The sequence below is a fragment of the Nocardia sp. NPDC059180 genome, from assembly GCF_042754945.1.
Lineage (GTDB): Bacteria > Actinomycetota > Actinomycetes > Mycobacteriales > Mycobacteriaceae > Nocardia.
The window spans coordinates 707,422-820,100 of sequence record NZ_JBHZBU010000001.1; the positions used below are offsets into that span (position 1 = coordinate 707,422).

Consider the following 112,679-nt stretch of genomic DNA (forward strand, 5'->3'; position numbering starts at 1 on the left):
TCACCTGGCGCGCCGGCGATTGGCCCGGCCCGCTTGTTGGGGGGCCGGGCCTCTGACGACTATGCGTATGTGCGCGAGATCAGCGCGCGCGCCGGGCCAGGCGCTCGGAGTCGGAGATCAGCACGCTCTTGCCCTCGAGCCGCAGCCAGCCGCGGTGCGCGAAGTCGGCCAGAGCCTTGTTCACGGTTTCGCGGGAGGCGCCGACCAGCTGGGCGATCTCTTCCTGGGTGAGATCGTGGGTGACGCGCAGCGCACCGGCCTCCTGGGTGCCGAACCGCTGGGCGAGCTGCAGCAGCGCCTTGGCGACACGACCGGGAACGTCGGTGAAGATGAGGTCGGCGAGGTTGTTGTTGGTGCGGCGCAGGCGGCGGGCCAGCACGCGCAGCAACTGCTCGGCGATCTCGGGGCGCTGGTCGATCCAAGACTTGAGCGCCTCACGGTCCATGGTGACCGCGCGGACCTCGGTGACCGTGGTCGCGGTCGAGGTACGCGGGCCGGGGTCGAAGATCGACAGCTCGCCGAACATGTCCGACGGGCCCATGATGGTCAGCAGGTTCTCCCGGCCGTCCGGGGAACGGCGACCGATTTTCACCTTGCCGGACGTGATGATGTACAGCCGATCGCCGGGCTCACCCTCGTTGAAGATGACATGGCCGCGCGGGAAATCCACGGGCTGCAGTTGTTTGGCGAGTGCCGCCACCGCGGTGGGCTCTACGCCTTGGAAGATGCCTGCTCTGGCGAGGGCCTCGTCCACGAATGTGCTCCTTATGGGATATGGCTGTAGTCCTGGACCGAAGTGGGTCGGCCGACAGTGCAGTCTACGCGGCATTCTTGGCGCGTAGTGACAGACACCACGTAACGACAGTAATGCGTGGCGTGAACTTCGGTCGCGAAACCTCAGCTGGCCCGGGCGACGTCCAGGTCTTCAGTGCGGGAGCGGCGCCTGCGCATGCGGGCCACCGCCGCGGGCAGACCGAGCTTTGTCAGCTCTTTCACCTCGGCGTTGCTTGCCTTGTCCAAGTACAGCTGAACTTCTTCGTCGGGTTCGAGAAGTTTGCGGAGCCGGTTCTCGACCCGCTCCATACCCAGGGCGAACAGCATTAACGCCACTGGGAAGAGCACCACAGCGAGTCCTTGCATGCCGAGCAGTAAACACTGTCCAGGTCTCAGATGGAACACGGCACCAGATCTGGGACGGCAACGATGTCGGTGCGTTCCGTATGGTGGACGGGTGCGTGTCTCCCCCTCCACCGCCGCCGGGATCGGGCCTTCCGTCTCCGCTGCGGCGGCTGATCCTGCTCCGGCCACCGCCGGTGCGCCGAGACCGAAAACCCGCTCTCGACCGGCGGAAACCCGACTCGGTCTTGTCCGCCGCGCCCGCCGGATGAACCGAAAACTGGCGCTGGCTTTTCCGGACGCGCATTGCGAATTGGATTTCACCACTCCGCTGGAATTGGCGGTCGCGACAATACTTTCCGCGCAGTGCACCGATGTGCGCGTGAATCTCACCACGCCCGCGCTTTTTGCCAAGTACCCTGACGCCCGCGCATATGCCGAGGCCAATCGGGCCGAGCTGGAGGAGTACATCCGTCCCACCGGCTTCTACCGGAACAAGACGAGCTCGCTCATCGGTCTCGGACAAGCCCTCCTGGAAACATTCGATGGTGAGTTGCCTCACACCATGGAGGAACTGGTCCGGTTGCCCGGCATCGGGCGTAAGACTGCCAACGTCATCCTCGGTAACGCGTTCGGGGTGCCGGGTATCACCGTCGACACCCACTTCGGCCGGCTGGTGCGCCGCTGGGGATGGACGACCGACGACGATCCGGTCAAGGTCGAACATGCCGTCGGCGAGCTGATCGAGCGCAAGGAGTGGACACTGCTGTCCCATCGGGTGATCTTTCACGGTCGCCGGGTCTGCCATGCGCGCAAACCGGCCTGCGGGGTGTGCCTGCTGGCCAAGGACTGTCCCTCGTTCGGGATCGGGCCGACCGATCCGGACGCCGCCGCCGAGCTGGTGAAGGGGCCGGAAGCGGAGCATCTGCTCGAGCTGGTGGGCCGGTGAGCCGAGTTCCTGTTGGGTGGCGCTGGGTGTTGTCGGGGCTGATCGTGGTGGTCGCGATCGCCGTCGCGCTGTGGCCGCGCGGTGCGGACGAGCCCGTCGGCGTCGAGGACCGGCCCACCGCAGCAGCGCGCGTGGACCCCCAACTGCGCGCCGCAGCCGGTCTCACCGAATGCCCGCGCCCCGTCGACGGTGCGGTGGGTTCGGGCCCGCTCGCCGGCCTGTCGCTGACCTGCCTGGCCGACGGTAAACCCGTGGACCTCGCCGCCGCCCTCGCAGGCAAACCCGCGGTCCTGAATCTGTGGGCCTACTGGTGTGAGCCGTGCCGGACCGAGTTGCCGATTCTGCAGGAGTACGCGAGCAAGGTCGGCCCCGCGGTGACGGTGCTGACCGTGCACAGTGACCCAGCGGAGAACAAAGCCCTCGCGCTGCTGACCGCGTTGAACGACGCGCAGCGCGCCGCGGGCCGCCCGCCGCTGACCATGCCCGCCGTCGAGGATCCGGATGCCGCCGTGCGTGCGGCCGCCGGTGCGCCGACCGCGCTGCCGATCACCGTGCTTGTCCGCCCGGACGGTTCGATCGCCGAATACATCGCTCGTCCGTTCCACGATGTCGACGACATCGCCGACACCGTTTCCGGGGCGCTGGGAGTTTCCTCATGACCGACATTCCGCCCTGGCTGGCAGGGGCCGAGCAGTCGCACGACGACTTCTCCGACACTCTGGCCAAGGCCCGCGCCTTGCGCCGGGTCATGACCTTCACCTCCCCGCCCCGCCAGGCGGCGGTGCTGGTCCTGTTCGGCGGCTCCCAGGAACCGGATCCGAGCGCGCCGGGCGGGCTGCCCGCCGACGCCGAGGTGCTGTTGACCCAGCGCGCCTCCACCATGCGCCAGCATCGCGGGCAGGTCGCCTTCCCCGGCGGCGCGGTCGATCCCGGTGACACCGGACCGATCGACACCGCGCTGCGCGAGGCGTGGGAGGAAACCGGACTGGATCGTGGCGGCGTCGAGCCGGTCGCGGTGCTGCCGAAATTGTTCGTGCCGCCGTCCCGGTTCGATGTGACACCGGTGGTGGCGTATTGGCGCACGCCGAGTGAGGTGCGCGTGGTCGATCAGAGTGAAACCGAACGGGTGGTGCGCGTGTCGTTGTCCGATCTGCTCGATCCGGCGAACCGGTTCCTCGTCCGTGGCAGCCTCGGCTACAAGAGCCCGGCCTTCCAGGTGGACGGGATGCTGGTGTGGGGCCTGACCGGCGGCATTCTCGCCGGGCTGATCACCACGCTCGGCTGGGAGCGCGACTGGGACCGCACCGATGTGCGCGATCTGGAGACCTCCCTCGCCGCGGTGGGGATGACGCTGTGAGCGCATCGACCTGGCTCGATATCGCGGTGGTCGTGCTCGCGCTGCTGGCCGCCTCCTCGGGCTGGCGGCAAGGCGCGGTCGCCTCGGCACTGGCGTTCCTCGGTGTCGTACTCGGCGCGGTCGCAGGCATCTTGATAGCGCCGCATATCCTGATCCACATCGGTGAGGGCCGCAGCCGGGTACTGGCCGGTGTGCTGCTGATCGTGGTGCTGGTGATCGTCGGCGAGGTCGCGGGCATGGTGCTCGGGCGCGCGGCACGCGGCGGGATGCGCCATCCCTTCACCCGCAGCGTCGACAGCGTCGTCGGTGCGGCGCTGCAGGCGGTTGCGGTGCTGGTGATCGCCTGGCTGCTGGCGTTGCCGCTGGCCACCTCGGCCCAGCCGTCCATCGCGACCGCGATCAACGGTTCCCGGGTGCTTGCCGATGTCAACGACGTCGCGCCGAACTGGTTGCGCAAGCTGCCCAACGAGTTCTCCAAACTGCTGAACACCTCGGGCCTGCCCGACGTGATCGGGCCGTTCGGTCGGGCGCCGATCGCGGCCGTCGAGCCGCCGGACCCGAGCGTGCTGGCCAGCCCGGTCGCCGCCCAGTTGCAGCAGAGCGTGTTGCGTATTCGCGGCGTCGCGCCGAGTTGCCAGCGGGCGCTGGAGGGTTCGGGCTTCGTTGTCGAGCATGAGCGGGTGATGACCAACGCGCACGTCGTCGCGGGCACGACCAGTGTCACCGTCGATACGGCTACCGGTCCACTGGAAGCCGATGTGGTGCTGTTCGATCCGTCCACCGACGTCGCAGTGCTGTCGGTGCCCGGGCTCACCGCCCCGGTGATCGATCAAGCCACGGCTCCCGCACGTTCGGGTGACAGCGCGATCGTGCTCGGCTACCCGGGCGGCGGGCGCTATACCGCGAGCGCGGCCAGGGTCCGCGAGACGCTGGACCTGACCGGCCCGACCATCTACCGCGACGGCGACATCGAACGCGAGGTCTACACCGTGCGTGGACAGGTGCGCGCCGGTAATTCCGGTGGGCCGCTGGTGGATGCCGAGGGCAATGTGCTCGGCGTGGTGTTCGGCGCCGCGGTGACCGACGACGACACCGGCTATGTGCTCACGCTGCAGGAGGTGAGCCGCCAGCTCGCCGCGGCGGTCGGATCGACGTCGCCGGTCGCGACAGGGCCGTGTGTGCTGAGCTGATCGGGGAATGCGTCCGGCGGAATTGTCCCGCCGGACGCCCGAGGCTCAAGCCAGCAGTTTGGCCAGCTCGGTGGTGACCGCGTCCGGATTTTCCTGATGGGCGAAATGCCCGGCGTCCGGAATGGTGACCACGCTGCGTTGCGGGGAGAGCCGGTGGCCGCGATGAATGGTCGCGGTCAGCACATACCGGTCCTGTTCACCACGCAGCGACAGCACAGGGATATCGATCGGCTTGCGCATGATTGCCATGAACCTGCGACCATCCGGCCGCCACTGGCTGCGGAAGGCCCAGCGCTGATATTCCAGGGCGCAATGGGCGACACCGGCGATCTGGATGGCCGAGCGCATCCGGAGTGCGGTATCGGCGAATTCGCCGCCTTCGGTAAAGCCGGTGCGCACCCGATCCCGCAGCAGCCGCTCGACCTCGGCGCCGTCACCGCGGGTCAGCAGATACTCCGGATACCGGGGCAGCTGGTAGCGCAGGAAGTTCGGCAGCCAGGTCGCCCGCTGGGCGCGGTCGCGCAGGATCGCGCTCTTGAGCGCGGCCGGATGCGGTGAGCCGATCACCGCGATCGCGCGCACCAGCCGCGGATGCAGCACCGCCGTCGCCCAGCACACCAGACCGCCGTCGGCATGGCCGACCAAGGTGGCATCGGTATGGCCGAGAGCGCGGATGAGACCGGCGATATCGCCGGCCAGGGTCCAGCCGTCGTAGCCGCGTGGCGGTTTGTCGCTGTCGCCGTAACCGCGCAGATCCACCGCGACGACGCGGTAGCCGAGTTCGGCGAGTCCGGTCAGCTGATGCCGCCAGGACCACCAGAAGTCGGCGAACCCGTGCAGCAGCACCACCAGCGGCGCATCCGTGCGGTCGGGCGCGGCCTCGACGATATGGAAACGGATGCCGTTGGCGTGAACGTCGCGGTGCGTCCACGGACCGTCATAACGGACGCTGGACGGGTCCGGCAGGAAGTTCGACGCCACGCCGACCGAGCGTAGTAGGCCCCGGTCCGGCGTGTCTCAGCGGGACGGCTTGTCCATGGCGATCTTGTCGGCGGTCAGCTCATGCTTGCCGTGCGCGCCGAGCCCGCTCGGCAGCACCGTGCGGGTCTGCTTGAGCGAGTCGATGGTCTTCTCCGGCGCCCGCAGCTTCTTGACCTTGCGGTAGCCGAGGAAGGCGAAGGTGACGGTGGCGATGACCATCAGCGCGAACACGATCCAGAACGCCGCCCACCGGTACAGCCAGATGTCGAGCGTTTCGGCGACGGCGAAGAAGAAGAAGAAACTGCTGAACAACAGAATGGTCAACGCGACGATGAAGAAGACGCTGCCCTGCAGCCCCTTCTTGATCTCGCCGGTGACCTCGGCCTTGGCCAGTTCGACTTCGGCACGTACCAGCGTCGAGACCTGTTCGGTGGCATCGCGCACCAGGGTGCCGAAGCTCGCCGATGCGGTCGGGTCGACCTCGGACAGGGGGATCGCGGTCACGGTGCGTCCGGGATCGTGCGGAGAGCCGTCTCGATGCGCGTCGCGTCCGTTACCGCCCTGTGTGACACTCACTTGGTCGACCCTTCTCCCTGTCCAGGCATCATTGTTCTCGTTCTAGCGCACGCGCGTCACGCCGCGCCTGGTGGACACGCCCACGCCGCAACAGTAGCGCCGAACCGGCCAGTGATGCCGCCATAGAGGTCACCAGCACCGCTGCCTTGGCCAATTCCACGGCGGCTTCGTCATCCAGCGCGAGTTCTGCCACGAGCAGGCTAACCGTGAAGCCGATCGCGCCGAGCACCGACAGGGCGAACATATCGCGATAACCGAGGTGCGCGGGGCGTTTGGCGATGCCGAGCCGGATCGCGAGCCAGCTCGAGCCCATGATCCCGATGGTTTTGCCGAGCAGCAGCCCGGCGATGATCGCCAGCGGCAGCCGATCGGTGAACAGCTGGCCGAACACGCTGCTGTTCAACGGAACTCCGGAGGCGAACAGTGCGAACAGCGGCACGCACAGTCCGGCCGAGATCGGCTGGAACAGGTGTTCCCAGCGGGTGGCGGGCGCCTCGGACTCGCCGGGGTCCTTGTGGACTCGGGTCAACAGGCCCAATCCCACACCCGCCAGCGTCGGGTGCACGCCCGCCTCGTGCAAGGCGTACCACGCCACCAGCGCCAGCGGTATGTACACCAGCGGTGTGCGGATGCGCTTGTGCTGGGCCAGCCACCAGCCGGCGAAGCAGGCGATCGCGGTGAGCAGCCACAGCAGCGACAACCCCGCCGTGAACAGCACCGCGATAAGGATGATGGCCAGCAAGTCGTCGACCACCGCCAGGCTCAGCAGGAATACCCGCGCGCTCGGCGGGACGCGTGAGCCGGTCATGGCGAGTACGGCCAGCGCGAACGCGATATCGGTGGCGACCGGTATGGCCCACCCGCGGTCCATACCGGGGACGCCGTAGCCGACCAGGTACGCGATGATCGCCGGCGTGATCACACCGCCGACCGCGGCAATGATCGGCAGCGCGGCCCGTTTGCGGTCGGCGAGTTCACCGACGACGAGTTCACGTTTGAGCTCGAGGCCTGCGACGAAGAAGAAGACCGCGAGCAGTCCATCCTTGGTCCAGTCGGCCAGAGTGAGTTCCAGATGCAGCGGCGGAATGGCCAGCACGGCGTCGGTCATCGTTTCGTAGGCCGCACTCCATGGCGAGTTCACCCACAGCAATGCCACCGCAGCCGCGATGAGAAGTAGTGTGCCACCGACAGTTTCGGTGCGCAGATATCGGGATAGTTCGGAGCGCGCCGCTGTGATCACGGGAAACCTCTCGACAGGTCGGCCAGGACCGCGCACGCGCCACCGAGCCGCCCGGCTCTCGTGGTACCCGTACGCGCGCCGACCAGACTTCCCGGCACACCTTACGCAATTCTAACGGTTACGCCCGGTGACAACCGAAGCCACCGGGCGTAGCGTGGCCGTTCCTGCCGGAAATCCGCCGGTCCGACTCAGGTGCGCGAGGCCCGGATCGCCTCGAAAACATGCGGATCCACCAGTGTCGAGGTATCGCCGAGTTCACGGCCCTCGGCGACGTCGCGCAGCAGCCTGCGCATGATCTTGCCGCTGCGGGTCTTCGGCAGTTCCGGTACCACGTGGATCTCGCGCGGCCGCGCGATCGGGCTGATCTCCCTGGCCACTTCGGCCTTGAGTTCGTCCACCAGTGCCGCGCCGGTGTCGGTGGCCTCCGCGGTGAGGATGACGAAGGCGACGATGCCCTGTCCGGTGGTCGCGTCGTTGGCGCCGACCACCGCGGCCTCGGCCACCCCGGCATGCCCGACCAGCGCGGACTCGACCTCGGCGGTGGAGATGCGGTGCCCGGAGACGTTCATGACGTCATCGACGCGGCCGAGCACCCACAGGTCGCCGTCGGCGTCGAGTTTCGCGCCGTCACCGGCGAAATACCAGCCTTGTTCGGCGTAGCGGTCCCAATAGGTCGCCTTGTACCGCTCCATATCGCCCCAGATACCGCGCAACATCGACGGCCACGGCTGGTCGAGCACGAGATAGCCGACGACCGCCGAATCGCCCGCCGGGCGCACAAGGTGGCCCTCCTCGTCGACGACCTGCGCGGAGATACCGGGCAACGGAGTCATGGCGGCGCCGGGTTTGGCGGCGGTGACGCCGGGCAGCGGGGAGATCATGATGGACCCGGTCTCGGTCTGCCACCAGGTGTCGACGATGGGCGTGGTGCCCGCCCCGATGACCTCGCGGTACCAGCGCCATGCCTCGGGATTGATCGGCTCACCCACCGAACCCAGCACCCGCAACGAGGACAGATCGTGGGCGTCGGGGATCTCACGTCCCCACTTCATGAAGGTGCGGATGAGCGTCGGCGCCGTGTAATAGATGGTGACGCCGTACTTTTCGATGATCTGCCAGTGGCGGTGCTCATCAGGGAAGTTCGGGGTGCCTTCGTAGACGACTTGGGTGGCGCGGTTGGCGAGGGGGCCGTAGACGATGTAGCTGTGGCCGGTGACCCAGCCGATGTCGGCGGTGCACCAGTAGACGTCGGCGCCGGGTTTGTGGTCGAAGACGTTGTGGTGGGTGTAGGCGGTTTGGGTGAGGTAGCCGCCGCTGGTGTGCAGGATGCCTTTGGGTTTTCCGGTGGTGCCGGAGGTGTAGAGGATGAACAGGGGGTGTTCGGCGTCGAAGGCTTGGGCTTGGTGTTGGGGGGAGGCTTGGGCGACGGTTTCGTGCCACCACAGGTCGCGGCCCTCGGTCCAGGGCACCTCGGCATTGGTGCGGCGCACCACCAGCACGTGCTCGACGCTGTGCGGCACATCGCCGCCGGCGTAGAGCGCCTCGTCCACCGCTTCCTTGAGCGGGGCGGGCTTTCCACGGCGCCACTGGCCGTCGGTGGTAATGACCAGCCGGGCGCGGGCGTCGTCGACCCGCTGCCGCAGCGCGGAAGGGGAGAACCCGGCGAAAACCACCGAATGGGTGAGCCCGAGCCGGGCACAGGCCAGCATCGCGACGATCGCCTCGGGAACCATCGGCATGTAGATGGCGACCCGGTCGCCGGCCTCGAGACCGAGCTCGGTCAGATAGTTCGCCGCACGGCTGACCTCGGCCAGCAGTTCGGAGTAGGTGATGGCGCGGGAATCGCCCGGTTCGCCCTCCCAGTGAATCGCGACCTGGTCGCCGTGACCGTCGAGCACATGCCGGTCGACGCAGTTGTAGGCCACATTGAGCTTGCCGTCGACGAACCACTCGGCGACCGGCGCGTTCGACCAGTCCAGCACCTGCGACCACCGCTCATGCCAGTGCAGGCGGTCGGCCTGCTCGGCCCAGAAGGCGTCGCGGTCGGATTCGGCGCGCCGGTAGATCTCGGCATCGGCGTTGGCGGTGGCGGCGAATGCCGCGCTCGGCGGGTACGAGTCCTGGTGATCGGCGGTGGTTTCGGTCATCTCGTCACTTCCTTCACATCACCTGCGCATGCGGCCGGTTTCGACAGTAGTCAACTGTGACCCACGCCGCTGCGAGTGTGTCCATCGGGTGGGCGGCCGATATGGCGGACACGAGTTCGGCGCGGTCGACTGACAAACCGGTGGTGCGGTGGTTATCGTCGGCTCCTGATCGGCGCTGCCGGACGCGGCCTGCGCATGGCCGCGGGTTCGGGCGACGATGACGATTCGGGGGTGCATATGCGGCGGACGCGGATTCGGTCCTTGGTCGCGGCACTGATGCTGGCCCTGCTGTGTGCCGCGAGCCTGCCCGCCTGCACCATCACTCCGGCGCTCGGCGAGTCCATCGCGGTCAACGGCTCCGAACCGCAGAATCCACTGGTCCCGTCGAACACCAATGAGAACGGCGGCGGCCGCGTCGTCGACCGGCTCTTCGCCGGGCTGCGCCGCATAGATGCGAAGGGCGGCCTGCACGACGAGGTCGCCCAATCCATCGAGACCACCGACCAGCAGCACTACCTGATCCGCCTGAAACCGGGCTGGACCTTCAGCGACGGCTCACCGGTCACCGCGCACTCGTTCGTCGACGGCTGGAATTTCGGTGCACTGATCACCAACGCGCAGCTGCAGAGCTACACCTATGAACCGATCGTCGGCTTCGACGACGTCCAGGCCGATCCGCCACGCGCGCAGACGATGTCGGGGCTGCGCGTGCTCGACGACCTCACATTCACCGTCGATTTGAAGGCGCCGACCATCGATTTCCGCACCAGGTTGGCGTACGCACCGTTCTACCCGCTGCCCGAGGTGGCGTTCGAGGATATCGACGCGTTCGGTCAGCGCCCGATCGGCAATGGCCCCTACCGGTTCGCCGACGGTGATGCCTGGCAGCACGACGTGAAGCTGGATCTGGTGCCCAACGAGAGTTACCGCGGCGGGCGACCGGCTCGGAACAAGGGCCTGACCTTCGTGTTCTACTCCAACTTCGACGCGGCCTACTCGGATCTGCTGGCCGGAAATCTCGATGTGCTCGACACCGTTCCGCCCAGTGCGCTGACCGTCGTCGACGACGACCTCGGCAAGCGCGCCGTATCCGCGCCCACCGCGCAGAACCAGTGGATCGGCACCCAGCCCGGCCTGCCGCATTTCGACGGCGAGGAAGGCCGGTTGCGCAGGCACGCCATTTCGATGGCGATCCAGCGCGAACGCATCGGCGACAAGATCTTCCGCGGCACCCGGAAACCGGCGCGCGACTACACCTCACGTGTGCTTCCTGGCTACAACCCGAACCTGCCCGGCTCCGAGGTCCTCGACTACAACCCCGATGAGGCCCGCAGGCTCTGGGCGCAGGCGAACGAGATCTCGCCGTGGCGAGGGCGCTTCGAGATCGCCTACAACGCCGACGGTGGCCATCAGGCCTGGGTCGACGCGGTCGCCAACAGCATCAAGAACACCCTGGGCATCGAAGCCGTCGGCGCCGCCTACCCGACCTTCAAGCAGCTGCGCGACCAGATCACCTCACGCACCATCGGCAAGGCCTTCCGTTCCGGCTGGCAGGGCGACTACCCGACTATGCTGCAATTCCTCGAGCCGGGGTTTCTCAGTAACTCCGCCACCAACGACTTCGACTACGACAACCCGGAATTCGACGCTCTGATCGCCGCGGCCGAAGCGGCGCCGACCGAGGAACAGTCCTGGGAGCTGGTCGGGCAGGCGCAGACGTTGCTGCTGCGCGATCTGCCGACCATTCCCGTCTTCGACTACGTGAACTCCGCCGGGTACTCCGAGCGCGTCCGCAATGTCACCTTCGCCTGGAACGGCCTGGCGGACTTCGAGAACATCGAACTGCGCTGAGCCGCCGGAGAGTGAGGAGAGCCCATGGCCTGGTACATCGTGCGGCGGCTGTTGCAGATGATTCCGGTGTTCTTCGGCGCCACCCTGCTCATCTACTTCCTGATCTACAAGGTCTCGGGTGGATCGGTGGCCGCACTCGCCGGTGACCGCACGTTGACGCCGGCGCTGGAAGCCCAGTTGCAGGCCCGCTACCACCTGGACCAGCCGTTCATCGTGCAGTACCTGTACTACCTGAAGGGCATCTTCACCTTCGATCTCGGCACGTCCTTCTCCGGCCGCCCGATCAGCGAGGAGCTGGCGCGCGCCTTCCCGATCACCTTCCGGCTGGCATTGCTCGCGGTGCTGTTCGAGACGGTGTTCGGCGTGTTCTTCGGTGTCATCGCCGGGCTGCGCAAAGGCAAGCTGTTCGATTCGACGACGTTGGTGGCCAGCCTGATCGTCATCGCGGTGCCGGTGTTCGTGCTCGCGTTCCTCGCCCAGTACCTGTTCGGTATCGAATGGGGCATCGCGCCGGTGACAGTCGGCGCGGACGCCAGCTTCTCCCGGCTGATCGTGCCCGCCATGGTCCTCGGGGCGCTGTCGTTCGCCTATGTCCTGCGGCTGACCCGCAGCCAGGTGGTGGAGAACCGGGACGCCGACTACGTGCGCACCGCCACCGCCAAGGGCCTGTCGCGTCGCCGAGTCGTCGTGGCCCACATCCTGCGCAATTCGCTGATCCCGGTGGTCACCTTCATCGGCGCCGATCTCGGTGCGCTGATGGGCGGGGCGATCGTGACCGAGGGCATCTTCAATATTCCTGGCGTCGGCGGCACGCTCTATCAGGCGGTGGTGCGGGGTGAGGCGCCGACTGTCGTCTCCTTCGTGACCGTGCTGATCGTGGTGTTCCTGCTCGCCAACCTGATCGTCGATCTGCTGTACGCGGCCCTCGATCCGCGGATCCGCTACGCGTGAGAAGGGAGTGAGCATGTCCGATGAGCGTCCGCAGGCCCGTCCGGGCCAGCAGCGCTGGGTCGCACCGGCCGATGCGGTCGAGGTCGACACGGTCGATCGGGTGCGCGTCGCCGGGGCACCGCGCGGATTCTGGGGCGAGGCGTGGCAGGGGTTGCGGCGCAATCCGCTGTTCCTGGTGTCGGTCGCGCTGATCGTGCTGGTCCTGCTGCTGGCCTTCTTCCCCGGGCTGTTCACCGACCAGGACCCGCGCTATTGCGTGGTCGACAACAGCCTGCTGCCGCCGAGCTCGCAGCACTGGTTCGGCTTCGATCTGCAGGGTTGCGATATCTACGCGCGCACCGTCTACGGCGCGCGGGCGTCGGTGCTGACGGGCGTCGGCGCGTCGCTGCTGTTCGTGTCGATCGGCGCGACGCTCGGCGCGTTGGCAGGCTTCTACGGTGGGCCGCTCGATTCGATCATCTCCCGGATCTCGGAGATCGTGTACGCGATTCCGTTGATGCTGGCCGCCATCGTCGTCATGCAGCTGTCGGAGAGCCGCACCATCTGGCTGGTGATCGTCATCCTGGCCGGATTCACCTGGCCGCAGGTGGCCCGGATCGCGCGTGGCGCCGTCATCTCGGCCAAGAACAGCGAATACGTGCTGGCGGCACGAGCATTGGGGGTATCGCGGATGCGCACTCTGCTGCGCCACGTGCTGCCGAACTCGCTCGGACCGGTGATCGTGGTGACCACCATCTGGCTCGGCGTCTTCATCGTCACCGAGGCCACGCTATCGTTTCTCGGCGTCGGACTGCCGCCCACCGAGGTGTCCTGGGGCGCCGATATCGCGACCGGTCAGCAGCAGTTGCGCGGCGGTTCGCTGATCCTGTTCTATCCCGCGACGGCGCTCGCGGTGACGGTGCTCAGCTTCATCATGCTCGGCGACGCACTCAGCGACGCCCTGGATCCGAAATCGCGCAGGAGGCGAGCGTGAGCGGCGAACCCGGTGCCGATCAGATGAGCCCGCTGCTCGAGATCTGCGACCTGCGCGTCGCGTTCGGTTCCGGCGACGAACGCGTCGACGCGGTGCGCGGTGTCGACCTGACGGTCTACCCCGGCCAGACGGTCGCCATCGTCGGCGAATCCGGTTCAGGTAAGTCGACCACCGCGCACGCGGTGATCGGGCTGCTACCCAGCGGCGGACAGGTCGTGTCGGGACAGATCCGATTCGGTGGCCGCGAGCTGGCGAAAGCCCCGGAATCCGAGCTGGTCGCGGTGCGCGGCAACGGTATCGGATTCGTGCCGCAGGACCCGATGTCGAACCTGAACCCAGTGTGGAAGATCGGCTTCCAGATCAGTGAAACCCTGGAAGCCAATGGGATCGCGCGCGGACGGGCGGCGCGTGAGCGTGCCGTCGAGCTGCTGCGCGAGGCGGGTATCCCGGACCCCGAGCACCGGGTGAATCAGTACCCGCATGAGCTGTCCGGTGGGCTGCGTCAGCGGGCTCTGATCGCGATCGGCTTGTCCGGCCGTCCGGAGCTGCTCATCGCCGACGAGCCGACCTCCGCGCTCGACGTCACCGTGCAACGGCAGATCCTCGACCACATCGACGAGCTCACCGCGCAGCTCGGTACCGCGATGCTGCTGATCACCCACGACCTCGGCCTGGCCGCCGAACGAGCCGAACATCTGGTGGTGATGTATCGCGGCCGAGTGGTGGAATCAGGTCCGGCACTGGAGATTCTGCGCGATCCACAGCACGAATACACCCGGCGACTGGTCGATTCGGCGCCGTCGCTGGCGGCCGGTCGCGGTTCGGTGAGCGCGACGCGCGCCCAGGTGCGGCGGCGGTCGATCGAGGTCGCCGAGGAAACAGGTCCCGGCGAGGTCGCGGTGGATTCTGTTGCGGCCGAGGAGATCCTGGTTGCCGACCGGCTCACCAAGCGTTACCGGATTCGTGGATCGGTGCCGTGGAAATCGACCGAACTGCTTGCTGCGGACGAGGTCACATTCCGGATGCGACGCGGCACCACAACGGCAATCGTCGGCGAATCCGGGTCGGGGAAGTCGACGGTCGCGCAGATGGTGCTCGGGCTGCTCGAGCCGTCATCGGGGACGGTGTCCTTCGGCGGCGACGATGTGGCGCGGCTGAGCCGGAAATCGCCGCTGGGGTTCCGGCGCCGGGTACAGCCGATCTTCCAGAATCCCTACGGCTCGCTCGACCCGATGTACTCGATCCACCGCACCCTCACCGAACCGTTGCGCACTCACGGCATCGGCACTCGCGTCGAACGCGATGCCAAGGTGCGTGATCTGCTCGACAAGGTGGCGCTGCCGTCGGATGTGCTGTCGCGCTATCCGAACGAACTCTCCGGTGGTCAGCGGCAACGCGTCGCGATCGCCCGCGCACTCACTCTGGAGCCGGAGCTTGTGGTCTGTGACGAGGCGGTCTCGGCGCTGGACGTGCTGGTACAGGCGCAGATCCTGGATCTGCTCAACGACCTGCAGGCCGAACTCGGGCTGTCGTATCTGTTCATCACCCACGATCTGGCCGTGGTGCGCCAGATCGCCGACGATGTTCTGGTGATGCGGGCAGGCCGCGTGGTCGAGGCCGCCACCACCGACGAGGTATTCGACAACCCACGTGAGGACTACACCCGCAGGCTGCTCGACGCCATCCCCGGCCGGGACCTGCTGATGAGCTGACCGATGTGACGGCAGTAGCCTCGTATGCCGTGACCGATCCGCTGCAGCCCCTCGTCGATCTGCCCGGTGTGCGCGCCGCCGCCGACAAGGCCCGCGATGCGCTCGCCGAGGTCCATCGGCACAAGAGCAACCGGCGCGGCTGGCCGACCACCGCGGCCGAGGCCGCGGTGCGGGCCGCGAGGTCCTCGGCGGCGATCGATGGCGGCAGTGTCGAGCTGCCCGCCGACGGCAACGTCACCGATCCGATTCTGGCGGGATCGCTGCGCGTCGGGCAGGCCCTCGACGGCGATGCGCTGCGCAATCTGGTCGGGACCTGGCAGCGGGCGCCGCTGCAGGCATTGGCTCGGTTGCATCTACTGGCCGCGGCTGATCTGGTCTCCGACGAGGCCGAACTCGGCAGGCCGCGTAGCGACGGCGGGGTGGCGCAGCGACTGGACCTGCTCGCGCAGACCGTGCTCGGATCGTCGGCGCCGGCTCCGGTCATCGCCGCGGTGGTGCACGGTGAGCTACTGACGCTGCGGCCGTTCGGCACGGCCGACGGGATCGTCGCCAGGGCCGCGTCACGGTTGGTCGCGGTGTCGAGTGGGCTGGACCCACACAGCCTCGGCGTGCCCGAAGTCTTCTGGCTGCGCAGACGGCAGGCCTATCTGGAGGGCGCGGCGGCGTTCGGGTCGGGAACGGCCGAGTCGGTCGGGGGCTGGGTGATCCTGTGCTGCGGCGCGCTGGAGGACGGCGCGCGAGAGGCGACGTCGATCGCCGACGCCGCCTCGGGTTAAGGGAGCATTTCGGGGGTGTTGAGAAGGGTGGACATATCGAAGCGGGCGGCGTTGTCGTCTCCGACCTCACCGCCCGCTAGCACGGATCACCTGGTTACCAAGCGTGCTGGGTGGGTTGTGTTCTGCGGCCTCGGCGATTGATCCGAATCCACCGCGGCTCATCCCCGCATTTATGCGAGGCGCTCGCCGTCGGCAGCTCGAATGTCGCAGGCCCACAACGCTTTTGCCCTTGTCGCGGCGCGCTCCGCGTGGGTGCCTGGCGTCCGTGCTGGGAAGGGTGGGATGGGGGGCTGAGCCTTCTCTTCCGACTCCGTCCTGGCCTTCCGTCCTTCCGTGCCTTCATTTCTACACTGTGATTGCACTCACATCAAGGGGTTGGAAAACATCGAATTATCGGCGTGTCTTCCGGTGTTTCGTGTTTAAATCCCAGGTCGCAGCGCGCGTCGCGGTCTTGTACGGCCGTACCGGCCAACGCCTGGCAAGCGGCCGCCGAGCGACCGCGCATCCGGGGCCGGTGCGCCTCGTCAGTGGCGCCTGCGCAGCAATCGGTAGCTGATCGCGCCGGCCAATACCGCGCTCAATCCCACCGCCGCCGTCGCTGCCACTGTGGTCGATGACGGGGCCTGGAACCTGGACCACAGCGACACCGGGTTGGAGAAGGTCAGGACCGGCCAGCTCCTGGCCACCGCCTCGCGGCGCAGGGCACGATCGGGGTTCACCGCCGTCGGATGCCCGACCACGCCGAGCATCGGCAGATCGGTGATCGAATCCGAATACGCGTAGCACCGTGACAGGTCGTATCCCTCGGTGGCCGAGAGCTTTTCGATCGCGGTGACCTTGCCCTCGCCGTAGCAGTAGAACTCGACCTCGCCGGTGTATTTGCCGTCCTCGACAACCATCCGGGTGGCGGCAGTGTGGTTGGCGCCGAGGGCCTCGGCGATCGGCGCGACGATCTCTTCGCCGGAGGCCGACACGATCACCACATCGTGCCCGCGGATCTTGTGATCGGCGATCAGATCGGCCGCCTCGGCGTAGACGAGTGGGTCGACCAGCTCGTGCAGCGTCTCGGCGACAATGGATTTCACCTGTTCGACATCCCAGCCGGCACACATGCTGGTCAGGTGGGCGCGCATGCGCTCCATCTGATCGTGATCCGCGCCGGAGAGCAGGAACATGAAATGCGCGTAGCTGCTCTCCAGGACCGCGCGCCGGTTCAGCAGACCCTGAGCGAAGAACGGCTTGCTGAACACGTAGGTGCTCGACTTCGCGATCACGGTCTTGTCGAGGTCGAAGAATGCCGCCACGCGACCGGCCCGCTGGGAGCCGTCGTGCGGATGTCCGGGCTGTTCGCCGTTGGCCGTCACGGGTCAAGGATATGTGGTGTCCGTCGCGGCTTCGCGCCCGCTCCAGACGCGGCCTGTGGCCCGCAAAACTTCTTCAACATTGGACTTGCGCTTTCGCCGGTCCTTCGGTGTAGTATTGCTGGCACCTGGACATGTTCCAGGCGCGTTCAGCCCGACCCCCCGGGGCTGAACCCGACGGCCCCAGCCTCCTCCCCCCCCGGCTGGGGCCGTCCTCTATTTCGGGACAAGTCTGATTCCACAGCGTCGGGTACGGCGCTGACCAGACGTTTTTCGCAGTTATCCACAGCAGGCGAGTTATCCACATTCGGCGAATCGGCCCTGTCGTCGACACCCGAACTCCGCGACGCTGACCTGCATGGACCTCGAAGCGACCGACCGGCCGCCCACCGCGCCCGCACTGGCGATCATCCGCGAACCAGGCCTGCGCGACGAAGTCCGCCGCGTTGCGGCCGCCGCCGGACGGCAGGTGGAACAACGCGATATGCCGCTCGGCAGACACACCTGGGCGAGCGCACCACTGGTGATACTCGACTCCCCCGCGGCGGTGGAGTGTGCGGAAGCCGGGTACTTGCGCCGCGCCGGCGTCGTCACCGTCACCGACGGTGAACCCGGCTTACTCGACTGGCAGGCTGCCGCGGCCATCGGCGCCGAACGCGTCATCGCGCTACCCGGTGCGGCCGTCGGGCTCATCGAGACATTCGCCGAACGCGGTGAACACCGGGCGAGCGGTGGCGTCGTGGTGGCCGTCACCGGGGCATGCGGGGGAGCGGGCGCCTCGGTGCTGTCGGCCGCCATCGCCGTGCGCTCGGCCGAAGCCGCCTTCCGCCGTCACACCCTGCTCATCGACGGCGCACCGCTCGGCGGTGGCCTGGACTTGCTACTCGGCATCGAGAAGACACCGGGTCTGCGCTGGCCCGACCTCATCGTCGACGACGGCCGAGTATCGGCTGCCGCACTCCACGGCGCATTACCGGCGGCCGCGCCAGGGCTGGCGGTCCTGTCCTGTGGACGCGGCATCGGTGCCCACCCGGCGATCGGTGGGGGCGGCATGCACGCGGTGATCGAAGCAGGCCGTGGCGCAGGGGATCTCGTCGTCTGCGATGTGTCGGCGGAGCGTGGCCCGCAGGCCGATCAGATGCTCGACGCGGCCGATCTCGTCGTCCTCGTGGTTACCGCGGGCCTGCGCGCCGTCGCGGCCGCCGAAGCGGTCTCGGCGCATATCAGCCGGCGAAATCCCAACCGCGGACTCGTTGTTCGTGGCCCCGCGCCCGGTGGTCTGCGCGGGCCCGAGATCGCCGAAGTGCTCGACCTGCCGCTGCTGGCGGCTGTCCGTGCGCAACCCGGGTTGTCCGCTCGGCTTGAACGCGGCGGGCTCTCGGTCGGGCGCGGGCCGCTGCGCGAGGCAGCTGATGCGGTTCTGGTGGTGCTCGGCGCACCGGAGGAGGGCGCGAGATGAGTGGTGGGGCAGGGACGGCCCAGGTGGCAGGGGCGGTCGAGGTCGAGTGGTCGAAGGAGGGGCGATGGCTGGGCTGGTGACGGCGGAGCTGCTGGATCGGGTGCGGGAACGGCTTGCGGGTGCGGCGGGTGATCCGGATCCGGCAGAGGTCGCCGCGGCAATCCGGGTCGAAGCAGGCGGCGTACTCGGCGACACCGACCTGCTGCGGGCGCTGCGGCTCCTGCAAACCGAACTGACCGGTGCCGGTGTGCTCGAGCCGCTGCTGCACGACGCCAAGGTGGCCGATGTACTCGTCACCGCACCCGATGAGGTCTGGGTCGACCGTGGTCAGGGGCTCGAGAGAACCTCGATCACCTTCGCCGACGAGGCCGCGGTGCGCAGGCTGGCCCAGCGCCTGGCGCTGGCGGCGGGACGACGGCTCGACGATGCCCAGCCCTGGGTGGACGGCACTTTGCCCGGGCGGGGCGCGGTGCTCGGTGAATCGTTCGGGGTTCGGCTGCACGCCGTGCTCGCGCCGGTGGCGCACGGCGGCACGTGTTTGTCGCTTCGGGTGCTGCGCCCGGCAACCCAGGGTCTCGACGCGCTGGCCGCGATGGGCGCGGTACCCGGTGAGGCGAAAGTTCTGCTGGACCGCATTGTCGCCGCACGGCTTGCGTTCCTGGTGGTCGGCGGTACCGGTGCGGGCAAAACCACTTTGCTGTCCGGACTGTTGGCCACCGTCGCCCCCGCCGAGCGCATTATCTGTGTGGAGGACGCCGCTGAACTCGCACCGCCGCATCCGCATGTGGTCCGGCTCGTCGCCCGCACCGCCAATGTCGAGGGTGTGGGTCAGGTGACGGTGCGTGAACTCGTTCGGCAGGCCCTGCGGATGCGACCTGACCGGATCGTGGTGGGTGAGGTGCGCGGCGCCGAAGTCGTCGACCTGCTCACCGCCCTCAATACCGGCCACGATGGGGGAGCGGGCACGGTGCACGCCAATTCGCCGGGCGAGGTCCCCGCTCGTCTGGAAGCGCTCGCCGCCCTCGGAGGTATGGACCGGGCGGCCCTGCACAGCCAGCTCGCCGCTGCCGTCCAGGTCATTCTGCACGTTCACCGCCGTGCCGACGGCGCTCGCGCCCTCGAGGAAATCGGCCTGGTCCGCCGTGACGACAACGGCCACGTCCGTATCAGCGCCGCCTGGCGTGCCGACAATGCGCCCGCTCCCGCGGCGGCGGAGCTCGCCCGCCTTCTGAATGAACGGCTCGGGCGATGACCGGCCCGCTGGTTTGCCTGGTGCTGGCGCTACTGGCGGCGCCCGTGGCAGCGTCGAGACGGCGGTTCGGCGAGCTGTTCGGTGCCGTCAAGAGGCCACGTAAGGTCCATCGGGACATCATGTTTCATGTGGGAGCGGTGCTCGCATGCGTGGGGGCGCTCGTGCTGGGCATCGGTCCGCTGACGGCGGCGGCGCTGGTTGGCGCGACCGCGGTGTTTCGTGCGCGGCGCAGTCGGCGCGACCGGCAGCACGTCACCGAAACCGGGTATCTGCTCGACGCGCTCGAATCGGTGATCGGTGAGCTTCGGGTGGGCGCGCATCCGAGCGCCGCCGCCGATGCCGCTGCCCGGGACGCCAAAGGCATTGCGGCGCAGGCGTTCGCCGTTGGCTCAGCGCGCAGCAGGCTCGGTGGTTCCGGCGCCGACGGGTTGTGCATGCCGGATTCGGTGATCGCGACGGAGCTGAATCGCGTCGCCGATGCTTGGCACGTCGCCGAGCACCACGGTCTCGCGCTCGCCGAGCTGCTCGGCGCCGCCCGCGCCGATCTGATCGGCCGAATCCGCTTCCGGGGCCGCACGACCGCCGCCCTTGCGGGTGCGCGTGCGACGGCGACGGTGCTGGCAGGGCTGCCGCTGCTGGGCGTCGGTCTCGGCCAGCTCATGGGCGCGGCGCCGCTCCATGTGCTGTTCGTGGAGCCCGCAGGGGCATTCCTGCTCCCGCTCGGCACCGCCCTGGCTTGCGCCGGGCTGCTGTGGTCGGACGAGATCACCCGCCGGGTGTTGTTGTGAACCGGCCGGATTCTGCTGTGAAACAGGAGGTCAGCGATGGGATCACCAGTCGGAGTAGCCGCGGTGCTGCTGGCCCTCGCAGTGCTGCTCCTACCCGGTCGGCTGGTGGTGACGCGCCGATTGGCGCCCGCGCAGCCGCCGGGCACGATCGGTTGGCTGCCGCGATCACGCCGACGGCGGGGAGTCGACCCATTGGCAGCCGCCTCCGTATTCGATCTGCTGGCCGCCTGTCTGCGTGCAGGTCTGCCGATCGCCGCCGCCGTGTACGCGGTCGTTCCGGGTGCACCAGCTGTCCTGGCCGAACCGCTGCGCCGTGCCGCCGATCTGCTGGCGCTCGGAGCCGATCCGGCGATCGCGTGGGAGCGTGCGGCCGAGGAGGCGACCGACGGGTCCGGAGAGATCGATACGTTGGCGCGGCTCGCCAGGCGTTCGGCGCGTTCGGGTTCCTCACTCGCGGTGGCGGTGGGCGAGCTGGCCGAGCAGCGCCGAGCAGCAGTGGAGGACGCTGCGGCCGCGCGGGCCGAACGTGCCGGTGTGCTGATCGGCGGGCCGCTCGGGCTGTGCTTCCTGCCCGCGTTCATCTGCCTCGGCATCGTCCCGGTGATCATCGGCCTCGCCGGCCGCGTGCTCGGTGGCGGCCTGCTGTGAACGCACATACCGACTCGGCACCGGAGACTTTCCCGCGCGGACTCGCCGCGCGGGCTCGCAGGAGAGGGGAACCAGATGCGAATCGAAAGCTCGGCTCGGCACGCGATCCACGGAGCATGTTCCAGGCAGATGGACCGAGCGCGCGCGGTGCATATGGAGGCGCGGACTCGGCTGTACCGACTGATGACCGACGACGACGGCATGAGTACGGCCGAGTACGCCATCGGCACGATCGCCGCCGCGGCCTTCGGGGCGGTGCTGTATGCGGTGGTGACGGGCGACAGCATCGTGGACGCGTTGACGAAGATCATCGACCGCGCGCTCAACACGAATGTCTGACGAGTAGACAGCTTTGCGGCACACGAGTTCTCGGTAACGACAGCGGTGCCGTGACGGTCGAGGCGGCCATCGCGCTCGCGGCGATCGTCGTCGCTGTCGTGCTGTGTATCGGAGCCCTCCTCGCGGCGTCGACACAGGTCCGCTGTGTCGACGCCGCTCGCGAGGCCGCCCGTCTCTCGGCTCGCGGCGACAACGACAACGCCATCCCCGCGGCCCGCGCTATCGCCCCGCCCGGTGCCGAGATCTCCGTCCGCCGCGACGGGGCACGCATCCTCGCCACCGTGCGGGCCGGCACTCCACTGCTCCCACTGCTGGAACTACATGCGGAAGCCCTCGCCACCCCAGAGCCAGGAGCAGAGCAATGATCGGACTCGCTCTGGTGGCCGAGTCTTGTCCAGGTGCTGTTGGGCAGAGGCGCGTGCGGGGTGAGATCGGAGGTGCGACCGTGTTCGCCGCCCTGGCGCTGGCCGGTTTACTCGGGCTGACGGTGCTGGTGGGGCAGGTGGGAGCGGGGGTGGTCGCTCGGCACCGGGCGCAGGCGACGGCTGATCTGGCGGCATTGGCCGCGGCGGGTGCATTGGTATACGGGGCGGCCGAGGCGTGTGCGGAAGGGGGTGAGATCGCGCGCCGGATGCGGATGACTATTCGCATGTGCGAGGTGGTCGAGTGGGATGTGCTGGTAACCGTCGAAGGAAAAATACCAATAGGTCTCCTGGGCGACCGAACAGTACGTGCGATGGCGCGCGCCGGACCGGTGGAAGAAGAGGCCTGACGACACCTCCGACATTTTGTTAACGGCCAGTATTTCCATTTCTTCCGGGCCAATTAATAAGACGCGGCTGTTAATTCTCCGGAGCCGAGCGGAAAAGCGATGAATAGATCCGCATATGGATACATGAGAGGTCATGGCTATGCACCAGTTAACATGAGAACCGTCCTTTTTAATCGGACTGGCCTGGTGAGCGCGGTTTACCGCCGACACGCCCGGGTTCGCTTCCGCTACCGATGCTCCGAGATGACCGGACGGTCACGCCCCGGGCGCGGCCGCATCACCTTTCGGGTGCGTCGCCGTCACCTGTGCGTTCGCAGCTCAGCCAGCACAGCGGTCAGCAGCCGGGCAGCACCGGCCTTGTCCAGCGGACTGTTGCCGTTGCCGCACTTCGGTGATTGCACGCAGGACGGGCAGCCTGCCGTACACGCACAGGAGTCGATGGTGGCCAGCGTCGCCGACAACCAACGATCCAGCTGGGCGAAGCCCCGCTCGGCGAAGCCTGCCCCGCCGGGCTGACCGTCGTAGACGAACACGGTCGGCAGTCCGGTATCAGGGTGTTCGGCGATGGACACGCCGCCGATGTCCCAACGGTCGCAGGTCGCCACCAGGGGTAGTAGGCCGATGGCGGCGTGCTCGGCGGCATGGAGTGCGCCGGGGACCTGTTGTGGGGAGATGCCGGCGCGGGCCAGCAGCTCCGGCGTCACGGTGTACAGCACGGCCTTGGTCGGCAGGGTTTGCGGAGGCAGATCGAGTTCGACCAGGTCGAGCACCTCGCCGGTGAGCAGGGTGCGCAGGTATCCGACCACCTGGCTGGTGACGTTGACCTTGGCCGATGCGGTGGTGACGCCGCCGTGGACGTGTTGGGCGATGACCGCTTCCACAGTGATGGAGGTGGTCTGGCGGGCGCTGGTGGTCCAGCCGGGATCGCCGGCGTGGACGAAAGCGACGCCGGCGTCGAGGTCGAGTTCATCCACCAGATAGGTCTCGCCCTGATGCAGGTGCACTGCGCCCGCATGCAGTGTCGCCAACGCGCGTCCGGCGTCGGCGGTACCGAGCAGCCTGCCGGTTTCGCCGTCGACGATCGCCACGGGCGCACCGATGCCACCGCGGACATCGACCGCGTCGTGCGGCTGTGTGTCGGCGGTGATGTGCCAGCGTGCGGTGTCCGCGCTGCCGTTCTCCCTGCGCCGGATCAGCCCCTTGGCGGCGAGGTCGTCCAGCACCGGGCCTGCGCCCAACTCGTCGGCTTCGCGCTGGGTGAGCGGCAGTTCGAGGGCCGCGCACAGCAGCTGCGGGCCGAGCACATAGGGGTTGTGCGGATCGGTGATGGTGGCCTCGACCGGCTTGTCCAGTAGTGCCTCGGGGTGATGGACCAGGTAGGTGTCGAGCGGATCGTCCCTGGCCACCAGCAGTACCAGCGCCCCCTGGGTCCGCCGACCCGCCCGCCCGGCCTGCTGCCAGAACGACGCGACGGTGCCAGGGAAGCCCGACATCACCACGGCGTCCAACCCGGCGATATCGACGCCGAGTTCGAGAGCGTTCGTGGTGGCTGCCGCCAGTAGCGACCCGGCCGAGATCGCTGCCTCCAGCTCACGCCGGTCCTCGGGCAGGTATCCGCCCCGGTAGGAGGCGACACGCTCGACCAGGACCGGATCTACCTCGGCCAGCAGTCGTCGGGCCTCCATCGCGGTGACCTCGGCGCCGCGCCGGGATCGGACGAAGGTCAGGGTGCGCGCACCCTCGATCACGAGATCGGCCATGATCCGCGCGGCCTCGGACGTCGCTGCCCGGCGCACGGGCGCGCCGTTTTCCCCGGTCACCGTCGTCAACAGCGGCGGCTCCCACAACGCGACGGTCCGGGCCCCCCGCGGCGAGCAGTCCTCGGTGACCGCGACACACGGCGCACCGACCAGGCGTGACGCGGCCTCTGCCGGATCGGCGGTGGTGGCCGAACACAGCACGAACACCGGATCGGCGCCGTAGTGTGCGGCCAACCGTCGCAGTCTGCGCAGCACCAGCGCGACATGTGAACCGAAGACGCCGCGGTAGGCGTGACATTCGTCGACGACCACATAGCGCAGCCTCCGCAGCACCCTGGCCCAGCGTCGATGCGAGCGCAGCATGCCGACGTGCAGCATGTCCGGGTTGGTGAAGATCCACCGAGCGTTGGCGCGCACCCACTGCCGGATCTCTCCGGGGGTATCGCCGTCATAGGTCGCGGCGTGGATATCGCGCAGCGGGCCGTCGTGGGTCAGTTCGCCGACCACCCGCAGCTGATCGGCGCCGAGTGCCTTGGTCGGGGCGATATAGAGCGCAGTGGCCTTGGGGTCGTCGAGCAGATCGCTCAGCACCGGCAGCTGATATCCCAGCGACTTCCCGGACGCGGTCCCGGTCGCCACGACGACGTGCCGCCCCCCGGCCGCCGTTTCCGCGGTGGCGACCTGGTGTGACCACGGCGCGGTGATACCGATATCGCCGAGGGCCGACACGACTTCCGGTCGCACCCATTCGGGCCAATCTGTGACGGTGCCGGCCCGGGCCGGAAGTTCGGCCACATGGGTCAGCCGGGAGCCGCCGTCCAGGCCCTGGGTTTGGACACGATTCAGCAACGATCGGCCGTAGCTTTCGCCATTCGTGGTCGCCGCGCGGCCCGTCCGGTCTGCCGGATTCACTCGATCTGCCCTCCGGCGTGTCGCGAAAGTGTGAAACGTGTGCGTCCGGAGAGCTCCACCTGCCTTTTCGATACCCAATAGCGACCTGGGTCACAGCCCGGTAGCCAGATGCTCGCTCGGTTATCGAGAGGCAAACGTACCGGAAGTCTGGATTCGCCCAATGTGTCCCTCACCTGCGCATTCGCAAGATCAAGTTTTTTGCAAATTGTCGGTAACTCCGCTGTTGAATTGCCCAGAGACATGGTTCACTGGTTCCTGGTCGCAAGCTTCTGTGTTCGAGGGACGGATCCAAAGTCCAAACCGTCGGCAGGATCGATGTTGCGAACGGTGTGCTTGGTGCTTTCCTGCAGGGGGAACCAACAGTACAGCGGTCGGAACGGGCCCGGTGGACGAACCCAGTTGTCCGCCGTTCCGGTAAGAAAAGAGAAGGAACAGAATGGCACAGGGAACTGTGAAGTGGTTCAACGCGGAGAAGGGGTTCGGCTTCATCGCGCCCGAGGACGGCTCCGCTGACGTCTTCGTCCACTACTCCGAGATTCAGGGGTCCGGCTTCCGTACCCTCGAGGAGAACCAGAAGGTCGAGTTCGAGGTTGGCCAGGGCACCAAGGGCCCGCAGGCCACCGGAGTTCGCGCGCTCAGCTGAGCTCGCATTCATCCACAGCTCGTCCCTCACCACCGGTAACGGCGGTGAGGGACGAGCTATATCTGGGGTAGGTTCTTCCGTCTCCACCCCGCCGCGCGGGACGGCTGGACCAGGGCACTGCATACTTGTCCGCGATAGCGCGTACTCTCAGTGGTCCAATCGCAACCACTCGACCACGCGCAGCGTCAAGGTATAAACGTGTCTGGTAGCGATATACGACATCGCCACCATTTGCCCTAGCCGTGCGGACGCGAACAGCGGCGCGCGGGTCGAGAAGGAAAGGTGTATTCGCCGGTGGCAACACGAGACCGCGGTGCAGCCGACCAGGGCCGTCCCCTGCGTCGTCTCGTGATCGTCGAGTCCCCGACCAAGGCCCGCAAGATCGCGCCCTATCTGGGTCGCAATTACACGGTGGAGGCCTCCGTCGGTCATATTCGGGACCTGCCGCGCGGTGCGGCGGACGTGCCCGCCAAGTACAAGGGCCAGTCGTGGGCGCGTCTCGGTGTAGACGTCGATCACGATTTCGAGCCGATCTATGTCGTCAGCCCGGATAAGAAGGGCAAGGTCACCGAGCTCAAGAGCCTGCTCAAGGACGCCGACGAGCTCTACCTGGCAACCGACCCCGACCGCGAGGGCGAGGCCATCGCCTGGCATCTGCTGGAAACCCTGAAGCCGAAGATTCCGGTCCGGCGAATGGTGTTCCACGAGATCACCGAGCCGGCCATCCAGGCCGCCGCCGCCGATACCCGTGACCTGGACAGCGACCTGGTCGACGCGCAGGAAACGCGCCGCATCCTGGACCGGCTGTATGGCTACGAGGTCAGCCCGGTGCTGTGGAAAAAGGTCATGCCGCGGTTGTCGGCGGGCCGGGTGCAGTCCGTCGCGACCAGGGTGATCGTCCGGCGTGAGCGCGAGCGGATGGCATTCCGGTCGGCCGAGTACTGGGATATCGCCGCCAAGCTCGACGCGGGCGGTTCCGGTGAGGTCGGCAATCCACGCACGTTCGGTGCGCGATTGGTCAATGTCGACGGCGCCCGCGTCGCGTCGGGCCGCGATTTCGGTTCCGATGGTCAGTTGAAGTCCGATACCGGTGTCGTCGTGCTGGACGAGGCGTATGCACGGCGTCTTTCCGAGGCGCTCGACGGTGCTGACCTGGCCGTTTCCTCCGCGGAGGCCAAGCCGTATTCGCGCAAGCCCTATCCGCCGTTCATGACCTCCACGCTGCAGCAGGAGGCGGGCCGCAAACTGCGCTTCACCTCCGAGCGCACCATGCGGGTGGCGCAGCGGCTGTATGAAAACGGCTACATCACCTATATGCGTACCGACTCGACCACGCTGTCGCAGTCGGCGATCAATGCCGCGCGGTCGCAGGCCACCCAGCTCTACGGCTCGGAATATGTGCATCCGACGGCCCGGCAGTACACCCGCAAGGTCAAGAACGCGCAGGAAGCACACGAGGCGATCCGTCCGGCGGGCGATACCTTCGCCACGCCCGGTGAGCTGCACGCCCGCCTCGACAACGACGAGTTCCGGCTCTACGAGCTGATCTGGCAGCGCACTGTCGCCTCACAGATGGCCGACGCCAGGGGCACCACGCTGACGCTGCGGATCACCGGCGTCGCAGGCACCGGCGAGGAATGTGTGTTCTCCGCATCCGGCCGCACCATCACCTTCCCCGGCTTCCTCAAGGCCTACGTCGAGAGCGTCGACGAGGAGGCGGGCGGCCAGTCCGATGACGCCGAATCGCGCCTGCCCGCACTGGAAGAGGGCCAAGGCGTCACCGCGGTGGAGCTGAACCCGGACGGCCACAGCACCAATCCGCCCGCCCGCTACACCGAGGCCTCGCTGATCAAGGCCCTGGAAGAGCTCGGCATCGGTCGTCCTTCCACCTACTCCTCGATCATCAAGACGATTCTCGACCGCGGCTACGTCTACAAGCGTGGCAGCGCGCTGGTGCCGTCGTGGGTGGCATTCGCGGTGATCGGGTTGTTGGAGGAGCACTTCGGCCGACTGGTCGACTTCGACTTCACCGCCGCCATGGAAGATGATCTCGATGCCATCGCCGGTGGCCGCGAGCAGCGCGGAAACTGGTTGTCCAGCTTCTATTTCGGTGGCGATCACGGCGCCGACGGTTCGGTCGCGCGTTCGGGCGGGCTGAAGAAGATGGTCGGCGAGCGGCTCGACGATATCGATGCTCGCGAGGTCAACTCGATCAAGCTCTTCGCCGACGCCGAAGATCGTGACGTCGTCGTGCGAGTCGGCCGCTACGGCCCGTATCTGGAGCGGATGGTCGTCAATCCGGATGATCCGGAAGGTGATTCGATTTCGCAGCGGGCCAATCTGCCCGACGATCTGCCGCCGGATGAACTGACCCCCGAGGTCGCCGAGAAGCTGTTCTCCACTCCGCAGGAGGGGCGTTCGCTCGGCACCGACCCGGCGTCCGGGAACGAAATCGTCGCCAAGGAAGGGCGTTTCGGCCCGTACGTCACCGAGGTCTTGCCCGAGCCCGCCGAAGAGGCGGCGCCGGCGAAGAAGACCGCGAAGAAGGCGGCGGGTCCGAAGCCGCGCACCGGATCCCTGTTCAAGTCCATGGATCTGGCCACGATCACCCTCGACGACGCGCTCAAACTGCTGTCGCTGCCGCGTGTGGTCGGCGCCGATCCGGCTTCCGGTGAGGAGATCACCGCGCAGAACGGCCGTTACGGCCCATACCTGAAGAAGGGCACCGACTCCCGTTCGCTGGCCGATGAGGATCAGATCTTCAACGTCACGCTGGACGAGGCGCTCAAGATCTACGCCGAACCCAAACGCCGTGGCAGGCAGGCCGCGAGCGCCGCGTCGCTGCGCGAACTCGGCAACGATCCGGCCAGTGGTAAGCCGATGGTGATCAAGGACGGCCGCTTCGGCCCCTACGTCACCGACGGCGAAACCAACGCCAGCCTGCGCAAGGGCGACGAGGTCGAATCGATCACCGACGAGCGGGCAGCCGAACTGCTGGCCGATCGCCGCGCGCGTGGTCCGGTGAAGAAGGCAGCGAAGAAGACTACGAAGAAGGCGGCTGCCAAGAAGACGACGGCGAAGGCCACCGCCGCGAAGAAGACCACGGCGGCGAAGAAGACTGCCGCCAAGAAGGCGCCGGCGAAGAAGTCTTCGGCGAAGGCGACCTCGGAGTAGCCGCGCCCGGAAGACGTGTCGGAGTCGGCCGCTAGGGTATATGGCGTGGCGGGTGTCTTCGATCGGTTGGTCGGCCAGGATGCGGTCGAATCCGAACTGACGGCTGCCGCGATCGCGGCGCGCGCCGGGTCCGTCGAGGGCGCGATGACGCATTCGTGGCTGTTCACCGGCCCGCCGGGGTCGGGGCGATCGGTCGCGGCACTGTGCTTCGCCGCCGCGCTCCAATGCGCCGATCCGGGCACCCCGGGCTGTGGCCACTGCCATGCTTGCACCACCACGATGGCCGGCACACACGGCGACGTGCGCCGGGTGATTCCCGAGGGGCTGAGCATCAGCACCAAGGAGATGCGCGCGATCGTGCAGATCGCGGCACGCAGGCCGAGCACCGGCCGCTGGCAGGTGGTGTTGATCGAAGATGCCGACCGTTTGACCGAAGCGGCGGGCAACGTGCTGCTCAAGGTGGTCGAAGAACCACCGGACCGCACGGTGTTCCTGCTGTGCGCGCCCTCGGTCGACCCGGAGGACATCTCGGTCACCTTGCGCTCGCGGTGCAGGCACGTCCACCTCGTGACGCCGTCGGTTCCCGCAATCGCGCACGTCCTGCGTGAACGCGACCAACTCGACGCCGAGACTGCCGACTGGGCAGCCTCGATCAGCGGCGGCCACGTGGGCCGCGCCCGCCGACTGGCCACCGACGACGAAGCCCGCGAACACCGCAAACGCGCCCTCGCACTGGTAGCCGCGGTTTCTCGCCCCGGCGCCGCCTACGCCGCCGCCGACGATTTGGTGAAAGCCGCCGACGACGAAGCCAAGCAGATGAGCGCCGCCCGCGACGAACGCGAGCGCGACGAACTGGCCACGGCGATGGGCGCAGGCGGCACCGGCAAAGGCGCCGCGAGTGCGACCCGAGGTTCGGCAGGCGTACTGAAAGACCTCGAACGCCGCCAGAAATCCCGCGCCACCCGCACCGGCCGCGATGCCCTCGACCGCGCGCTGATCGACGTCGCCGGCGTCTACCGCGACGCCCTCGCCGTCCGCTTCGCCGCCGGAACACACGGTTCTGGCCGGTCGCGCCCCAAACCCGGCACCGACGGCGTCACGCTGACCCACCCCGACATGGCCGACCAGATCACCGACCTCGCCGACCGAGTTCCACCCGAAGGTCTGCTCCGTTCCATCGAAGCCGTGCTGGCCTGCCGCGAAGCTCTCGACCTCAACGTCAAACCTCGCTTCGCCCTTGCGGCTATGGTCGCGGCCCTCATTGCCGCGCAGACCAGGTAGCTGAGAGGCCGTCGGAGGCGGCGAGCACAAGGTAGCGAACCGCTATGCGCCAGGGCTGCCAACGTTGGTCGTGTTCCCGCCGCCGAGATGATGGATATGCAGCGCTCTGGGCAATCGGCCGGCCGCTGCCCTGCGACAGGCCTGCTACTGGCGCAGCAAGTCCACAACGCCGGTAGTGGATTCCTCCCCACCGCCCTCGGCGACGCGTCGTTGCATCAATGCCATGAACGGCGCGAGGAGTTCGAGGCTGACGCCCTGCTCGGCGGCAGCGCGCGCCAGTGTCCCGTTCGTTGTCACCATCATGGCCAGTTTGGACTCGACGCCCTCGGCGTAGTCACCGCTGGCCAGCTGTGCCGCGGTGCCGAACGAGTAGCCGGCCATCGCCTGCTGGTAGGCAATCATGCGGGGTGCGAACTCGATCGGCGAGATGTCTTCCTTGCCGATCAGGGCAAAGGCGTGCGCGGCGCCGGCGAACATGCCCCACATCCCGCTGAGCAGGGCGATGTCGTACAAGGCTGCGAATCCGGCGTCCACGCCGACGTATTCGACTCCGCCCGGGACGGACAAGGTCTCGGCGTGTGCAGCATGCAGCTCGGGCGAGCCGCTGTAAAACACGTACGCACCCGAGTCCGGCACGCCGATCATCGAGGGGGCGGCCATGATCCCGCCGTCGAGGAAACGTCCGCCGCGGGCGGCGATCCACTCCGACAGGTCTCGGGCCTCGGGAGGGGGTGCTCGTGGTCAGGTTGACGATGTCGCGGCCGCTGAGGTCGACGCCGTCGAGCGTCGCGCGCACCGAAGCGTCATCGAGCAGACACACCACCACGAGCTGGTTCGCGCCGACGGCGGTTCTCACACCGGTCGCTGCGATCGCCCCCGCCGGGATCGGTCGAACGCTCCGGTTCCAGACGGTGACGTCGTATCCGGCGGCGATCCACCCACGAGTCAGGGCCGAACCCATATCGCCGAGGCCGAGGACGGTGAGTGCTTGGTGCGATTTCTTGTCGGACATGACGGTTAGTCTTTGGGCGGCCGCGGAGTTCATCAAGTACGCACATCGAAGTGGGTACGCACTTTCGGGTAAGCAAACAGGCAGGTGGGAAGGGGTAGCCGTGCCGATCACACGCAGACCGGGCGCCTATTCGTGCGGACTCGACGCAACGCTGTCGGTACTGAACGGCAAGTGGAAGGTGCTGATCCTCTGGCCGTTGAGCGAGCGCCCGCACCGCTTCGGCGAACTGCGCCGCCAGGTACCCGGTGTCACCGAGAAGGTCCTTACCACCCAGCTCCGCGAGCTCGAGGCCGACGGAATCGTGCACCGCGAGGCCTACGACGAGGTCCCGCCCCGCGTCGAATACTCGCTGACCCCGCTCGGAGAACTGCTCAACAACGCGCTGCTCCCGCTGGAAGCATGGGGCCGCGAGCACCTGATGGGGGCGGAGCCCGTGCACTGACGCCACCCCTCCGAACACCCGTTTTCGCGTTCTACCCACCGAGGCGATAGACTCGCGACGCCGAAAGGCACGCCGCCTTAGCTCAGTCGGTAGAGCGCTTCACTCGTAATGAAAAGGTCGGGGGTTCGATTCCCCCAGGCGGCTCTACAACAAAGCCCCTCGCCTGTGCAGTCAGACGAGGGGCTTTCTCGTTGAAACGGACCGCTCCGATCTCGGATCCATAGGTCTGTGCGACGCTCGACAAGGTCGACGCCAACCGCCCGCTCTAGAGCTCGTCGCTATGCGCGCGCTGCGGTCGAGCAGCATGCGACGTCGGGCTCGGCGGCTGTTGTTCCGCAACAACGAGCTTCGTCGTCGGCGAGCAATTCCGGTGCCTTACCGAAGGTTTCGCTGTCGGACAGCACGGTGTATACCTCCCAGCGCTCGGTGTCGGGTGCGGTGACCCAGACCTTGTCCTGGGTGGCGAAGCAACAGGTGGTGTTCATCTCCTCCTCGGTGAACAGTCCTGCTTCGGAGAGGCGGGCGATTTCGGAGTGGACGGTGCCGGTGGTTTCGACTTCGACGCCGAGGTGGTTCACGGAGCCGCCGTGGCCCGGGTTTTCCAGGAGGACCAGCTTCAACGGGGGCTCGGTGATGGCGAAGTTGGCGTAGCCGGGCTTGCGCTTGGCCGGCTCGGTGCCGAAGAGGGTCGAGTAGAACTTCACCGACGCCTCGAGGTCGTCGACGTTGAGGGCGAGTTGGATGCGGGACATGATTGAACCTCCACCTGTGAGATATATGTCGAAGAGCTGATGCCGACCAGCTTCCTCACCTTTTCGACATATGTCAATACCCGGCGTAGGGTGGATTTCGTGCCGAAAACTTTGCCACTGGTGGATATGTCGGCGCCGGTGTGTTGTGCGCCGGTGGCCGCAGGACCCGTCGACGACGCTGCCGCGCTCGAGGTGGCGCTGCGGTTGAAGGCCATCGCGGATCCGGCCAGGGTCAAACTGATGTCACTGCTGCTCACCTCGGCCGACGGCGCGGCGAGTACGGGGGAGCTGGCCCGCGCGCTCGGATTGGCCGAATCGACGGTCAGTCACCACCTCGGCCAATTACGTAAGGCCGGATTGGTGGCGTCCGAGCGGCGCGGGATGAGCGTCTTCCATCAGGCGCGGCGCGATGCGCTGGCGGCGTTATGCGTGGTTCTCGACCCGAACTGCTGCTGACCGCACGGATTTCAGCCGACCGGCGGTCCGGCAGTGTGAGCTGGATCCGGTGATCGAAGCCGCCCCACCCTCTCCGCCTCAGGGCGCGATGACAATCTTGCCCCGGACGTGTCCGTCCTGACTTGCGGCGAAGGCCTGCGGCACCTCGTCGAGCGAGTAGGTCCGTGCGATGGGGACGGTGAGTGAACCCGCGGCGGCGAGATCGGCCAGCCGTTGGGTTTGGGTGCCGTCGGGTCGAACCCACACCACATGCCCGCCGTGCTCCTCGACGGCCGCATCGGCGATAGAAGCGTGGCGGCCGTTTGCGGCGAGCACCTTGGTGGTGACGTCGAGCTGTCCGCCGACGAAATCGGCTACCGCGCTCACGCCGTCCGGCGCGAGTTCGCGGATGCGATCAGCGAGGCCGTCGCCGTAGGCCACCGGTTCGGCGCCGAGTTCACGCAGGAAATCGTGGTTGCGTTCGGAGGCAGTGCCGATCACCCGCGCACCGCGCGCCTTGGCGATCTGCACGCCGAGACTGCCCACCCCACCGGCGGCAGCATGGACGAGGACGGTATCGCCTGCGCCGACCCGCAGGATATCGAGCGTGCGCAGCGCGGTGCCTCCGGCCAGCGGCAGTGCGCCGGCTTGCTCCCAGGACAGCTCCGCGGGCTTGCGGGCGAGGGTGGTTGCTGGGACCGCGACCAGTTCGGCGAAGGTGCCCGCGTTCAGCGTGTCCTTGCGGGCGTAACCGAGCACCTCGTCACCGACCGTGAATTCGGGTGTGTCCGGGCCGGTTTCGACGACAACGCCCGCCACGTCCCAGCCCGGAATTACCGGGAAGATCGCATCCAGCAAGCCGTCGAGCCCGCCGGTCATCAGCTTCCAGTCGACCGGATTGACCCCGGCCGCCCGCACCTCGACCAGCGCCGACCCCGGAAACACCTTCGGCTTGGGCAGCTCGCGCACCCGCACATCGGAGATATCGGAGCTGTACCGGTCATAGGTGGCGGCGCGCATGAAGCATCCTCTCGCAGTGGATTCGCTGTCCTCGGATGCAACCGAGCTGCGCCGACGATATTCCGCACCGGAACCCCAGCCACGCATTCCGACGGGCGAGCCCCGAGAGCTCGGATGCGGCCCGCCGAACGTCGCACAGATCCGCGGGCGCAACGTGCCGCCGCCGATCGAACACAGAGCTCACCGAGACCGGGCGACGTTGACCGGTCTCGGTGAACCTCCGCTCAGCCCGCGGCTGCCGCGCGCAGGCCGGTGCGGCGGATGATCCGAGCCAGTTCTTCGTTGAACCGGTCGGCCGCTTCGATATTGGTGAGATGTCCGGTGGGCCAGACGTGGTATCCGGCGAGGTTGCCCGCGCGATCGAGGGTGTCGGCGATGATGCGGGACATGCGCTCGGGCAGGAGATTGTCGTGGCTGCCCGCGATGACGGTGGTGGGTACGGAGAGCTTGGCCGCGGCCTCGCCGAGTTCGAGGTCGGCGAGCGCGGCGGCGTGCTTGCCGCGAGCAAGCGGACGGCACGACCGGACCACGCCGAGCGCGAAGTCGACCTGATCGGCGGTGGCGCCGGGCGACATGATCCTGGCCTTCAGTACCGCGCGAGCCGGCCAGCCGCCGGGAATCGGGACCGGCGCGGTGAGCAGGGTTTCGGCGATGGCGATGGGCATCCGTAAGCCCGCGCCGAACACCGTCACCGGACGTTCGGCGACCGTGAGCGGCTTGTTCAGCAGCGGCAGCAGGTCGGTGTCGTAGCGGATATTTCCCGAGGTGGTGTTCATCAGGACGGCGGCTTTGGCGCGGCGGGTGACCTGGTCGGGGTGCCTGGCGGCCCAGGCCTGCAGGGTGATGCCGCCCATGCTGTGACCGACGAGAACTGCTTGCTGTCCGGGGCGCAGGGTGGCGTCGAGGACGGCGGCCAGATCATCGGCCATGGTGTCGGCGGAGGGGAACAGGGTGCCCGCTTCACTCTCACCGTGACCGCGCTGGTCGTAACACACGACCCTGTGGGTGTCGGCGAAGGCGTTGATCTGCGGGTTCCAGTACTCGATGCTGCAGCTCCAGCCGTGCACCAGCACGATGGCGTCGCCGTCGGCGGGGCCGTAGGCGTGAACGCGCAGGCGGGCGCCGTCGACCGTGGTGACGGGCACGACCTCGTGCGCAGCGGTGGGAGCGTTCAACGACGCTGTTTCGAAAGTGCGCGACCGTAGTCCGGCGCGAAAGGGGGCGGTCAGGGCGCCGTGGCGGACCTGCGCCAGCGTCTTCATCGACTTCACCAGCATCAGAGCACTCCTTTGTGTCTCCCGTCACCGTAAATGCAAGCTGGGGTGCTTGCAAGTGCAAGCGCCCTAACCGGAAAGAAATGCCGTGACGGTGCGCTACACCGGGTGTCGGTCCGGTGGGTAATGCCGTTACCTGGAAAATGCCCGAAATCAGGGCAAAGTATGCCGGAAGTTTGCCGGAGATTTGACAACCCAGCCGTGCGAACGGCCGGAAACTCGGCTGAACGGGAGGCGTCCGTCGCCGGGGGCAGTCTGTGTGGAGTCAGGCCGTGGTCGGCGTGGTCAACCAGAGTTCGGCTATCGCGTCGGGGACCACCAGGCAGACCTGATCGTCGGCGCGAAACCCCGCGGGTAGGTCGTGGCCACTCGGCGCACGCACGAACACCACGAGAGAGGAACCATCGCCGGGATCGATTTCGACGGCGACCGATCGTTCGCCGCGCGGGCCGATGCCGGAGTCGAGGACGGCATCATCATCGGGGGCGTACCAGCGGCCCACATGCCCGAATTCGAGCTTGCGCGGCGGCCGGTCCCCGAACTCGTCGAGCCCGGTGACACCAGCGGCGTCCACGCTGAGAAAGCTTACGCGGGCGGGACTCCCGGCGGAATGGAGAGATCATGTCGTTACCTGCTGCGATCATGTGGCCATGCCCGGAGGACGGCCCCGGTGGGCCCGGCTTCGAGCTCATCGATCCGGCAGGCAATACGCTGCGATTCGCCCAGCCGGGCTGAACCACGCGTGATGGCGGCGCCTACGCGGGTCCGACTACGGTGGATGACTGTGGATATCGCACAGCCTGGGCCGGTCACGGCAGGGGAGCCGCCGAGTACCCGATGGCGCGCCGTCGCGCTGCCTGCGGCGGTCGCCGGGGCGGGTGCGCTCGCGGTGGCTGCGGTGCACCTGCGTGATCCGCATGTGGAGGGATCGTGGGGGATCTGTCCGGTCTACGCGCTGTTCGGGGTGTACTGCCCGGGCTGTGGTGGTATGCGGGCGGTACACAACCTCACCGACGGGCACGTGCTGGATTCGCTGCACAGCAACCTTCTCGCACTGCCGTTGCTCGTCCTGTTCGCGCTCTGGGTCGGCGACTGGGCGATCCGAGCCTGGCGCGGTAAGCCGATGCGGCATCTGGGCATCAACGCCGTCACCATGTGGTCGATCTTCGGCTTCCTCGCGGTGTTCACGGTGGTGCGCAACACCCCGTGGGGCACCTGGCTGACACCGGTCTGACCGGTAGCCCGGAGGCGGTCGCCGACCGGCACCATCCGAGCCCGGTACCGATCGAATACCCCCGCTCGGGGGCGAAACGGGGCAAGCTGGAAGTAGCGAACGGGCCGGAAAGGACACAGCACATGATCGACTCACTGAAGGCGCGGGTACGCGCCAAGTTGCTGCGTCAGCTCGCCGAGGACGGGCCATCGGATACCGAGCAGGATGATCCCCGGCTGATCTCGGTGGAGACCGATCTCGATGCGCTCGACAGCGTCGCCGACGACGATCCGCTGGTCGAAGAGCTCGCCACTCGATACCTGGTCTTCTGACCCGCCTGGGTGCAGCGAACGCGGAGCTACGCCCCGGTCGACATCCCACCCGACGGTGGTAGCTGCGGCAGCGGTTCGGCAAGCAGCCAGCTGTCCCACAGCGAACGCAACGGCACCAGGCTGTAGTGCCCGGCCAGATCGGTGAACTCCTCGGCGGTCACCGACGCGTGCCGGTAGCGCACCGTCCATTCCCGCACCAGTTCGAAGAATGCGGAGTCACCCAGTTCGAGCCGCAGCGTATGCAGGCACAGTGCGCCGCGTTTGTAGACCCGATCGTCGAACATGCTCGTCGGCCCTGGATCGCCGACGATGATGTCCTGCGGTTGACGCGCCAGGTTGTGCCGCGCTGCTCTGGCCAGCTGATCGGCGGTCGGACCGCCGGATTCCTCGGACCAGATCCATTCCGCATAGCAGGCGAAACCCTCGTGCAGCCAGATATCGCGCCACTGCCGGATGGTCAGGCTGTTGCCGAACCACTGATGCGCGAGTTCGTGGGCGACCAGGCGTTCCGCGCCGCGGCGGCCGTCGCAGTGGTTGGCGCCGAAGATCGAGATGCCCTGAGCCTCGATCGGGATCTCCAAGTCGTCATCGGTGACGACCACCGTGTACGCCTCGAACGGGTACGGCCCGAATTTCTCGGTGAACACCTCGAGCATTCGCGGCTGACGGGCGAAATCGTGGTCGAAATTGCCGCGCAGCCGGGCGGGGACCAGCGCGTGCATGGGGACCGGTCCGGGTCCCGGGCCGAGGCGATGTTTGCGGTACTGCCCGATCTGGATGGTCGCCAGGTAGCTCGACATCGGTTCGGACTGCTCGTAGACCCAGGTGGTCTGGCTGGCCTTGGTCTGTTTGCGCAGCAGGGTGCCGTTGGCGAGGGCGTAGTAGGGCGTATCGGTGGTGATCGAAATGCGGTAGCTGGACTTGGAACTCGGGTGATCGTCACAGGGGAACCAGGAGGCGGCGCCGTTGGGCTGGCTGGCCACCAGCGCGCCGTCGGTGAGTTCCTCCCAGCCGACCTCGCCCCACGGACCACGCACCGGCCGCGGCGTCCCCGAATACTGCACGGTCACCGCGAGCAGGCCACCGGCCGGAATCCGCTGCTGCGGGGTGACGACGAGTTTGCCGTGCTGGTGGGTGTACTTGGCGACCTTGCCGCCGTTGACCAACACCTTCGACACCGACAGCGCCTGCGACAGATCGAAGGCGAAGCGCGGCCGCACCTCGGTGGTGACCGCGGTGATCTCGGCGCGGCCCGCCAGCCGGTTGGCGGCGACCTTGTAGGTCAGCTCGAGTTCGTACCGCGAGACCCGGTAGCCCCGGTTTCCGTTCTGCGGCAGGTACTCGTCGATGGGAGCGTCGTAGAACTTGCCTCCCATCAGCCGGCGGCTCCCGGGTCGGTGGCGGCGGTCCACGGCGCGATCGGATTACCCCACCACCGCGTCGACGGCGGGACGGTATCGCCGCGCATCACCAGCGAGGCCGGTCCGATGGTCGCGCCCGCGCCGATGGTGGCGGCGGGCAATGCGACGCAGTGCGGTCCGAGCGTGGCGCCCGCGCCGAGGGTGACGGTATCCATGGACATGATCCGATCGTGGAACAGATGGGTCTGCACCACGCAGCCACGTTCCACGGTCGCGCCGTCACCGAGCGTCACCAAATCCGCCTCCGGTAGCCAATAGGACTCGCACCATACCCCGCGACCGATTCGGGCACCGAGACCACGCAGCCACAGATTCAGTACCGGAGTACCCGTGGCGGCGCGTGCGAACCACGGCGCGGCGACGGTCTCGACGAAGCTGTCGGAGACCTCGTTACGCCAGACGAACGAACTCCACAGTGGATGCTCCTCCGCGCCGATCCTGCCGATCAGCAACCATTTCGCCGTCACCGCGCTCGCACACGCCACCGCCCCCGCGACCATCAGCACCAAACCGGAGAGCAGCGCGGCCGCCGGATAGCCGATTGTTTGTGCCAGCCAGGCCAGAGCGAACAGCACACCGAGGCCGATCGCGAAGGTCACGAGTACCGGCAGCAGGCGGCAGGTCTCGACGACGCCGCGGAACACGCGCAGCCGCAGTGGCGGATCGAAAGTGCGCTCGGTATCGGCGGTTTCGGTGGCGCGCCGCAGCCGCACGGGCGGACTTCCCAACCAGGACGAGCCCGCCTTGGCTTTACTCGGCGCTGCCGACAGCACCGCGACCAGGCCGTTCTTCGGTACGCGGCGGCCCGGCGCTGTCATACCCGAGTTGCCGAGGAAGGCGCGTTTGCCGACCTTGGCTTCGCCGATGCGCAGCCAGCCGCCGCCGAGTTCGTAGCCGGCGATCATGGTGTCGTCGGCCAGGAACGCGCCGTCGGCGACGGTGGTGAACTTCGGCAGCAGCAGTACTGTCGACGCTTCGACACGCTTGCCGATCTTGGCGCCGAGCAGCCGCAACCAGACCGGCGTCAGCAGGCTGGCGTAGAGCGGGAACAGGAAGTTGCGGGCACCGTCGAGCAGGCGTTCGGTGGCCCACACCTGCCAGCCGACCCGGCTGCGCACCGGGTGATAGCCCTCGGTCAGGCCGATGCTGAGCACCCGCACCGCGACCACCGTTGCCACCGCGTAGACCAGCAGACTCAGCAGGGTCGCCACCGGCAGCATGAGCAGTCCGCGGCCGAGCGCGCCCGCGATGGTGGTGGTGTCACGGATCCACCAGACGATGAGCGCGCCACCGGCGGCCAGACCGAAGATCGGCATCGCGGCCAGCCCCATCGAGCTGAGCGCGAACGCCATCACCCAATGCGCCGCCCGCTTCGGGGTGTCGGCCGGCCAGCGGTGCCTGGCCTTGCCGACCTTCACCGCGGGCGAACCCGCCCATTCCTGGTCCGGCTTGACCTTCCCGGCGACCGCCGATCCCGGGGCGATCTCGGCGCCGCGGCCGATCTTGGTGCCCGGCAGCAGGATCGAGCGTGCACCGACGACCGCGCCGCGACCGATCGCGATCGGCCCGATATGGACGACGTCGCCGTCGATCCAATACCCCGACAGATCTACCTCGGGTTCGACACTGCATCCGTCACCGAGTTCGAGCATGCCGGTCACCGGCGGCAGGGTGTGCAGGTCGACGCCCTTGCCGATCTTCGCGCCGAGCGCCCGTGCGAACGGCACCATCCACGGTGCGCCGGAGAGGTTTTCGGCGCCGCTGGCCTCCGACAGCCGCACCGCCGCCCACAACCGCAGATGCACCGAGCCGCCGCGCGGATAGCTGCCGGGTTGGACGCCGCGCAGCAGCAGCCGGGCGCCTGCGACACAGATGCTCATGCGGCCGAGTGGGGTGATGAACACGACGAACAGCAGCAGCGTCCACCACCACGACAGCTGCGGCAGCCAGGGCAGCGCTCCCGCCCAGCTCGCGATATTGCCCGCGATGGCGAGCCAGGTCAGCCATTGCAGGCCGGTCAGGGTGGTCAACGGGAGGGTGGCCAGCACCTGCGCGCATTGCGCCGCCAGCGGGGTCGGGCGGACGGTGCGTTCGATGACGGCGGCCGCGGGTGCGGTGTCGTCCAGCAGTTCGGCCAGCGCGCCGAGACGCGGATGGTCGTACAGATCGGCGACCGCGATCCTCGGATATCGTTCCCGCAATGCGGTCACCAAATGGGCCGCCGACAGCGATCCGCCGCCCAGATCGAAGAAATCGGCGTCGGCGCCGGTGATCTCGGCGCCGAGAATCGAACTCCACAGTTCCGCCACCCAGGCGGCTGTCCCGGTGAGCCCGTGGTCCACATTCTCGTCGGTGCCCGCGACCGGCCAGGGCAGTGCGTCGCGATCGACCTTGCCCGAGGTGCGGGTGGGCAGTTCGGGCACCACGACCAGGCGCGGGACCAGCGGCGCGGGCAGCTGTTCGGCGAGCAGCGTGCGGGCGGTCTTCACGTCGTAGTCGGGTGCGGTTCCGGTGAGGTAGCCGACCAGGATCTGATTGCCCGCAGTGGTGGTGCGCACCGCGGCGGCCGCACCGCTCACACCGGGCAGATGTTGCAGGGCATTGTCGAGTTCGCCGAGTTCGATGCGACGGCCACCCACCTTGACCTGGTCGTCGGCGCGGCCGATGAAGACGAGTCCTGCACTGTCGTTGCGCACCAGATCGCCACTGCGGTAGGCGCGTTCCCAGCCGAGCGAGGCGAGCGGCGCGTACTTCTCGGCGTCCTTGGCCGGATCGAGGTAGCGGGCCAGGCCGACACCGCCGATCACCAGTTCGCCGGAGTCGCCCTCGCCGACCGGATTACCGGCGGCATCGACGACGGCCAGATCCCAGCCGTCCAGCGGCAACCCGATGCGTACGGGCCACTTTCCGTCCAGCAGTGCCGAACACGCGACGACCGTGGTTTCGGTGGGGCCGTAGGTGTTCCACACCTCTCGCTCGGACTCCGCGTCACCTGCCAGGCGTTCGGCGAGTTCGGGCGGCACGGCCTCGCCACCGAAGATGAGCAGCCGCACCGGTTCCAGAGCCTCGGCGGGCCAGGTCGCCGCCAGCGTCGGCACCGTGGAGACCACGCTGATCTCATGCCGTACCAACCACGGACCCAGATCGGCACCGGTGCGCACCAATGCGCGCGGCGCTGGAACGAGGCAGCCGCCGTGCCGCCAGGCCAACCACATCTCCTCGCAGGAGGCGTCGAAGGCGACCGAGAGTCCGGCCAGCACACGGTCACCGGGGCCGATCGGGGCGTCCCGCAGGAAAAGCCGAGCCTCGGCGTCGACGAGCGCGGCGGCGTTGCGATGGGTCACCGCAACACCTTTCGGGGTTCCGGTGGAGCCGGAGGTGAAGATGATCCACGCGTCATCGGTGGGGGAGGGCTGCGCCGGGCCATCGGTTTGCTCGGCGGATGCTGGGATCGGCTGCGCGTGCTCGGTCGGCTCGATACCCGCGGCGGTCACGATCGCGGTGACCCGAGCCTCGCCGAAAACCAGGCGGGCTCGCTCATCCGGGTCGTCGGCGTCGACCGGGACATAGGCCGCACCCGCGTGCAGCACAGCAAGAATCGTGACGTAGAGCTCACGGGTACCCGAGGGCATCCGCACACCGACCCGGTCGCCGCGGCGCACACCGGCCGCGGCGAGGCGTTCGACCGTGACCGCGATCTCGGCCAGCAGTTCGGTGTAGGTGAGCGCGGTGTCGCCGTCGTCGATGGCCGGTGCGTCCGGATGGGCGCGCGCGGTGTCAGCGAGGATGTCGACCAGTGTTCGCGCAGGTGGGGCGAGGGTTGAGCGTCGCAGCGGATCGAGCTCCTCGACCGAACCATCGGTGTCGATCTGCGGCTGGAGCATCACGTCCGGCCCACCTTCCTCAGCACTGTCCGGCAGTAACCATGTTCGGCGGTACGGCCTCACCAACTAATTCTCGAAGACGGTTGTTTCATACGAGGGTTACCAATGGGCAAACGGCGAATGCCCTGGTGACCAGTTGTCCACGGTACCCGCAGCGGCGACCGGGTTGACAGCAGCGGGGCCGGTCTGTCAGCCTCGGATCAGGTCATGAGTGCCAGCGTCAAGCCCCGGCTAGCTGGTCGGCAACCCTCCTCCGCGGTGGGGTGCTCCGGGTGACGACCGGGCCGACGCCCGACCGGGCGCGGCAAGCGCGGACTCGATGAAACTCCCCTTTTCGCGGGTCCCTCAGCCGACGGGATGACGTGATGACTGCTGTGTTCGATCAGACCTGTGCCCCCCTCGCCCGGGTCTCCGGAGACGACCTCCATGTCCCCCTGGTACAGGGCGGGACCTGCACGTACGCCAATTTCGACTATGCCGCGAGCGCACCGGCGCTGGCTCAGGTCACCGACCGGGTGCAGCGTTTGCTGCCCTACTACGCCAGCGTGCACCGCGGCGCGGGCTACGCCTCGCGGATCTCCACCGAATGCTATGAGGCCGCCCGTGGTTCGGTCGCCCGCTTTCTCGACGCGACCGACGACCAGGTTGTGGTCTTCACCCGCAACACCACCGACTCGCTGAACCTGTTGGCCGCCTGCGTGCCCGGCGACACCGTGGTGCTCGATGTCGAACATCACGCCAATTTCCTGCCCTGGGAACGGCGTGGGCGGCGGGTGGTGACCGCGGCGGATACGGTCGACGAGACGGTCCGCCGTGTGGTAGCCGAACTCTGTGCGAAACCGGCTGCGCTGCTTGCCATCACCGGCGCCTCCAATGTGACCGGCGAGGTCCTGCCACTGGCGCGGCTGGCCGAGATCGCCCATCAGTGTGGTGCCCGTATCCTCGTCGACGCCGCGCAACTGGCGCCGCACCGTCGAATCAGCCTGCGCGAGTGCGGCATCGACTACCTGGCCTTCTCCGGGCACAAGCTGTACGCGCCGTTCGGTTCCGGAGTGCTCGTCGGCAACCGGGATTGGCTCGACGCGGCGCCGCCGTACCTGGCCGGAGGCGGTGCGGTGCGTGAGGTACGGGTCGACGGCACCGAGTGGGCGCCCGCGCCGCAGCGACACGAGGCCGGATCGCCCAATGTGCTCGGCGTCGCGGCGTTGGCGGCGGCCTGCGATGCGCTGGCCGACATCGACGCCGACCGGGCGATCGCACATGAACGGCTGCTGGCCGAGCGGCTGCGGGACGGTCTGTGTGCCATCCCCGGCGTGCGGTTGCCGCGCATCTGGTCCGACAGCCCCGACACCGTCGGCATCGTCGCCTTCACGCTGGACGGTTTCGCGCCCGGCGAGGTGGCCGCCTATCTGTCCGCCGAACACGGCATCGGCGTGCGCGACGGCCGCTTCTGCGCGCACCCACTGCTGGCTCGTCTCGGGCTCGACGGTGCGCTGCGCGCGAGTATCGGATTGGGCACCAGCTCTACGGACGTGGACCGGCTGATCTCGGCGATCGCCGCGCTTGTCCACGACGGCCCGTCATGGAATTACACCCGCACTGACGGCCTGTGGAATCCGAGCCCGGAAACCAGGCCGTTCACCGGCGTCGATGGTGACGGAGCGACTCCCTGCCTCATCGGCTGACCGCGGAATACCCTGTCATCGCGGCCGGGAGTTCGTCAGTCCTCGTCGAGCGGAGTGGGCCGGTAGTAGCGGCCGTTGTGGTACAGCAACGGCGCCGCCGCCGGCTTCTCCTCCGTGGCGTCGTGCACGCGAGTCACCCGGCCGACGACGAAGGTGTGGTCGCCGATCGGAATGCGCTGTTCGACGGTGGTGCGCAGCCAGATCGGCGTGCCGTGCAGCACCGGCTCGCCGGTATCGAGTGTGGTCCACAGCGATCGGTCGGTGAACCGCTCCGCGGCACTGCGGGCGAAGCGCTGGGCGATGTGGCGCTGATGTTCACCGAGGAAATGGATCACCACCGAATCCGCTTCGCTCATCGCCTCCAGGCTCGACGAGGTGTGCGCGATATTGAACGACACCAGCGGCGGTTCCAGCGATAACGACGCGAACGAGGTCGCGGTGAATCCGACCGGCCCCTTCGGTGAACACAGCGTCACCACCGTCACCCCCGACGGATAGTGGCGCATGGACGCGCGGTACTGCTCCGCGGTGATCCCGCTCAGATCATCGGGCACCCGCAGTCCCGCCTCCGCCCCCGTGGCTGTCGGTTCTGAATGCGCGTCGGTCACTGTGTTGATTTTGCCGCTCCTTCGTCGCGGCGTGTTCGCGGCCCCGGGGAGGCTCGCGTTTCCGCGACCACTGCTTGCCTTCGGCGTACGCAGCGGCCACGGAAACGCGAGCCGGGCCGCGAACCGGGCTCCTCGAGGTCGCCCGTCCAGGCTGTACCTGGTGGTTGCGCAGCGCGGCATCGCGCGGCCCGATCAATCGACGTCGATCGGAAGACCGGCCGTGATACGCACCAGTTCTCGAAATGTGGTGCGGAACACCGCATCCGGATGTCCGCCCGCGGCCCACAGTTCGCGATGGCGGGCCAGGGCGGTGTCGACCCAGGTGGGGATATTGGTGGGATGGCCGACGGGGGCGACGGCGTCGAGGGGATGGCCGGTGACTTCGAGTACGAGATCGTCGGGGGCCGGGGTGAGGGTGCCTTCCATGCGTTCGCCGGTGCGATCGAGGTCGACCTCGTGTTCGCCGGAGACGAGCAGCAGGACCGGATCGTCGTCGAGCAGGAACAGGCGGGCTTCGGCGATGGCGCCGATATCGACGCCGAGGGCTCGGGCGGCAGCGGAGGCCGCGGTGGGGCGATCCTGATGAGTGACGATGACGCCGTGGTGGCCGCGGGCGATCAGGGTGTCCGCAACCCGGCAGGCGACCGGAGGAAGTGACCTGCGCATGAATCCAGGGTAGTGCGAACACCTTCGGGGGCGCCGGTTCAGTGATAACAGGTTCTATCCCACACGGTATCGACGCCGTGATCGGCGTGTATACGCTGTACAGATGACTGAATGGCAGGCTTTCACCGTCGAAACCACCGACCACGTCGCGCAGGTCACCCTGACCGGTCCCGGTAAGGGCAATGCCATGGGCCCGGACTTCTGGCGCGAGCTGCCGGAGATCTTCCGTGCCCTCGATGCCGACCGCGAGGTCCGCGCGATCGTGCTGACCGGCTCCGGTAAGCATTTCTCCTACGGCCTCGATCTGCCGGCCATGAGCGGGACCTTCGGCCCGCTGCTGGCAGATAAGGCGCTTGCCGCCCCGCGCACCGATTTCCTGGACGAGATCCGCACCATGCAGGCCGCGGTCACGGCGGTCGCCGAGTGCCGCAAGCCGGTCATCGCCGCGGTCTCCGGTTGGTGCATCGGTGGTGGTCTCGACCTGATCGCCGCCGTCGACATCCGCTACGCCAGCGCCGACGCCAAGTTCAGCCTGCGTGAGGCGAAGGTGGCCATCGTCGCCGATATCGGTTCGCTGCACCGGCTGCCCGCCATCATCGGCGAGGGCCACCTGCGTGAACTCGCCTACACCGGCAAGGACATCGATGCCGCGCGGGCGGAGAAGATCGGCCTGGTCAACGACGTGTTCGACGATCAGCAGGCGGCACTGGACGCCGCTCATGCCACCGCGCGTGAGATCGCCGCCAACCCGCCGCTGGTGGTGCAGGGCGCCAAGGACGTCCTGCACCAGAAGCACGCCTCCGAGGTGGCCGAGGGCCTGCGTTATGTGTCGGCGTGGAACGCGGCCTTCCTCCCGTCGGAGGACCTCACCGAAGCAATTCAGGCCGTCTTCGAGAAGCGCGCCCCGCAGTTCAAGGGCCGCTGACCGGGCTCGACGGCCCACCGAACAGTCGACAGCTCACCAACGACGAGCGGCACATCATCGAGGCCCCGATTCGGGTTTGCCTCGGTGATGTGCCGCTAGTTGTTTCGGGGGCTGTCGTCGGCTACCTCTCGGCGGCCGGTCAGCGAGCTGTCGGCAGCTCGGCGACGCTCAGTGTCCGCCCTGGTCCTTCAGGCGCTGGATGGACGCCTCCACCTCGGCCTCGGCCTCGGCGCGGCCGACCCACTCCGAACCCTTGACGTACTTACCGGGCTCGAGGTCCTTGTAGCGCTCGAAGAAGTGCTTGATGGCGGCCAGCTCGAACTCCGGGACATCCTTCAGGTCCTGGATGTGATCCCAGCGCGGGTCACCGGCAGGCACGCACAGCACCTTGTCGTCGCCGCCTGCCTCGTCGACCATCTTGTACATGGCGACCGGGCGGGCCTCCACGATGACGCCGGGGAACACCGAATCGGGCAGCAGGATCAGCGCGTCCAGCGGATCACCGTCTTCGCCGAGGGTGTTCTCGATGTAGCCGTAGTCGGCCGGGTACACCATGGAGGTGTAGAGGAAACGGTCGAGCCGGACCCGGCCGGTCTCGTGGTCGACCTCGTACTTGTTACGCGAACCCTTGGGGATCTCGATGGTGACGTCGAACTCCACGCCAACTCCTTCTTCCGGTGCCTCTGGTGTGCTGCGGCTGTCTTGCTCCGGCGGGCCGACGGCCGCCGACGCGCCAGGTCGTTCGGGGGAACGGTAGCCGAACGAGGATAGTCTGGGCCAAGCGGATGTGGCGGGCGTGAGGAGACGGCGGACAACGTGGTGGGTCGAGGCGGTAAGAACATCGGTGGACTGGCCTCGCGGCGACGACGCCGGATGTGGATCGGACTGATCACCACGCTGGTGGTGCTGCTCGCGGTCGGTGCCGGTGTCGTGGTGACGCTGAAGCCGTGGACCGAGGAGTTCCGGCACGGCGGGCTGACCATCGCCGAGCCGCCGGTGCCGGTCCGGCCGTTTCCCCGGGTCGCGCCCGCACCCGATGACGCTCCGGTGCCCAGTTCGGCAGGGCTGGCGGCGGCACTGGCGCCGGTGGTGTCGAACCCGGATCTCGGTGGTTTCGCCGGTTCGGTGACCGACGCCGACACCGGGACGGTGCTGTGGAGCGCCGAAGCGGCCAAGCCGATGGTCCCGTCCTCGACGGCGAAGATCCTGACCACAGCGGCCGCACTGCTGTCGTTGCCCGAGGATCAGCGAATCGACACCATCGTGGTCGCAGGCGCGACGCCGGGCGAGATCGTGCTTGTCGGCGGCGGTGACCCCACGCTCACCGCGCAGCGCGACGGCAAGGGCTACTACCCCAATGGACCGAAACTGTCGGACCTGGTCGCCCAGGTGCGGGCCGCGCAGATCCCCATCGATTCGATCGTGGTCGACACTTCGCTCTACTCGGGCCCGACCATGGCGCAGGGCTGGGACCCCATCGACATCCCCGGCGGTTCCATCGCACCGATCGACCCGCTGATGCTCGACGGCGGCAGGCTCGATCCCCTGGTCGAGTACTCCCCGCGCAGCGGGACTCCCGGGCTCGATGTCGGCCGTCGGCTGGCGGCCGAACTCGGTCTCGATGCCGAACGCGTGCGGCCGGGCACGGCGCCCGCCGGTGCGAAACAGATCGCGAGCGTGTCCTCTGCGCCGCTGGGGGAACGCCTGCACGCCATGATGGTGCACTCCGACAATGTGCTCGCCGAAACCATCGGCCGCGAGATCGCGCAGGCCACCGGTGGTCCCGCCTCGTTCGCGGGTGCGGCGGCGGCGGTGCGGGCAACGCTCGAGCAGGCAGGCTTCGACCTGACCGGCGTGAGCATGCACGACACCAGCGGACTCTCGGTCGACGACCGCATTCCGGCGCAAGTATTGGACCGGATCCTGGCAACCGCGGCGCGCGATCGCGCGATCGCCGAGCAGCCGAAAACCGGGGTCCCGAGTCTGCGGCCGGGTTCGATCGTGCGGCCGGGGGCGTCCCCCGGCAAGCAGGCCGACGACGAACCCGACCTGTCCGCGACCCTCGCACCGCTGCTCGATGATCTTCCTGTCGCGGGTGCTACCGGCTCGCTGACCAGCCGCTATGTTGTTCGCGACCGGGACGGTGCCGGGTGGGTGCGGGCCAAGACCGGAACTCTGTCGGTGGCGAGCACGTTGGTCGGATATGTGCTCGACAGCGATGGGCGGGTACTCACCTTCGCGTTGATGTCGAGTGATCGGCCGCCGGAGGTGAGCAGACCCGCACTGGATGCCATCGCGGCCACACTGCGTAATTGCGGATGTTCCTGACGGGTGGGTGACCTATGACGACCGAACAAAGCCCCGGCGATACCGGACCGGTCGAATCGAGCGGTGGTGGAGTCGACACCGCCGAGAAGACCGGCGCGCGCACCCGCTTGTCCGGTGCCGTCGACTGGCGACTCGCCGCCCGCACCGGCGCCGCCCTCGTCCCGTCCGGGCCGCGGACCAGCAGGTATTCCGCCGAACAGGTGGTCACCGAGCTCGCCGATGCTTCGGTGCGTGCGGAAGCCCCGGTCCGTGAGGTCACCGGGCTGCTCGACGATCAGCCGGTACCGCAGGCGCGCATCGTCGACCGTCCCGGCTGGATCGATGCGGCCGCCGATTCCATGGCTCAGCTCACCGGCACCGGTGTCGACGAGGGTCGTGGTGTGCTGACGGGTAAACCGGCAGGCGTGCAGGCCGGGGCCATGCTGGCGTTCCTGTCCACCGCGATCCTCGGCCAATACGATCCGTTCACCGGCCGCGACGGCACGCTGCTGCTGGTCGCGCCCAACATCATGTCGGTGGAACGTGCGCTCGGCGTGCAGCCGAGCGATTTCCGTTTCTGGGTGTGCCTGCACGAGGTCACCCATCGGGTGCAGTTCTCCTCGGCGCCCTGGCTGGCCGACTACATGCGCACGAATGTGGACGTGCTCGGCGAGGTCGGCGACGAACCGATGGCCGATATGCTCGCCCGGCTCGTCTCCGAGGTCCGCGAACGCCGCCGCAACGGCACGCCCGACGATCCGGCCGCCCGCGGCATGGTCGGCCTGCTGCGCGCCACCCAGCCCGCACCGCAACGCGAGGCGCTGGACCGGCTGCTCATGCTCGGCACGCTGCTCGAGGGCCACGCCGACCATGTCATGGACGCCGTAGGCCCGTCGGTCATCCCGACCGTGGAACAGATCCGCGCCGCCTTCGACCAGCGCCGCAAACGCCCCACCAACCCGGTTCAGCGGCTGCTGCGGGCACTGCTCGGCGTCGACGCGAAGGTCGCCCAGTACGTGCGCGGCAAGGCCTTCGTCGACCACGTCGTCGAGGCCGTCGGCATGCAGCGCTTCAATACCGTCTGGACCGACGCCGAGACGCTGCCGCGTCCGGACGAGATCGAAGACCCGCAGCGATGGATCGCCCGCGTACTGGGATGAGTGAGACCGGGGCCCCCGATGGGCCCGCCGACCGGGCTGAGGACTCGGCGGCCACGACGGGGCCGGCCGACCGGGCCGGAGCCGGTCCTGCTGCGACCGAACCCCACGCCGTGCGCTTGCCCGAGACATCTGCCGTGCTCGAACTGCGTCATGCGGTGCGCGGCTGGCTGGTGCGCCACGACCTCGGATCCGCGGTCGCGGTGGCGTTGTCCGGGGGAGCGGACTCACTGGCCCTGACCGCCGCCGCGGTGGCCGAGGCCGGATCCGTCGACGCGCTGATCGTGGATCACCAACTCCAGCCGGGCTCGGCGGCCGTCGCCGCCACAGCCGCGGCCACGGCGTTGAAGCTGGGCTGCCGGTCGGCGCACGTGCTGCCGGTCGAGGTGGGTCGCGAAGGCGGGATGGAGGCGGCGGCCAGAAAGGCGCGTTATGCGGCGCTGGACGGGGCGCGCGAGGGCCTGCCGGTGCTGCTCGGTCACACTCTCGACGATCAAGCCGAAACGGTGCTGCTCGGGCTGGCCCGCGGCTCGGGCCCGCGCTCGATCCAGGGCATGGCGGCGTACTCCCCGCCGTGGGGCCGGCCGTTGCTCGGTGTGCGGCGAACCGTCACCCGGCAGTTCTGCGCCGACCTCGGGCTCATCCCGCACGAAGATCCACACAACGACTCGCCCGAATTCACCAGGGTCCGGCTGCGTGCGGAGGTCGTGCCGCTGCTCGAGGACGTGCTCGGCGGGGGAGTGGCCGAGGCGCTCGGGCGTACGGCCGAACAGCTCCGCGAAGACAACACGGTGCTCGACGAGCTGGCCCATGACCTGTTGCGGGTCGCGAGTCACGGACCCGGCCACACCGGCGATACCCACGCTCATGACGTGACGCTCTCGTGCGAGACGCTCGCCACTGCCCCCACCGCCCTGCGCCGCCGCGCCATTCGGGCGTGGTTGCTCGACGGTGGTGCGAAAGCACTGACCGGCAAACATTTACAGGCGGTCGACCAGCTGGTTACCGCATGGCGTGGCCAGGGTGGGGTCGCGGTCGGCGGTGGTGAACCGGGGACGAGGTTGGTTGCCGGGCGTGAACATGGCAGGCTGACACTCGCGCATACCGATCGGGTTCGCCCGGGCGAGCGCGAGTGACGGGCCCCGAGGCGACAGCGCGGCGTGACCACGGACGGGCCCTGCCGGAGCACCGCGGATCAACGCAGGGAAGGGAACCAGCGCACGTGTACGGGGACGACATCGCCTCGGTGCTGATCACCGAAGAAGAAATTGCCGACAAGACCAGGGAACTGGCCGAACTGATCGCCAAGCGCTATCCGCCCGACGCCCCCGAGGGCGATCTGCTGCTGATCGGCGTACTCAAGGGCGCGATCTTCTTCATGACCGATCTGGCCAAAGCGCTGCCGATCCCCACCCAGCTCGAATTCATGGCCGTGTCCTCCTACGGTTCGTCCACCTCGTCCTCGGGCGTCGTGCGCATCATGAAGGACCTGGACAAAGACATCGCGGGCCGCAACGTGCTGATCGTCGAGGACATCATCGACTCCGGTCTCACCCTGTCCTGGCTGATGCGCAACCTGTCCACCCGCAACCCGGCCTCGCTCGAGGTGGTCACTCTGCTACGCAAGCCCGACGCGCTACGTACCCAGGTGGAGGTCTCGCACGTCGGTTTCGACATCCCGAACGAATTCGTCGTCGGTTACGGCCTCGACTACGCCGAGCGCTACCGCGACCTGCCCTACATCGGCACCCTGCATCCGAAGGTGTACGGCGGCGAAGCCTGAGCCGAATCGGGCCGCAGGGCATTCTCAGGCTGCCTCGCGCCTGCTCACCGGATCACCCGGCGACACCACCCGCTCCAACGCCCGCAGATCGGCTTCGAGCGCACGGAACACCACGTACGTGCCGACGAAGGCGATGATGCCGCCCACGCACAGCACTCGTACGGCAACGATCACCTCGGCGATATCGGTCGGCGGCAGGAACGTCACCCCGGCAACGGCAAGCAGCGGCACCGACGCGGCCACCGCGAGATAGCCGTTGCAGCGCTTGTCCAGTTTGCGCAGCCACACCGCGTCCTCGGCGCCGACATCACCGTGGCGAAGGAATATCGGGTAGATGCAGCGCACCATGTAGAAGGTCGCCAGGAAGAACGGGTAGGCGACCGCTATAGCGCCGCACACCGTTTGTGAGGTGAGGAAATGCCAGACCCCGCGCGCGGGCAGATCGTCGGCGGTCAGTCGCAGCGCGATCGGGAAGGTCAGCCCGGCCACCACCCATAGCGAGAATGCGACGATGACCGCGTTGTCGCCGAGCCGCAGGGTGTCCTGTCTGGCGCGTCGCAGTGTGTCCGAGTCGAAACGTTTGCCGTGCCGAAGCCCGCTGGTCACCCGCAATATATGGCGGGACAGGTACAGCACGACCGCGATGCCGACCGGGAACAGTACCGAATTGACGATCCCGGTGATGATCACGAAATTGCGCTGCGCCTCCTCCGACAGCCTGCTGACGATGAGCTGATGATTGTGTTCGATGTTGTACAGCGAGGCGAGCGCGTTGGGTACGCCGAGCGCCAGCAGCAGTACCGGAATGATCCACGGCCGCAGCCGCAGCCGCCAGCTGTCCGGCGCGGGGTCGACGAGTTCACGAGCCCTCGGGTCGAGGCAGGTGTCGAATTGCCTGGCAAGCACCGCGCCATTGGGCCAGCGCCGGTCTCTTTCGGGGTCGAGGCAGGTCAGCAGGACTCGGCGCAGCGCAGCGGGGCAGTCCGGTGGCAGCCGCTCCAGCGCCGCATCGTCGACGCCGGTGGTGCGGCGTTCCAGCATCGCCTCGAGGGTGGTGTCGTCACCTTGATCGCCTGCGCCCGCGGTGGTGTCGTCGAACGGTTTGGCCCCCGTCAGCAGCTCCCACAGCAGCACACCGAGGGAGTAGATGTCGGCGCGGGTATCGAGGTCGCCGGCGGTGCGTTCGCGGCCGGGATGGCAGGCCTCGAGTTGTTCGGGCGACATATAGGTCAGTGAGCCGCCGAAGTACGACACCGGGCTGGTGCCTTTCACATTGCGGCTGAAGCTGATGTTGAAGTCGGCGAGCTTGGGCACGCCCTCGGCGGTGAGCAGCACATTGGCCGGTTTGACGTCGCGGTGCAGCACCCCGTGGTCGGCGGCGTAGTCGAGCGCCTCGGCCAGGCGCCTGCCGAGCCAGGCGACCGTCTCCGGCCAGCTCAGGGCGGCGATCTCGGCGCGCACGCTGGAATCGGTCGGCCGGATCTCGCCTTTTTCCTCCATCGCGGTGTCGACCGCGTCGAGCAGCAGCCTGCCGTCGCGCTCGGCGGGCGGGGTCGCGCGGACCCAGCGCAACGCACCGAGCAGCGTGCCGCCCGGCAAGAACTGCATGTACAGGAACCGCAGTCGACGGGACCCGCGGGCGCGACCCGATTCGAGCAGTTGCTGATCGAATACCCGCACGATGTAGTCGTGATCGAGCTGAGCCAGCGTCTGTGGTTCGGTGCCGTGGTCGGCGGAGACCTTCACCGCGACCAGCCGTTGCAGCGAACGCTGCCTGGCCAGGAAGACCCGGGCGAAGGCGCCGGTGCCGAGTCCGGTGAGCAGATCGAAATCGCCGATACTGGTGCCGACCTCGATCCGGTCGAGCGCCTCGTCGGTGCCAGGACCGGTACCGGATCCCGGATCGAGCTGGGTGGCCAGATCGAAGGGCGCGGCGGAGGTGCGGGTGGGGTCGTTGGCCCGGGTGGTTTCGGCGTCGTCCGGCCGCGGCGATGCCGCTCCCGCAATGGATTCCGCTGCGGAAGTGCGATCGGGGGTGATCTCCGGTTCGGCGCTCATGGTCCCAAGGGGTTGCTGGCTGGATGCCGCGAAATGTGCACTGGTCGGCCGACGGGGTTGCCGATAAACTCCGCCACACCCGACGCCTTCGACGGCGACCGGTAATCGGAATGATACGTCCACTCGCAGGGGGTCTCACCCGGTTTCGGCAACGTAGCGTCGGGCTACGAGCTGGTTGAACGCGGCCGGACCCGATGGCGGGCAGGCCACGGTAGGAGGGCAACGATGGGGGCACAAGAGCCCGCGAATACGAACGCGGGCAATGACGCGACCACTCCACCCGGCCCGGTCGTGACGACCGCGGCCCGGGTACGTGAGGGGTCGACGACGCCGATGGCGGAGGTGGACGCGGCACTGGCCAGGATCACTGAAGGCAACGCAGATGTGTACGCATTCGACGTGGTGCGCGAGGAGAAGGCGCGCGCGGAGGCGGCGGAACTTGAACAGCGCGTCGACCTCGACGGGCTGCCGCTGGCCGGTGTTCCGGTGGCGATCAAACACAATGTCGCGGTGACGGGCGAAACCGTCCTGGACGGCTCGGCCGCCACCGATCCGACGCCCGCGACCACCGATCACCCGGTGGTGCGGCGGCTACGCGACGCCGGCGCGGTGGTGGTCGGGCTGACGGCGGTGCCCGAACTGAGCCTGTGGGGCATGACCGACGGGCCGGACGGGATCACCCGCAATCCGTGGAACCCCGAGCGCACTTCGGGCGGTTCGTCGGGCGGTGCCGCTGCGTCGGTCGCGGCGGGGCTGGTTCCGGTCGCGCACGGCAACGACGGCCTCGGTTCGGTCCGTATACCGGCGGCCTGCTGTGGCGTCGTCGGGATCAAACCCGGCCGCGGGGTGGTACCGGCCGAAGTGGGGCCGGATTCCTGGGGCGGGATGACCGAAAACGGCGTCCTGGCAACGACTGTCGCCGACGCCGCGCTCACCCTCTCGGTGCTGGCTGGCAGGCCCGAACTGGCCGACGTCGACGCCCCCGCCGCACTCCGGGTCGCTCTCGCGGTCGACGCGCCCAGTCCGCTGATCAAGGTGGATCGGCATTGGACCGCGGCCGCGCGCACCGCCGGCTCGGCCGCGGCCACCGCCGGTCACGCGGTCGAGACGGCGAAACTGCCTTATGGCGACGCGGTCACCGCGGTGATGCTTCGGTGGCCGATGCTGGCGATCCCGGAGGCCGACGAACTGCCGCATCCGGAACGACTCCAGCGGCGTACCCGCCGTCATCTGGCGCTCGGCAGGTTATTCGTGCGGCTGAATATGGTGCGGCCCGCGCAGGTCGAACGGGTCGAGGCCCGGTTGGTCGAATTCTTCGACAATTACGACGTGGTGATCACGCCCGCGCTGGCTCTGCCGCCGCCGGCAGCGAAGGCTTGGCACGCCAAGGGCTGGCTGACGAACTTCATCAACAGCCCGCGCTATTCACCGTTCACCCCGATGTGGAATCTGGTGGGCTGGCCGGCGATGTCGGTACCGATGGGCTTGCATCCGGAGTCCGGTACGCCGGTGGCAGCGCAGCTGGCAGGCCCGCCGGGCAGCGAATCGACGCTGCTGCGGCTGGCCGCCCAGCTCGAGGCGCTGCACCCGTGGCCGCGGACGACAGCGGACCGGACCTCCGAGCAGGCGTAGCTCAGCGCACATTCCGCCTGACTCGGAGGGCCTGCGTGGTGAAGCTGCGCTGTCTCCTCCGGTCTTGACCTCGTCGGTCAGACCGCGACGGCGGGTTTCGTCGCGAAGCCGCCGTCGGCGGCACGGCCGGCGAATTCGAGGATCGTCGGCCGGTTGTCGTCGGCACGCCAGGCCACCGCCAGCTCGCACGGCGCGAGCCCGGTGACGGGGCGGGCGGTCAGGCCGGGCCAGCGGTACATCGGGACGTTGTTCTCGGCGAGCAGGCAGACGCCGAGTCCGAGGCTCACCGCCTCCAGCTTGTCCTCCGGGGTGGCGGCTTCGGCGCCGATCTTGGGCTGACGTCCGCCACGGCCGTCGTTGCCGAGCCAGAATTCGCGCACCGCGCCGGCCTCGGGCGGTAGCGCGACGAACGGTTCGTCGACCAGGTCGGCGAAGTCGATGGTGTCTTGTACGGCCAGCCGGTGGTTCTCCGGTAGTAGCACCCAGCGGTCTTCGGTGCGTAGCACCTCCCAGCGGTACCGATTCGAATCCGGTAGGGGTAGCCAGACGAGCGCCAGATCGGCCTGGCGGCCTGCCAGGCCGCTGGACGGGTCGGTCCAGGACGCGGAGTGCAGGGCGAGCCGGTGTCCGCTCGCGCTTTCCAGATCGTTGAGGAGTCCGCGGCCGAGGGTGGATTGAATGCCGACGCGCAGCACCTCACCGGCCTCTTGCAGCGAGGAGTTGGTGAGCTCCCACAGTTCCAGGATCTTGCGGGCGCCCTCGAGCAGTTCCTTGCCCGCGACGGTGAGTGCGACGCTGCGCTGATTGCGATCGAACAGGACCACATCGAGCTGGCGTTCCAGCTGGCGGATCTGGCGCGACAGGGTGGGCTGTGCGATGTGCAGCCGCTGGGCGGCGTTGGTGAAATGCAATTCCTCAGCGACAGCGACGAAATACCGCAGGTCGCGCAAATGCGGGTCCATAGCTTATTGCTATCAGAATTGGTCCCGGATTTCTAGCCTAATTAGACCGGAAAGTTCGTAATCGTGGCCCGAAACGGTCAACAGGTTTGTTAGTCACAGCATATGGCCTGTCATGGTGATGCGCACCATCGGATTCGGCGAGGCTTCGGTGAGGATGGTTCGGGTCGGTCGCTACGGCGATCTCCGGTGCGGTGACCAGCGGGGATCCGTTTCGGGAGTGGCCGCGTCGTGGTGTGCGAGTTGGCCGGATTCGGGCCGCGTGTTCGGGCGTCCAGGCGCCTGTCCGGCAGGGCGCCAGCGGCCGGTGATGTTGGTCACAATCAGGTTTGCGCAACGTCGACACGCGCCACAACCGGCGACGCGAAACGGCGCCGAGACCGTCACGAGGACGGCCGCGGCGCCGCGTAGTGCACGCCACAGATCAGGCGTTCCTGGCGCGCTCCTCGTACGCCTTGCGCTGATCGGTGTTCACATCGTCGAGGAAGGTGTTGCTCGATCCGAGCGCCCGCGCCAGCCCATCGGCCCACGACTCCGGCAGCAGATTGACCACCTGTGCGATCGCCCCCGCCACGGCCGTCACCCGGACCTTGGACTTCGGCGCGGCGATCAACCCGGCGATGGCGTCGGCGATCTCCTCCGGCTCGGCCGGACGCAGGATCTTCGGCGTGCTGACCCCGGAACCGAGTTCGGTATTGGTCAGCGTCGGCAGCACCGAGGAGAAGCTGAGACCCGAGCCCCGGTACTCCTCGCGCAGCGTATCGGTGAACCCGAGCACCGCATGCTTGCTGGCGTTATAGGTCGCCAGGCCCGGAATGTGGGTCTCACCGGCCAGCGACGCGATATTGATGACGTGCCCGCTGCGTCGCGGCAGCATGCGCGCCAGTGCCAGCTTCGACCCGAGGATGACGCCGTAGACGTTGATGTCGAGGATGCGGCGGGTCACCTCATCGGGTTCGTCGACCAGCTTGCCGGTCGGCATGATGCCCGCGTTGTTGATCAGCACATCGATCGGCCCGAGCGTGCGCTCGACCTCGTCGAGGAAAGCCTCGAACGAGGCTTGGTCGGTGACGTCCAGGCGGCCGTAGACCTCGAAATCGCGGTGGGTGCCCGACTCCTTGACCGTCGTCTCATCGATGTCGCCGATGGCGATCTTCGCCCCCAGCGCCTGCAGCGCCGTCGCGGTGGCCAAACCGATGCCGCGCGCGCCGCCGGTGATGACGACGACCTTGCCGCGAATCTTCGTCGCGTCTGCCATTTACTTCTCACCCTTCGCATTGCCCTTGAGCCGCAGCAGGGCCGGCACATCGAGCCGGCGCAGACCACGGGCACCCGCCGCCCGCATCGCGCCGAGCGCGAACAGGATCTTGGGCACTTCGTACGGGAACCAGATCAGTTCTTTTTCCTGCGTGGGCAGGATCGGCTTGGTGATCGCCTGTGCCCGGCAGTATTTGCGCACCCCGTTCGGGCCGCCCCAGCGGGCGCCGACGCCGGAGTTGCCCCAGCCGCCCATCGGCAGGGCGAAGCTGAACATGTTGCTGAAGACGTCGTTGATGTTCACCGCGCCCGCCGACAGCTGCCGCGCGACCCGCTCACCACGGTCCTTGTCGCCGGTCCACACCGACGCCGACAGGCCGTAGATGGAGTCGTTGGCCAGCCGGATCGCCTCGGCCTCGTCGGCGACCTTCATCACCGGCAGGGTCGGGCCGAAGGTCTCCTCGGCGACGCACGACATGGAGTGGTCGACATCCACCAGCACCGTCGGCTCGAAGAAGGTGCCGACACCGGTGCGCTTACCGCCGGTGGTCACCTTCGCGCCCGCCGCGACGGCCTCGTCGACGTGGCGCTGCACGATGTTCACCTGGCTCTCGTTGGCCAGCGCGCCCACGTCGTTGTTCGGAGTGCGGTCGTCGAGCCCCTGCCGCAGGGCCGCGACATTCGCGGTCAGTTTGGCGACGAACTCGTCATAGACCGGCGCCTCCACATAGACCCGCTCCACCGAGATACAGACCTGCCCGGCGTTGAACATGCCGCCGAAGGCGATGCCATGCGCGGCCCGATCGATATCGGCGTCGGCCAGCACGATCGCCGGATCCTTGCCACCCAGCTCGAGGCTGTAGGGGATCATCCGCTCGACACAGGCGGCGGCGATCTTGCGGCCGGTGGGGGTCGAGCCGGTGAACTGGATGTAATCGGCGTTGTCCACGACGGCGGCACCCGTCGCACCGGCACCGGTCACCACCGCGAAGACCGGCGGCGCGCCGATCTCGGTCCAGCCGCGCGCCAGCTCGAGCGCCGACAGCGGCGTCACCTCCGACGGTTTGAGGATCACCGCGGCTCCGGCGGCCAGCGCCGGAATCACATCGACCACGGGCATGGCCAGCGGGAAGTTCCACGGTGTGATGACACCGACCACCGGGTACGGCTTGAAGGCGATCGACAGTTTCTTGACCCGGGCCAGCGGGCTGTGCGGGGACGGGCTCTCATCGGCGAGGAACTTCGGCGCGCGACGGGCGTAGTAGCCGGTCAGATCGACCGAGAAGGCCGGGTCGATGAGTGCGTCCACCCGGGGCTTGCCGGTCTCGGACTGCAAGACGTCGGCCAGCTGTTCGGTGTTGTCGATCAGCCAGTCCTGCAGCTTCAGCAACCACTCCTTGCGGCCCTCGGGGCCGATGGCCTCCCACTCCTGCTGGTAGAGCCGCAGTTCGCGGACCTTGGCCGCCACATCGTCGGCCGAAGTATCGGGCACCGTGCCGACGACGTCGCCGGTAGCCGGATTGCGCACCTCGATCACGGCGGGCGAATCGGTGGTCTTCTTGCGCGTTGTCGTTCGTTTCGTCGTGCGGGCGGATTCGGTGTCGCTCACTGTCTTCTCTCCCACTGCGTCGTGGCCTCGGGCTTCGTCGGCGGCTGCTCGCTGTGAATCAGCTCACTGAACTATGATCGTGGCACAATCGCCGACGACATTCTTGGCTCGAAATGTCAACCGATGTGGTCTGGTTTGGACTTTCGATACAAATTCGGTGCGTCGCGCCGACCGCGAGGTGACTGATGACGAATCCGGTGCCGGATGCGCGTCCCGTCCCGGTCGATCAACCCGCAATGCCCGCAGCGGGCGAATCGTCTTCCATGAGCGAGCGGGTCAGGTACTGGCTGGCCGAATTCGTCTACGACATGATGCGGACCGAAACGCTCGATCAGATCGTCGACCGCCTCGATTCCGCGATCGTCGCGCGCATCCCCGAACTCGCCGATCGCGATATGCGCCGCGATCTCGCCGCAAGCACCCGCGCACACGCGCGGGTGGTGCTCAGCGGCCTCACCAGCGACACCATCGACCCGGTGCTACCCGAACAAGCACACGCGTTCGCCAGAACCATCGCCCGCCGCGGCTTCGAACTCAGGCTGCTGCTGCGCACATACAACGTCGGGCTGGCCGCGGTGCTCGATTTCTTCACCGACGCGCTCGATCAGCGGCCGACGCCGTATCCGATCGAACGCGTGGTGATGCTGCGCATGTTCGAACGGGCCACCCAGTGGGTCGGCGCGTCGGTGGAGACCCTGACCGAGACCTATATGGAGGAGCGCGAACGGGTGCTGCGCGCGGCGCTCAACCGCCGCACCGAAACCGTGCGGGCTCTGCTGGCCGGCGATGACATCGACATCGAACAGGCCTCGACCCGGCTCGGCTACCGGCTCAACCAGCAGCACCTCGGCGTGGTGCTCTGGGCCGATGAGCCTGCGGAATCGGGCGGCGACGGGGAAATGAGCGGACTGCTCGACCGGGTGACCGCGCGGCTGGCGGCCGAACTCGGCAGCAACCGCGTGCTCACCGTCGCGTCGGGAGCCAGCAGCATGTGGGCCTGGATCGGGTTGGACGCCCACCAGGGTGCGGCGCCGGATGCGGAGATGGTTGCTCAGGTGGTGGAGGCGCCGGTGCGGATCGCGTTCGGTGTCCCTGGCGATCGGGTGGCGGGTTTCCGGTGCAGCCATGCCGAAGCGATGGCGGCACGACATGTCGCCGAGCGCGGGCCGGTGGATGGGCCGAGGGTGACGGCCTATCGCGACGTGGAGATCGCGTATCTGGCCGGCGTCGACGAGGCGGCCATGCGGGCCATGATCGCGCGGGAACTGCGTGCGCTGGCCCGGCGCGACGCGAACGCGGCCCGATTGCGGGAGACCTTGCGCGCGTATCTGCGCTGTCAGCACAGCCCGGAGGCCGCGGCGAAACTACTGGGCGTGCACAAGAACACCGTCCGCTACCGCATCCAGCGGATCGAGGAACTGCTCGGCCATCCGATCGACCAGCGGGCGCTGCCGCTGCAGACCGCGCTCGCCTGCGTCGCCGCCTACGGTGCGGACGTGCTGCCCGAACCCGGCTGACCGGGCTGCGTCCGGCCCCTTGCTACGCCGGCGCTTCGCGGGCGGCGATCCGGCGCAGCGGAGGTTCGGTGCTCGGTGGCACCCTGCGGTCGGGTAGCTCCGCCAGTAACTGGGTGGTCGCGGCGGCGATCGCGGCGACGGCCTTGTCGACCGCCGGTTTGGTGGTGGAGCTCAGGCCGGTCAATCCACCGACCTTGCGCACGTATTGCAATGCGGCGGCATAGATTTCCTGCTCGGTCGCGGCAGGTTCCAGACCACGCAAGACGGTGATGTTTCTACACATGAATGCACACTAGCCCTCCGGCACCGCCCTCGGCAGGCCAGAAATCGAAGATGTGAAAAACCTTTGAACGCGCTCGGCGAACAGGCCACTGCGCGGGCCTCGCCACCTACACTCGCCCTATGCCTGCCCGCGCCCTACCCACGTTGACAACATTCCCGTACAAGGAGCTCGATCAGCGCGAGGACGACCACTGGTCCGGTGCGCAGATCTCCGATGATCAATTGCGCGCGCTGGCTCTCGGTGCGTTTTATTCGGCCCGCTGGGACGCATTCCACGACGAATTGCTGCTCGGCCCCGAACGTGAGCACCCACTGGGTGATCGCCGCGAATTGGCCATCGATACCCTCACCGGCGCCTGGGGCATCACCGACGGCACCGAGGCGCGCGCGTCGATGGAACAGCTGCTCGACGGCATGCACGCGCCGCTGTACGCGCTGGTGCATCCACTGGTCACCGCCTCGATCAATGCCAGCGAACGCGACCGCTTCGGTGAGCGCGCCGACCGGCATCGCGCCTTTCTGCGTCAGGTCGGCTCGTTCCGTGGCATGGAGAACCCCGAGGCGCTGGTCCGCGACTACGACATCTGGTCACAGGCGATCAAGATCGGTTTCACCGACCATCTGTCCCGGCCGCTGCCCGGCGATATCTACGCCTGGGATCTGGCGCGGGTGGTCGCGGTCGCGCGCATGGCATTCACCGCGGGTTACCTGGAAACCGATATGGCGTGGAGCTATCTGGCCCGCGCGCTACCGCTGGCCCGCAGGCGCTACCGCAACTGGCGCCAATTCGGCGATGCCTACCTGACCGGCTGGACCTACTGGCAGGCCACCGAGGATCTCGCCGTACTCAAGGACGGCGGCGTCGACCGCAGGATGGAACTGCTGCGCCTGTGGACCCGTCCGTCCAGCCCGTGGCGGCGCATCGGCCTGAACTGAAACGGCGGGCCCCGGTTCACCGGAGCCCGCCGCCCGAGTCGGCTACACCCCCGGAAGGGAACGCAGGATCCCGCGGCCGTACCGCTGGAACTGCGTGTCGTCGACCATGCCCAGCGAATGCCGCTCCACCAGCAACTCCCACTCCGCGTACAGCTGTGCGGTACCGGGATCGGCGGGGCCTGCCGCGCCGTCGGCGGATTCGAGCCGGATCGCGAAGTTCACCGCGCAGGTGACGCGCTGGGTGTCGGCGCGATCGAATCCGGTGAAGTGCAGCGTCTGATTGCCGTCGTGCACGTCTAGGCCGGTATCGGTACGCACCGTGCCGATCTCGCCGGGTGCACTCGCCGTGCCATCGGTGCTGCGCGCCCACATGATGGCCTGGACCGCCAGCTCATGGGCATAGCGTTCGCCGTTGCCGATGGAGATGAACAGCAGTCGTTCGGTGGTGGCGGCGAGCAATCCCTGACCGTGGCCCGCGGGCGGATGAGCGACGGCCACCGCTGTTTCCAGCACGTACTCATCGGCCGTGGCGAACCGGTGCAAGACGTTGATCGCGGATTTGGCTTCCTTGCGCGGCGCCATCCGGCGCACCGCGCGCTCCACATCGGCGCGGACGGGCACATCGGAATTCCATTCCGGTGCGGGCGGGGTCAGATCCGGCGCCGCGACGTCGACGCGCTGGAAATCCAGGATCTGATCGTTGATCCGGTCGACGATCTCGACCGCGGCGGGCACATCGTGCTCGGCGATCAGCACCGGTAGCGGGGTCCGGTCGGCGGGCACACCGGTGAGGACGGGGGTGGGATATCGGAGGTAGATCTCGATGACGACCGCGTCGTCGGCGCGCCGGTTCAGGCGGACCTTCAACAGGTCGGTCACCGGCACGTCGAGCACTCGCTCGCCGTCGGTGCCAGGTCGTAGGACGATCAGCCGCCCCCGGCCGTGACGCACTATCGCTGTGGGTGTCCGTAGCTCGACTATGTCCATACCCCCTGCGCTCTATGTGGTTGGGGTGCTCTCGGGGCCATACCTGGTACGCAAGCCGGCGCCTGCGGTCGTTCGCGACGCGCTGCCGGAGCACGGTCTTCGCGGGCACTGCACTGTGCCGTCGCTCACGATAGGCCGAACGTGCCATGATTGTGACCACTCGGCACAAACCAGGCCGGAGAGATCGGGAACCACGGGCGTTCTCCGGCCGTTTACCTGTTGAACTCCCATGACCGGCCGAACTGCGCGATGTATCGGGTAGACCGTACGCGGTAACGTGGCTTGGCCGCATCCGCACGCATCGCTAGGCAAGAACCGGAGACACCGGAAAGGACTGGCCGCCCGGCCGACGCTCTATGAACCGCAAGACTGTGTTTCGCACCCTGGCGATAGTCTCGGGCATTCTGCTCGTGATCTATCTGTTCAGCTATTTCGGCAACGACACGCGCGGCTGGAAGAACGTCGACACCTCGGTGGCGTTGAGCCAGCTCGAAGACCAAGGCAACGTCAAGAACGTTCAGATCGATGACCGCGAGCAGCAGCTACGCATCGAGCTGAACAACGGCAACGACGCCACCGGCGGCGAATCCAAGATCATCGCCAAATATCCGGGCGGCAGCCAGACCTCCGCGCAGGTCTTCGACGCCGTGCAGAAGTCCGGCGCCCCGTACAACACGGTGGTCAAGCAGGACAGCTGGCTCACCCAGATTCTGTTGTTCGTGCTGCCGATGATCATCCTGCTTGGCCTGTTCATCTTCGTGATGTCCCGGATGCAGGGCGGTGGCCGCGGCGGCATGATGGGCTTCGGTAAATCGAAGGCCAAACAGCTGTCCAAGGACATGCCCAAGACCACCTTCGCCGATGTGGCCGGTGCCGACGAGGCCGTCGAAGAGCTCTACGAGATCAAGGACTTCCTGCAGAACCCGGTGCGCTACCAGGCGCTGGGCGCGAAGATTCCCAAGGGCGTGCTGCTCTACGGTCCGCCCGGTACCGGTAAGACGCTGCTTGCGCGCGCGGTCGCGGGCGAGGCGGGCGTGCCGTTCTTCACCATCTCGGGTTCGGACTTCGTCGAGATGTTCGTCGGTGTCGGCGCCTCCCGGGTGCGCGACCTGTTCGAGCAGGCCAAGCAGAACAGCCCGTGCATCATCTTCGTCGACGAGATCGACGCGGTCGGCCGTCAGCGTGGTGCCGGCCTCGGCGGTGGCCACGACGAGCGCGAGCAGACCCTCAACCAGTTGCTGGTCGAGATGGACGGCTTCGGTGACCGCACCGGCGTCATCCTGATCGCCGCCACCAACCGTCCCGACATCCTCGACCCTGCGCTGCTGCGCCCGGGCCGGTTCGACCGGCAGATCCCGGTCAGCAATCCCGACATCGCCGGTCGCCGCGCCATCCTGCGGGTGCATTCGCAGGGCAAGCCGATCGCGCCCGAGGCCGATCTGGACGGTCTGGCCAAGCGCACCGTCGGTATGTCGGGCGCCGATCTGGCCAACGTCATCAACGAGGCCGCGCTGCTCACCGCGCGTGAGAACGGCTCGGCCATCACCGGCGAATCGCTCGAGGAGTCGGTGGACCGGGTCATCGGTGGCCCGCGCCGCAAGAGCCGCATCATCAGCGAGCACGAGAAGAAGATCACCGCCTACCACGAGGGCGGCCATACGCTGGCGGCCTGGGCGATGCCCGATATCGAGCCCGTCTACAAGGTCACCATCCTCGCCCGCGGCCGCACCGGCGGTCACGCGATGACGGTGCCCGAGGACGACAAGGGCCTGATGACCCGTTCGGAGATGATCGCCCGCCTGGTGATGGCCATGGGCGGTCGCGCGGCCGAGGAGCTGGTGTTCCACGAGCCGACCACGGGCGCGTCCTCCGATATCGATCAGGCCACCAAGATCGCCCGCGCGATGGTCACCGAATACGGCATGAGCGCGCGCCTCGGCGCGGTGCGCTACGGCCAGGAGGCCGGCGATCCGTTCCTCGGCCGTTCGATGGGGCAGGCCTCGGACTATTCGCACGAGGTCGCAGGCGCCATCGACGAGGAGGTGCGCAACCTGATCGAGGCCGCGCACACCGAGGCGTGGTCCATCCTCAACGACTATCGCGACGTCCTCGACGATCTGGCCACCGCGCTGCTCGAGCGCGAGACGCTGCACCGCAAGGATCTCGAACAGATCCTCACCGCCGTGGTCAAGCGCCCGCGGATCACCGCGTTCAACGATTTCGGCGAGCGGGTGCCCTCGGACAAACCGCCGGTGAAGACCCCGGGTGAGCTGGCCGCCGAGCGCGGTGAGCCGTGGCCGCCGCCGGAGCCGGTCGCGCCGTCGGTGCCCGCCGCCGCCACCGCGGCTCGGGAACCGGCACCGGCCAACGGCTATCCGCCCGCGGGTGGCTATCCGGCCCAGCCGCAGCACGGCCGTCCGGCCCAGCCGCCTGCCGGGTATCCGATGCCGCAGCAGCCGGGCTACCAGCGCCCCGGCGCCACGCACGGCTCCCGGCCTGATTACGGCGCTCCGGCAGGCTGGTCGGCTCCCGGCTGGCCGCCGCGTGAGGACCAGCAGGAGCCCTCCGGCGAGCGCGGTTTCGGCGCCTGGCCGGACCCGGGCGAGGGCCGGCCGCGGCACGGCTACCAGCCAGAACGCGGCTACGACGACCGTGGCGGTTACGACGATCGCGGTGGCTACCCCGACAATTCCGGTACCGAGGGCGCGAATCGGGACTGGGAAGGACCGAACGGCAGGGGTTGACCAGCGCCGATTACGCTCGATCCTCGGGGCCGGGCGATCTGCCCGCGCCCTGAGATTTGGAGGTGTCCTCGATTGTCGGCCAACGATCACAGCAACGGCCAAGTCCCCACCGTGCCCGGTCGACCTGTTCAGGAAGGTCCCGGTCCGGAGGCGAACGAGCCGGAACTCATCGCACTGCACACCGGTGAGCGGTTCGACCAGCCGCGCGCCGAGGCCGCGATCCGGGAACTGCTGATCGCGGTCGGCGAGGACCCGGACCGCCCCGGCCTGCGCGATACCCCGTCCCGGGTGGCGCGTGCCTACCGCGAGATGTTCGCCGGGCTCTACGTCGAGCCCGACGCGGTGCTCAACACCACCTTCGACGAAGAACACCAGGAACTGGTGCTCGTGCGCGACATCCCGCTGTACTCCACCTGCGAACACCACCTGGTGTCGTTCCACGGTGTCGCGCACGTCGGCTACATCCCCGGCACGCACGGCCGGGTGACGGGCCTGTCCAAGCTGGCCCGGCTGGTCGATCTGTACGCCAAACGCCCGCAGGTGCAGGAACGGCTGACCAGCCAGATCGCCGACGCGGTCATGCGCAAACTGGATCCGCGCGGCGCGATCGTCGTCGTGGAGGCCGAGCATCTGTGCATGGCCATGCGCGGCATCCGTAAACCGGGCGCGAGCACCACCACGTCGGCGGTGCGCGGACTGCTCCAGACCAACGCCGCCTCGCGCGCCGAGGCGCTCGATCTGATCCTGCGCAAGTGAGTCACGCACCGCAGCCAGGAGTGACGCCACGCGCGGGTCGATCGTGCGTGGTCATGGGAGTCGTGAACGTCACGGCCGATTCGTTCTCCGACGGCGGCCGCTACCTCGATCCCGAGCTGGCCATCCGGCACGGGATCGAGCTGTTCGAAGCCGGCGCCGACATCATCGACGTCGGCGGTGAATCGACCAGGCCCGGCGCGGTCCGGGTCGATGCCGAGACCGAGACTGCGCGGGTGGTCCCCGTCATCGGTGGTCTGGTCGCGGCCGGGGTACCGGTCAGTGTCGACACCATGCGTGCGCGTGTCGCCGAGGCCGCGATCGCGGCCGGGGTGTCGGTGGTCAACGATGTCTCCGGTGGTCGTGCCGACGCCGATATGGTCAAGGTTGTCGCGGGCGCCGATATCCCGTGGATTCTCATGCACTGGCGCGCGGGCGCCGACTACCGGCACACCGGCCCGGCCGACCACTACGACGATGTGGTCGCCGAGGTGCGCGCGGAGCTGGACACTCAGGTGCGCCACGCCGTCGCCGCCGGTGTCGATCCCGCGCGGCTGATTCTGGATCCCGGCCTCGGTTTCGCCAAGAACGCCGAACACAATTGGGCCCTGCTCGGCGCGCTGCCGCAGTTCGTCGCCGACGGTTTCCCGGTGCTGATCGGCGCCTCCCGCAAACGTTTCCTCGGCACGCTGCTCGCTGACGATGCCGGCCCGCGTCCGCCCGACGGCCGCGAGACCGCGACCGCGACCATCTCGGCGCTGGCCGCGTTGCACGGTGCGTGGGGTGTCCGGGTGCACGATGTCCGCGCTTCGCTGGACGCCGTCACGGTGACCGATGCCTGGCAGCGCGCGGCGGGTTCGGCAGGGGTGGTTCGTTGAACGAGGCAGCAGGGCATGCGCCGTCGCGGCGTGCGCCCGATCGGATCGAGCTGCGCGGACTGCGCGTGTTCGGCCATCACGGTGTGTTCGACCACGAGAAGCGCGACGGCCAGGAATTCCTGATCGACCTGACGGTCTCGGCCGACTTCACCGCTGCCGCGGCCTCCGACGACCTCGCCGACACCGTCGACTACGGCGCGCTCGCCGAACTCGCGGTCCGCATCGTCGCCGGTCCGCCGCGCGATCTCATCGAGACCGTGGTCAGCGAGATCGCCGACGCGGTGATGGCGGCCGAACCGCGTATTGATGCCGTGGAAGTCGTTGTGCACAAACCGTCCGCGCCGATCCCGCACACCTTCGCCGACGTCCGCGTTGTCACCACCCGGCAGCGGGAACGGGCGGCCACATGAGTCGCGCGGTCCTGTCCATCGGCTCCAATCTGGGTGACCGCCTCGGCTATCTGCGCAGTGTGATCGACGGGTTCGGATCGCGCGTTGTGGCGGTGTCGCCGGTGTATTCGACCGCGCCATGGGGCGGGGTCGAGCAGGACGACTACCTCAACGCCGTCGTCGTGGTGGAAGATCCGGCCTTCGAGTGCGCCGACTGGTTGCGCAGGGGGCAGGAGCTGGAGCAGACGGCCGAGCGGGTGCGCGAGGTGCGCTGGGGCGCACGGACATTGGACGTCGACGTGGTGTGGTGTGCGCACGAGGGGCCGTCGGGTCCGGTGGCCTGCCGCAGCGCCGACCCGGCACTGACCCTGCCGCATCCGCAGGCGCATCGGCGGGCCTTCGTGCTGGTGCCGTGGCTGGATGTGGAACCGCAGGCTGAACTCGAGGTCGACGGCCGAGTGCGACGAGTCCGAGATCTAGTGGCCGAGCTGGATGCCGCCGAACGCGACGGCGTGCACCGGACCACACTGACGTTGGCAGCCGGGGGAGCGAACCATTGCAGCAGCTGAAGCCGACGCGCGTCCTCGACCTCACCGCGAACCTCGTGATCGCGGCGGTTCTGGCGTGGGTCGCCACCCGCATCGCCTACGGCAGCTTCCCGCCGATCTCCAGTTTCGCGGGGGCGTCGCTGTATCCGGTGGCGGCGATCGAGGTGGCGCTCGGTTTCATCATTCGCGCCAGGATCAATGAGCATCGCATCGGTGATGGACCGCATCAGTTGCATCCGATCACCGCGGCGCGTGCGGTCGCCTTGGCCAAGGCCTCGGCACAGGTGGGTTCGCTGGCGGCCGGTGTCTGGCTCGGGTTCCTCATCTGGGTGTTTCCGCAGCGCGGCGATCTGCGCGCGGCCGATGCCGATGTGCCGGGTGCGTTGATCGGGCTAGGTGCCGCGGTGGCACTGGTGGCGGCGGCGCTGTGGCTCGAATATTGCTGCCGCGCGCCCGACGATCCTACCGACGATCCAGCTACCACATAGCTAACATGGTTGGGTGAATCACCACCCCGGAGCCTGGGCCGCCGCTGTCATCCGAGCTACCCTGGCGGGCATGGTTTCACCCTCCCGTACCAGCAGCTCCCCTCGACAACGGGACTATGCGGGAAAATTGTTCATCGGTGCACTGATTCTGCTCGGCTTGGTTGCCAGTATTTTCCTGATTTTCAGCGATAGCCTGCAATTCATTCGGATCGGCTTGGTGGCGGCGCTCTGGGCGGCCGTGCTCGGCGCGCTGGCCGCGACCAAGTACCGCAAGGAATCGACAGTCGACAAGGCGAAGGTTCGCGACCTGCAGACGGTCTATGAGCTGCAGCTCGACCGCGAGATCTCGGCCCGGCGCGAATACGAGCTCGGTGTCGAGGCGCGCGTGCGCCACGAAGTCGGCGCCGACGCCACCGAGATGGCCGCGCTGCGGGCGGAGCTGACGGTGCTGCGTCAGAACCTGCAGCGGCTCTTCGACGGTGATCTGCCGACCGATCGCCCGGCGCTGCGGGCCGATGCCACCCGCATTCAAGAACTCACCGGCCGACCGGCCGGTTCGGCGAACGGTAACTCGGCGAATGCCGACGGCTGGGCCGGGCCGCAGCTGCCCCGCGATTCGGTAACCCCGGTCTACGACACCGATCACCCGCAGCCCCCGGTCTTCGCCAGCCCCTACGACGACCCGGTGACGGCCGAGACCTCGATCATCACCCTCGACCGCGACGACGCCACGACCGATGGTGCGGGCCGGACCGGCGAGCGCACCGAGGTTTTCGCCACCACCTCCGGCTGGGCCGACGCCTTCGCCGAAACCCCGGCCGAACCCGATGACGAACGCCCCGAATCCACGACCACGCCCTGGGTCGCCTCGGATTCGGCGTCGACAGGGAAGTCTCCGCTGGTCGGGCCACCTGCCCCCGCGCAGTCGACCGAGTCCGGCAGTCCGGGCGACTCGGAGGTCGTCGGCCCGCCCGCCCCCGGTGCGTCCGAGCCTGCTGCGTCCCCCGCGCGCTCCACCCCGGCGGGCCCGACCTTCGGTTCGGCCAGCTCACGTCGCCGCAGGCGGGCTGAATCGGAGTCCGGTGAGTCGTCGTCCAAGCGGTTGTCGGTGGCCGAGATCCTGGCGAATCTGCAGTCCGAGGAGAGTAACGGGTCGCGCTGACTGCGGCGTAGATCACGGGGCCGGGCCATGGCGCATGGCGAGGGATGCCCATATTCTCGTGACGTAACGTCTGGTACCCGCCGAGCGGGACTGGAACGACATCCGAGAGGACACTGTTGACCTCGCCACGCGTGACTTCTGGCAACGCCGCGTCGGGACCCGATCCCGCGCCCGCACGACTGACGGTGGGAATCGTCTCGGCGGGACGCGTCGGTTCGGCCTTCGGCGTCGCGTTGGAACGCGCCGGACATGTGGTGTTCGGTGTCGCCGCGATCTCCGACGTATCGGTGCATCGGGCGCGCACCCGCCTGCCCGAATCCAGGATTCTTCCGGTAGAAGAGGTCGCCGCCAGCAGTGAACTGCTGATCCTCGCCGTGCCGGATTCCGAATTGGCCGGCCTGGTTCGCGGCCTCGCCTCGGCGGGCGTGGTCCGGCCCGGCACCATCGTTGCGCACACCTCCGGCGCGAACGGCGTCGCCGTGCTCGCGCCGCTCACCGAGCTGGGCGCCCGCCCGCTGGCCATTCATCCCGCCATGACCTTCACCGGCCACGACGAGGATCTGGCCCGGCTGGCCAACGCCTGCTTCGGGATCACCGCCGCCGATGAGATCGGCTACGCCATCGCGCAGTCGCTGGTCATCGAGATGGGCGGCGAGCCGGTGCGCGTCGCCGAGGAGCACCGCACGCTCTACCACGCCGCGCTCGCACACGGCAGCAATCATCTGGTCACGGTGATCGTCGACGCGGTCGCCGCCCTGCGCGCCGCCCTCGACGGACCCGGCCTGCTCGGCCAGCAGGCCGTCGACGATCAGCCAGGCGGCCTGGCCGAACGGCTGCTGGCCCCGCTGGCCTCGGCCGCCCTCGACAATGCCCTGCGCCGCGGCCAGTCCGCACTGACCGGCCCGGTGGCCAGAGGAGATGCCGACGCGGTCGCCGCGCATCTGCGCGCACTCGACAAGCTCGACTCGCGGCTGGCGGAAAGCTACCGGGCGCTGTCGTTGCGCACCGCGGAGCGGGTCGATTCCGATGCCGCCCTGATCGAACTGCTGGAGGAGCGTCGATGATGGATCCGAACCTGCGCGGCGCTTTCAAGCCGGGCGAGCTGACCGTGCACCACGACCCGTCGGTGGTCGCCGCTGTGGCCAAGGCACTGCGCGGCGTCGGCCGCACGGTCGGCCTGGTGCCGACCATGGGCGCGTTGCACGAGGGCCACCTGGAGCTGGTGCGCCGCGCCAAGCGGACCAATACCGTCGTGATCGTCTCGATCTTCGTCAACCCGCTGCAGTTCGGTGCGGGTGAAGACCTGGACAAGTACCCGCGCACCCTCGACGCCGATGTGGAATTGCTGCGCGCGGAGGGCGTCGATCTGGTTTTCGCGCCGAGTGCGGCCGATATGTACCCCGAGGGCCCACGCACTACGGTGCACCCCGGCCCGCTCGGCGCCGAACTCGAGGGCGCAACGCGCCCCACGCACTTCGCGGGCATGCTGACCGTGGTCGCCAAGCTGTTGCAGATCGTCCGGCCCACCGAGTCGTTCTTCGGTGAGAAGGACTATCAGCAGCTCACTCTGATCCGCCAGATGGTGCGGGATCTGAACTTCGACGCCGCCATCGTCGCCGTGCCCACCGTGCGTGAGGCCGACGGCCTGGCCCTGTCCTCGCGCAACCGCTTTCTCGACCTCGATCAGCGCGAAGCCGCCACGGCCTTGTCGGCCGCACTGCTCGCCGGTGCCCGCGCGGGTGGCCTCGGCGTCGACGGTGTGCTGACGGCCGCGCGTGCGGTCCTCGACGCCGCATCCGGCCTCGATCTCGACTACCTCGAACTGCGTTCGTCGAACCTCGACGCCGCCCCCGCCTCCGGCAATGCCCGGCTGCTGATCGCGGCGAAGGTCGGCGCCACCCGGCTGATCGACAATATGCCGGTCACCCTCGGCGCCACGATCGACGGCCACCCCAATCCAAGCACCCCGCCCGCCCAGGTATCGGTATAGGAAGGCGACGACGATGTTGCGCACCATGATGAAGTCGAAGATCCACCGCGCCACGGTGACCCACGCCGATCTGCACTACGTCGGCTCGGTGACGGTGGACCAGGATCTGCTCGACGCCGCCGATCTGCTCGAAGGCGAGCAGGTCTGCATCGTCGACATCAACAACGGAGCCCGCCTCGAGACCTATGTGATCGCCGGTGAGCGCGGTTCGGGAGTGATCGGGATCAACGGCGCTGCTGCCCATCTCGTGCATCCGGGTGATCTGGTCATCCTCATCGCCTACGCGATGATGGACGAGCAGGAGCTGAAGGAGTACTCGCCGAAGGTCGTCTTCGTCGACGACCGTAACCGTCCGGTCGAACTCGGTTCCGATCCGGCGCACGCCCCCGAGGGTTCGGGCCTGCTCACCCCACGCGACCTGTCGTTCGCCTGACAGCCGCGGGGGAGAGGTCGGATCCTGACATGCTGCTGACGATCGACGTCCGCACCACCAGCATCGAGCTCGGGCTGTTCTCCGGCAGCGGCGCGCACGCGAAACTGGCGCGGCACTGGCGAATCCACACCAATCCGCTGCTGACCGCCGACGAGTTCGCCATGCAGGTGCGCGGGCTGGTCGGTACCCATCTGGACGAGGTGGTCGGTGTCGCGGCACTGTCCACGGTGCCGCCGGTCCTGCGTGAGCTGCGGCTGATGCTGGAGCGGTATTGGAATCACGTACCGCATGTGGTGGTGGAACCCGGTGTACGCACCGGTATCCCGCTGCTGGTCGACAATCCGAAGGAAGTCGGCGCGGACCGGATCGTGAACAGCCTCGCCGCGTTCGACAAGTTCGCCTCCGCGGCGATCGTCGTCGACTTCGGCATTTCGACCTGCGTGGACCTGGTGTCGGCCAAGGGCGAGTTCCTCGGCGGCGTGCTCGCGCCCGGTGTGGAGATCGCGACCGAGGCGCTCATCGAACGCGCCGCGTTGCGCCGGGTCGAGCTGGCGCGTCCGCGATCGGTAGTCGGGAAGAACACCGTGGAATGCATACAGTCCGGCGCCGTCTTCGGCTTCGCGGGCATGGTCGACGGTCTGGTGGACCGCATCCGCGACGATTTCGACGCCTTCGCCGGCGACGATGTCGCGATCGTGGCTACGGGCGCGGGCGCGCCGCTGATCGTGCCGGAATCGGAGACCATCGAGCATCACGAACCGCGGCTGACGCTGACCGGTCTGCGGCTGGTCTATGAACGCAATCAGCGCAACCGTCGCGCATGAGCAGCCTGACGGCAGCCGGCTGTGGTGCAGGTCATCGGTTCGGTGCCGATGCGCCTGCTACACTCATCGACGTGTATTTCCGCGTGAGCGCCCAGGAGTGTTGTCGAGGCTGACCTGCCTCGACCGTTCGAGGCACGCAAGATGTCCTCGACCGCTGCACACCTCCTGGAGATTCGCTCATGCGTTCTTCTGTTCTTTCCCTTTCTTCCGCACGTGACGCCGGCACGCTGAATGCGCGCGCCGCCAATCCGCTGCCGACTCGTTCGATCGCGCCCGCACTGCCCACCCGTTTACGTCCGGCCGATCTGCTCCGGCTGACCGACGAAGGCGCCGAGGACGTGCTGGCGGGCCGCTTCGACCATCTGCTGCCCGCCGACGGGCAGTGGCCGGCCCAGGAGCGCTGGGCCACCCGTCTGCTCTCCGATGACGAGGTCGACGTCTGGCTGATCAGCTGGACTCCGGACAGATTCACCGAACTGCACGATCACGCTGGTTCCATCGGCGCGCTCACCGTACTCAGCGGAGCGCTGGCCGAATACCGTTGGAATGGCACCGAATTGCGTCATCGCACGCTGGTCGCCGGTGATCAAGCCTCATTTCCGATCGGCTGGGTGCACGATGTGGTGCGCGCACCCGAGCCGCCTGCGGTGCCCGGTATCGAGGTGCCGGTCGCCGTCGCCGATTCGATCGGCCCGCTCGATCCGACCCTGAGCGTGCACGCCTACTCCCCGCCATTGACCGCCATGTCCTATTACGAACTCACCGGACACGGCGGCCTGCGGCGTACCCGAACCGTCCTCACCGACCAGCCCGAAGGTGATATGTGATGAGCCCGCAGACCATCGACCAGATGCTCGACAGCGCGCGCTCGCAGCTGCGCAGGCTGTATGCGTTCGAATTGCCTCGAGCGCTGGAGCGTGGCGCGATCCTGGTCGACATTCGCCCGCAGGCGCAGCGGCTTCGTGAGGGCACCATGCCCGGCGCCCTTGTGATCGAACGTAATGTCCTGGAATGGCGGCTGGATCCGTCCAGCTCCGCCCGTCTCGCGCTGGCCACCGGTCACGATGTGGAATGGATCGTGCTGTGCTCGGAGGGCTACACCTCCAGCCTCGCCGCCGCCTCGCTGCAGCAATTGGGCCTGCACCGGGCCACCGACCTGGTCGGCGGCTATCAGGCGCTGAAGGCGGCCGGACTGCTCACCGTTGCCTCGCGGGCTCCGCATTTCGCCCGTGAGGTGGCGGCGCTCGCCTCGCTGTAGAAAACCCGGCCCCGCCGGGCCGGGAGCAGCGGGTCAGCAGGCCTGGGCGGCGCGCAAAACGGTTTCCGGTGCACGCTAGGGTAGTTCGATGTGAGCACCCCCAACTCCCCTTCCATCGGTAGCTCCGCGGCATCGGCTCCCGCGGGCCGCGCCAATCGCCCCGATGACGTCGACGACGCTCCGGAACAGATGCGGATTCGCCGGGAGAAGCGGGAACGCCTGATCGCCGAGGGCGGGCAGGCGTATCCGGTGGTCGTGCCGCGCACGCATTCGCTGGCCGAGATTCGTGCCGAACATTCGGACCTGGCGCCCGATACCCAGACGGGCAGCATTGCCGGTGTCGCCGGGCGCGTCATCTTCATGCGCAATACCGGCAAGCTGTGCTTCGCCACCCTGCAGGAGGGCGACGGCACCAAATTGCAGGCCATGATCAGCCTCAACGGTGTCGGCGCCGACGCGCTGGCGGCCTGGAAGGCCGATGTCGATCTCGGCGATTTCGTGTTCGTGCACGGTGAGGTCATCTCCTCGCGTACCGGCGAGCTGAGCGTGATGGCCGATGAGTGGAGCATGGCCGCCAAGTCGCTGCGCCCGCTGCCGGTCGCGCACAAGGAGATGAACGAGGAGTCGAGGGTCCGGCAGCGCTATGTCGACCTGATCGTGCGCCCCGAGGCCAGGGAGATGGCCAGGACCAGGGTCGCGGTTGTGCGGGCGCTGCGCAATGCGCTGGAACGTCGCGGATTCCTCGAGGTCGAGACGCCGATGCTGCAGACATTGCACGGCGGCGCGGCGGCCCGGCCGTTCGTTACCCATTCCAATGCCCTCGATATGGATCTATTCCTGCGTATTGCGCCGGAGTTGTTCCTCAAGCGCTGCGTTGTCGGTGGCCTGGAGCGCGTGTTCGAGGTCAATCGGAACTTCCGCAACGAGGGCGCCGACTCCACGCATTCGCCGGAGTTCGCGATGCTCGAGACGTATCAGGCCTACGGCACCTATGACGACTCGGCGCGCATGATCCGGGAATTGATCCAAGAAGTCGCCGAGGAAGCGTTCGGCACCCAGGTGGTGACACTCGCCGACGGCACCGAATATGACCTTCGTGGTGAGTGGGCGACCGTCGAGATGTATCCCTCGCTGTCGGACTCACTGGGTGTGGAGGTCACCCCGGAAACGACGATTCCGGAATTGCTGGCACTGGCCGAACGGGTCGGTTTGGAAATTCCGGAAGGCAAGGGCTACGGGCACGGCAAACTCGTCGAGGAACTATGGGAGCACCAGTACGGCGACAAGTTGTACGCGCCCACATTCGTGCGTGACTTCCCGGTCGAGACTTCTCCGCTGACGAGGCAGCATCGCGACAAGTCGGGTGTCACCGAGAAGTGGGACCTGTATGTGCGCGGCTTCGAGTTGGCTACCGGCTATTCGGAGTTGGTCGATCCGGTGATCCAGCGGGAACGCTTCGTCGACCAGGCTCGGCTCGCCGCGGCCGGTGATGATGAAGCGATGGTGCTCGACGAAGACTTCCTCGCCGCGATGGAACACGGCATGCCGCCGACCACAGGAACCGGTATGGGAATCGACCGCTTGTTGATGGCTCTCACTGGTTTGGGAATCCGGGAAACGATACTGTTCCCAATTGTGCGACCGGCCGCTCGCTGAGCGATCGGATTGCACGACTCCAGCTCGTCTTGGCATTTTTCGAATTAGAGGTATTCTTGCCTCGGGCAATCGGCCTAGTATGCGGGTCGCACGATTTCGAGAGGACGTTCATCTCATGGCAAAGAAGGTCACCGTAAGCCTGATCGACGATGTCGACGGTGAGTCCATCGCGGACGAGACCATCGAGTTCGCTATCGATGGTGTTTCGTACGAGATCGACTTGTCGACGGCGAACGCGGCCAAGCTGCGGGAAGAGATGGAGCAGTGGGTTGCCAACGCTCGCCGCGTCAGCGGCCGGCGTCGGGTGAAGGCCGCCGCTACCACCGGTGGCGTCACCAAGAGCCGTGTTCCGATGGACCGCGAACAAACCGCGGCAATTCGTGATTGGGCTCGCCGGAATGGGCACAAGGTGCATGCTCGCGGACGTATCTCCGCGGACATCACCGATGCTTACAACAAGGCAGCCAAGAGCTGATTCATTGTGCGGCTGCCGCCGGGCGAATCGTGCGACGCCCCGGCGGCAGCCTTGTTTGTAGCGGCCGAAGCACGGCACCATAGACCTGTGCGCAGGTCCATGGCCAACAGAGCCGTGTCATCCCGTCGAGCTGGGGTTATGGCACCGTGACAGCTTTTGTCGGATCAATTCTGCGGTTCGCCGACGCGGACGGGCATCGGCACGAACTCATGCTGACGCCCGACCATCCGCGCGTCACCATCGGACGTTCCACGCATGCCGATCTGTCCCTGCGCTGGGACGCCGAGGTGTCCCGGCTGCATGCGGCCGTCGAATATCTGGGCGCTCAGTGGACGATCGTCGACGACGGCCTGTCCCGCAACGGCACCTACGTCAACGGTGAGCGCCTGACCGGCAGACGCAGGCTCATGGCGGGCGACCGCATCCGGGTCGGCACCTCGCTGGTCTCGTTCCACGAATTCGGCGTCGTCGCCGACGATGCCACCAGGGCTTCCACCGGGACCATTCCCACCGCTCGTTCGCTCACCGATACCCAGCGTTCGGTGCTGGTGGCGCTGTGCCGCCCGTACAAACACGGCGCGGGCTTCGCGACCCCGGCCTCGAATCAGCAGATCGCCGAGGAACTGTTCCTCAGCGTCGACGCGATCAAGACGCACCTGCGCGCATTGTTCGCCAAATTCGGCGTCGAGGATCTGCCGCAGAACCAGAAACGGGTCCGCCTGGCCGCCCTCGCCATGCAGAGCGGCCTCATCTCCGACCGTGACCTCTGATCCAGGTACGCCGTAGACGCTCGCTGATGGGCGCGAGCTTCTCAGCGATGGTTGATCGGCCTCCCAGCCTGTTGACTCGAAGACGGAATCGGAGCGCCCCTTGCTCCGGCCGGTTCAAAGGAGCAGATCATGTCGGTAGGCCGAATCGTCGCGCTGGTGGCGGCAACAGTGGCGACCGGGTTGATCGCAGGGGTCTTCTATGCCTACGCGATCTCGGTGATGCCCGCGCTGGCGCGGATGGATGACCGCGCGGTGATCGAGACCATGCAGAAGATCAACGTCGTGATCATCAACCCGGCCTTCATGATCGGGTTCCTCGGTACGGTCGGGTTCACCGCGCTTGCCGCGTTGCTGCACCTCGGGGCCGATCGGCGCATGACGTTGATCTGGATCGGAGTCGCGTTGGCGCTCAACGTGATCGCGTTCGCGGTGACCGCCGGATTGAACGTTCCGCTCAACGATCAGCTGGCCGCGGCGGGCGATCCGGCCGCCATCACCGACCTCGCGGCGGTGCGGGCCCAGTTCGAATCCGATTGGGTGCGTTGGAATATCGTGCGCGCGGTGCTGCACACGCTGGCCTTCATCGTGCTGTCGGGTGCGCTGTTCGCCGCCGGACTGCAGCAGGGGCGTGACGACGCGACGAACGCGCAGCCGCAGGCCCGGGTGGCGGTTGCTCAGCCGCTGCGCTGAGTGTGCTCGGCCGCTGCGCCGAGTGGAACTCGTTTCAGAACCTACCCGTCAGTAATGGCCACATCGGCCCTGGTCGCGACGTAGCGTTCTGGAACGCGTTCTAGAACTTGGGAGGGGTCATGCGCCGAGCACCCGTCACCGCCGTTATCGCCGCCGTCCTCGCCGCGCTGTGGATCAGCTCGGCGGGGGCGGCGCACGCCGAGCGGTATCCGGTCGTCTACAACTTCTTCGCCGGAATCCCGGCGGAACTGACCAACCCCGGCGGTTCGTTGCCCGGCTCCAACGATTGGTCCTGCCGTCCCAGCGCGGAACATCCGAACCCGGTGGTCCTCGCACACGGCACCGGTGGCGGAGCGCAGACGAACTGGGGCACCTACGTAGCCCTGCTGGCCAACGAGGGCTACTGCGTGTACTCGCTGACCTACGGCGCCTACGACCTGCCCTGGCCGATCTCGGCGCTCGGCGGGATGATGCCGGTCCAGGACAACGCCGCCGAATTCGGTGCCTTCGTCGATCGTGTGCTCGCGGCCACCGGCGCGGAGCAGGTCGATATCGTCAGCCATTCCCAGGGCGGGCTCGTCGGCAACTACTTCGTCAAACGCCTCGGTGGCGCGGACAAGGTGGACAAACTGGTGGCGCTGGCGGTGCCCTGGCTCGGCACCACCGCCTTCGGCATGGCCGATATCGCCGCGTTCGCGCGTGCGGTCGGGCTCGGCGAGGCCTGGAACTCGATCCCGTGCCTGGCCTGCGCGCAAATGCCGGCGGGCGGGCCGTTCCTTGCTGAACTCAACGCCGACGGCGTCTACCACCCGGACGTGACCTATACCAACATCGTGGGCAGCATGGAGGAGATCGTGGTGCCCTACACCTCGGCGGTGGCGCCGGGGCCGAATGCCACCAATATCGTCGTCCAGGACGGCTGTGCACAGGACTACTCCGAGCATCTCGGTATCGCGGGCAGCCCGCGGGCCGCGGCCCATGTGCTCAACGCCCTCGACCCTGCCCACCCCAGGGAAGTTCCGTGCCACTTCGTCGCGCCGTTCACCGGCTGAGTCCGGCCGGAGGGGGCGTTTGCCCTGGATCCCCCATTTCGCCGGTCGTCCGGGGTTGTTCGCTCAGGGCAAAACCGGTCCGGAAACGAAACCCGCACCTGCCGCGTTATGAGTGAATGACCGTGCTGCCACCGGTCGGCAATAGAGTGGACCGGCGGCGGCGGAATCCTCCGCCAACTAGAGTGGAGGCGGGGGCCGCAACCCCCGGGCTTCATGGCAGGCTGACGGCTAGGTTCGTCGGGTTGGCGCCCAGGTTTGTTCGACAGCACACTGCGGCGTCTGTTGCCAGAATGTCGGAGCAGGAGAGTGAGGGAGCGATGTTCGAGAGGTTCACCGACCGCGCGAGGCGCGTCGTTGTCCTGGCCCAAGAAGAGGCCCGGATGCTCAACCACAACTACATCGGCACCGAGCACATCCTGCTGGGGCTGATTCATGAGGGTGAGGGCGTCGCGGCCAAGTCGCTGGAGTCGCTCGGCATTTCGCTGGAAGGCGTACGCAGTCAGGTGGAGGAGATCATCGGCCAGGGCCAGCAGGCCCCGTCCGGTCATATCCCGTTCACCCCGCGCGCCAAGAAGGTGCTGGAGCTTAGCCTGCGCGAGGCCCTGCAGCTCGGCCACAACTACATCGGCACCGAGCACATCCTGCTCGGTCTCATCCGCGAGGGTGAGGGCGTGGCCGCGCAGGTGCTGGTCAAACTGGGCGCCGACCTCAACCGGGTCCGTCAGCAGGTCATCCAGCTGCTGTCCGGCTACCAGGGCAAGGAGCCGGTCGAATCCGGTTCCCGCGGTGAGACCGGTACCCCGTCCACCTCGCTGGTGCTCGACCAGTTCGGCCGCAACCTGACCCAGGCCGCGCTCGAAGGCAAGCTCGACCCCGTCATCGGCCGCTCGAAGGAAATCGAGCGCGTCATGCAGGTGCTCAGCCGCCGCACCAAGAACAACCCGGTGCTGATCGGTGAGCCCGGTGTCGGTAAGACCGCCGTCGTCGAGGGCCTGGCCCAGGCCATCGTCAACGGCGAGGTGCCCGAGACGCTCAAGGACAAGCAGCTCTACACCCTCGACCTGGGTTCCCTTGTCGCGGGCAGCCGCTACCGCGGTGATTTCGAAGAGCGCCTGAAGAAGGTGCTCAAGGAGATCAACACCCGCGGCGACATCATCCTGTTCATCGATGAGCTGCACACGCTCGTCGGCGCCGGTGCCGCCGAGGGCGCCATCGACGCCGCGTCGATCCTGAAGCCGAAGCTGGCTCGCGGTGAGCTGCAGACCATCGGCGCCACCACCCTCGACGAGTACCGCAAGTACATCGAGAAGGACGCCGCCCTGGAACGCCGCTTCCAGCCGGTGCAGGTGGGCGAGCCGACCGTCGAGCACACCATCAACATCCTCAAGGGTCTGCGCGACCGCTACGAGGCGCACCACCGGGTCTCCATCACCGACGGTGCCCTTGTCGCCGCCGCGACGCTGGCCGATCGCTACATCAACGACCGGTTCCTGCCGGACAAGGCGATCGACCTCATCGATGAGGCGGGCGCGCGCATGCGCATCCGCCGGATGACGGCGCCGCCCGACCTGCGCGAATTCGACGACAAGATCGCCGACGCTCGTCGCGAGAAGGAAAGCGCCATCGACGCGCAGGACTTCGAGAAGGCCGCGCGCCTGCGCGACAAGGAGAAGCAGCTCGTCGCCAAGCGGGCCGAGCGTGAGAAGCAGTGGCGCTCCGGTGATCTGGATGTCGTGGCCGAGGTCGACGACGAGCAGATCGCCGAGGTGCTGGCCAACTGGACCGGTATCCCCGTCTTCAAGCTCACCGAGGAGGAGACCACCCGTCTGCTCCGCATGGAGGACGAGCTGCACAAGCGGATCATCGGCCAGGAAGATGCCGTCAAGGCGGTCTCGAAGGCCATCCGCCGCACCCGCGCCGGCCTGAAGGATCCGAAGCGTCCGTCCGGTTCGTTCATCTTCGCCGGTCCGTCCGGTGTCGGTAAGACCGAGCTGTCCAAGGCGCTGGCGAACTTCCTGTTCGGCGACGACGACGCGCTCATCCAGATCGACATGGGCGAGTTCCACGACCGCTTCACCGCCTCGCGGCTCTTCGGTGCCCCTCCGGGCTACGTCGGCTACGAGGAGGGCGGCCAGCTCACCGAGAAGGTGCGCCGCAAGCCGTTCTCGGTCGTGCTGTTCGACGAGATCGAGAAGGCCCACCAGGAGATCTACAACACCCTCCTGCAGGTGCTCGAGGACGGTCGTCTCACCGACGGCCAGGGCCGGACCGTGGACTTCAAGAACACGGTGCTGATCTTCACCTCGAACCTCGGTACCTCGGATATCTCGAAGGCCGTTGGTCTGGGCTTCACCCAGTCCAACGCCGAGGGCTCGAACTACGAGCGGATGAAGCTCAAGGTCAACGACGAGCTGAAGAAGCACTTCCGGCCCGAGTTCCTCAACCGTATCGACGACGTCATCGTCTTCCACCAGCTCACGACCGATCAGATCGTCGAGATGGTGGATCTGATGATCGCGCGCGTCGAGAGGCAGCTGAAGAACAAAGATATGGCGATGGAGCTCACCGACAACGCCAAGGCCCTGCTGGCCAAGCGCGGTTTCGACCCCGTGCTCGGTGCCAGGCCACTGCGCCGCACCATCCAGCGCGAGATCGAGGATCAGCTGTCGGAGAAGATCCTCTTCGGCGAGATCGGCCCCGGCCAGACCGTTTCGGTCGACGTCGAGGGCTGGGACGGCGAAGGCTCCGGCGAGGACGCCAAGTTCACCTTCGTCGGTAAGGCGAAGCTGACCAAGGCCGGCGCCGAGGAGAAGCCCGAGGTCGTGCTGACCGGCGCCGCCGAAGGCACCACCGAGGCCGCCTCCGGCGAGTAATACGCGAGTAGGCAAACGGGCCCGTCCCCCGGTGGGGGCGGGCCCGTTGTCGGCTGTGTGGTCAGCGCACGGTGGCGACATATCGGGGCAGTAGTGGGGCGGCCGCGTCGGATAGCTCGCCGGGAACGATGAGCTCGTCGATTCCATAGGCGGCGAGCCGGTGTTCCAGGAGTGCCGTCGCCGCGTCCGGGTCCGCGTCGAACATCCCGGCGGCGCCCTCCGCGCGAAGTCCAGCCGGCGTGAGCCCGAGCTTGGTGCTCGTCCAATACGGCAACCGGTCGCCGATACCGACCAGCTGCTGGCTGAACCGGACGGGGCGGTCGGTGGCATCGCGGACCACGCGGACCATGGTGGCGAGATCGGCTTCGGTGGCCTGCGGTGGCGCGGCGAGCAGAATGCGGTCGGCGACCGCAGCGGCGGCCTCCAGCATGCGCGGGCCGCTCGCTGCGATGACAATCTCCGGCACCGGGTCGACCTCGGCCCGCACCGCTGCGACCGTCTCGAGCAGCCATTCGCGACGATGCCCGGCCGTTCCCCAGTACCCGCCGAGTCGCTCGGCCTCGAGCTGCGCATCCGGCCTGCCGACACCGATCCCGAGTTCGAACCGGCCGTCCGAGAGCTGCTGCAGCGCGGCCACTTCGCGTACTGTCGCCGCCGTCGTGCGCAGCGGTGCTGCCAGCACATTCGGTCGCAACCGCATCGTCTCGGTGACCGCGGCCGCCGCCGCGAGAGCCGGGAACGGAGAGGCCGTGAACAGGGTGTCGGGTAGCAGAACGGTCCGGTACCCGGCCGATTCGGCCCCGCGCACCTCCTGTACCCAGCTTCGCCCGTCGCGCGGGGTGAGGATGATCCCGAATCGCATCCGGATCACCTCTTCGTTTCGCGCAGCACGGCCAGCCGCTCGCGATACTGGGCCTCGGTGATCTCGCCACGCGCATACGCGCCGCGCAGCGCGCCAACCCCGTTGCTGTCACGGCGGAATCTGCCCCGTACCACCAGTGCCGCGATCGCGATGATGGTGAACCAGAACAGCAACGGGAAGATCCAGAAGAACGGCCAGGGGTGCCAGCCGCCGTCGTAATGATCGGCGAGCAGCGTCACGGCCTCGGGGTTCAGGTATGTAGTCATGTCATGAGCGTGCGCCCGCGGCCACCCTCTTCACATCGGCCGAGTGTTCCTGTTCCCGCTACGCCTGTGCGCGTACGCGCTGCCGTCCGTCGAGGTCGAGGGCAGCCCGCTGATCCCAACGATTCCGCCTGCCCGCCGCCCGTGCGGCGGCCGCGTAACCCCTGCCCACGAGGGATCACGGCAATGGGGTGGCCTTCTTGAATACCTCGAACGTGGACAGGTAGTTGTCGGCGCCATGGCCTTCGGCGATGGCCTGTTCGGCGATTCGCTGCATTGCCCTTGGCATTTCGGTAGCGACGGACTGTTCCTCGCTGGTGCGGGTGATGTGTTCGAGCCCGTTGAGGTTCATCAGCATGGTGCCGAGCGTCCCCGGATAATGGCCGGCGTCCAGATCGGGTGCGTGCTCGGCCAGAGATTCGGGGTCGAGCACGGTGGGCATGAACCAGCCGAGGGCCAGGTCGGCGAACTGCTGTGCCGACACTTGTGCCGAACCGACCATGGCCGTCGCCTGCAGCCAGCCGTTCATCGTCGCGTACATCATGTGCAGTAGTGCGGTGTTGTACAGCACCGCGAGTTCGACCGCGTCGCCGAGATGACGGGGGTCGCCCAGACTGGTCAGCGTCGACCGATGCCGGTCGAAAACCTCGGTCGCGCCGCTGTACAGGAACACCGCGCCGGGCTCGCCTACCATCGGCGGCGGCACCATGATGGCGCCGTCGAGGTAGGCGATGTCGTGTTCGCCGGACCAGGCGGCAGCCGCTTTCGCTTCGGAGGGGGTGCCGGAATTCAGGTTGATCAGGGTGCGCCCGGCGAGCGCCGCGACGGCCGGGGTGAAGACCTTGTACATCGCCGGGTAGTCCGCCAGGCACACGATCGTGAGCGGGCTCGCTTCGACCGCCTCGGCTACTGTCGCTGCTCGCCGTGCACCGCGAGCGACGAGTTCGTCGGCCTTCTCCGGGCTGCGATTCCAGACGGTGAGCGGGTGGCCTTTGTTGATCAGGGTGTGGGCCAAGGCCAGACCCATCGGTCCGAGGCCGACGAGAGTGACAGGTTGCGCGTTGTTCGAATGATGTGTCGCCATGACGCTTACGGTAAAGTCTCACATGGGTGTGAGAGTCAAGTCTCGGTGAGGCGGGGAGCGGCATATGCGAATCGGAGACCTGGCTCATCGCACCGGCGTCAGCGTCCGGTTGCTGCGTTATTACGAGGAGCAGGGGCTGCTGCGCCCGGTGCGCAGGCCGAGTGGCTACCGCGAATTCCACGAGGACGACATCCGGGTGGTGCGCAACATCCGGACCCTGCTGGCCGCGGGCCTCAACACCCGGATGATCGCCGAGGTGCTGCCGTGCATTATCGATGACGGCACGGTCCTGGCGCCCGGCTGTCCCGGCATGCTGCCGGACCTGTACCGCGAACAAGAACGGATCGACAAGGCAGTAGCCGACCTGCTGGCCACCCGTTCGGTCTTGGATTCGATCATCGCCGCCGCGCAACCGGCCGCGGGTGAACCCGATGATTGCCTGGTCAGCGTGGACAGCCCCGCAGACTGACGTTCGGGTGCCCGGTTCCTACTGCCAGCCCGGACGCACCAGTCCCGATTCGTAAGCCAGCACCACCAATTGGGTGCGGTCGCGGGCGTCGAGTTTGGTGAGGATGCGGCTGACGTGGGTGCGGGCGGTGGCGGGGCTCATGAACAGGCGCTCGCCGATTTCGGCGTTGGTGAGGCCCTCGGCTACCAGGGTGAGGACCTCGCGTTCACGGTCGGTGAGTTCGGAAAAGGTAGCGGGTGGAGGTTGTTTGGCGTGTTCGGAGAATTCGGCGATCAAGCGGCGGGTGACCCCGGGTGACAGCAGTGCATCACCGGCCGCGACCACCCGGACCGCGCGCACCAGGTCCGCGGGCTCGGTGTGCTTGACCAGGAATCCCGTTGCCCCGGAACGCATTGCCTCGAAGACGTATTCGTCCAACTCGAAGGTGGTCAGCACGACCACCTTCACCTCGGCCAGTTTGGGATCGTCGGCGATCATGCGGGTGGCGGCCAGGCCGTCCAGGATCGGCATCCGGATATCCATCAGGACCACATCGGGGGTGAGCGCGCGCGTCATCCGCACGGCCTGCTCACCGTTGTCGGCCTCGCCGACCACCTCGATACCGTCCTGCGCGTCGAGCAGCGCGACGAATCCGCCGCGGACCAGCGCCTGATCGTCGGCGACCAGCACCCGAATGGTCATCGCAGCTCCGCTCCGCCGTGGCCGTCGACCGTGTCGTGGTGTAGCTGTCCACCCGCACGTATTCGTGCCGCCGAAGCGAATCCAGGCGACGGATCGGGCGCCACGCTTGTGCGATCGTCAGCGTCACCGGAAGAACCAGGTTTCCGACGCTCAGGCAATGTGCTGCTGCCGCTGCTGCCGCCGCCGGGGCGTCGCGCATCGCTGGACGGGTTCGAGACGCCGTTGCCGGGCGACGCAGCCGCGGACGAAGCGTCCCCGGCCCCACCCCGACCGACATCTCCAGTGGGCGGCGTCGCGTCCGACTCGGATCCGGCCGCCGACTTTGTTTCGGTGCGTCGCGGTTCCGGGCGATCAGCCGAAATGGGCCGGACCGGCAGCCGCGCCGCCACCCGGAAGCCCCCGCTGGGCCGCGGCCCGGCAGTAAGCGCACCCCCGAGCGCGTGGGCCCGTTCGCGCATGCCGATGATCCCGTTGCCGCCGGTGGTTCCGGTGCGCACGGGTGTGCTGGTGGGGCGGGTGTTGTCGATGGTGAAGTCGACCGAGTCGGGGGTGTAGCGCACGGTGACGGTCGCGTCGGCGCCCGGTGCGTGCCGGACGACGTTGGTCAGCGATTCCTGGATGATCCTGGCCGCCGCCACATCGATGACGCTCGGCAGCGGTGCGACGGTGCCGAGCACCCGGGTGTGCACAGTGAGCCCGGCTTCGCGGATGCGGTGCAGCAGCTCGTCCAGATCGGCGATGGTCGGTGCGGGGGTGCGCGGCGCAGCGGGCTGCGGTTCGGCCTCGGCCACCTCGGACCCGCTCGTCGGCCGGTCACCACCCTCGGGCGCGGCTGCGGTGGACGCGCCGGTTGCCTGTGCCCGCCGCGCCGCGCGGCGCATCTCGGTACTGCGCCGCCGGGCGCGAGCCCTGCGCCGTCGACCGCGGCGAGCCCGCTCGGCCGGATCCGCCATCGACTCCGGCTCGGTATCTACGGCCTCGCCGCCGACAGGATTCCCGGTACGAATCGTGTGCAGCAGCGTATGCACCTCGGCGAGTGCCTCCTTGCTCGCGCCTTTGATCGCGGCCAGCGCCGACGCCGCCTGCTCGGGTTTCTTGTCGAACAGTTCCAGCGCCACCGAGGCCTGCACATTGATCAGCGACAGGCTGTGGGCCAGGACATCGTGCAGTTCCCGTGCGATGGCCAGGCGTTCCTCACTGGCCTGCCGTCTGCGCTGCGCTTCCTCGTCGCGCCGGGCGGCTTCGGCGCGCTGCCTACGCGCCTCGAGCACTGCCTGACGCTGACGGATCCCTTCGGCGATACCGACGAGCACCGCGAGCCATGCCATCAGCCCGAAGATCTGCCATACCTCGGTCGGCCTGCCGAGCAGCGCGGGCAACGGCCAGACGATCACCAGGTAGCCGAGCGGGACCAGGGGGTAGGTCCACCACCGTGATCCCCGGGTCGCCGCGGTGAGGAAGGCGATGACCAACGAGACGAAGATCGGCCCGTAGCCGTAGTCGAGCGTCAGATAGCTCACGCACGCGGCGAGCGTGACGAACAGGACCGGCACCGGTTCATATCTGCGAAACAGCAGCGCTACCGGCCCGACCAGCAGCAGCGCGTAGCCGAGGGCGTCGAGGGACCGCACTCCGGTCTGTCCGAAGTTGGCCCCGCGCCCGCCGAACACCTGCACCAGAGCGACGACAAGCGCCACCCCCCAGTCCCATCCGACCAGGCCCCGACCCGCCATCCCGAACTCCCGCACGTTATGCACCCTATTCGCCCAGCAGCCGGAATCCATCCGTACCGACACGTATTTCCCCGATACGCGCCGCGCACACCCCCGGATCGGCCCGATCTTCTACGACGCCGGACGTACCCGAACCCGCGTCGCTGGACGGATGTGACCGTCGTGCACACCGAGGAGGGTTTCGTCCATGACGGATTCGATTGTGGTGACCACAGAGCTGACCAAGCGGTACGGCACCCATCTCGCGGTGGATCGGGTGGATATGCGCGTCGAGCCGGGCGAGATCTACGGATTCCTCGGCCCCAACGGCGCGGGTAAGACGACGACATTGCGCATGCTCGTCGGGTTGATCGCCCCGACTGCGGGTTCGGCCACCGTGCTCGGCCATCGGCCGGGCGATCCCGCGGTGGTGCGCCGGATCGGTGTGCTGATCGAGGGCCCTGGCTTCTACCCCTATCTGTCCGGCCGGGACAATCTGCTGGTCATGGCCCGATATCGCGGGCTGGGCCGGGCCGAGGTGGACGAAGCGCTCGAGCGGGTCGGCCTGGCCGGGCGAGCCGATGACCGCTACCGCACCTATTCGCTCGGCATGAAGCAGCGCCTCGGCGTCGGCTCCGCTCTGCTCGGCCGCCCCGACCTGCTGATCCTGGACGAGCCGACCAACGGCCTCGATCCGGCGGGTATGGCGGAGATGCGTTCGCTGATCACCGATCTGGCCGCGGACGGGCACACCGTGCTGCTGTCGAGTCACATGCTCAGCGAGGTGCAGGAGATCTGCGACCGGGTCGGTGTCATTTCCGGCGGCAGATTGCTGGCCGAATCGACGGTGGCCGAATTGCGGGGCGCCTCATCACTGTTGGTCCGCGCCGAGCCCGCCGAGCTGGCGTTCCCCGCGATCCGCGCGGTGATCAGCGAGCCGGTGATGCTCACGGCGGCAGGCATCCGAGTCGAGGCGGCTGCGGATGCGGCGCCGAAACTCGCCCGCGCGGTGGTCGAATCCGGCGCCGATCTGCTGGAACTGCGTGTCGACGAGAAATCGCTCGAGGAAGTGTTCTTCGAGATGACCGGGCTGGAGGCCGTGAAATGAGTGTGCGTACCGCGACGTCGACGATGTCGGATCTGATCGCCAGTGTTCGAGCCGAACGCCTGCGCCTGACGAAATGGCCGGCGTTCTGGATCCTCCTCGGCAGCTGGATCCTGTTGAACCTCACCTTCGCCTACCTGTTCAACTACCTGGCCTATCGGTCCGGTGAGCAGACATCGATGTCGGATGGCCTGCCGAAAGATCAACTGTTGCAGCAGATGCTGCCCGGTGCGGTGCCGGAGGTGTTCACCCAGGGCATGGCCATGTTCGGTGGTGCGCTCATGCTGATCCTCGGTGCGCTGACGATCGGCAGCGGCTACGGGTGGGGGACCTGGAAGACCGTGCTCACCCAAGGACCGTCGCGGATCGTGGCGATCTCGGGGACGTTGATCTGTCTCGCGGTGGTGGTGGTCGGGCTGGTGCTCGCTGCCTTCGCCGTGGATCTCGGTGTGGCGTCGCTGATCGCGAGCAGTGAATCGCAGCAGCTGCTCATGCCGTCGCTGGGACATTCGCTGGACGGGATCATCAGCGGCAGTCTGATTCTCGGGATGTGGACCCTGGCGGGTGCGCTGATCGGCGCGATCGCCCGTGGCCCTGCGCTTGCTGTCGGCCTCGGCCTGATCTGGGTGCTGGTCGTGGAGAACCTGCTGCGCGGTGTCGCGGGCATCTTCGGCCCGATCGAGGTGGTCACCGATCGGCTGCCCGGCACCGCGGCGGGCTCGCTGGCAGGCGCGATGCGCACCACCGATGGACCGCCCACACCCGGGGTCCTCGACATCCTGACCCGCGTGGAGTCCGTGATCGCGCTGACGATCTACACCGCGGTCTTCGTGATCGCCACGATCTGGCTGATCCGCAGGCGCGATCTGGTCTGAGCGTCAGCGTCCGAGCAGGGCGTGCGCGAGCTGCCGCAAGGCCCCGGTGATCTGCGCCGGGGCCAAGCCGCGTGCGCGTTGCTGCTGATAGACCTCGGCGGCCAGCGGGGCGAGCAGTGGGTCGATCAGCGCGTCGGGGTTGTCCAGCTCGGCCGCGCGTAGCAATGCCCGCACGTGGGCGAACCAGAACCCGTAGGCGCCCGTGCCGAATCGCGCGCCGCCGGTTTCGGCGCCGAGCACCAGCCCCGAGTGGTTTTCCAGGAGTTCGACCATGGCCTCGTAGAAGGCGGCCAGCCGTTCGGCGGGGGCCGCGCCGGGACCGAGTGGTGGTTCGCCGCGCAGTAATCGTTGCTGCAGTGCCCGTTCATGTTCGTCGAGCAGGGCGACGGCGATCGAATTCGTGTCCGGATACCGGCGATACAGGGTGCCCCGGCCGACGCCTGCGGCCTTGGCGATGTCGTCCATCGTCACCGTGCGCGGGTCGCGATCGGCGAAGAGTTCGGCCGCAGCCGCGAGCACCTTGGCCCGGTTGCGTGCGGCATCGGCGCGCTCGACGGGCGCTTCACGGGGGCGGCCCATACCGATGGTGAGCAGGTCGGCGGGGGATTCCATGACGACGACTGTATCCGACGAACCAATAAGTGGACAAGCTGTCCACTTATGTTCTACAGTCGCTCTCAGCAAGAAGCGGACGCAACGTCCGGTTAATGGGAGGAATCCGATGACCACACTGCTGCACCTCGACGCCAGCGCAAGAAGTAAGTCGATCAGCCGTGAATTGAGCGCCGCCTTCGCCGGCGAATGGCGCGCCGGGAACCCGGACGGCGACTACCGCTACCGCGATCTCGCGGTGGATTCGGTGCCCTTCATCGACGAGGGTTGGACCGAAATCTGCGATCTGGTGCTCGCTGAGGGAAGTACCGATCTGGAGCGGATCGGAGAATTGGTGCGCACACCGGCGCAGCGCGCGGCATGGCAGATCGCCGGCCCGCTGCTGGAAGAACTGCTCGCCGCCGATGTCGTGCTCATCGGCACTCCCATGTACAACTATTCGGTCCCGGCCGCTCTCAAGGCCTGGATCGATCAGGTGGCGTTTCCGCGAATGTCGCTGGGGCAGCGGCGATTTGTTGTAGTCGCTGCGCGCGGTGGCGCGTACTCGCCCGGTTCACCCAAGGCCGAGTTCGACTACCAGGAACGCTATCTGCGCGATTTCTTCGCCGGTCATTTCGCGGTGCGAGACGCGGTGTTCGTCAACGCGGAACTGGCCAATTCCCGGCTCGATCCGGTGATGGCGCATCTTCGCGCCGAGCATGAACAGTCCTATGACCTCGCCCTGGCAACGGTGCGCGAGCTGGCCGGGGAGTACTGACGATGAGCTGGTTGATCCTAGGATTCGCGGGACTGGTGGAGATCGCCTGGTCCCAGAGCATCAAGCCGACCGAGAACTTCACCCGCCCACTGCCGACGCTGCTGTGCTTCGTGCTCGGGGCGTTCGCGGTCTACCTGTTGTCGCGGGCGATGCAGTCGCTTCCGGTCGGCACCGCGTACGCGGTCTTCACCGGCATCGGCGCGGTCGGTGCGATCGTGCTCGGCATGGTCGTGCATCGTGATCCGTTGAGCGCGGGCCGGTTTCTGGCGATGTCGCTGATCGTCGGCGGAATCGTGCTGGCCAAGGTGACCAATCCCGGCTGATCGCCGACCGGTCCGGCAAACGGTTCGACGGTTCCGCGAGCGCGGGTAAGGTCGGTCTGATGGTCGATCAGCACGTGCGTTTTCCGGACCTGTCGGCACGGCCTTATGAGCTCACCGTCGAGCGTGTCATGGCCGCCTCACCGGCATTGTTGTACCTGGCTTTGACCCAGGGCTTCGATATCTGGTTCGCGATACCCGATTCGGTCCGCATGCGTCCGCAGGTGGGTGAACCCTTCTACTTCGAAGCCGACAATCAGGGCACGCCCGTGCCGCATTACGGCCGCTTCCTGCGGCTCGAGCCCGACCGGCTCGTCGAGCTGACCTGGGTCAGCGGCGAGGGCGGCACCGAGGGCGCGGAGACGGTGGTGCGGATGGATTTCGTCCACCAGCCACGAGGTATTCGAATCAAGCTGCGGCACAGTGGGTTTCCGAACAAGGAAGCCTGTGATCGGCACCGCGCCGCCTGGCCCGCGGTGCTGGAACAGCTGGACAAGCGAACGGCTGCCGCGAGTTGAGCTCTGCGGGTAGGTTCGAGCCGGAACCCTCGCAATTTCGATAGTGGAAAGGACTGTGATGCCTACACGTACCGCGCGCACCGCATGGACCGGCGGCCTGCAGGACGGCACCGGACAGGTCGAGCTGGCCAGCTCGGGTGCAGGCAAGTACGACGTGTCGTTCCCGAAGCGCGCCGCCGACGCCGCTGACGGCACCACCAGCCCGGAGGAGCTGATCGCCGCGGCGCATTCGTCCTGCTACGCGATGGCACTGTCGGCCGAGATCGGCAATGCCGGCGCGACGCCGCGCAGCCTCGACGTCACCGCCGATGTCACCCTCGGCCCGGACCCGGCAGGCGGCTTCCGTATCAGCGGAGTGAAGATCACCGTCCGTGGTCAGGTCGACGGTCTCGACGCCGCCGGTTTCATCACCGCCGCCGAGGCCGCCAAGGCAGGCTGCCCGGTCAGCAAGGCGCTGGCCGGCGTCGACAACATCACCCTGGACGCCGCACTGGAGTCCTGAGACAGAAAAAGGGCGGTGCCGGTCATGCGACCGGCGCCGCCCTTTCTGGATTGCGGGTCAGGCTGCGGCAGCCGCCTCCGGCACCGCAGTACTGGTGCGGTTGGCGAATTCGGTGAGCAGCGCATAGCCGAGGCCGAGGCAGGCCCACAGCGTCGTCGATACCGCGAGGGAGGACACCCGGAACTCCCAGAGCAGACTTGCCGGGAAGTCGGCGCCGACCTCGTTCACACCGGGGAGCACGATGTAGCCGATCGCGGTGAGCAGCACGAACGTGCCGACACCGGCCGTCAGCCGCAGCGTATCGAGCCGACCGGCGAGCAGCTTCCACACATACACTCCGGCGCCGACCGCGACCAGGCCGAGCAGCACCGCCGCCACCCACAGCAGCGTCCGGTCGTTGATCGTCTCCGGATCGCCGACGGCAGGCGGATTGGCCGGGTACTTGAAGAACGGCACGGCGATGATCGCGGCCCAGCCGCCGATGCCGAGTCCGAGTGCGAGTTTCGGCCCGGACAGCGCGGTGTAGCGACGCGCGACATGAGCGACGGCGGCGAAGATCGCGCCGAACGCCAGACCCGCGAGGCCGAGCGCGAGGAATTGGCCCGCCTGCTGGCCGGAGCGGCTGACCAGCGGTTCTTCCTCGTCGCCATGGCTGTGTCCACCACCGCCGGCCGCCTCGCCGTGCGCCGATTCGGCGGCCGCATTGGCCTCCTCGATGGCGATCGCGGCTTCGACCTTGGGTTCGCCGACGAAATAGCCGACCGTGCCCGCCAGCAGACCGGCGATCAGACCGGCCAGCAGACCACGCAGCAACAGGGTGCGCAGAGTTCCGATCAGTGGCACGGAAGGCCCAGTAGGTGACGACCGTCGTGCATCAGCTCATGCATGTACATCCCGCTGCGCGAGATGGCACCCTGATCGAATCCGACCAGGTACAGCGTGAGCAGCGCGAGCAGTACGACACCGACCGTGATGAGCACGGTTGCCAGGGAATCGGTGACCCGGGCGGATGCGCCAGGGGAGTGCACGATGGCCATTCCAGTCCTCCTTGGGAAACTCGCGTCCCGTCGAGTGGTCGCGGAGGTGCCGGTGTCTGGCTTTTCCGGCACCGAACTCGGTGGCTGGAACACAGTGGCGCGACCGCTCCGGAATTGCACCGGATTACCGCGTCACCTTCGCGTTTGTCCTTCGAACTGTGACACCCCACAGCGGCCGTCGTCAATACAGCGTGGCGACGGCGGCCGTTGCGGGATGGTCTCAGCCGGCGGACGAGGCCTTGCCCGTGACGTCGAGGACGACCTCGAATTCGAGCAGCGAGGCACCAGTGGCGACCGGCTTGGTCTGCTGGCCCGCGTGTGCCTCGCGGGCCGGTCCATCGCGCCATGCCGCGAAGGATTCTTCCGAATCCCACTGGGTGACCACGAAGTAGCGGTTCTCGCCCGCGGTCGGCCGCAGCAGCTGGAAGCCGAGGAAGCCCGGCGAGTTCTCCACCGCGTGCGCCCGATGGGCGAAGCGCTTCTCCAGCTCGGGGCCCGCGCCCTCGGGAATCTCGATCGCATTGATCTTCACAACAGACATGCCTCGATTGTGCACCTTCCTCCTGTGCGGACCGGCGGGTGCGATCGGTATCACCGGCCGGTGCGGCACAATCGCGGACGTGTTGTACGACGAGGGCGGGACGGGCACGCCGCTGGTGCTGCTGCACGGCCTGATGGGTAGTGCCCGCACCTGGAGTGATCATCTGGATTGGCTGCGCGGTTTCGGGCACGTGTACACCTTCGACGCGGCCGGGCACGGCAGGCCTGCGCCCGCCGAGCTGAGCACCGAGGCATTCGTCGCCGATCTGGCCGCCGCGACCGAGCCCATCACCGAGCCGATGGTGGTGATCGGGCATTCGATGGGTGGGCTGCATGCCTGGATGTTCACCGCGCAGTTCCCAGAACGGGTGAAAGCGCTGGTGGTCGAGGATATGGCCCCCGATTTCACCGGCCGCACCGCCGCGCACTGGGCGGCCATGATCGAGGCCTGGCCGCAGCCGTTCCCGGACGAGGCCGCGGTACTCGACTTCTTCGGCCCGGTCGCCGGACGCTATTTCCTCGCCTCGTTCGAGCGCGGCCCCGACGGCTACCGCCTGCACGGCTCGGTGTCGACGTTTCGCGATATCTCCGAGGAGTGGGGGACCAGGGACTTCTGGACTCAGTGGCGCACAGTTCGCGTGCCCGCACTGCTGCTGGAGGGTGAGTACACCATCACCCCGCCGGGGCAGATGCGGGCGATGGCGGCCGTGCACCCCGGGGCCGAGTATGTGCTCATCCCCGATGCAGGGCATCTGGTCCACGACGATCAACCCGGTCGTTATCGCGCCGAAGTGAGCCGGTTCTTGAACCGCGTTCTCGCGGTCGCTGGCAGCGACGAAGGTGTGATCAACGGCGCGTAAGCGGGTCGAGTTCGCGTAAGTGGCTCGAGTTCGCGTAAGTGGGTCGAGTTCGCGTAAGTGGGTCGAGTTCGCGCCGCCGCATGAATATCAACGTCGGCAACGCAGAGGGCCGTGCCCGATCAGCTGCCGGGTTCGACGTGCCCGGTTTCGCCGGCCAGCGCGAACAGCCCGTCGGCCGTCTGCTCGATCAACCCGTCGACCAGCAGGGAATCCAGAGCGCGATCGCGCTGGCCTGGATCGCGGGTCCAGGCCATATCGAGCCGCACCCGTTCCACCGGCCCGGACGAATCACGCAACACGTCCATGAGCCGTCCTCGGGCCTGTCGATCGGTTCCCTCGTACTTCTGCGTCCGCCGCACCACCTGCGACGCAGGCCTGCCCGCCTCGATCCACGCGCACCGGGGCAGCGGGCAGTCGTCGCAGCCGGGGGTGCGTGCGGTGCAGACGAGCGCGCCCAGCTCCATCAGCGCGGCGGAGAACGTCGCGGCACGGGGGACCGGCTCCGGCAGCAGCGCCTCGGTCTCGCGCAGATCCCGTGCCGACGGGTTGCCCGCGTCAGCGCGGCCGTGCACGGCGCGGGCGACCACGCGACGAACGTTGGTGTCCACCACCGGGACTCGCTGCCCGTACGCGAAACACGCGACGGCCCGCGCGGTGTAATCGCCGATCCCGGGCAGGCCGAGCAGGACCTCGACATCCTCGGGCACCCGATCGCCGTGCTCGGTCGCCAGCACCCGCGCGCATTCGTGCAGCCGCAGCGCGCGCCGCGGGTATCCGAGCTTGCCCCATGCCCGCAGCACCTCCGCCTGCGAGGACGCCGCCATGGCCGAGGGCACCGGCCAGCGGGCCACCCATTCCCGCCAGATCGGCTCGACCCGCGCCACCGGGGTCTGCTGCAGCATGATCTCGCTCATCAGGATCTGCCAGGCGCTCACCCCGGGGTGTCGCCAGGGGAGGTCACGCGCGGTAACCCGGTACCAGTCCAGCAGGGCGTCGGCGTCCACCGGGACATGTACTCCAATCGGCGTCGTTCTCATGTGCTGCTCACCGTGCTCGTTCGGGCCTGGCCAGACGGTGTTTTCGGGTCCGTAACGGATACCGACTCGTCGGTAACACACAATCTGTGCAAAATGGACACATGCCTCAGTCGAACCCGATCAGCGCTTGGAAGTCCCTTCGCAACGGCAACGACCGTTTCGTCAACGGCACGTTGCAGCATCCTAATCAGGGGGCCGCAGACCGAGCCAAGCTCGTCGGAGGCCAGCATCCGACAGCCATCCTCTTCGGTTGCGGAGACTCCCGTGTCGCCGCCGAACTCATCTTCGACCAGGGCCTCGGCGATATGTTCGTGGTCCGCACCGCGGGACACGTCATCGACTCCTCGGTGCTCGGTTCCATCGAATACGGCGTGGAAATCCTGAACGTGCCGCTGATCGTGGTCTTCGGCCACGACAGCTGCGGTGCGGTGAAGGCGACCCTCGACGCCCTCGACGGTGGCGAGGTGCCGGGCGGGTTCATCCGCAGCATCGTCGAGCGCGTGACCCCATCTGTCCTGCTCGGCCGCCGCGAAGGTCTGTCCAGCGTCGACGAGCTCGAGGCGCGCCACGTGGTCGAGACCGCCGACCTGCTGCGTCAGCGCTCCTCGATCATCGCTGACCGGGTCGCGAGCGGCCAGCTCGCGATTGCCTGTGTCACTTACAAATTGGCCGACGGCGAGGCGAAGCTGCACGGCTCGATCGGCGATATCGGCGAGGTCGCCTGAGCCGCGAACGCTCGTATTTGCCCAGCTCCTGGGGTGTGAAGGGGCCTGGACCGACACGGTTCACGCCCCGACACGCCGTGCCCCTGAGTTGCTGTGCCGAGCGGTGCGCTTACCGTTGAGTCGTGCTGGAACCGAACGGACCGCTGCCTCCGGAGATCTATTGGCGGCGTCGTGTTTTTGCCATCGGCGTACTGGTCGTCGCGCTCGTGCTGGTGATCTGGCTGGTGGTCGCGGTATCGCGCGGTGGAGATTCGCCCGGCGATACGACGGCGGCGGCAACGTCGTCGACGGAGACGAACAAGCCCGCGGGTCAGGCTTCGACCAAGAAGGAATCGTCGGCCGCGCCCGAGTCGAAACCGTCCGAATCCGCGACGCCGAGCAGTGGTGCGCCGGTCGCCGCGGGCCAGTGCTCGGACCAGTCGCTTGCGGTGAAGGTGACCGTCGCCCAGCCCACCTACCGGGTCGGTGAGCAGCCGGTATTCGGCATCGTGATCACCAATATCTCCGCCGACGCCTGCACCCGCGATATGGGCTCGGGCCTCCAGCAGGTCTCCGTGCACACCCTCGACGGTCAGCGCAGGCTGTGGGCCAGCACCGACTGCTACCCGGACGGCGAACCGGACCAGCGCACGTTGAAGCCCGGTGAGCAGGCGGCCTTCACCGTCACCTGGACCGGCAACACCTCCCAGCCGGAATGCGCGGGGGAGCGGTTGCAGGTCCCGGCCGGCGCGTACAACGTCGTCGCCCAGCTCGGTGCCATTCGCAGCGCCGCGGAGCCGTTCAACATCGCCTGAGGGAGCGGCTACCCCTTGCCCTTACTCAATCCGGCCAAGCGGATCGCCCCGCGCAGTGACGTCACTTCGATCAGCTTCATCGGCGACGACTTCGCGTCCGTCCCCGGCGGCACGATCGCGGTGGTGAATCCGAGCCGCTCGGCTTCGGCGAGGCGGCGGGCCGTCGCGGTGACCCGGCGGACCTCACCGGCGAGACCGACTTCACCCAGGATCACCCAGCCCGGCTCCAGGGCGGTGTCGCGGGCCGAGCTGGCGATGGCCAGCGCCACCGCGAGATCGGCGGCGGGCTCGATCAAACGCATGCCGCCGACGGTGGCGGCGTAGATGTCCTGCTTGCCCACATAGAACCCGCAGCGGCTCTGTAGTACCGCCAGGATCATCGCCACCCGGTTGTAGTCCAGCCCGCTCACCGCACGCCGTGGTGCGGGCACCTGGGTGTCGACGGTCAGCCCCTGGACCTCGCCGACCAGCGGACGCTTACCGTCGAGCGCCACCGTGACCGCCGTGCCCGGCACCGAATCGGTGCGGTGATGCAGGAACAGCCCCGACGGGTCGGCGACGCCGGTGATGCCGTCGTCGTGCAGTTCGAAACAGCCCACTTCGTCGGCACTGCCGAAACGATTCTTGATCCCGCGCACCATGCGCAGCGTCGAGTTCTTGTCCCCTTCGAACTGCAGCACCACATCCACCAGATGCTCCAGCGTGCGCGGCCCGGCGACCGCGCCGTCCTTGGTGACGTGGCCGACCAGCAGCACCGCGATGCCGCTGGCCTTCGCCAGCGCCGTCAGCGACGCCGTCACCGCGCGCACCTGAGTGACGCCGCCGATGACGCCATCGGTGTCCGGGGCGAGCATGGTCTGCACGGAATCGACCACCAGCAGCGTCGGACGCACCTGCTCGACGTGCCCGAGCACGATCGACAGATCCGATTCGGCCGCCAGATACACCCGCTCGTGCACCGCGCCGGTCCGGTCCGCGCGCAACCGGACCTGCCCCGCGGATTCCTCGGCGGTCACGTACAGGGCCCGCTCGTCGCGGGCGGCAGCCCAGCGATGGGCGACCTCGAGCAGCAGCGTCGACTTACCGACCCCCGGCTCACCAGACAGCAGCACCACCGAACCGGCGACCACACCGCCGCCGAGCACCCGATCCAGTTCCTCGACGCCGGTGGACCGGGCCGCGGTGAGCTGGGAATCGATCTGCGAGATGGGCGAGGCCGCCGTAGTCGGCAGCATGGCCCGCCGCCCGGCCGGTGCGGCTACCGCGGGCGCAACCTCTTCCACGGTGCCCCACGCACCACAGTCGGGGCATTTACCCACCCATTTGGCCACCTCGTGCCCGCATGCGGAGCACTGGAACACCGGCTTGGTCTTTGCCACACGCGCACCTTACGCATCGGGACCGACAGAGCAGAACGGCCGCCACACCCGCAGGTGCGACGGCCGTTCTGGAGAACTGGGGAGCTCAGTGCCCGCCCGTGGCGCCGCCTTCGCTCGCCTTGGACAGGTCCGACTCGTGACGCTCGGCCACGGTGCCCGCGTCGACCGGCACCTCCATCTGCACGGTGCCGTTCTCCTTGAAATCGAATGTCACGGTGTAGGTCAGGCCGGGGACGATGTCCTTGGTCAGGCCGGTGATCTCGATCTTCGCCGGATCGGCCTCGGGGTCCTCGCCCTCGGCGGCGGGCTGGTTCGGCGCCGCGGTGGTGGTCGGCGCGGCGGTGGTGGTGCCGTGCTCATCCGAGGAACCGTGCTCGCCGGACGCGGTGGTGGTGGCGTCGGCGCCCTCGGCGACGACGGTCTGCTGCGGCTGCAGCTTCACCGTCGACCCACCTTCGGGCGCGGTGATCTTCACTTCGCCCAGATCGGTGCTGATCTTGGTGAGCTCGTCGGCGGTCGTCGCACTGTTGTTGACGAACGACAGCGCGAGCAGTGCCTTACCGCCCTCGACGTTGGTGTGCTCGCCGCTGCCGGGGAAGACGATGTGCACATTGCGCAGCGAGATCGAGCCGACGTCGGCGTGGTTGCCGTTGATCGCGGCCACCTGGTCGGCGGTCTGCGAGATCTGGCCGGCGCTGCAGCCGGTCAGGGCGAGCGCCGCGCCGGCCGCGAGGGCCGCAACCATCGTCATGCGACGCCGCGGGGTCGTACCTGCCGCCGGGGCGGTCACAGCTTTCAGGGCAGTCACGGGTTGTCCTCCATGTCGAGCGGGCTCACTCCAACTAGGGACTGTAGTAGTTGCCGCCGCGAACCGGGCGCGCGGGGAGTGGGTGTTGGCGTTCGGATTGTCGGCGCGCTCGCGTGTGCGCGCCCCGGATGCGCGCGAAGGCGACGCGCGGAGGGGTTGTCTCGGGGTGGTCACGATTCACGGTTTGTGCGCGCGGGCGCGCGCAGTGCTACTGTCCCGCTGGGTTTCCCGGCGCGGAAAGTGCCAGGAGATAACTCGTTCTGGCACAACGTAATGCACATCCCCCAGATTCTGTCAAGCCCCAGGGTTGGCCCGTTGTGGCCCTGACCTGCACAGTTGATCGCGCCGTTATCGAGCCGCATGTTAAACTGTGAACATCGAAAGGGGCACGGGACACATGATTTTTAAGGTCGGAGACACCGTCGTTTACCCCCACCACGGAGCGGCGCTGATCGAAGCAATCGAGACTCGCACCATCAAGGGTGAGCAGAAAGAGTATCTGGTCCTGAAGGTCGCCCAAGGTGACCTGACCGTTCGGGTCCCCGCAGAGAATGCGGAATACGTCGGCGTACGCGACGTCGTCGGGCAGGAAGGCCTAGACAAGGTTTTCCAGGTGCTACGCGCACCGCATACGGAAGAGCCGACCAACTGGTCCCGCCGTTACAAGGCCAACCTGGAGAAACTCGCCTCCGGCGATGTGAACAAGGTGGCCGAGGTCGTTCGCGATCTGTGGCGTCGGGAGCAGGACCGCGGTTTGTCCGCAGGTGAGAAGCGGATGCTGGCGAAGGCCCGGCAGATCCTCGTCGGTGAGCTCGCGCTCGCCGAGGGGACAGATGACGGCAAGGCCGAGATCCTGCTCGACGAGGTCCTCGCAGCAGCTTCCTGACCGTGAACAGCTCTGACGGCCGCGGCCGCGTGGTCGCGTTGGTGCCTGCCGCCGGCCGTGGCGTGCGCCTGGGTGAATCGACACCCAAGGCGTTCGTCGCGGTCGGCGGTACACCCATGATCAGATCCGCCGTCGATGGGCTGCTCGCCTCGAATGCCGTAGACGAGATAATTGTCATGGTTCCGGCCGAACTGGTGCAGACCGCAGTTGCCCTCCTGCCGTCCTCCGCACCCGTTCGCGTCGTTGTCGGCGGGGCCGAACGCACCGATTCGGTCCGCGCCGGAATCGCGGCCGCACCGCAGGCCGCCTACTACCTGGTCCACGACGCCGCCCGCGCGCTCACTCCACCGGAACTGATCGCCAGGGTGGCCGCTGAGCTGCGCGCGGGCCATCCCGCCGTGGTGCCCGCACTACCGGTCGTCGACACCGTCAAATCGGTCGACGAAGACGGGATCGTCACCGGAACTCCCGACCGATCCGCCCTGCGCGCCATTCAGACACCACAGGGGTTCGCGGCCGATTTGCTGCGCGCCGCCTACGCGACCGATATCCCAGCCACCGACGACGCCGGACTGGTCGAACGTCTCGGCCACCCGGTTCGCACCGTCCCCGGCGATCCACTCGCTTTCAAGATCACCACCCCCCTCGACCTGCGTCTGGCCGAGGCCGTCCTGGCCGGCGCCGGCTTTCCGGTGGCGGGTGTCCGATGAACATGCGCGTCGGCATCGGCAGCGATGTCCATCCCATCGAGCCGGGGCGTCCGTGCTGGATGGCCGGGCTGCTCTTCGATGGCGCCGACGGCTGCGCGGGCCACTCCGACGGTGACGTCGCCGCGCACGCACTCTGCGACGCACTGCTGTCGGCCGCCGGCCTCGGCGATGTCGGCGCGGTCTTCGGCGTCGGCCGCCCGGAATGGGCGGGTGTCACCGGCGCCGCCATGCTGAAAGAAGTGCGCAGACTGCTCGACGAGGCCGGATACGACGTGGTCAACGCGGCCGTTCAGGTCATCGGCAACCGCCCCAAGATCGGCCCACGCCGGGCCGAAGCTCAGCAGGTCCTCGGCGATCTGCTCGGTGCCCCGGTCTCGGTATCGGGCACCACCACCGACGGTCTCGGGCTCACCGGACGCGGTGAAGGGGTTGCCGCGATGGCGACCGCCCTGCTGCACTGTCGGTAGTCCCGCCCTCCGACCGCCCGCCGCACCGGCCCGGAGCAGTCGGAACAGATGACTCCGCCCGCAGTGCAACCCCATATACCAGCTAGGATCGACTGCCGTGACTCTGCGCCTATTCGACACCGAGACGCGGACCATGCGTGATTTCACGCCACTGGTCCCCGGCCATGCCTCGGTGTACCTGTGTGGCGCCACCGTGCAGGGTGCACCCCACATCGGGCATGTGCGCAGCGGCGTCGCCTTCGACGTGCTGCGCCGCTGGCTGACGGTCAACGGTCACGATGTCGCGTTCATCCGCAATGTCACCGATATCGACGACAAGATCCTGAACAAGGCCGCCGCCGCGGGCAGGCCGTGGTGGGAGTGGGCCGCCACCCACGAACGCGCCTTCGACGACGCCTACCGGCAGCTCGGAGTGCTGCCGCCCTCGGCCGAACCGCGCGCCACCGGCCACATCACCCAGATGGTCGAGCTCATGCAGCGGCTGATCGACCGCGGGCATGCCTACGCCTCGGCGGGCAACGTCTACTTCGACGTGGTCAGCTTCCCCGAATACGGCGCCCTGTCCGGGCATCGTCTCGATGACGTGCACCAGGGCGAGAGCGCGGGCGCGGGCAAACGCGATCCGCGTGACTTCACCCTGTGGAAGGCGGCCAAACCGGGTGAGCCCACCTGGCCGTCGCCGTGGGGTCCCGGCCGCCCCGGCTGGCATCTGGAATGCTCGGCGATGGCGGAGTTCTATCTCGGATCGTCGTTCGATATCCATTGCGGCGGAATGGATCTGGTTTTCCCGCATCACGAGAACGAGATCGCCCAGTCCAAGGCGGCAGGCGACGGTTTCGCTCAGTACTGGCTGCACAACGGCTGGGTCACCCTCGGCGGCGAGAAGATGGCCAAGTCCCTTGGCAATACGCTGTCGGTGCCGAATGTGCTGAAGCAGGTTCGCGCGGTGGAGCTGCGGTTCTACCTCGGCGGCGCGCACTACCGGTCGATGCTGGAGTACTCCGAGAAGGCTCTGCACGACGCGGCGCAGACCTACCAGCGCATCGAGGCTTTCGTGCAGCGGGTGGTCGAACGCGGCGGTGACGTCCCGGTCGGCAAATGGACCGACGCCTTCGCCGCCGCCCTCGACGAGGATCTCGCGGTCCCGAAGGCGCTCGCCGAAATCCACCATGTGGTGCACGAGGGCAACAAGGCGCTCGACGCCGGTGTGCTCGACACCGCGCGTGAGCATGCGAGCCAGGTGCGCGGCATGCTGGCCATTCTCGGCGTCGACCCGCTCGACCCGCAGTGGCACACCCCCGGTGATTCTTCCGCCGCGAACGCCGCGCTGGATGTCCTGATCGAGGCCGAACTCGATCGGCGTCAGCAGGCGCGGGCCGATAAGGACTGGGCCACCGCGGACGCGGTCCGGGACCGGTTGCAAGCCGCGGGTGTCGAAGTCACCGACACCCCCAACGGCCCGGAATGGTCGCTGGTCAACCCACAGCCAGGAAAGGCCGACTGATGGCAGGCAATTCGCAGCGCCGAGGCGCTATCCGCAAGGGCGGAACCAAGAAGGGCCAGGTTGTCGGTTCCGGCGGCAAGCGCAGGCGTGGTTTGGAGGGCCGGGGTGCGACCCCGCCCGCCGAGGCGCGCAAATATCATCCGGCGGCCAAGCGCGCCGCGGCGAAAGCCAAAGCGACGCAGGGTGGTACGAGTGGACGCCCGACTCGCACGGCCGGACGCAAGAGCGATGACGGGCCGGAGATGGTGCTCGGCCGCAACCCAGTGGTCGAATGTCTGCGTGCCGGTGTGCCCGCGACCGCGCTGTACGTGGCGGTCGGTACCGAGAACGACGAGCGGCTGACCGAGAGCGTCCGGATGGCCGCCGACGCAGGTATTTCCATTCTGGAAGTGCCGCGTACCGATCTGGATCGGCTCAGCGCCAACGGATTGCATCAGGGCGTCGCATTGCAGGTGCCGCCCTACCGTTACGCCCACCCCAATGATCTGGTCGAGGGTGTGCGCGGTTCGGGACAGCCCGCGCTGCTGGTCGCGCTGGACAACATCACCGATCCACGCAACCTCGGTGCGGTGATCCGCTCGGTCGCCGCCTTCGGTGGTCAGGGCGTGGTGATCCCGCAGCGGCGCAGCGCGAGCGTCACCGCGGTGGCGTGGCGTACCAGCGCCGGTGCCGCGGCCCGGCTGCCCGTCGCCCGTGCCACCAACTTGACTCGCACCCTGAAGGATTTCGCGGCCGCGGGCTATCAGATCGTCGGTCTCGACGCGGGCGGCGACACCACCCTCGACGAGTTCGACGGCGCGACGCCGACGGTGATCGTGGTCGGTTCGGAGGGCAAGGGCCTGTCCCGCCTGGTGCGGGAGAGCTGTGACGCCATCCTGAGCATCCCGATGGCCGGCCCGGTGGAATCGCTCAACGCCTCGGTGGCCGCGGGTGTCGTTCTCGCGGAAGTCGCTCGCCAGCGGCGAGCCTGAATCCGCTGTGCGGCCGGGCTCGCCCGGTCGCCGACTCCATGCGACACGCCGCGCCGGCTCGGCGATCGCGGTGAAACGCGGAGCGCCGACGGAGAAATGCGCTCTACCCCCGTACAATTCGGCTCGTGGTGATACCCAATCAGCCCATCGGTCAGACGATCGAGCATCCGCGGGCGACCATGGTCCTGGTCCTCGGCGTTGTGAGCTTGATGTGCTGCGGGGTCCTCGGGCCGGTCGCCTGGGCGCTGGGCAAACAGGCGCTCGACCAGATCAATGCCTCCGGTGGTGCACTGAGTGGTCGCGCTCAAGTGATGGTCGGCTACATCCTCGGCGTCATCGGCACCGTCATGATGATCATCTGGGCGTTGCTGTTCCTGCTGGTCATGATCGGCGGAAACGCCTAACGGGCACAGCCGGACGCAGTCCGTCCGCGGACTGCGCACGGCCGCAGCGAATGCGGAGGTACGCCTAGCTTCGAGTGCAGGCTGGGGCGCCCCTCAGTGCAGGCTGGGGCGCTCCGGCTCGTCCGGATGATCCCAGGCAGGCCACTCTTCCGAGACCGAACCCGACCAGTCCGGTTGGCGGCGTTCCCGGAACGCGGCCATCGCCTCACCACCGTCGACGCCCTTGCTGACGTGCTGGTTCAGCTCCGATTCCAGTCGCCCGACCACCGACGGCGTCATATCCAAGCTCTCCCACAACAGCCGCTTGGACAGCGCGGCCGTCAACGGCGCCGAACCGTTGGCGATATCGTGCGCGACCGCAAGCGCCGTCGGCAGCACCTCGGCGCCCGGCAGGCTGGCATTGGCCAGGCCCATCGCCTTGGCCTCGTCGCCGTCGAAGGTGCGCCCGGTGAGCATGATGTCGGCGGCATTGGCGATGCCCGCAAGGCGGGGCAGGGTCCAGTGCGCGTAGCCGTCGGCGAGCACACCGCGGCGGACCTGACTCAGCCCGTACACCGCGTCGTCGGCGAAATACCGCAGATCGCATTGCAGCGCCAGCGCAAGCCCGATACCGACGGCGTGCCCGTTCACCGCCGCGATCACCGGTTTACGCACCCGGAACGGCGGCGGATCGATGGTGCCGGTGACCTCGCCGACCCGATCGGACAGATCTGCGCCCGCGCAGAACGCGGGCGCGGTGCCGGTGATGATGACGACGCGGATGGCGTCCTCGATATCGCAGCGCTGCAATGCCGCGCTCAGCTCGGCGATCATCGCCGGGGTCAACGCGTTCTGCTGGGCGGGGCGATTCAGGGTGAGGACGGCGATGCCCGCGGAGACATCGACGAGCAGTTCCGAACTCATGCCTTGGATCGTAGACGACCCCGCCCCGCCCGGTGGGCGCTCCGCCGGGGCACTCATGGGCGCAGGATCTTGCGGCCGATCGCGTACTTGTGCACCTCGGTCGGGCCGTCGTAGAGCCGGAAGGCGCGCATATCGCGGAAGATCATCTCCACGACCGTCTCATCGCTGATGCCGATGCCGCCGAGCACCTGCACGCAGCGGTCGGTGACCTTGAACAGTTCCTCGGAGACGAATGCCTTGGCCACCGAACTCTCGTGCCGCGCCTTCTCGCCCTGATCCATCAGCCAGCACGCGTGCCAGATCGTCAGGCGGCACTGGTGCAGCGCGATCTCGTTGTCGGCGAGCATGAACGACACGCCCTGGTGTTCGCCGATCGGCTTGCCGAACGCGGTCCTGGTCTTGGCGTGCTCGACGGCGATGGAATGTGCGCGTTCGGCCGCGCCGAGCCAGCGCATGCAGTGGGTGAGCCGGGCCGGAGCCAGCCGAAGCTGGGCGTAGCGCAGGGCCTGGCCTGCCTCGCCGAGCAGCGCCTCTTTGGGCAGGGTGAGCTTGTCGAAGCGGACAACGCCGTGCCCGGCGACGTAATTGCGGTCCATGGTGTTCATGGTGCGTTCGATGACGATGCCGGGCTGATCACCGTCGGTGAGGAACAGCGTCGGCCCCTCCGGCAGGTGCGGATTGGCGGCGAGGCGGGCCATGATGATCCAGGTCTTGGCGCCGTTCGCGCCGGTTATCAGCCATTTGCGCCCCTCGATGGTGAAGTTCTCACCGTCGAAGGTGGCGGTGGTGGCGAGCTGGTTCGGGTCCGAGCCCGCGCCGTCCGGTTCGGTCATGGCGAATACCGAGCGCTGATGGCCGTTGATCACCGGCATCAGGTAGCGCTCGGTCTGCTCCGGGTTCGCGATCTTGGACAGCAGGAACATATTGCCCTCGTCGGGCGCGGCACAGTTCATCGCGATGGGGCCCAGCGTCGACCAGCCCGCCGCCTCGTAGAGCACCGCCTGCTCGACGTGGGTGAGCCCGCGCCCGCCCAGCGCCTCGGGGGCCTGGATGGTCAGCAGCTTCTCCGCGCGCGCCAGCTCGACCAGTTCCTGCCGCAGCTCGTCGGTCGGCCCGTGCGCGGTGAGCCTGGGGTCGCGCTCGAACGGCACGATCTTGTCGCTGACGAACCGGCGGATCCGATCGCGTTCGGCGGCGAGGTCGGCTGGGATGCTGAAGTCGATCATCAGTGGTCACCATTCGTTCGGCGGCAGGTGTGACGAGCATACGAAACCGCCGTAACCAGACTGAAGGCGGGCGCCTTCAATCGATGGCGCGATGAGGATGCCGCAGCTGTCAGTGGCTATTGGTCGCGGTGTCCGGCCCCGTGTCGGCCATCGGCCGGTACGGAGGCACCGGCCCTGGCCCCGCGCTCGATAGCGACGCCTACGACCTACGGGCGGCGTTGATCCGCTGAACGCGTCGAACCCTCGCCTAACCGGATATGGCGTGCGGCCGAGCAGAAGGGTGCGGCCGGTGGGTCAAGCCCCTTGCGTCGCGGCTGCCGGAGTTGCCGTACTCGATCTCGGCGCACGCGCCGTCCGACGCCTGCGGGTGCCGATCACGCGGCACACCACGTAGATCAGGAACGAAAGCCCGGTGACGAAGGTGGAGACCGGAACGCCGGGTGCCAGCGACAACAGGATGCCGCCGACCGCAGCAATCTCGGCGAACACCACCGTCAGCACGGTCGCCTTGGCCGGACTGGCGGTGAGTTGGGCCGCGGCGGCCGCGGGGGTGATCAGCAGGGCCAGTACCAGCAGCGCGCCGACGATCTGCACGCCGAATGCGGCGGTGATGCCGAGCAGCACCGCGAAGACGATGGACAGAGCGCGCACCGGAACACCGCGCGCGGTCGCGACCTCGGGGTCGGAGCTGGCGAACAGCAGCGGGCGGTAGACGAACGCGAGGACGGCCAGCACGCCGACGGTGCAGAACGCCAGCAGACCGAGCCCGCTGTTGCCGACGCTGACCACCTGCCCGGTCAACAGGGAGAACTTCGATCCCGCACGGTCGGGGCCCAACCACAGGAACAACACCGAGAGCCCGAGCCCGAACGAGAGCACCACCGCGATCACCGAATCGCGTTCCCTGGCTTTGGTACCGAGCACACCGAACAGCACCGCCGCGACCACCGACCCGGCGATCGCACCCAGCCCGACGCCGATCCCGGCGAGCAATGCCGCCGCCGCGCCGGTCAGTGACAGTTCGCTGGTGCCGTGCACCGCGAACGACATCTGCCTGCTGATGATCAACGGCCCGATCACGCCTGCCAGCAGCCCGAGCAGCGCCGCGGCCAGGACGGCCTGCTGCACGAAGTCGTAGGACAGCAGGTCGATGGTGGTGTTGAAGTCGAACATCTTCGAGAACACATCGGCGAGCTTCTCGTTCACGCCCGCACCTCGCCGTCGCCGTCGGCGCCCGTTTTGATGTGGGTGCGCGCGGCCGCGTGCGGAGTCCCTGGGTCGCCGTGGCAGTGCGCGCCGGCAGCGCCGAGGGCATCCATCGTGTCACCGGTACCCACGACGACCAGCCGCCCGCGCACCCGCAGCACATCCACCTCGGTCTGATACAGCTCCGAAAGCACCTCGGAGGTCATTACCTCGTCCGGTGTGCCGATCCGGAATTTGCCATCCACCAGGTAGAGCACCCGGTCCACCAACGGCAGGATCGGGTTGATTTCGTGGGTCACGAACAGCACGGCGGTGTCGTGGGTGCGTCGGCGGCGGTCGATCAGTTCCGACACCAGCCGCTGATTGGCCAGATCCAGGCTCAGCAGCGGTTCGTCGCACAGCAGTACCCGCGGATCGCCGACCAGCGCCTGCGCCACTCGCAGCCGCTGCTGCTCGCCACCGGACATGCTCTCCAGCGGCGCATCAGCGAACGCCTGGGCCCCCACATCGGCCACCGCGGCCGCGACCTTGCGTTTGCGTTCGCGGCGACTACGCCAGCCGAGCCCCCAGCGATGCCCGTCCACCCCGAGCCCGACCAGATCGGTGCCACGCAACTGCACTCCGGCGTCGATGGTCTTCTGCTGCGGGATGTAGCCGATATCCGGATGCCCCGCCCGCGCAGGCACCCCGGCGATCTCGGCGGTGCCGGAACTCAACCCGAGCTGCCCGAGCAACACCTTCAGCAGCGAGGTCTTCCCGGACCCGTTCGGACCGAGGATCGCGATGAACTCACCCGACGCCACCTCGAGATCGAGCCCTTGCCACAGCGTCCGCTCGCCGAACGAGAGGCGCGCGGAGTCGAGCTGGATCGCGGGCATCCGAGAAACCTTGGATGGCGTCTCCGGCGACGCGGAATCAGGCGCGCCGGCAATAGTCGGCTGCCTGGCCCCATCGACCAGCGGCGACTCATCGGCGTGGACGGGACTATCGACCAGCGCGGCGTTGTCCGCCGACGCGACGCTGCCGGACAACGCGGCCCCCTCGGCCTGGGTTGCACCACCGGATGGTGCAGCCCCGGCGGCGGACCGAGACAGCTCCGGCTCATCCACATCCACTCGATCGATCTGCTCGACCCGGCGTTCGGCGCTCATGACGTCAGTCCAGGGCCGAGGCGATGGCCCGGGCGTTGTCGGTCTGCCAGGTGACATAGTCGACCCCGGCCGGCAGCGTTTCGGTTACCTCGACCACCGGGATTCCTGCTGCCTCGGCCTCGGTGCGCAGTTCCTTGCTGGTCTTGTCCTGGGTCTGGACGTTGTAGATCATGGCGCGGACCTGTTTGCCGGTGATCAGGTCGCGGGTGGCCGCGACGGCGGCGGGCGCGGGATCGGTTTCCTGCTCGATCGCTTCCTGGTACTCGTGCGGGGTCACGTCCTTGGCGCCTGCGTCGAGCAGCAGGTAGTGCGCGAGCGGTTCGGTCTGCATGATCGGAGCCCCGGGGTGGGCGGTGCGGGCGGGAGTGGTGTGCGAGCGCACGCCGTTGAGGCTGTCTTTGAAGGCTGCGGCCCGGTCGGTGTAGCCGGTGGCGTGCTCGGGATCGATCTCGCCGAGCGCCTCGGCGATCTGGTCGGCGACGACAGCCACGGTGTCGACGTCGTACCAGACGTGCTCGTTCTGATCGTCGCGAATGTCCTCGGCGCGGGAGGCGAAGGCGTTGACGGCGCGCTTGTCCTTGCCCGCAACGACCTTCTCCATGAATTCGTCGTACCCGCCGCCGTTGTAGACGATGAGGTCGGCGTCGATGATCTTGGCCGATTCCACGGCCGAGGTCTCATGCGAATGCGGGTCGGCGGCGGGGTCGGTGATGATCGATTCGACCGCGGCGTCCGGTCCGGCGACGGTGGCGGCGATATTGCCCCACACGTTGGTCGAGGCGACGACCGACGGCTTACCGGAGGTGTCGTCGGAGGAGCTGCCGCACGCGGTAAGGCTCAGCGTGGTCGCCAGACCCACCGCGACCGTTGCGAAGGTGGTGGCAAATCTGGTTTTCACGCGGGCTCCCGGACAGCATAATGGAAATCGTTTCCGTTTTACTTTAACAGGGCGATTCTGCGGATACGAACCGAATCCGTGTGATCTGTGTTCCCTTGACGCGGATCGGCCCACGTCAGCGACCGGCGCGGGGGCCGGCCACCGACGTGGGCCGCAGCGGCAGATCAGCTGACGAGCGCGTCCACCGGCTGGCTCAGCAGCTGGGCGCAGCGCAGCAGACCGAGGTGGCTGTAGGCCTGTGGATGGTTGCCGAGCGAGCGTTCGGCAACCGGGTCGTACTCCTCGCTCAGCAGACCCGTCGGCCCCGCCACATCGACGAGCTGGGCGAACAGCGCCTCGGCATCGGAGCGCTTACCGATCAGCAGGTACGCCTCCACCAGCCAGGCCGCGCACAGATGGAATCCGCCCTCGCCGCCGGGCAGACCGTCGTCGTGGTGGTACCGGTACACGGTGGATCCGCTGCGCAGCTCCGCCTCGGTGGCCACCACCGTCGCCGCGAACCGCGGATCGGACGGATCGATCAGCCCGCTCAACCCGATGTGCAGGGTGGCCGCGTCCAGGTCGGTGCCGTCGTAGGCGGCGGTGAACGACTGCACTTCGTCGTTCCAGCCCTTGGTCTTGACCTCGTCGGCGATCTGGTCGCGCAGCGCCGCCCATTCCGGATGGATCGGGCGATCGAACTTCTGCGCGAGGGTGAGCGCGCGGTCGATGGTCAGCCAGCCCATCACCTTCGAGTACACGTGATGGCGCGGGTTGCCGCGGATCTCCCAGATGCCGTGGTCGGGTTCGTGCCAGCGTCGCTGCACCGCCGACACCATGGCGTGCACCAGCTCCCAGTCCTGATCCGGCAGGGCCTGGCGCGGATCGCTGATGCCCTTCTGCTCGCGGGCGTGTGCCAGCGTGGCGATGAGATCGACGATCGGACCGAAGACGTCGAGCTGCACCTGCATGTTCGCGGCGTTGCCGACGCGTACCGGGCGCGAACCGGCATAACCGGGCAGCTGATCGATCACGGCCTCGGGCGGCAGTGTCTCGCCGTAGAGCGTGTACAGCGGGTGCAGCCGTTCGGGGCCGGGCAGCGTCTCCAGCACTCGGTGCACCCAGCCGAGGAATTCCTCGGCCTCGTACAGCGAGCCGAGCGAGACCAGCGCCGACGCCGTCATCGAGGCGTCGCGCAGCCAGCAGTAGCGGTAGTCCCAGTTACGGACGCCGCCGATGTCCTCGGGCAGCGAGGTGGTGGCCGCGGCCAGGATGGAACCGGACGGCGCGTGCACCAGACCGCGCAACGTCAGCGCGGACCGTTTCATCAGATCCGGCTTCAGCGGCGGCAGCTCGAGCCCGGCCGCCCACGTCGACCAGTAGCTCTCGGCAATCCGCCTGCGCTCGGGCTCGCTGGTCATCGCGGGCGCGAGATCGGGTGTGCCGCACCGCAGTTCCAGGATGACCGGGCCCTGCGACGGGTCGATGACGGCCGTTGCCGAACTGTGCACGCCGTCGGTGTTGATGGTCCACTCGACGCCGGGGGAACGCAGCACCGTCGGATCGTTGGTGCCGCGCACCCGCAGACCGTTGGGCTCGGCCTCGATGGTGACCGGCACCTGTCCGAATTCCGGGCGCGGGGCGAAGGTCACCACGGCCCTGGTGTCACCGGTGATGACGCGGGTCAGATCGGTGCGGTCGGGCGCCACGTCGTGCGGCAGGTAATCGACCACTTGCAGCTTGGCCCAACGGGTTTCGACGGTCATGGTGCCGTCGATGTAGCGCTGTGACAGCGGCAGGCCCGGCCGTTCCGGTGCGATGCTGAAATGTCCGGCCTGCGGTCCGCCGAGCAGGTGGGCGAATACTGCCGCCGAATCCGGTTCGGGATGGCAGAACCAGGTGACGGTCGCCTCGGGAGTCAGCAGTGCCACCGAGCGCGGGCTCGACAGCATGCTCAGCCGCTCGATGCGCGGCGCGCTGGCACCGGCGAGCCAGGTGCGGCGTTCCTCCAGCAGGAAGGCCAGGGCGCACGAGACCGCCTCGGTATTGGGCACCCGGTACCTGGCCAGGCTCTCGCCCTCGCCGACCTTGATGCCGACATCCGGGCCCGACAGCATCCGGAAAGCCTTCTCATCGGTGACGTCGTCGCCGAAGAACACCGCCGCCGACGCGCCTTCCTGATGCCGGATGGTGTCGAGGGCGCTGCCCTTGTCGGTGGGGATGACGGCCAGCTCGATGACGGCCTTGCCCTCGGTCACCTGGACCCCGACCCAGCAGGCCGGGCCCTGGCGGACCTGGTTCAGCGCGCGCCGGCCGATCTCCGGGCCCGCGTTGCGCACATGCAACGCGATACTGGCCGGTTTGGTCTCGACCGTCACGCCCGGATTCTCCGCGGCGATCTGGGCCAGCGCGGTGATCAGTTCTTGCAGTAGTTGTTTGGCGTCGTTATCGATGGCGTGTACGAAGCCGACATCGAATTCCGAGCCGTGGCTGCCGATCAGCTGCACCTCGACAGGCAGTCGCGAGAGTGCCGCGAGATCTCGCAGCGCCCGGCCGGAGATGACGGCGGCCGTGGTGCCCGACAGTCCGGTCAGCGCGCGTAATGCGCGGACCGACTCGCCGTGCGGGTACGCCTTGGCCGGATCGGACACGATGGGGGCGATCGTCCCGTCGTAATCCGATGCGACCAAAAGCCGTGGCACCCGCGCGACCGTCGACAATGCACGGCGAAGTTCCAGTGGCAGATCCTGTGCGCTCACGCATCCAACCTAATGATCGGAGGAGTTTTTTCAGGGGGCGCGCATGACAATACTGGGTAGTTTTCTCAGCACCGTTACGCGGCGATGTCGTTTGCCCCCGGAGCGGGTCAGGAGTTGTTGCCGAGCAGCAGGTCGACGGTCAGCTCCAGGCGTTCGGTGACGTCGGTCGCCGAAGCCCTGCGGGTGAGCCAGGCCACCAGGTTCGACAGCCACACGTCGCTGATGACGCGGGCGATGGCCAGCTGACGTTCGGTGGGTTCGCCGTCGTTCATGGCGCGGGCGAAGACCCGGTCCATCACCTTGCCGACCCGGTCGACCTCGGCGGCGGCGGAGGCGTCGGCGAACATGAACGCACGGGTCATGGCCTCGGTGAGCAGCGGGTCGCGCTGCATCATCCTGGTGATCTGGGTCAGCAGCAGATGCATCCGTTCGCGCGGGGTCTGCCCGGCCAGGGGCTTGCGCTTGCCCTCGATCTGCTCGAATTCCCGCGACAGCGCCGACACCAGCAGATGCACCTTGGACGGGAAGTAGCGGTACAGGGTGCCGACGGCGACGTCCGCGCGTTCGGCGACCGCGCGCATCTGCACCGCGTCGTATCCGCCCTTGGAGGCCAGTGCCAGCGTCGCGTCGAGGATGCGCTTGCGGCGTTCGCGCTGCGCGGTGGAGCTCAGCTCGTCCTCGCTGAGCGTGGTCACGGCGGCTCGGGTGCCCGAGGCGGGCGCCCCGTTCGAGTCGGCCGGCTGCGAACGGGAGGGGCTGGCCATTGGTGCAGGTCCTTTCGTGTCAGGTGCGGCGCGGTGCGATGCCCACGTGGTTTCGCGGACTGCCACTCGCGCCGGACCCGCTCGGGTCGGTGGTCGTGCGCATTCGATCCTGCTGGACGAAAGCATCGCTTGACTTACGCCCGGCCAGGATATTAGAACATGTTCTAGGTGTGGGAGTCACGCCGGAGAGGCGGTATGTACTGTGACCATCGCCACCACTGACGAGCATAAAGCCGTTCAGGAGTCGATGAGCGGATGGGCTGCAGCGGTACGTCCGATTGCAACAATGCGGGACCACACGGGAGCGCGCCCTGACCCCACGACCGGCTTCTGGCGCACGTACTGGGGCCCGCTGACCGAACTCGGGATCTTCCGGGTCGCGGTCGACGAGCAGGCGGGCGGCGCGGGTGGATCGATCACTGATCTCGCCGTGCTGGTGGAACAGGCCGCGCACGATCTGGTCGGCGGACCGGTGCTCACCACCGCGTTGGCCGGTGTGGTGACCGGCGGACGACTGGACGAGGAGCAGCCGTGCGGTGTCGCGCTCGACACCGTTGTCGAGTCGGC

General features: G+C 67.8%; 111 protein-coding genes, 1 tRNA gene, 1 pseudogene and 2 riboswitches (1 of these 115 running past the window's edge). Of the genes and pseudogenes, 69 read left to right on the forward strand and 44 right to left on the reverse strand.

What is annotated here, in order from left to right:
* Positions 1–79 precede the first annotated feature (79 nt).
* Both ACFXNW_RS03275 and ACFXNW_RS03280 read right to left on the reverse strand, forming a co-directional pair.
* Entirely contained in the window at positions 80–754 is a 675-nt protein-coding gene (locus ACFXNW_RS03275; protein ID WP_014348619.1) for a Crp/Fnr family transcriptional regulator, read from the reverse strand.
* Between the two features lie 143 nt (positions 755–897).
* Positions 898–1,140 (reverse strand): hypothetical protein, encoded by a 243-nt coding sequence (locus ACFXNW_RS03280; protein WP_175584884.1) that lies wholly within the window; start codon positions 1,138–1,140, stop codon positions 898–900.
* Positions 1,141–1,261: 121 nt separating this feature from the next.
* On the opposite strand from ACFXNW_RS03280, the gene nth reads away from it, so the two are divergent.
* The 4 genes from nth to ACFXNW_RS03300 are packed head-to-tail and all read left to right on the forward strand — an operon-like array spanning position 1,262 to position 4,612.
* The gene (gene nth, locus ACFXNW_RS03285; protein WP_379416271.1) at positions 1,262–2,065 is read left to right on the forward strand and encodes an endonuclease III; all 804 of its coding nucleotides are present in this window, start codon (positions 1,262–1,264) and stop codon (positions 2,063–2,065) included.
* Entirely contained in the window at positions 2,062–2,724 is a 663-nt protein-coding gene (locus tag ACFXNW_RS03290; protein ID WP_379415508.1) for a redoxin family protein, read from the forward strand. The genes nth and ACFXNW_RS03290 overlap by 4 nt, the downstream gene beginning before the upstream one ends.
* Positions 2,721–3,422, forward strand: a complete 702-nt coding sequence (locus ACFXNW_RS03295; RefSeq protein WP_379415510.1) for an NUDIX hydrolase — start codon at positions 2,721–2,723, stop codon at positions 3,420–3,422. Before ACFXNW_RS03290 ends, ACFXNW_RS03295 begins: the two co-directional genes overlap by 4 nt.
* On the forward strand, positions 3,419–4,612 hold the full coding sequence (locus ACFXNW_RS03300) for a MarP family serine protease (protein WP_379415511.1): 1,194 nt from the start codon (positions 3,419–3,421) through the stop codon (positions 4,610–4,612). The genes ACFXNW_RS03295 and ACFXNW_RS03300 overlap by 4 nt, the downstream gene beginning before the upstream one ends.
* A 45-nt stretch (positions 4,613–4,657) precedes the next feature.
* On the opposite strand, the gene ACFXNW_RS03305 is transcribed toward ACFXNW_RS03300, so the two are convergent.
* The 4 genes from ACFXNW_RS03305 to acs all read right to left on the reverse strand — a co-directional run bounded on the left by ACFXNW_RS03305 (position 4,658) and on the right by acs (position 9,556).
* The gene (locus ACFXNW_RS03305) at positions 4,658–5,593 is read right to left on the reverse strand and encodes an alpha/beta fold hydrolase (RefSeq protein WP_379415512.1); all 936 of its coding nucleotides are present in this window, start codon (positions 5,591–5,593) and stop codon (positions 4,658–4,660) included.
* Positions 5,594–5,629: 36 nt separating this feature from the next.
* Positions 5,630–6,169, reverse strand: coding sequence for a phage holin family protein (locus tag ACFXNW_RS03310; protein WP_375154370.1), 540 nt, complete (start codon positions 6,167–6,169; stop codon positions 5,630–5,632).
* Between the two features lie 28 nt (positions 6,170–6,197).
* A complete protein-coding gene (gene nhaA, locus ACFXNW_RS03315) occupies positions 6,198–7,409 on the reverse strand; it encodes a Na+/H+ antiporter NhaA (protein WP_379415514.1) in 1,212 nt (403 codons plus the stop codon).
* Between the two features lie 188 nt (positions 7,410–7,597).
* The gene (gene acs, locus ACFXNW_RS03320; protein WP_379415515.1) at positions 7,598–9,556 is read right to left on the reverse strand and encodes an acetate--CoA ligase; all 1,959 of its coding nucleotides are present in this window, start codon (positions 9,554–9,556) and stop codon (positions 7,598–7,600) included.
* Between the two features lie 237 nt (positions 9,557–9,793).
* Between acs and ACFXNW_RS03325 the strand changes: the two genes are divergently transcribed.
* From ACFXNW_RS03325 to ACFXNW_RS03345, 5 genes are read left to right on the forward strand one after another with little or no spacing between them, the layout of a single operon-like run.
* A complete protein-coding gene (locus tag ACFXNW_RS03325; RefSeq protein ID WP_379416272.1) occupies positions 9,794–11,407 on the forward strand; it encodes an ABC transporter substrate-binding protein in 1,614 nt (537 codons plus the stop codon).
* A gap of 24 nt (positions 11,408–11,431) precedes the next feature.
* Positions 11,432–12,358, forward strand: a complete 927-nt coding sequence (locus ACFXNW_RS03330) for an ABC transporter permease (RefSeq protein WP_379415516.1) — start codon at positions 11,432–11,434, stop codon at positions 12,356–12,358.
* Positions 12,359–12,371: 13 nt separating this feature from the next.
* Positions 12,372–13,331, forward strand: coding sequence for an ABC transporter permease (locus ACFXNW_RS03335; RefSeq protein ID WP_379415518.1), 960 nt, complete (start codon positions 12,372–12,374; stop codon positions 13,329–13,331).
* A 23-nt stretch (positions 13,332–13,354) separates the two neighbouring features.
* A complete protein-coding gene (locus ACFXNW_RS03340) occupies positions 13,355–15,043 on the forward strand; it encodes a dipeptide ABC transporter ATP-binding protein (RefSeq protein ID WP_379416274.1) in 1,689 nt (562 codons plus the stop codon).
* A 29-nt stretch (positions 15,044–15,072) separates the two neighbouring features.
* Positions 15,073–15,819 carry an oxidoreductase gene (locus ACFXNW_RS03345; RefSeq protein WP_379415520.1) on the forward strand — a complete coding sequence of 249 codons (747 nt, stop codon included), beginning with the start codon at positions 15,073–15,075 and terminating at the stop codon, positions 15,817–15,819.
* A gap of 524 nt (positions 15,820–16,343) precedes the next feature.
* On the opposite strand, the gene ACFXNW_RS03350 is transcribed toward ACFXNW_RS03345, so the two are convergent.
* Positions 16,344–17,183 carry an HAD-IB family hydrolase gene (locus ACFXNW_RS03350; protein ID WP_379415521.1) on the reverse strand — a complete coding sequence of 280 codons (840 nt, stop codon included), beginning with the start codon at positions 17,181–17,183 and terminating at the stop codon, positions 16,344–16,346.
* Between the two features lie 355 nt (positions 17,184–17,538).
* Here ACFXNW_RS03350 and ssd point away from each other — a divergent pair, with 355 nt between their 5' ends.
* The 7 genes from ssd (at position 17,539) to ACFXNW_RS03385 (ending at position 22,438) form a co-directional block, all read left to right on the forward strand.
* On the forward strand, positions 17,539–18,639 hold the full coding sequence (ssd, locus tag ACFXNW_RS03355) for a septum site-determining protein Ssd (RefSeq protein ID WP_379415522.1): 1,101 nt from the start codon (positions 17,539–17,541) through the stop codon (positions 18,637–18,639).
* A gap of 64 nt (positions 18,640–18,703) precedes the next feature.
* Positions 18,704–19,891, forward strand: a complete 1,188-nt coding sequence (locus ACFXNW_RS03360) for a TadA family conjugal transfer-associated ATPase (RefSeq protein ID WP_379415524.1) — start codon at positions 18,704–18,706, stop codon at positions 19,889–19,891.
* Complete coding sequence (locus ACFXNW_RS03365) at positions 19,888–20,679, forward strand: hypothetical protein (protein WP_379415525.1); 792 nt, start codon at positions 19,888–19,890, stop codon at positions 20,677–20,679. The genes ACFXNW_RS03360 and ACFXNW_RS03365 overlap by 4 nt, the downstream gene beginning before the upstream one ends.
* Before the next feature lie 36 nt (positions 20,680–20,715).
* The gene (locus ACFXNW_RS03370; RefSeq protein WP_379415526.1) at positions 20,716–21,327 is read left to right on the forward strand and encodes a type II secretion system F family protein; all 612 of its coding nucleotides are present in this window, start codon (positions 20,716–20,718) and stop codon (positions 21,325–21,327) included.
* 129 nt (positions 21,328–21,456) lie between these two features.
* Positions 21,457–21,666, forward strand: a complete 210-nt coding sequence (locus ACFXNW_RS03375) for a DUF4244 domain-containing protein (RefSeq protein ID WP_379415527.1) — start codon at positions 21,457–21,459, stop codon at positions 21,664–21,666.
* A gap of 50 nt (positions 21,667–21,716) precedes the next feature.
* On the forward strand, positions 21,717–22,031 hold the full coding sequence (locus ACFXNW_RS03380; protein ID WP_379415528.1) for a TadE family type IV pilus minor pilin: 315 nt from the start codon (positions 21,717–21,719) through the stop codon (positions 22,029–22,031).
* Positions 22,028–22,438: an Rv3654c family TadE-like protein gene (locus ACFXNW_RS03385; protein WP_379415529.1), complete on the forward strand. Its 411-nt coding sequence runs from the start codon at positions 22,028–22,030 to the stop codon at positions 22,436–22,438. The genes ACFXNW_RS03380 and ACFXNW_RS03385 overlap by 4 nt, the downstream gene beginning before the upstream one ends.
* Before the next feature lie 299 nt (positions 22,439–22,737).
* Here the strand turns inward: ACFXNW_RS03385 and ACFXNW_RS03390 are convergent, their stop codons facing one another.
* A complete protein-coding gene (locus tag ACFXNW_RS03390) occupies positions 22,738–25,047 on the reverse strand; it encodes a DEAD/DEAH box helicase (RefSeq protein ID WP_379415531.1) in 2,310 nt (769 codons plus the stop codon).
* A 499-nt stretch (positions 25,048–25,546) separates the two neighbouring features.
* Between ACFXNW_RS03390 and ACFXNW_RS03395 the strand changes: the two genes are divergently transcribed.
* From ACFXNW_RS03395 to ACFXNW_RS03405, 3 genes are all read left to right on the forward strand, one after another.
* Positions 25,547–25,753, forward strand: coding sequence for a cold-shock protein (locus ACFXNW_RS03395; RefSeq protein WP_011206895.1), 207 nt, complete (start codon positions 25,547–25,549; stop codon positions 25,751–25,753).
* Between the two features lie 294 nt (positions 25,754–26,047).
* Entirely contained in the window at positions 26,048–28,927 is a 2,880-nt protein-coding gene (gene topA, locus ACFXNW_RS03400; RefSeq protein WP_379415533.1) for a type I DNA topoisomerase, read from the forward strand.
* Positions 28,928–28,972: 45 nt separating this feature from the next.
* Positions 28,973–30,208, forward strand: coding sequence for a DNA polymerase III subunit delta' (locus tag ACFXNW_RS03405; protein ID WP_379415534.1), 1,236 nt, complete (start codon positions 28,973–28,975; stop codon positions 30,206–30,208).
* Between the two features lie 144 nt (positions 30,209–30,352).
* Here ACFXNW_RS03405 and ACFXNW_RS03410 read toward each other — a convergent pair whose 3' ends face one another.
* Positions 30,353–30,853 carry a hypothetical protein gene (locus ACFXNW_RS03410; protein ID WP_379415535.1) on the reverse strand — a complete coding sequence of 167 codons (501 nt, stop codon included), beginning with the start codon at positions 30,851–30,853 and terminating at the stop codon, positions 30,353–30,355.
* A gap of 142 nt (positions 30,854–30,995) precedes the next feature.
* Positions 30,996–31,253: pseudogene (locus ACFXNW_RS03415) on the reverse strand (NAD(P)-binding domain-containing protein); the annotation flags it as partial.
* Between the two features lie 67 nt (positions 31,254–31,320).
* On the opposite strand from ACFXNW_RS03415, the gene ACFXNW_RS03420 reads away from it, so the two are divergent.
* Together ACFXNW_RS03420 and ACFXNW_RS03425 are read left to right on the forward strand one after the other, a co-directional pair.
* The gene (locus ACFXNW_RS03420; RefSeq protein ID WP_379415537.1) at positions 31,321–31,662 is read left to right on the forward strand and encodes a winged helix-turn-helix transcriptional regulator; all 342 of its coding nucleotides are present in this window, start codon (positions 31,321–31,323) and stop codon (positions 31,660–31,662) included.
* Positions 31,663–31,733: 71 nt separating this feature from the next.
* Positions 31,734–31,806, forward strand: a tRNA-Thr gene (locus ACFXNW_RS03425).
* A gap of 134 nt (positions 31,807–31,940) precedes the next feature.
* Here the strand turns inward: ACFXNW_RS03425 and ACFXNW_RS03430 are convergent.
* The gene (locus tag ACFXNW_RS03430; protein WP_379415538.1) at positions 31,941–32,414 is read right to left on the reverse strand and encodes an ArsI/CadI family heavy metal resistance metalloenzyme; all 474 of its coding nucleotides are present in this window, start codon (positions 32,412–32,414) and stop codon (positions 31,941–31,943) included.
* Between the two features lie 99 nt (positions 32,415–32,513).
* On the opposite strand from ACFXNW_RS03430, the gene ACFXNW_RS03435 reads away from it, so the two are divergent.
* The gene (locus tag ACFXNW_RS03435; RefSeq protein ID WP_379415540.1) at positions 32,514–32,870 is read left to right on the forward strand and encodes an Rv2640c family ArsR-like transcriptional regulator; all 357 of its coding nucleotides are present in this window, start codon (positions 32,514–32,516) and stop codon (positions 32,868–32,870) included.
* 78 nt (positions 32,871–32,948) lie between these two features.
* On the opposite strand, the gene ACFXNW_RS03440 is transcribed toward ACFXNW_RS03435, so the two are convergent.
* The 3 genes from ACFXNW_RS03440 to ACFXNW_RS03450 form a co-directional block, all read right to left on the reverse strand.
* A complete protein-coding gene (locus tag ACFXNW_RS03440) occupies positions 32,949–33,869 on the reverse strand; it encodes an NADP-dependent oxidoreductase (protein WP_379415541.1) in 921 nt (306 codons plus the stop codon).
* A gap of 224 nt (positions 33,870–34,093) precedes the next feature.
* On the reverse strand, positions 34,094–35,146 hold the full coding sequence (locus ACFXNW_RS03445) for an alpha/beta fold hydrolase (protein ID WP_379415542.1): 1,053 nt from the start codon (positions 35,144–35,146) through the stop codon (positions 34,094–34,096).
* Positions 35,147–35,408: 262 nt separating this feature from the next.
* Positions 35,409–35,717 carry a hypothetical protein gene (locus tag ACFXNW_RS03450; protein WP_379415543.1) on the reverse strand — a complete coding sequence of 103 codons (309 nt, stop codon included), beginning with the start codon at positions 35,715–35,717 and terminating at the stop codon, positions 35,409–35,411.
* A 210-nt stretch (positions 35,718–35,927) separates the two neighbouring features.
* On the opposite strand from ACFXNW_RS03450, the gene ACFXNW_RS03455 reads away from it, so the two are divergent.
* Together ACFXNW_RS03455 and ACFXNW_RS03460 are read left to right on the forward strand one after the other, a co-directional pair.
* Positions 35,928–36,377 carry a DUF2752 domain-containing protein gene (locus tag ACFXNW_RS03455; protein WP_379415545.1) on the forward strand — a complete coding sequence of 150 codons (450 nt, stop codon included), beginning with the start codon at positions 35,928–35,930 and terminating at the stop codon, positions 36,375–36,377.
* A gap of 122 nt (positions 36,378–36,499) precedes the next feature.
* A complete protein-coding gene (locus ACFXNW_RS03460) occupies positions 36,500–36,688 on the forward strand; it encodes a hypothetical protein (protein ID WP_379415547.1) in 189 nt (62 codons plus the stop codon).
* 26 nt (positions 36,689–36,714) lie between these two features.
* Here the strand turns inward: ACFXNW_RS03460 and ACFXNW_RS03465 are convergent, their stop codons facing one another.
* Positions 36,715–38,064 (reverse strand): M1 family metallopeptidase, encoded by a 1,350-nt coding sequence (locus tag ACFXNW_RS03465; RefSeq protein ID WP_379415548.1) that lies wholly within the window; start codon positions 38,062–38,064, stop codon positions 36,715–36,717.
* Positions 38,064–41,993 (reverse strand): Pls/PosA family non-ribosomal peptide synthetase, encoded by a 3,930-nt coding sequence (locus ACFXNW_RS03470; protein ID WP_379416275.1) that lies wholly within the window; start codon positions 41,991–41,993, stop codon positions 38,064–38,066. The genes ACFXNW_RS03465 and ACFXNW_RS03470 overlap by 1 nt, the downstream gene beginning before the upstream one ends.
* A 203-nt stretch (positions 41,994–42,196) precedes the next feature.
* Positions 42,197–42,310, forward strand: a riboswitch (SAM riboswitch).
* 48 nt (positions 42,311–42,358) lie between these two features.
* Here ACFXNW_RS03470 and ACFXNW_RS03475 point away from each other — a divergent pair.
* The gene (locus ACFXNW_RS03475; RefSeq protein ID WP_379415549.1) at positions 42,359–43,678 is read left to right on the forward strand and encodes an aminotransferase class V-fold PLP-dependent enzyme; all 1,320 of its coding nucleotides are present in this window, start codon (positions 42,359–42,361) and stop codon (positions 43,676–43,678) included.
* Between the two features lie 35 nt (positions 43,679–43,713).
* Here the strand turns inward: ACFXNW_RS03475 and ACFXNW_RS03480 are convergent, their stop codons facing one another.
* Both ACFXNW_RS03480 and ACFXNW_RS03485 read right to left on the reverse strand, forming a co-directional pair.
* Positions 43,714–44,184: a flavin reductase family protein gene (locus ACFXNW_RS03480; RefSeq protein ID WP_379416277.1), complete on the reverse strand. Its 471-nt coding sequence runs from the start codon at positions 44,182–44,184 to the stop codon at positions 43,714–43,716.
* Positions 44,185–44,478: 294 nt separating this feature from the next.
* Positions 44,479–44,952: a YbaK/EbsC family protein gene (locus ACFXNW_RS03485; protein WP_379415551.1), complete on the reverse strand. Its 474-nt coding sequence runs from the start codon at positions 44,950–44,952 to the stop codon at positions 44,479–44,481.
* A gap of 103 nt (positions 44,953–45,055) precedes the next feature.
* On the opposite strand from ACFXNW_RS03485, the gene ACFXNW_RS03490 reads away from it, so the two are divergent.
* On the forward strand, positions 45,056–45,877 hold the full coding sequence (locus ACFXNW_RS03490) for a crotonase/enoyl-CoA hydratase family protein (protein ID WP_379415552.1): 822 nt from the start codon (positions 45,056–45,058) through the stop codon (positions 45,875–45,877).
* A gap of 168 nt (positions 45,878–46,045) precedes the next feature.
* Here the strand turns inward: ACFXNW_RS03490 and ACFXNW_RS03495 are convergent, their stop codons facing one another.
* On the reverse strand, positions 46,046–46,537 hold the full coding sequence (locus ACFXNW_RS03495; RefSeq protein ID WP_163828050.1) for an inorganic diphosphatase: 492 nt from the start codon (positions 46,535–46,537) through the stop codon (positions 46,046–46,048).
* A 213-nt stretch (positions 46,538–46,750) separates the two neighbouring features.
* Between ACFXNW_RS03495 and ACFXNW_RS03500 the strand changes: the two genes are divergently transcribed.
* From ACFXNW_RS03500 to hpt, 4 genes are all read left to right on the forward strand, one after another.
* A complete protein-coding gene (locus tag ACFXNW_RS03500; RefSeq protein ID WP_379416278.1) occupies positions 46,751–48,205 on the forward strand; it encodes a D-alanyl-D-alanine carboxypeptidase/D-alanyl-D-alanine-endopeptidase in 1,455 nt (484 codons plus the stop codon).
* 14 nt (positions 48,206–48,219) lie between these two features.
* The gene (locus tag ACFXNW_RS03505) at positions 48,220–49,344 is read left to right on the forward strand and encodes a zinc-dependent metalloprotease (RefSeq protein WP_379415553.1); all 1,125 of its coding nucleotides are present in this window, start codon (positions 48,220–48,222) and stop codon (positions 49,342–49,344) included.
* Between the two features lie 110 nt (positions 49,345–49,454).
* Entirely contained in the window at positions 49,455–50,477 is a 1,023-nt protein-coding gene (gene tilS / locus ACFXNW_RS03510; RefSeq protein WP_379416279.1) for a tRNA lysidine(34) synthetase TilS, read from the forward strand.
* Between the two features lie 86 nt (positions 50,478–50,563).
* A complete protein-coding gene (gene hpt, locus ACFXNW_RS03515; RefSeq protein WP_379415555.1) occupies positions 50,564–51,124 on the forward strand; it encodes a hypoxanthine phosphoribosyltransferase in 561 nt (186 codons plus the stop codon).
* Positions 51,125–51,148: 24 nt separating this feature from the next.
* Here hpt and ACFXNW_RS03520 read toward each other — a convergent pair whose 3' ends face one another.
* Positions 51,149–53,182 (reverse strand): serine/threonine-protein kinase, encoded by a 2,034-nt coding sequence (locus tag ACFXNW_RS03520; RefSeq protein ID WP_379415556.1) that lies wholly within the window; start codon positions 53,180–53,182, stop codon positions 51,149–51,151.
* Between the two features lie 225 nt (positions 53,183–53,407).
* Here ACFXNW_RS03520 and ACFXNW_RS03525 point away from each other — a divergent pair, with 225 nt between their 5' ends.
* Positions 53,408–54,814, forward strand: a complete 1,407-nt coding sequence (locus ACFXNW_RS03525; RefSeq protein WP_379415557.1) for an amidase family protein — start codon at positions 53,408–53,410, stop codon at positions 54,812–54,814.
* Between the two features lie 77 nt (positions 54,815–54,891).
* On the opposite strand, the gene ACFXNW_RS03530 is transcribed toward ACFXNW_RS03525, so the two are convergent.
* From ACFXNW_RS03530 to ACFXNW_RS03540, 3 genes are all read right to left on the reverse strand, one after another.
* Positions 54,892–55,776, reverse strand: coding sequence for a LysR family transcriptional regulator (locus tag ACFXNW_RS03530; RefSeq protein ID WP_379415559.1), 885 nt, complete (start codon positions 55,774–55,776; stop codon positions 54,892–54,894).
* Positions 55,777–56,197: 421 nt separating this feature from the next.
* Positions 56,198–57,031 (reverse strand): SDR family oxidoreductase, encoded by an 834-nt coding sequence (locus ACFXNW_RS03535; protein WP_379415560.1) that lies wholly within the window; start codon positions 57,029–57,031, stop codon positions 56,198–56,200.
* Positions 57,032–58,639 carry an aldehyde dehydrogenase family protein gene (locus ACFXNW_RS03540; RefSeq protein ID WP_379415561.1) on the reverse strand — a complete coding sequence of 536 codons (1,608 nt, stop codon included), beginning with the start codon at positions 58,637–58,639 and terminating at the stop codon, positions 57,032–57,034. It lies immediately after the preceding gene.
* A gap of 185 nt (positions 58,640–58,824) precedes the next feature.
* On the opposite strand from ACFXNW_RS03540, the gene ACFXNW_RS03545 reads away from it, so the two are divergent.
* Positions 58,825–60,156, forward strand: a complete 1,332-nt coding sequence (locus ACFXNW_RS03545) for a PucR family transcriptional regulator (protein ID WP_379415562.1) — start codon at positions 58,825–58,827, stop codon at positions 60,154–60,156.
* A 22-nt stretch (positions 60,157–60,178) separates the two neighbouring features.
* On the opposite strand, the gene ACFXNW_RS03550 is transcribed toward ACFXNW_RS03545, so the two are convergent.
* Positions 60,179–60,439 carry a DUF2277 domain-containing protein gene (locus tag ACFXNW_RS03550; protein WP_280233376.1) on the reverse strand — a complete coding sequence of 87 codons (261 nt, stop codon included), beginning with the start codon at positions 60,437–60,439 and terminating at the stop codon, positions 60,179–60,181.
* A gap of 119 nt (positions 60,440–60,558) precedes the next feature.
* Here ACFXNW_RS03550 and ACFXNW_RS03555 point away from each other — a divergent pair, with 119 nt between their 5' ends.
* Entirely contained in the window at positions 60,559–61,374 is an 816-nt protein-coding gene (locus tag ACFXNW_RS03555; RefSeq protein ID WP_379415564.1) for a DUF1266 domain-containing protein, read from the forward strand.
* Positions 61,375–61,416: 42 nt separating this feature from the next.
* Here ACFXNW_RS03555 and ACFXNW_RS03560 read toward each other — a convergent pair whose 3' ends face one another.
* The gene (locus tag ACFXNW_RS03560) at positions 61,417–62,361 is read right to left on the reverse strand and encodes a hypothetical protein (RefSeq protein WP_379415565.1); all 945 of its coding nucleotides are present in this window, start codon (positions 62,359–62,361) and stop codon (positions 61,417–61,419) included.
* Positions 62,362–62,717: 356 nt separating this feature from the next.
* Between ACFXNW_RS03560 and ftsH the strand changes: the two genes are divergently transcribed.
* The 19 genes from ftsH to ACFXNW_RS03655 all read left to right on the forward strand — a co-directional run bounded on the left by ftsH (position 62,718) and on the right by ACFXNW_RS03655 (position 81,344).
* On the forward strand, positions 62,718–65,105 hold the full coding sequence (gene ftsH / locus ACFXNW_RS03565; protein ID WP_379415567.1) for an ATP-dependent zinc metalloprotease FtsH: 2,388 nt from the start codon (positions 62,718–62,720) through the stop codon (positions 65,103–65,105).
* A gap of 72 nt (positions 65,106–65,177) precedes the next feature.
* Complete coding sequence (folE, locus tag ACFXNW_RS03570; RefSeq protein WP_379415568.1) at positions 65,178–65,861, forward strand: GTP cyclohydrolase I FolE; 684 nt, start codon at positions 65,178–65,180, stop codon at positions 65,859–65,861.
* Between the two features lie 53 nt (positions 65,862–65,914).
* Complete coding sequence (folP, locus tag ACFXNW_RS03575) at positions 65,915–66,736, forward strand: dihydropteroate synthase (RefSeq protein ID WP_379415570.1); 822 nt, start codon at positions 65,915–65,917, stop codon at positions 66,734–66,736.
* Positions 66,733–67,146, forward strand: a complete 414-nt coding sequence (folB, locus tag ACFXNW_RS03580; RefSeq protein WP_379415571.1) for a dihydroneopterin aldolase — start codon at positions 66,733–66,735, stop codon at positions 67,144–67,146. The genes folP and folB overlap by 4 nt, the downstream gene beginning before the upstream one ends.
* On the forward strand, positions 67,143–67,694 hold the full coding sequence (gene folK / locus ACFXNW_RS03585) for a 2-amino-4-hydroxy-6-hydroxymethyldihydropteridine diphosphokinase (protein WP_379415572.1): 552 nt from the start codon (positions 67,143–67,145) through the stop codon (positions 67,692–67,694). The genes folB and folK overlap by 4 nt, the downstream gene beginning before the upstream one ends.
* A complete protein-coding gene (locus tag ACFXNW_RS03590) occupies positions 67,691–68,161 on the forward strand; it encodes a DUF3180 domain-containing protein (protein ID WP_379416281.1) in 471 nt (156 codons plus the stop codon). The genes folK and ACFXNW_RS03590 overlap by 4 nt, the downstream gene beginning before the upstream one ends.
* A 70-nt stretch (positions 68,162–68,231) precedes the next feature.
* The gene (locus ACFXNW_RS03595; protein ID WP_379415573.1) at positions 68,232–69,323 is read left to right on the forward strand and encodes a DUF6779 domain-containing protein; all 1,092 of its coding nucleotides are present in this window, start codon (positions 68,232–68,234) and stop codon (positions 69,321–69,323) included.
* A gap of 116 nt (positions 69,324–69,439) precedes the next feature.
* Positions 69,440–70,387, forward strand: a complete 948-nt coding sequence (locus ACFXNW_RS03600) for a Rossmann-like and DUF2520 domain-containing protein (protein ID WP_379415574.1) — start codon at positions 69,440–69,442, stop codon at positions 70,385–70,387.
* Complete coding sequence (gene panC / locus ACFXNW_RS03605; RefSeq protein WP_379415576.1) at positions 70,384–71,313, forward strand: pantoate--beta-alanine ligase; 930 nt, start codon at positions 70,384–70,386, stop codon at positions 71,311–71,313. The genes ACFXNW_RS03600 and panC overlap by 4 nt, the downstream gene beginning before the upstream one ends.
* Before the next feature lie 13 nt (positions 71,314–71,326).
* Positions 71,327–71,746, forward strand: a complete 420-nt coding sequence (gene panD, locus ACFXNW_RS03610; protein ID WP_379415578.1) for an aspartate 1-decarboxylase — start codon at positions 71,327–71,329, stop codon at positions 71,744–71,746.
* Between the two features lie 29 nt (positions 71,747–71,775).
* A complete protein-coding gene (locus tag ACFXNW_RS03615; RefSeq protein ID WP_379415579.1) occupies positions 71,776–72,570 on the forward strand; it encodes a type III pantothenate kinase in 795 nt (264 codons plus the stop codon).
* A 179-nt stretch (positions 72,571–72,749) separates the two neighbouring features.
* Positions 72,750–73,397, forward strand: a complete 648-nt coding sequence (locus ACFXNW_RS03620) for a cysteine dioxygenase (RefSeq protein ID WP_379415580.1) — start codon at positions 72,750–72,752, stop codon at positions 73,395–73,397.
* Positions 73,397–73,828 (forward strand): rhodanese-like domain-containing protein, encoded by a 432-nt coding sequence (locus ACFXNW_RS03625; protein WP_379415582.1) that lies wholly within the window; start codon positions 73,397–73,399, stop codon positions 73,826–73,828. The genes ACFXNW_RS03620 and ACFXNW_RS03625 overlap by 1 nt, the downstream gene beginning before the upstream one ends.
* Before the next feature lie 189 nt (positions 73,829–74,017).
* Positions 74,018–75,484: a lysine--tRNA ligase gene (gene lysS, locus ACFXNW_RS03630; protein WP_379416283.1), complete on the forward strand. Its 1,467-nt coding sequence runs from the start codon at positions 74,018–74,020 to the stop codon at positions 75,482–75,484.
* Positions 75,485–75,599: 115 nt separating this feature from the next.
* On the forward strand, positions 75,600–75,959 hold the full coding sequence (locus ACFXNW_RS03635) for an Lsr2 family protein (protein WP_379415584.1): 360 nt from the start codon (positions 75,600–75,602) through the stop codon (positions 75,957–75,959).
* A gap of 146 nt (positions 75,960–76,105) precedes the next feature.
* The gene (locus tag ACFXNW_RS03640) at positions 76,106–76,729 is read left to right on the forward strand and encodes an FHA domain-containing protein (protein ID WP_379415585.1); all 624 of its coding nucleotides are present in this window, start codon (positions 76,106–76,108) and stop codon (positions 76,727–76,729) included.
* A gap of 129 nt (positions 76,730–76,858) precedes the next feature.
* A complete protein-coding gene (locus ACFXNW_RS03645) occupies positions 76,859–77,419 on the forward strand; it encodes a DUF1772 domain-containing protein (RefSeq protein WP_379415586.1) in 561 nt (186 codons plus the stop codon).
* A gap of 119 nt (positions 77,420–77,538) precedes the next feature.
* A complete protein-coding gene (locus ACFXNW_RS03650) occupies positions 77,539–78,471 on the forward strand; it encodes an esterase/lipase family protein (protein WP_379415587.1) in 933 nt (310 codons plus the stop codon).
* Between the two features lie 317 nt (positions 78,472–78,788).
* Complete coding sequence (locus ACFXNW_RS03655; RefSeq protein ID WP_379415588.1) at positions 78,789–81,344, forward strand: ATP-dependent Clp protease ATP-binding subunit; 2,556 nt, start codon at positions 78,789–78,791, stop codon at positions 81,342–81,344.
* 61 nt (positions 81,345–81,405) lie between these two features.
* Here ACFXNW_RS03655 and ACFXNW_RS03660 read toward each other — a convergent pair whose 3' ends face one another.
* The 3 genes from ACFXNW_RS03660 to ACFXNW_RS03670 all read right to left on the reverse strand — a co-directional run bounded on the left by ACFXNW_RS03660 (position 81,406) and on the right by ACFXNW_RS03670 (position 83,553).
* Complete coding sequence (locus tag ACFXNW_RS03660; RefSeq protein ID WP_379415589.1) at positions 81,406–82,206, reverse strand: LLM class flavin-dependent oxidoreductase; 801 nt, start codon at positions 82,204–82,206, stop codon at positions 81,406–81,408.
* Positions 82,207–82,211: 5 nt separating this feature from the next.
* Positions 82,212–82,472: an SHOCT domain-containing protein gene (locus ACFXNW_RS03665; protein WP_379415590.1), complete on the reverse strand. Its 261-nt coding sequence runs from the start codon at positions 82,470–82,472 to the stop codon at positions 82,212–82,214.
* A 175-nt stretch (positions 82,473–82,647) separates the two neighbouring features.
* On the reverse strand, positions 82,648–83,553 hold the full coding sequence (locus tag ACFXNW_RS03670) for an NAD(P)-dependent oxidoreductase (protein ID WP_379415591.1): 906 nt from the start codon (positions 83,551–83,553) through the stop codon (positions 82,648–82,650).
* Positions 83,554–83,617: 64 nt separating this feature from the next.
* Here ACFXNW_RS03670 and ACFXNW_RS03675 point away from each other — a divergent pair, with 64 nt between their 5' ends.
* Complete coding sequence (locus ACFXNW_RS03675) at positions 83,618–84,022, forward strand: MerR family transcriptional regulator (RefSeq protein ID WP_379415592.1); 405 nt, start codon at positions 83,618–83,620, stop codon at positions 84,020–84,022.
* A gap of 18 nt (positions 84,023–84,040) precedes the next feature.
* On the opposite strand, the gene ACFXNW_RS03680 is transcribed toward ACFXNW_RS03675, so the two are convergent.
* Both ACFXNW_RS03680 and ACFXNW_RS03685 read right to left on the reverse strand, forming a co-directional pair.
* A complete protein-coding gene (locus ACFXNW_RS03680; RefSeq protein ID WP_379415593.1) occupies positions 84,041–84,703 on the reverse strand; it encodes a response regulator in 663 nt (220 codons plus the stop codon).
* A complete protein-coding gene (locus tag ACFXNW_RS03685; RefSeq protein ID WP_379415594.1) occupies positions 84,700–86,451 on the reverse strand; it encodes a sensor histidine kinase in 1,752 nt (583 codons plus the stop codon). The genes ACFXNW_RS03680 and ACFXNW_RS03685 overlap by 4 nt, the downstream gene beginning before the upstream one ends.
* 172 nt (positions 86,452–86,623) lie before the next feature.
* On the opposite strand from ACFXNW_RS03685, the gene ACFXNW_RS03690 reads away from it, so the two are divergent.
* On the forward strand, positions 86,624–87,523 hold the full coding sequence (locus tag ACFXNW_RS03690; RefSeq protein WP_379415595.1) for an ABC transporter ATP-binding protein: 900 nt from the start codon (positions 86,624–86,626) through the stop codon (positions 87,521–87,523).
* The gene (locus ACFXNW_RS03695) at positions 87,520–88,395 is read left to right on the forward strand and encodes an ABC transporter permease (RefSeq protein ID WP_379415597.1); all 876 of its coding nucleotides are present in this window, start codon (positions 87,520–87,522) and stop codon (positions 88,393–88,395) included. The genes ACFXNW_RS03690 and ACFXNW_RS03695 overlap by 4 nt, the downstream gene beginning before the upstream one ends.
* Before the next feature lie 3 nt (positions 88,396–88,398).
* Here the strand turns inward: ACFXNW_RS03695 and ACFXNW_RS03700 are convergent, their stop codons facing one another.
* A complete protein-coding gene (locus tag ACFXNW_RS03700) occupies positions 88,399–89,007 on the reverse strand; it encodes a TetR/AcrR family transcriptional regulator (RefSeq protein ID WP_379415599.1) in 609 nt (202 codons plus the stop codon).
* Between the two features lie 109 nt (positions 89,008–89,116).
* On the opposite strand from ACFXNW_RS03700, the gene ACFXNW_RS03705 reads away from it, so the two are divergent.
* Genes ACFXNW_RS03705 through ACFXNW_RS03720 form a run of 4 tightly spaced genes read left to right on the forward strand, consistent with a single transcriptional unit; the run spans position 89,117 to position 91,104 of the window.
* Positions 89,117–89,764 (forward strand): FMN-dependent NADH-azoreductase, encoded by a 648-nt coding sequence (locus tag ACFXNW_RS03705; protein WP_379415601.1) that lies wholly within the window; start codon positions 89,117–89,119, stop codon positions 89,762–89,764.
* Between the two features lie 2 nt (positions 89,765–89,766).
* Positions 89,767–90,087: a DMT family transporter gene (locus ACFXNW_RS03710; RefSeq protein ID WP_379415602.1), complete on the forward strand. Its 321-nt coding sequence runs from the start codon at positions 89,767–89,769 to the stop codon at positions 90,085–90,087.
* A 59-nt stretch (positions 90,088–90,146) separates the two neighbouring features.
* On the forward strand, positions 90,147–90,602 hold the full coding sequence (locus ACFXNW_RS03715; protein WP_379415604.1) for an SRPBCC domain-containing protein: 456 nt from the start codon (positions 90,147–90,149) through the stop codon (positions 90,600–90,602).
* 58 nt (positions 90,603–90,660) lie between these two features.
* Positions 90,661–91,104 (forward strand): OsmC family peroxiredoxin, encoded by a 444-nt coding sequence (locus tag ACFXNW_RS03720; RefSeq protein WP_379415606.1) that lies wholly within the window; start codon positions 90,661–90,663, stop codon positions 91,102–91,104.
* Between the two features lie 57 nt (positions 91,105–91,161).
* On the opposite strand, the gene ACFXNW_RS03725 is transcribed toward ACFXNW_RS03720, so the two are convergent.
* The 3 genes from ACFXNW_RS03725 to ACFXNW_RS03735 form a co-directional block, all read right to left on the reverse strand.
* On the reverse strand, positions 91,162–91,947 hold the full coding sequence (locus tag ACFXNW_RS03725; RefSeq protein WP_379415607.1) for a CbtA family protein: 786 nt from the start codon (positions 91,945–91,947) through the stop codon (positions 91,162–91,164).
* The gene (locus ACFXNW_RS03730; protein ID WP_379415609.1) at positions 91,938–92,141 is read right to left on the reverse strand and encodes a CbtB-domain containing protein; all 204 of its coding nucleotides are present in this window, start codon (positions 92,139–92,141) and stop codon (positions 91,938–91,940) included. The genes ACFXNW_RS03725 and ACFXNW_RS03730 overlap by 10 nt, the downstream gene beginning before the upstream one ends.
* A 29-nt stretch (positions 92,142–92,170) precedes the next feature.
* Positions 92,171–92,323: riboswitch (cobalamin riboswitch) on the reverse strand.
* A gap of 38 nt (positions 92,324–92,361) precedes the next feature.
* Positions 92,362–92,682, reverse strand: coding sequence for an antibiotic biosynthesis monooxygenase family protein (locus tag ACFXNW_RS03735; protein ID WP_379415611.1), 321 nt, complete (start codon positions 92,680–92,682; stop codon positions 92,362–92,364).
* Between the two features lie 79 nt (positions 92,683–92,761).
* Between ACFXNW_RS03735 and ACFXNW_RS03740 the strand changes: the two genes are divergently transcribed.
* Entirely contained in the window at positions 92,762–93,541 is a 780-nt protein-coding gene (locus tag ACFXNW_RS03740; protein ID WP_379415613.1) for an alpha/beta fold hydrolase, read from the forward strand.
* A 119-nt stretch (positions 93,542–93,660) separates the two neighbouring features.
* On the opposite strand, the gene ACFXNW_RS03745 is transcribed toward ACFXNW_RS03740, so the two are convergent.
* Positions 93,661–94,578: an A/G-specific adenine glycosylase gene (locus ACFXNW_RS03745; protein WP_379415615.1), complete on the reverse strand. Its 918-nt coding sequence runs from the start codon at positions 94,576–94,578 to the stop codon at positions 93,661–93,663.
* Positions 94,579–94,679: 101 nt separating this feature from the next.
* Here ACFXNW_RS03745 and ACFXNW_RS03750 point away from each other — a divergent pair, with 101 nt between their 5' ends.
* The gene (locus ACFXNW_RS03750; RefSeq protein WP_379415616.1) at positions 94,680–95,303 is read left to right on the forward strand and encodes a carbonic anhydrase; all 624 of its coding nucleotides are present in this window, start codon (positions 94,680–94,682) and stop codon (positions 95,301–95,303) included.
* 122 nt (positions 95,304–95,425) lie between these two features.
* Positions 95,426–96,097, forward strand: coding sequence for a hypothetical protein (locus ACFXNW_RS03755; protein ID WP_379415618.1), 672 nt, complete (start codon positions 95,426–95,428; stop codon positions 96,095–96,097).
* 8 nt (positions 96,098–96,105) lie between these two features.
* On the opposite strand, the gene radA is transcribed toward ACFXNW_RS03755, so the two are convergent.
* Positions 96,106–97,476: a DNA repair protein RadA gene (gene radA / locus ACFXNW_RS03760; protein WP_379415619.1), complete on the reverse strand. Its 1,371-nt coding sequence runs from the start codon at positions 97,474–97,476 to the stop codon at positions 96,106–96,108.
* A gap of 85 nt (positions 97,477–97,561) precedes the next feature.
* Positions 97,562–98,284 (reverse strand): hypothetical protein, encoded by a 723-nt coding sequence (locus ACFXNW_RS03765; protein WP_379415621.1) that lies wholly within the window; start codon positions 98,282–98,284, stop codon positions 97,562–97,564.
* Positions 98,285–98,681: 397 nt separating this feature from the next.
* Between ACFXNW_RS03765 and carD the strand changes: the two genes are divergently transcribed.
* The 6 genes from carD to ACFXNW_RS03795 all read left to right on the forward strand — a co-directional run bounded on the left by carD (position 98,682) and on the right by ACFXNW_RS03795 (position 103,226).
* Positions 98,682–99,170, forward strand: coding sequence for an RNA polymerase-binding transcription factor CarD (carD, locus tag ACFXNW_RS03770; protein ID WP_379415623.1), 489 nt, complete (start codon positions 98,682–98,684; stop codon positions 99,168–99,170).
* Positions 99,171–99,172: 2 nt separating this feature from the next.
* On the forward strand, positions 99,173–99,880 hold the full coding sequence (gene ispD / locus ACFXNW_RS03775) for a 2-C-methyl-D-erythritol 4-phosphate cytidylyltransferase (protein ID WP_379415625.1): 708 nt from the start codon (positions 99,173–99,175) through the stop codon (positions 99,878–99,880).
* 2 nt (positions 99,881–99,882) lie between these two features.
* Positions 99,883–100,347 carry a 2-C-methyl-D-erythritol 2,4-cyclodiphosphate synthase gene (gene ispF, locus ACFXNW_RS03780; protein WP_163826732.1) on the forward strand — a complete coding sequence of 155 codons (465 nt, stop codon included), beginning with the start codon at positions 99,883–99,885 and terminating at the stop codon, positions 100,345–100,347.
* A gap of 97 nt (positions 100,348–100,444) precedes the next feature.
* Complete coding sequence (gene cysS, locus ACFXNW_RS03785; RefSeq protein ID WP_379415626.1) at positions 100,445–101,851, forward strand: cysteine--tRNA ligase; 1,407 nt, start codon at positions 100,445–100,447, stop codon at positions 101,849–101,851.
* The gene (gene rlmB, locus ACFXNW_RS03790; RefSeq protein ID WP_379415628.1) at positions 101,851–102,822 is read left to right on the forward strand and encodes a 23S rRNA (guanosine(2251)-2'-O)-methyltransferase RlmB; all 972 of its coding nucleotides are present in this window, start codon (positions 101,851–101,853) and stop codon (positions 102,820–102,822) included. The genes cysS and rlmB overlap by 1 nt, the downstream gene beginning before the upstream one ends.
* Before the next feature lie 125 nt (positions 102,823–102,947).
* Entirely contained in the window at positions 102,948–103,226 is a 279-nt protein-coding gene (locus ACFXNW_RS03795; RefSeq protein ID WP_379415630.1) for a DUF4190 domain-containing protein, read from the forward strand.
* Between the two features lie 93 nt (positions 103,227–103,319).
* Here ACFXNW_RS03795 and ACFXNW_RS03800 read toward each other — a convergent pair whose 3' ends face one another.
* The 7 genes from ACFXNW_RS03800 to kstR all read right to left on the reverse strand — a co-directional run bounded on the left by ACFXNW_RS03800 (position 103,320) and on the right by kstR (position 112,112).
* Entirely contained in the window at positions 103,320–104,129 is an 810-nt protein-coding gene (locus tag ACFXNW_RS03800; RefSeq protein ID WP_379415631.1) for an enoyl-CoA hydratase/isomerase family protein, read from the reverse strand.
* A 53-nt stretch (positions 104,130–104,182) separates the two neighbouring features.
* Positions 104,183–105,355 (reverse strand): acyl-CoA dehydrogenase family protein, encoded by a 1,173-nt coding sequence (locus ACFXNW_RS03805; protein WP_379415633.1) that lies wholly within the window; start codon positions 105,353–105,355, stop codon positions 104,183–104,185.
* Between the two features lie 294 nt (positions 105,356–105,649).
* Entirely contained in the window at positions 105,650–106,561 is a 912-nt protein-coding gene (locus ACFXNW_RS03810) for a metal ABC transporter permease (protein ID WP_379415634.1), read from the reverse strand.
* On the reverse strand, positions 106,558–107,439 hold the full coding sequence (locus ACFXNW_RS03815; protein ID WP_379416285.1) for a metal ABC transporter ATP-binding protein: 882 nt from the start codon (positions 107,437–107,439) through the stop codon (positions 106,558–106,560). The genes ACFXNW_RS03810 and ACFXNW_RS03815 overlap by 4 nt, the downstream gene beginning before the upstream one ends.
* A gap of 277 nt (positions 107,440–107,716) precedes the next feature.
* Complete coding sequence (locus ACFXNW_RS03820; RefSeq protein ID WP_379415636.1) at positions 107,717–108,610, reverse strand: metal ABC transporter solute-binding protein, Zn/Mn family; 894 nt, start codon at positions 108,608–108,610, stop codon at positions 107,717–107,719.
* A gap of 164 nt (positions 108,611–108,774) precedes the next feature.
* Entirely contained in the window at positions 108,775–111,348 is a 2,574-nt protein-coding gene (gene otsB / locus ACFXNW_RS03825; RefSeq protein WP_379415638.1) for a trehalose-phosphatase, read from the reverse strand.
* Positions 111,349–111,455: 107 nt separating this feature from the next.
* Positions 111,456–112,112 (reverse strand): cholesterol catabolism transcriptional regulator KstR, encoded by a 657-nt coding sequence (gene kstR, locus ACFXNW_RS03830; protein WP_163826636.1) that lies wholly within the window; start codon positions 112,110–112,112, stop codon positions 111,456–111,458.
* A gap of 202 nt (positions 112,113–112,314) precedes the next feature.
* Between kstR and ACFXNW_RS03835 the strand changes: the two genes are divergently transcribed.
* On the forward strand, positions 112,315–112,679 hold the 5' end (the start) of the coding sequence (locus ACFXNW_RS03835; RefSeq protein WP_379415640.1) for an acyl-CoA dehydrogenase family protein. Its footprint extends 1,915 nt past the window's final position; only the first 365 of its 2,280 coding nucleotides appear in the window; the start codon lies at positions 112,315–112,317; its stop codon lies beyond the right edge, outside the window.

What these genes read in the sequence shown, in the direction of transcription:
- ACFXNW_RS03280 (WP_175584884.1), bottom strand. Translation starts at nt 1,140, where the DNA reads ATGCAAGGACTCGCTGTGGTGCTCTTCCCAGTGGCGTTAATGCTGTTC.
- ACFXNW_RS03295 (WP_379415510.1), top strand. Translation starts at nt 2,721, where the DNA reads ATGACCGACATTCCGCCCTGGCTGGCAGGGGCCGAGCAGTCGCACGAC.
- acs (WP_379415515.1), bottom strand. Translation starts at nt 9,556, where the DNA reads ATGACCGAAACCACCGCCGATCACCAGGACTCGTACCCGCCGAGCGCG.
- ACFXNW_RS03325 (WP_379416272.1), top strand. Translation starts at nt 9,794, where the DNA reads ATGCGGCGGACGCGGATTCGGTCCTTGGTCGCGGCACTGATGCTGGCC.
- ACFXNW_RS03330 (WP_379415516.1), top strand. Translation starts at nt 11,432, where the DNA reads ATGGCCTGGTACATCGTGCGGCGGCTGTTGCAGATGATTCCGGTGTTC.
- ACFXNW_RS03335 (WP_379415518.1), top strand. Translation starts at nt 12,372, where the DNA reads ATGTCCGATGAGCGTCCGCAGGCCCGTCCGGGCCAGCAGCGCTGGGTC.
- ACFXNW_RS03340 (WP_379416274.1), top strand. Translation starts at nt 13,355, where the DNA reads ATGAGCCCGCTGCTCGAGATCTGCGACCTGCGCGTCGCGTTCGGTTCC.
- ssd (WP_379415522.1), top strand. Translation starts at nt 17,539, where the DNA reads ATGGACCTCGAAGCGACCGACCGGCCGCCCACCGCGCCCGCACTGGCG.
- ACFXNW_RS03360 (WP_379415524.1), top strand. Translation starts at nt 18,704, where the DNA reads ATGGCTGGGCTGGTGACGGCGGAGCTGCTGGATCGGGTGCGGGAACGG.
- ACFXNW_RS03365 (WP_379415525.1), top strand. Translation starts at nt 19,888, where the DNA reads ATGACCGGCCCGCTGGTTTGCCTGGTGCTGGCGCTACTGGCGGCGCCC.
- ACFXNW_RS03370 (WP_379415526.1), top strand. Translation starts at nt 20,716, where the DNA reads ATGGGATCACCAGTCGGAGTAGCCGCGGTGCTGCTGGCCCTCGCAGTG.
- ACFXNW_RS03375 (WP_379415527.1), top strand. Translation starts at nt 21,457, where the DNA reads ATGGACCGAGCGCGCGCGGTGCATATGGAGGCGCGGACTCGGCTGTAC.
- ACFXNW_RS03385 (WP_379415529.1), top strand. Translation starts at nt 22,028, where the DNA reads ATGATCGGACTCGCTCTGGTGGCCGAGTCTTGTCCAGGTGCTGTTGGG.
- ACFXNW_RS03395 (WP_011206895.1), top strand. Translation starts at nt 25,547, where the DNA reads ATGGCACAGGGAACTGTGAAGTGGTTCAACGCGGAGAAGGGGTTCGGC.
- ACFXNW_RS03410 (WP_379415535.1), bottom strand. Translation starts at nt 30,853, where the DNA reads ATGATCGGCGTGCCGGACTCGGGTGCGTACGTGTTTTACAGCGGCTCG.
- ACFXNW_RS03430 (WP_379415538.1), bottom strand. Translation starts at nt 32,414, where the DNA reads ATGTCCCGCATCCAACTCGCCCTCAACGTCGACGACCTCGAGGCGTCG.
- ACFXNW_RS03440 (WP_379415541.1), bottom strand. Translation starts at nt 33,869, where the DNA reads ATGCGCGCCGCCACCTATGACCGGTACAGCTCCGATATCTCCGATGTG.
- ACFXNW_RS03445 (WP_379415542.1), bottom strand. Translation starts at nt 35,146, where the DNA reads ATGCTGGTGAAGTCGATGAAGACGCTGGCGCAGGTCCGCCACGGCGCC.
- ACFXNW_RS03460 (WP_379415547.1), top strand. Translation starts at nt 36,500, where the DNA reads ATGATCGACTCACTGAAGGCGCGGGTACGCGCCAAGTTGCTGCGTCAG.
- ACFXNW_RS03465 (WP_379415548.1), bottom strand. Translation starts at nt 38,064, where the DNA reads ATGGGAGGCAAGTTCTACGACGCTCCCATCGACGAGTACCTGCCGCAG.
- ACFXNW_RS03470 (WP_379416275.1), bottom strand. Translation starts at nt 41,993, where the DNA reads ATGCTCCAGCCGCAGATCGACACCGATGGTTCGGTCGAGGAGCTCGAT.
- ACFXNW_RS03475 (WP_379415549.1), top strand. Translation starts at nt 42,359, where the DNA reads ATGACTGCTGTGTTCGATCAGACCTGTGCCCCCCTCGCCCGGGTCTCC.
- ACFXNW_RS03480 (WP_379416277.1), bottom strand. Translation starts at nt 44,184, where the DNA reads ATGCGCCACTATCCGTCGGGGGTGACGGTGGTGACGCTGTGTTCACCG.
- ACFXNW_RS03485 (WP_379415551.1), bottom strand. Translation starts at nt 44,952, where the DNA reads ATGCGCAGGTCACTTCCTCCGGTCGCCTGCCGGGTTGCGGACACCCTG.
- ACFXNW_RS03490 (WP_379415552.1), top strand. Translation starts at nt 45,056, where the DNA reads ATGACTGAATGGCAGGCTTTCACCGTCGAAACCACCGACCACGTCGCG.
- ACFXNW_RS03500 (WP_379416278.1), top strand. Translation starts at nt 46,751, where the DNA reads ATGTGGATCGGACTGATCACCACGCTGGTGGTGCTGCTCGCGGTCGGT.
- ACFXNW_RS03505 (WP_379415553.1), top strand. Translation starts at nt 48,220, where the DNA reads ATGACGACCGAACAAAGCCCCGGCGATACCGGACCGGTCGAATCGAGC.
- ACFXNW_RS03520 (WP_379415556.1), bottom strand. Translation starts at nt 53,182, where the DNA reads ATGAGCGCCGAACCGGAGATCACCCCCGATCGCACTTCCGCAGCGGAA.
- ACFXNW_RS03525 (WP_379415557.1), top strand. Translation starts at nt 53,408, where the DNA reads ATGGGGGCACAAGAGCCCGCGAATACGAACGCGGGCAATGACGCGACC.
- ACFXNW_RS03530 (WP_379415559.1), bottom strand. Translation starts at nt 55,776, where the DNA reads ATGGACCCGCATTTGCGCGACCTGCGGTATTTCGTCGCTGTCGCTGAG.
- ACFXNW_RS03535 (WP_379415560.1), bottom strand. Translation starts at nt 57,031, where the DNA reads ATGGCAGACGCGACGAAGATTCGCGGCAAGGTCGTCGTCATCACCGGC.
- ACFXNW_RS03545 (WP_379415562.1), top strand. Translation starts at nt 58,825, where the DNA reads ATGACGAATCCGGTGCCGGATGCGCGTCCCGTCCCGGTCGATCAACCC.
- ACFXNW_RS03550 (WP_280233376.1), bottom strand. Translation starts at nt 60,439, where the DNA reads ATGTGTAGAAACATCACCGTCTTGCGTGGTCTGGAACCTGCCGCGACC.
- ACFXNW_RS03555 (WP_379415564.1), top strand. Translation starts at nt 60,559, where the DNA reads ATGCCTGCCCGCGCCCTACCCACGTTGACAACATTCCCGTACAAGGAG.
- ACFXNW_RS03560 (WP_379415565.1), bottom strand. Translation starts at nt 62,361, where the DNA reads ATGGACATAGTCGAGCTACGGACACCCACAGCGATAGTGCGTCACGGC.
- ftsH (WP_379415567.1), top strand. Translation starts at nt 62,718, where the DNA reads ATGAACCGCAAGACTGTGTTTCGCACCCTGGCGATAGTCTCGGGCATT.
- folP (WP_379415570.1), top strand. Translation starts at nt 65,915, where the DNA reads ATGGGAGTCGTGAACGTCACGGCCGATTCGTTCTCCGACGGCGGCCGC.
- folK (WP_379415572.1), top strand. Translation starts at nt 67,143, where the DNA reads ATGAGTCGCGCGGTCCTGTCCATCGGCTCCAATCTGGGTGACCGCCTC.
- ACFXNW_RS03595 (WP_379415573.1), top strand. Translation starts at nt 68,232, where the DNA reads ATGGTTTCACCCTCCCGTACCAGCAGCTCCCCTCGACAACGGGACTAT.
- panC (WP_379415576.1), top strand. Translation starts at nt 70,384, where the DNA reads ATGATGGATCCGAACCTGCGCGGCGCTTTCAAGCCGGGCGAGCTGACC.
- panD (WP_379415578.1), top strand. Translation starts at nt 71,327, where the DNA reads ATGTTGCGCACCATGATGAAGTCGAAGATCCACCGCGCCACGGTGACC.
- ACFXNW_RS03615 (WP_379415579.1), top strand. Translation starts at nt 71,776, where the DNA reads ATGCTGCTGACGATCGACGTCCGCACCACCAGCATCGAGCTCGGGCTG.
- ACFXNW_RS03620 (WP_379415580.1), top strand. Translation starts at nt 72,750, where the DNA reads ATGCGTTCTTCTGTTCTTTCCCTTTCTTCCGCACGTGACGCCGGCACG.
- ACFXNW_RS03625 (WP_379415582.1), top strand. Translation starts at nt 73,397, where the DNA reads ATGAGCCCGCAGACCATCGACCAGATGCTCGACAGCGCGCGCTCGCAG.
- lysS (WP_379416283.1), top strand. Translation starts at nt 74,018, where the DNA reads ATGCGGATTCGCCGGGAGAAGCGGGAACGCCTGATCGCCGAGGGCGGG.
- ACFXNW_RS03635 (WP_379415584.1), top strand. Translation starts at nt 75,600, where the DNA reads ATGGCAAAGAAGGTCACCGTAAGCCTGATCGACGATGTCGACGGTGAG.
- ACFXNW_RS03645 (WP_379415586.1), top strand. Translation starts at nt 76,859, where the DNA reads ATGTCGGTAGGCCGAATCGTCGCGCTGGTGGCGGCAACAGTGGCGACC.
- ACFXNW_RS03650 (WP_379415587.1), top strand. Translation starts at nt 77,539, where the DNA reads ATGCGCCGAGCACCCGTCACCGCCGTTATCGCCGCCGTCCTCGCCGCG.
- ACFXNW_RS03655 (WP_379415588.1), top strand. Translation starts at nt 78,789, where the DNA reads ATGTTCGAGAGGTTCACCGACCGCGCGAGGCGCGTCGTTGTCCTGGCC.
- ACFXNW_RS03660 (WP_379415589.1), bottom strand. Translation starts at nt 82,206, where the DNA reads ATGCGATTCGGGATCATCCTCACCCCGCGCGACGGGCGAAGCTGGGTA.
- ACFXNW_RS03665 (WP_379415590.1), bottom strand. Translation starts at nt 82,472, where the DNA reads ATGACTACATACCTGAACCCCGAGGCCGTGACGCTGCTCGCCGATCAT.
- ACFXNW_RS03670 (WP_379415591.1), bottom strand. Translation starts at nt 83,553, where the DNA reads ATGGCGACACATCATTCGAACAACGCGCAACCTGTCACTCTCGTCGGC.
- ACFXNW_RS03675 (WP_379415592.1), top strand. Translation starts at nt 83,618, where the DNA reads ATGCGAATCGGAGACCTGGCTCATCGCACCGGCGTCAGCGTCCGGTTG.
- ACFXNW_RS03680 (WP_379415593.1), bottom strand. Translation starts at nt 84,703, where the DNA reads ATGACCATTCGGGTGCTGGTCGCCGACGATCAGGCGCTGGTCCGCGGC.
- ACFXNW_RS03690 (WP_379415595.1), top strand. Translation starts at nt 86,624, where the DNA reads ATGACGGATTCGATTGTGGTGACCACAGAGCTGACCAAGCGGTACGGC.
- ACFXNW_RS03695 (WP_379415597.1), top strand. Translation starts at nt 87,520, where the DNA reads ATGAGTGTGCGTACCGCGACGTCGACGATGTCGGATCTGATCGCCAGT.
- ACFXNW_RS03700 (WP_379415599.1), bottom strand. Translation starts at nt 89,007, where the DNA reads ATGGAATCCCCCGCCGACCTGCTCACCATCGGTATGGGCCGCCCCCGT.
- ACFXNW_RS03705 (WP_379415601.1), top strand. Translation starts at nt 89,117, where the DNA reads ATGACCACACTGCTGCACCTCGACGCCAGCGCAAGAAGTAAGTCGATC.
- ACFXNW_RS03710 (WP_379415602.1), top strand. Translation starts at nt 89,767, where the DNA reads ATGAGCTGGTTGATCCTAGGATTCGCGGGACTGGTGGAGATCGCCTGG.
- ACFXNW_RS03715 (WP_379415604.1), top strand. Translation starts at nt 90,147, where the DNA reads ATGGTCGATCAGCACGTGCGTTTTCCGGACCTGTCGGCACGGCCTTAT.
- ACFXNW_RS03720 (WP_379415606.1), top strand. Translation starts at nt 90,661, where the DNA reads ATGCCTACACGTACCGCGCGCACCGCATGGACCGGCGGCCTGCAGGAC.
- ACFXNW_RS03730 (WP_379415609.1), bottom strand. Translation starts at nt 92,141, where the DNA reads ATGGCCATCGTGCACTCCCCTGGCGCATCCGCCCGGGTCACCGATTCC.
- ACFXNW_RS03735 (WP_379415611.1), bottom strand. Translation starts at nt 92,682, where the DNA reads ATGTCTGTTGTGAAGATCAATGCGATCGAGATTCCCGAGGGCGCGGGC.
- ACFXNW_RS03745 (WP_379415615.1), bottom strand. Translation starts at nt 94,578, where the DNA reads ATGAGAACGACGCCGATTGGAGTACATGTCCCGGTGGACGCCGACGCC.
- ACFXNW_RS03750 (WP_379415616.1), top strand. Translation starts at nt 94,680, where the DNA reads ATGCCTCAGTCGAACCCGATCAGCGCTTGGAAGTCCCTTCGCAACGGC.
- carD (WP_379415623.1), top strand. Translation starts at nt 98,682, where the DNA reads ATGATTTTTAAGGTCGGAGACACCGTCGTTTACCCCCACCACGGAGCG.
- ispF (WP_163826732.1), top strand. Translation starts at nt 99,883, where the DNA reads ATGCGCGTCGGCATCGGCAGCGATGTCCATCCCATCGAGCCGGGGCGT.
- rlmB (WP_379415628.1), top strand. Translation starts at nt 101,851, where the DNA reads ATGGCAGGCAATTCGCAGCGCCGAGGCGCTATCCGCAAGGGCGGAACC.
- ACFXNW_RS03800 (WP_379415631.1), bottom strand. Translation starts at nt 104,129, where the DNA reads ATGAGTTCGGAACTGCTCGTCGATGTCTCCGCGGGCATCGCCGTCCTC.
- ACFXNW_RS03805 (WP_379415633.1), bottom strand. Translation starts at nt 105,355, where the DNA reads ATGATCGACTTCAGCATCCCAGCCGACCTCGCCGCCGAACGCGATCGG.
- ACFXNW_RS03815 (WP_379416285.1), bottom strand. Translation starts at nt 107,439, where the DNA reads ATGCCCGCGATCCAGCTCGACTCCGCGCGCCTCTCGTTCGGCGAGCGG.
- kstR (WP_163826636.1), bottom strand. Translation starts at nt 112,112, where the DNA reads ATGGCCAGCCCCTCCCGTTCGCAGCCGGCCGACTCGAACGGGGCGCCC.